The organism is Allostigmatella hybrida, from assembly GCF_020103775.1.
Lineage (GTDB): Bacteria > Myxococcota > Myxococcia > Myxococcales > Myxococcaceae > Hyalangium > Hyalangium aurantiaca.
This window is the reverse complement of record NZ_JAHXBH010000032.1, coordinates 1-87,488: the sequence shown is the minus strand read 5'-3', so window position 1 is coordinate 87,488 and position 87,488 is coordinate 1. Positions and strand designations below refer to the sequence as shown.

Below are 87,488 nucleotides of genomic sequence, written 5' to 3'. Positions count from 1 at the left end.
CGGCTGGTGGCCCACATCCGCGAGCGCTGGCCCACCACCCGGCTGGTGCTGCGCGCCGACTCGGGCTTCGCGCGAGATGACCTCATGACCTGGTGCGAGGAGAACGGCGTCGACTACGTCTTCGGCCTGGCCCGAAACAAGCGGCTGGAGGGGATGATTGCGGCGGACCTGGAGCTGGTGCGAGAGGTGTCGCGCGAGGAGCGAGAGGGAGCGCCGACGCGCGCCTACCGCGAGCTGCGCTACCAGACACGCGACTCGTGGACGCGGGAGCGGCGCGTGGTGGCCAAGGCCGAGTGGCTGGGCGACAAGCACAACCCGCGCTTCGTGGTGACGTCCTTTTGCGAGGAGCAGCACTTGGCGCGGGCGCTCTACGAGGAGCTCTACTGCGCCCGAGGCGACATGGAGAACCGCATCAAGGAGCAGCAGCTGGGCCTCTTCGCCGACCGGACGAGTGCCCACACGATGCGGGCCAACCAGCTGCGCCTGTGGTTTGCCTCCGTGGCCTACGTGCTGCTCAACCTGCTGCGCCACTTCGGCCTGAAGGGCACCGAGCTTGAGCGCGCGCAGGTGGGCACCCTTCGGCTCAAGCTGCTGAAGGTGGCCGCCCTCGTGCGCGTCAGCGTCCGCCGCGTCGTCCTCTCGCTAAGCGCCGCAGCCCCGGTGAAAGACCTCTTCGCTCGCATCGCGGAACAGCTGCGCACCGTCCCCGCCCCTTCCTGACGCCCGCTGCTCTTTGACAACCTCACGCGGGCCCCGACTCCGGCGGGAGAGGGCCGCGCTTTGCCTGTTGCAGAAACCAGAACCGCCGCGAGGCAAAGCCCGAGGTCACCAGCAGGCTCCGCTGCGACACCAGCCCTATCTCCGTGCCCGCTGTGACCGATCCGGGCTAGCTACCGGTAGGACGAGGCTCGCTTGAGTGCCTGGAAGGCCTTTGAACCGGACATGCGGCCCGAGGCGGAGCCCAGTGTTTCAATGGCTTCTCATCTGGAAACACCTCGGAGTGACCACAACTCCTCTGAGAGGTCGGCGTCAGTGGTTGTTTTCTATTGAGAATGCTCTACTGTTGGCAAGTCGGCATAGGGCCAACTGTATGCGAACACCGCGCTTTGAAGATCGTGAACTGGGCTTGCCCCGATTGGGTGGGGCAGGCTCAAACAATGGCCTGGAGTCAGCATCAAGTTTGGAAGCGTCGACAGACGGGCGCTTCAGTAGGGGGCATGCCCATCACGATCAGGAACAACGCGCCTTGCTGGCGACGGCTTGCGATTTTGGTGGTGACGTTCTCTATGAGTTGCGTCACCACTGCCAGTGCTTGTATGGACAGTGAGACATGCTGAATCGAGGCCCATCCAGGCAACCCCGCCGCGTGCGGCCTCACCGCAGCCGAAGCCGCTGGTATCTTGGGTACAGCCGCTGCGGCAGGTGCCGCCACGACGGCTGTCATTTCCGAAACGGACATGGGCGATGAGAAAGGAATGGGACGATTCCCACAATGCTCATCTGCCTGAGTGGAAACGGCGATGCATTCGGAATTACGGGGACTGTAAAGAGGGGCGTTTCATGGGCCCCTGCTACGACTGCTTGCGCCGCTGCGAAGGCCAGTATGACTGGCCCCTTGACATGTGCCGTCCGAAAAAGTGAAGGCACTGATCAATGGATGCTGCCCAGCCCGATTGGGGACCCTTTCGAGCACTTGCACGCCGGACCCTGCGCGACAACGCTCCCCTCGTGCTCACGGACGACGTACGCGCTTTGCTCCTTCGCACTGCACGGGAGGTTGCCATCCCCGATGCCGAAGCCGCTTTGAGGACCGAAGCTGGAGCGCTGGCGCTGATAGGTGAGGCGGAGCGCCGAATCGCGGACGGTTCCAACAGGCTGACAGACGCGCTCCATCGAATGTGGCGCCTCCAAACATCTGGGGAGTTCGATGGCGCGCGCCAGGAAATGCGTGACGTGCTGGCTGTCGAAGTGGTGCCTTACTACCGAGTGCTTGCCCAAGAGCAGCTCGATGACATGGCGGACGAGCCGTGACGCCCGATGAAAGTGCATCGCCTCCAAGGGAATCATCCGCATTCCGTGCCATTCATGGGCTCCCGCCCCCTTAAAATAGACCTCTCAGATTCGCGTGACTCCAGCATCGACTTGCAGTTTGACCCGCTGGTGTACCCATCCTTCAATCACTGCCAAGTTGGACGTTACGGGTACTTTTTCTTGCTGTTGAGCTCCTAACAAAAGTCAGGTTTGAAAGGGAGGGTAGCCGGAGAACCGGGCCATGAGCATCTGGGGTCCATGGCTCGCGACCTCGTACCGGACGCGCTATGGGAGCGGATCGCTCCGCTGCTTCCGGTTCCCAAGAAGAAGAAGAAGCCCGGCCGCCCCCGTGCCGAGGACCGAGCTGCTTTGGAGGCCATCATCTTCGTGCTCAGGACCGGCATCCCCTGGGAGATGCTGCCGACCAAGCAGTTCGGCCTGTCGGGGATGACGGCTTGGCGACGCCTGGAGCAATGGACGCGCGCCGGGGTGTTCAAGCAACTGCAGCGCGTGCTGCTCAACGAGCTGGGAGAGCAGGGCCAGGTGGACTTCAGTCGCACCTCGATAGACTCCTCGAGTGTCCGAGCTTCAAAAGGGGGGCCCTCACGGGCAAGAACCCGACGGACCGAGCGAAGGCGGGTAGCAAGCATCATCTTCTCGTCGACAGAAAGGGCCTGCCCCTGGCTGAGAGCCTGACTGGAGCCAACGTCCACGACACCCACGAGCTGTTCCCCCTGTTGGATGCGGTGCCCGAGGTGAAGCAGCCCCACGGTCGCCCCCGGCATCGGCCCGGCAAGCTGCATGCGGACAAGGCGTACTCTTCGCGCAAGAACCGCCGGGGCCTGCGCCGTCGCGGCATCACTGCCCGCATCGCACGGCCCGGCATCGAGTCGAAGCAGCGGCTGGGGCGCCACCGCTGGGTGGTGGAGCGCACCAACGCGTGGCTCAACCAGCTGCGGCGCCTGCGCGTGCGGGATGAACGCCGGGACGATGTCCACTTCGCCCTCCTCGTGCTCGGCTGCTGCCTGATACTCTTCCGGGGCCTTCAAACCTGACTTTTGTTAGGAGCTCTTAGGGTGTTCGTACTCGCCATTGCTCGTCCATTCCATTTTCGGTTCTCCTTCGAGTCGCTGAGTCTCTTGATTCAGGCGGCGTCTCGCGTCCGGCGGAGCAGCCGCTGAACGTACTCCCAGGCGAACTCGATCTCCCGGATCCGCTGTTCGGACAGCGCGTGCAGCAGCGGGTTGAGTTCCGACACCGTGTCGGGGCGGCATTCCTTCAACTGCGCTTCGTAAGCGGCGCGGGCCTGTTCCAAGGTGACGGGCCCATGGACGCCCAGGATCCTCCAAAACACCTGAGCCTGAGAGATCTGAAGCTCCGTGGGACGATCCTCGGGCAGCGGACGTCTCCCTTCAGGACGGGCTTCGGCGGGCAGCGGCGGCGCGATGCGCCCCGGGCGTTCCGTCCGTACCGGCGTGGAGAACGTGTTCGCCGCCCCGCCCACCAAGGACTGCACCCTCAGCACATAGGGCCCGGCGCGCAGCTCGTCATCCGCGGTCATCATCGTGGGGCGGACCACGAGCTCGCCATTGAGGAACGTTCCGTTCGTTGAGCCCGCATCCGAGACGATGGCTCCGCCCTCGACGGCGATCAGGCGGCAGTGGACGCCCGAGACGGTCTCGTCCCGGAGCAAGAGGGCACACTTCGGCGAGCGGCCGACCAGGATCTCCCGGCTGGCCAGCGTGCCCTTCATCGTGAGCCGCGTTTGGCCATTCACCACCGAAATGTTGAACACGTGCGCTCCAGGCTCTCCTGCTCGGGGAAGCAGGCAGTTTTCATCCCCTGAGGGCTGTCAAAGCATGGGGCGTGCCGCTCCCTTCAGAGTGGGGGAGATGCAGTGATTTCAACGAGTTGGAGGCTCTTTCGCTGGGGGCGAGGACAGCTGCTCCCCTTGCCTGTCAAGATTGACAGCAAAGTTGATGGGCAGCGTCTCCCACGAGGGCTTCCATGACGAGCGGCGATGACCCGAAGGTGAAGCAGCCCACGCCGCTGGAGGAGCCGCAAGCGGCAGCCGCTCCAGGCCCGTCGCTTGATCGGACGGCGTTCATTCCCATTCCCACCACGCTTCAGGCTCCTTCAGAGAAGGAGTCCCCATTCCAGAGCGCCGTTCTGACGCGCCGGGAGCGGGTTGCCCGTGGGGCTGTGACGCCCGCGCCGCTCTCACGTGCGCCCTACCGCGAGCCCAAGGCCCTGCGTGTTCAGCGCGAGGGGGTGCCGGATTTGATCATCCCCCTCTACCCGGATCGCTCCTACGTGTTCGGGCGGGCCCCGGAGTCCACGGTGGTATTTGCCCATGACGCTGTTTCGCGCCAGCACGGCCGCCTGGCCTTTCGGGAGGATCACCGGTGGGTGTACCGGGATCTCAACTCGCGAAACCAGAGCTTCCTGGGCGAGGCGGAAGTTCCCTTTCCGGGAGACGAGCGCGAGTTCTTCCAATTGATGAGCGCCTCGCAGGACTGGGTCGTCGAGGCGGGCAACGTCATCTTGCTGGGCAACGGGCGCAGCCGGATTCTGCTGCTGGCCGAGGTGCCAGAGGGGCTGATCGCGGGGCCGCGTCCTGGGCAGGAGGGGTCCGCGGCGGCAGCGCGGCTGGAGCGCTCGATCAACATCTGCACGCGGCACCTGCTCCCGGTGTTCATCCTCGGCAAGTCCGGTACGGGGAAGACGTTCATCGCACGGGAGATTCACAGCCGGAGCCGGCTGGATGGGAACTTCGTCAACCTCAACTGCGGCCGGCTCCCCCAGGACGCCAGCATGTTGCACAGCGAGCTGCTCGGGCACGTGAAGGGGGCGTTCACGGGGGCCGCGTTCGCGCGGGTGGGCAAGTTCTATGTGGCCAATGGGGGGACGCTCTTCCTGGACGAGGTGGAGTTTCTTCCGCCCGCGGCCCAGGACTTCCTGATCGACGTGCTGGAAGGCTCGGGGAGCTTGGCCCCGCTGGGCGCGGTACCTGACTCGCGGGAGCCGCCGCCGCGCTTCCGGCTCATCTCCGCCTCGAAAACTCCTCTGCAGCAGACAGGGCTGCGGCCGGACCTGGCTCAACGCTTGGCGGCCGGGGATGTGATTGTTCTGCCGACCTTGGAGGAGCGGCGGGACGACATCCCGAACCTCGTGGAGGACTTCCTCCACCGTCTGAAGACAGAGCAGCAGTACGACGCCAGGTTCACCAGCGACACCATCGCCTACCTGCAACAGGTCGATTGGCCAGGGCAGATCCGCGAGCTGGAAGCCACCGTGAAGGCCGTGGTGGCCCGCGAAGTGGCGGCGCGTTCCATTGATGGCATGGGTGCCTCGCGGCTGGTGATCACCCTGGAGGCGGTGAAGGCCTACCTGCTTCAGCGCAGAATTGGCTTTGGCGCCTCGGCCGCAGCTCCTCCGCTGGCATCCGGGATGCCAGCGGCTTCAGGACCCGAGGTGCCCGCGCCACCGGTGCGCAAGCGGCCCGGCGATCTGACGGAAGCGGACATCCGGTCCATGCTGGAGAAGCATCAAGGCAACAAGACGCGGGCCGCCCAGGAGTTGGGGATCGCGCTCAACACCCTCAAGGACCGGATGAAGAAGCTCGGGCTCTCGTGATGGGAGCTGAGACGCAGCCCTCAGGCATCCAGTGACTGAAGGAGGAGCGAGAGTTCGTCCCGGCTGGCGCCCTTGGGCAGGTAATAGTGGGGGCCGGAGAGCAGCGCGCTGCCCACGTCCTGGGCCGCCGCGGAGGTCAGGAAGACGATGCGGGGGGAGGCATTCCGGGGCAGCCGCTCGACGACCTCCAGGCCGCTCATTCCCGGCATGTTCAGGTCCAGCAGCATGACGCCGCACCGTTCCCGGGTGAGCGAGGCCAGGGCCTCGTGCCCATCGGCCGCCTCAATGGTTTCGTAGCCGAGCTCTTCGAGGCAGACCCTCAGGAACTCCCTCCAGTCCGCGTCGTCGTCCACGACCAAGACCTTGCGTGCATCGTCCGCCATCGGTCGACTCAAAGAACCTCCCCTCGATGAGAAATGAACCCGGTGCCGTCCCTCCGTCATTCGGCTCATTAGAATGGGGTGTGCTGGTCCGGAGAGCAGGCTTCCGGGAACCGGGCGCTCTGCGCTGGCTGTTAAGCAGCCAGGCAGAGAGGCGGACGGCGAGGCGCTAGCCCGCGAGCAACTCCTCGCGGGCTGCCACCTCGGCGGGGACGAGGGCGGGGCTGCTGGGGACAGCCGCCGCAGCCAGCCGGGTGCCCGGAAGCACGCGGAGCCGTGTCCCGCGCCACTGGACCGTCCGGCTGAACAGGCCATTGCACCACGCCACGAAGAGCAGCGCGTCCTTGAGGAAGACGACCGGCAGCGCGCCCCAGGAGACCGGGTCCGGGCGCAGGAGGCGGAACACCGCCACATCCAGCAGGGCCTTCAGGCATGCCACCGCTCCGGCCATGGCAAGGGCCTCAGGGGAGGGGGCGAGCAGGGCGGCGAGCAGGGCCAGGGGGGCCGGGTTGAGCAGGCCCTGGGCCAGGTACATGGGCGTGGACACGGACATGTGGTGGATGACGCTCCAGCGCAGGTACCGCTTGAAGAAGTCTCCCACGCGCTTGCGCAGCGAGACATTGAAGACCGGCGTCCGGGCGACCACCACGCGTTTGCCCAGCTTGCGGGTGATCCAGAGGCCGATGACGAAGTCCTCCGCGAGCACGTCCTTGACGGAGAAGAAGCCTCCCAGCGCCTCCACGTCTTCCCGCCGCAAGGCCATGGACTTGCCCACCACGATGTCCTTTCCCGCCAGGTGCTTGGCGGTAATCACCCCGGCCGCCGCGCTGGAGGCCAGGTGCAGGTTGTCCATCAACGAGCCCACGGTCCGCTCACCGACGCCCGCGATGGGGTGCGTGACGCAGCCGGTGTCCGGGTCCTCGAACCCGTCCGCGATCTCCTGCAGGTAGCCCGGGGACACGCGCACGTTCGAGTCGCTGATCACCCAGAGGTCATACCGGGCCTCTGCGGAGAGCGTGATGAGCTGGTTCACCTTGGGGTTGAGGCCGGGCTCGCCTTCCTGGATCGCCAGCTTCATCACGTGAGGCCAGCGGGCGACGGCCGCCCGGGCCAGCGCATAGGCGGGGTCCGTCCGGTCCTTCACCCCGAGGATGACCTCGTACCGGGGGTAGTCCAGCGTGGCGAACTGCTCCAGGTTGGCCTCCAGGTCATCGTCCACGCCGCACAGCGGCTTGAGGATGGAGATGCCCGGGGAGGCGGTGGCCGCGCGGGGCAGGGCCTGGTGGGAGCGGGGCCGGTGGCGCAGGACGAAGAGGAACTGCACGGCCAAGGCGAGCAGTCCCAGGGCGGCGGCGGAGAACAGCAGCAGGGAGGCAACGGGCATGCGTGGTTTCCGGAGCGGCACGCGGTCATCGCGCGACCTGCCCCGAACGCTAGAAGAGCCCGGCGACAGCCCCGCGACTTGCTCGCGGCGGCTGCGGAAAAACGGGGTGACGGCGGTGTGTCATACCGCCGCCGCCGCTACTCCACGGTCAGGTTCCGGCTCAGCGGGTGGCGGATGTCCTTGCCACGCACCATGTAGACGACCATCTCCGCCACGTTCAGCGCGTGGTCGCCGATGCGCTCCAGGTGCTTGGCGATGAACATCAGCGCCGTGGCCCGCCGGATGTTCCTGGAGTCCTCCATCATGTAGGCGAGCAGCTCGTTGAAGATCTTCAGGAAGAGGGCATCCAGCAGGTCATCGCCCCGCAGCACTTCCTCCGCCTTGGCCACGTCGTTGGAGACGAAGGCATCCAGCGCCTTCTTCACCTGCTGCTGGGCGAGCTCCGCCAGCTTCGGCGTGTCCACGTAGGGCGCCAGGGGCGGCACCTGGTTCAGGTCATTGGCCCGCTCGGCGATGTTCACCGCCAGGTCCCCGATGCGCTCCAGGTCGGTGACGATCTTCAGGGCCGTGGTGATGAGCCGCAGATCGCTCGCCGCGGGCTGGCGCAGGGCCAGGATGCGGCGGCAGAGATCGTCGATCTCCACCTCCAGGCGGTTCACGTCCTTGTCGGACTGGATGACCTTCTCGGCCAGCACGGAATCCCGCTCGGTGAGGGCCCTCACGCTGCCCGCGATGAGCGCCTCGACCTTGGCCCCCATGGCCAGCAGCCGCTCGCGCAAATCCCGCAGGTCCTGCTCAAACGCTTTGTCGGTATGGGTCGCCGGCATTCGTGTTCCTCGTTCCTACCCGAACTTCCCGGTGACGTAGTCCTCGGTGCGCTTCTCACGCGGGTTCGTGAAAATCTGCTCCGTCGGGCCGCATTCCACCAATTCACCCATGTAGAAGAAAGCGGTCCGGTCGCTGACCCGGGCCGCCTGCTGCATGTTGTGGGTGACGATGGCGATGGTGTACGTGGCCTTCAGGACGTAGATGAGCTCTTCGATCTTCGCGGTGGCGATGGGGTCCAGGGCGCTGGCCGGCTCGTCCATGAGGAGCACCTCGGGCTCCACCGCCAGGGCGCGCGCGATGCACAGGCGCTGCTGCTGGCCGCCCGACAACCCCAGGGCGCTGTCCTCGAGCCGGTCCTTCACCTCGTCCCAGAGCGCCGCGCTCCGGAGGGATTTCTCCACTCGCGTGGCCAGATCCGCCTTGTTCTTCAGCCCGCCCACCCGCAGGCCGTAGGCCACGTTCTCGAAGATGGACTTGGGGAAGGGGTTCGACTTCTGGAACACCATGCCCACGCGGCGGCGCAGGTCCACCACGTCCACGTTCCGGTCGTGGATGCTCGTGCCATCCAGCAGGATGGTGCCGGTGTGGTGCGTGTGGGGGATGAGATCATTCATCCGGTTGAGCGAGCGCAGGAAGGTGGACTTGCCACACCCCGAGGGGCCAATCATCGCCGTCACCTGGTGCTCGGGGATGGTGAGGCTCACCTCGCGGATGGCCACCTTGGAGCCATAGCGGAGGGTCAGGGCCCGCGCCTCCATCTTGATGCGCGGGCTGTTCGGCTGGAAGGTCATGAACGGCGTCTCAGTGGGCGTTTGCGGCGCGCCGGCGGGTCCGGGTCCGGATGACGACCGCGACGAGGTTGAGGGCAAAGGTGAGCATCAGCAGCACCAGCACCGTGGCGTAGAGCAGCGGGCGGGTGGCCTCGATGTCGGGGGACTGCGTGGCGAGCACGTACGTGTGGTAGCCCAGGTGCATGAACTGGGAGTTCAGCGACGTGGGCAGATCCGGCAGGAAGTAGGCCGCGCCCGTGAAGAGGATGGGGGCCACCTCGCCGGCGCCGCGGGACACCGCCAGCACCGCCCCCGTCAGGATGCCCGGCAACGCGCCCGGCAGCACCACCCGGAGGAGCGTCTGCGACTGGGTGGCGCCCAGGGCGAGGCTCGCGGTGCGGTGGTCCAGGGGCACCGCGCGCAGGGCCTCCTCCGTGGAGACGATGACCACGGGCAGGGTCAGCACCGCCAGGGTGAGCGAGGCCCAGAGGATGCTCGGCTGGGCCCAGTGCATGGTCTGGTAGCCCAGCGCGCGGTCCATGCCGCCGCCGATGAAGTGGATGAAGAAGCCCAGGCCGAACAGGCCGAAGACGATGGAGGGCACCCCCGCCAGGTTGACGATCGCCACCCGCACCCAGCGCGCCAGCCGCGAGTCCGGTGAGGCGTACTCGTGCAGGTAGACCGCGGTGAGCACGCCCACGGGCATCACCGCCAGGGTCATCAGCAGGGTCAGCGCCGCCGTGCCGTAGAGGGCCGGGAAGATGCCCCCGCGCATCATGCCGTCGGAGGGAGGTTGGGAGAGGAACTCCCAGGTGACGTGGCCCGCGCCCCCGCGGAGGACATCCAGGAGGATGAGGGCGAGCATGGCCACGATGAGCAGCGCGGCCAGGCCCGTGAGGGAGGTGAGGGCGGCCCCCACCGTGCGGCGAGTGGCGTGCTTCACGAGGCGCCCCCGGTGAGCCGCTTGAGGACGCGCTTCGTCCAGGCGGAGGCCACCATGTTCAGGATGAAGGTGAAGACGAACAGCTCCACGCCGATGAAGAACAGCAGCGAGTAGTGGGGGCTGCCGACCACCACCTCGCCCATCTCCGCCGCGATGGTCGCCGACAGCGAGCGGACCGAGTCTCCCAGGTTCGCCGAGACGATGGCCGCGTTGCCCGAGGCCATCAGGATGATCATCGTCTCGCCGATGGCGCGGCCGAAGCCCAGCACGCACGCGGCGAGGATGCCGGGGGCCGCGGCGGGCAGCACCACCTTCCAGGCGGTCTCCCAGGGGGTGGCGCCCAGGGCCAGGGAGGCCTCCCGGTAGCTGCGGGGCACCGCCGTGAGCGCATCCTCGGCCACGGTGAAGATGACGGGCACGATGGCCAGCGCCAGCCCCAGGCCCGCCACCACCGCGTTGAGCCGGTAGGTGAAGCCGAAGGTGTCCTGGAGGAAGGTGGCCAGCACCATCAGCGCGAAGAAGCCGAGCACCACCGAGGGGATGCCCGCCAGCAGCTCGATGATGGGCTTGAGGAACTCCCGCAGCCTGCGGGGGGCGAACTCCGCGGCGAACAGCGCGCCGGCCACGCCCAGCGGCACCGCCACCAGCATGGAGACGAGCGTCGTCTTCAGCGTGCCGATGAAGAGCGGAATCATGCTCACCTTCGGCACCGAGGACACCGGCTGCCAGGTGAAGGTCGCGGGCCTCCCTGCACGGGCCACCTGGGGCAGGAACATCTTGGCGGGGCTCGCCTCCTGCTGGGCGTGGGCGTCCGTGAAGAGCGCCAGCGCCTCCTTCGCGACGAAGACGATGATCAACACCAGCGCGGCGATGCCGGTGAAAGCCATGAGGGTGATGAAGCCCGCGATGGCTTTTTCCCGGAGTTGCCGCCGCCGGGCCGTCGGCGACAACTGCGGGACCACGACGGTTTCCGCGAGACTCTGCTGCATGAGGGCCTCTCTATCCATCTGTGCCGGAGCCTCGCGTGACAATCGTGTGACGGTGCCTACTTCACCGGGAAGTAGCCGACTTTGTTGACGATCTGCTGGCCCTCGGGGGACAGGGCGAAGTCGATGAAGGACTTCACTTCACCGGTAGGCTTGGTGCGCAGGTAGAAGTACAGGTCGCGCGAGAGCGGGTACTTGCCGCTCTTGATGTTCTCGGCGGAGGGGGCGATCTCCTCGGTGCCCACCTTGACCTTCAGCTCCTTGATGCCCTTGGCGTAGGCCGCGCCGCCGTAGCCGATGCCGTTCTTCTCCTTGGTGATGGCGTTGACCACCGCGGCGGTGCCGGGCAGCGTCTGCGCCTCGGCGGCGTAGTCCTCGCCGTTGAGCAGGTTGTCCTTCACGAACACGTACGTGCCGGAGGAGTTCTCGCGCGAGTAGAGGACGATGGGGGCATTGGCGCCGCCCACGTCTTTCCAGTTGGTGATGTCGCCCAGGTAGATGCCCTTGAGCTGCTCGACCGTCAGGGCATTCAGCGGGTTCTTCTCGTGCACGTAGAAGGTGACGCCGTCCTTGGCGACGGAGATCTGCTCGGCGGGGGCCTTGGCCTGGGCCCGCACCTTCTCGTTCTCCGCGTCCTTGATGGGGCGGCTGGACATGGCGATGTCCGTGGTGCCGTTGATGAGGGCCGCCAGGCCCGTGCCCGAGCCTCCGCCGGTGACCTGGATCTTGGTGGCGGCGTTCTTCTTCATGAACTCCTCGGCCCAGCGCTGGCCCAGGATGACCATGGTGTCCGAGCCCTTGACGGAGAGGGTGCCTGCCTGGGCCGCGGCGGGAAGAACGAACGGGAGGAGGACGAGCAGCGACGCGAGGAACTTCTTCATGGGGAGAGGCGCTCCTGGTGGGGCTTGTGCAGTGGCGAGGGCGGCTTATGGGAGCCCTGTGGCCGTTTCACGACGTGAAGGTGACAAATGGGTGACGGCTCAGGCGAGCTGGGGGTCCACGATGCGGTAGCCGACCCCCCGGACGGTCTCCAGGTACGGGCGCGCCGGGCCGAGCTTGTCGCGCAGCCGCATCACGTGGGTGTCGATGGTGCGCGTCTCGAGGCTGCTGGACAGGCCCCAGACCTCCTCCAAGAGCTGCTCACGGGTCTGCACGCGGCCCAGCCGCGTCATCATGTACTCCAGGAGCCGGAACTCGAGCGCCGTGAGGAGCACCTCCTTGCCCTCCACGTAGAAGCGGTGGGTGCCCACATCGAGCTTGAGCGGCCCCAGCGCGAGGGGGGCCGTGCCTTCCTTGGCGGGCAGGGCCCGGCGCAGGACGGCCTTGATGCGCAAGACCAGCTCCCGGACGCTGAAGGGCTTGGTGACGTAGTCATCCGCCCCCACCTCGAAGCCGCGCACCCGGTCGGCCTCCTCGCCCTTGGCGGTGAGCATGACGATGAGCACGTCGCGGGTGAGCACGTTCGTGCGCAGCTGCCGGCACACCTCCGTGCCGGAGATGTCGGGCAGCATCAGGTCCAGCAGGACGAGCTGGGGGGGCTGTTCGCTGGCGGCGGCCAGGGCGGCCTCGCCCGTGCCCGCGACGCGGGTGGAAAATCCGGCTGCCTGGAGATTGAAGTCGATGAGCTCGGCGAGATCTCGCTCGTCATCGACGATGAGGACGTGGGACATGGCACCGCGCAATCTCCACGTCCCCGCGGGTGCTTGCGTGACTCACTGGAAACAAGTGCGTGACGAACGGCGTCCCGTTCCGTCAGCCGTCGAGATCTGTCGTGCCAGTGGACAAGGAGGCCTCCTCCGCCGCCTCGATGTCCTGCACGGGGGGCAGCTCCACGGAGTCCAGCGCCTCCATGCGGAGCACGGCGGCCTCCGTCTCGTCCTGGCGGGGCACGGGCGGCTCTGTCTCCAGGTCCCCCGTGGGGGGCACGCCCGGAGGCGGGGGGCGCCGGGGCGGAGCCCCCGGGGGCGGCCTCAGCACGGGCCCCGGGGGCGGCAGGCCCGAGTGGCGGCGCGCCGCCTCGAGTAGGGAGTGGTGGTGGCGGTAGCGCGCCTCTACCAGCTTGTGGATGAGGATGGGGCCGCCGGGAACCCGGCGCGCGGTGAGCGCCTGGGTGGCCTTGCGGACGGGGTAGCGCACCCGGCGGATCTGCACGCGCCAGCCCTTGGGCGTGTAGGTGAAGATGCCGTAGGCGGGCCGCAGGTCGCCATCCCGGGGAATGCCCGCGCTGGCCACGTCCGCGATGAGCATCCGGCCCACCCGGCGGCGGTAGGGGAAGTGCAGGTGGCCAAAGGCGCACGCCGCCGCGTCCAGGTGCATGAAGAAGCGGCGGATGGAGATTTCATCGAGGGTCGGGTCCAGCGACTCCTCGAGGTTCTTCGGGTTCGCGTGGCAGACGAAGAGGTCCTGCCCCTTGCGCGGCGTGTAGCGCATGGAGAAGGGCAGGGCGCCCAGCGTCTTGAGGTGGGCCTCGCCCAGCTGGTCCCGCGTCCAGCGCAGCAGCTCGGTCTTCCAGTGGTCGCGCTCGCGGTAGGCGCCGCCCAGGTAGTTGCCCGCGAGGTAGCAGTCCGTGTTGCCCATCAGCACGGAGTCACAGCGGTCCAGCAGTAGCTCCACCGTCTCGCGCGGGTGGGCCCCGCGCAGCGCGAGGTCTCCCGCGGCCACGATGTAGTCGGGCGCCATCCGCTCGATGTCCTCGAGGACAGCCTCGCAGGCAGGGAGATTGCCGTGAATGTCCGCGAGGATCGCGACCCGCATGGTTACCCCATCCTACCCAGATGTGGCCTCCGAGGGGGTGGCTGGAAGAAAAATTACGAAAACACTGCCGACATTAGGGCGGCTTTCCACCTTCACCTCGCCGTCCATGGCGCCCAGGAGGTGCTTGACGATGGACAGGCCCAGGCCCGTGCCGCCCATGTCCCGGCTGCGACCTTTGTCCACCCGGTAAAAGCGCTCGAAGATGCGTGACAGGTGCTTGGGTTCGATGCCCACCCCCGTGTCCTTCACGCGGACGACGCAGCGCCCGTTCTCCTGGCCTCCCGACACGTCCACCCGCCCGCCCGCCGGGGTGTACTTGACGGCGTTGTCGAGCAGGTTGAGGAGCACCTGCTCGATGGCCCGCTCGTCCGCGCGGGCCTTCAGGTCCGGGGACAGGTGCAGCTCCAGGTGGATGTTCTTGCCCTCGGCCTTGGGTTTGACCGTCTCCGCGGCGCGGGAGGCGGCGATGGCGAGGGACACGTCAGCGAACTTGAGCTTCATCTCGCGCGACTCGAGCCGGGACAGCTCCAGCAGGTCCTCGACGAGCTCGGAGAGGCGCTCGGACTGGCGGTGGATGATTTCCACCATCTTGGGGGCCACGGCGGGGTCCTGCAGGGCCCCGGTCTGAAGCGTCTCCGCGTAGCCCCGGATGGCGGTGATGGGGGTGCGCAGCTCGTGGGAGACGTTGGCCACGAAGTCCTTGCGGACATTCTCCAGCCGGCGCAGCTCGGTGACGTCGTTGAAGACGGCGGCGCTGCCGGGCAAGTCCCGGCCCAGGGGCGTCACCCGGATGGCGAGCGTGAGGGGAAAGAGCCCCTCCAGCGTCAGCTCCAGGCGGGACGAGGCGCCCTCCCGGCAAGCCCGGGCCACGGCGTCATTGAGGGCCTCGTCGCGGATGAGGGCCAGGGGGCGCTGGCCCACGATGGGCCCGTTGCCCGGCTGGAGCATCTCCCGCAGGGCGTCGTTGTGCCGGATGACGGTGCCCTCGGCATCGGTGATCCAGATGCCTTCGATCATGCCATCCAGCACGGCGGTGAGGGTGCGCGTCTCCTGGGTCCGCTGGACGTTCTGGGTGGTGAGCCGGGAGTGGAGCGAGTCGATCGCGCCCTCCAGGCTGGCCATCTCGTCCAGCCGCTCCGGGTCCGGCGGGGGGCGGTGGGGGCTTCCCTCGGCGCGCTCCAGCGTCTTGCTCGCGAGGGCCTGGAGCTGCCGCTGGACCTGGTCCCGGTTGGCCACATGGGCCGCGATGGACCCGGCCAGGGTGACGAGGGCCGCGCCCACGGCGGTGCCAGGCTGGCCCAGGACCACGAGCAGCAGCATGACCACGGCCGCGGGCAACAGGAGGGAGAGGAGCACGGCGCGCAGGGTCATGGCGGGCTCCTCAAGGAGGGTTGAGCTTGTAGCCCACGCCCCGGACCGTCTCGATGATGTCGCCCGCGGGGCCCAGCTTCTCGCGCAGGCGCTTGATGTGCGTGTCCACGGTGCGGGTGTGAATCTCCGCCTGGATGCCCCAGACGTCCGAGAGGAGGATCTCGCGCGTCTGCACCCGGCCGCCGCGCTCCAGCAGGGTGTGCAGCAGGCGGAACTCCAGGGCGGTGAGGACCACTTCCTCGCCCTGGACGCGCACCTGGTGCCGCGAGGTGTCCAGCTGGATGTCCCCCGCGGTGAGCTGGGTGGCGGGCCCCTCCTCCGTGTCCGCCCGGCGCAGCACCGCCTTGACCCGGAGCATCAGCTCCCGGACGGAGAAGGGCTTCACCACATAGTCGTCCGCCCCCATCTCCAGCCCCTGGATGCGGTCGGCCTCCTGCCCTTTCGCGCTGACGATGACCACGGGGACGGCCCGCAGCCCGGGGTCGTTCTTCAGCATCCGGAGCACCTCGTGGCCCGAGATGTCCGGGAGCATCAGGTCCAGGAGCACGAGGTCCGGCAGCCGGGCGCGGCTCTTGGCGAGCCCCCCGGCGCCGGTGTTCGCCGTCTCCGGGTCGAAGCCCGCGGCCCGGAGGTTGTATTCGATGAGTCCGGCGAGGTCCTGCTCGTCTTCGATGATCAGGATTCGCGCCATGGTGTTCTCCGCATCCTGGAAAAAGGAGGGGGCCGGGGCCCCTGGCGCGGGAGCACTAGCAGATCCAATTGTGACAGCGATGTGAAAGCCGCTGCGGCTCCAAGCTTCGGGGGAAACCCTTGGGGAGGCCTGGCGTGCCGGGGGCGGGGAGGGCTGCCAGGGGCCTGCCTGCCCGAAGGGGACTCCACTTGGGCAGGATCCCCCTCGCACGAGAGGCGGGCCTGGCCGTTATAGAGGAGGGAATGACAACGACGGCGCGTTGACTTTTGGGAGACCCCCCTCTATGTTGCGCGCCCTTTTGCCTGGAAGCCTTGTAGATGGTCGTAAAGATTGAACAAATTCTAGAGACGGGGCTGAAGCTGGACGAGCCCATCGGTCTCCAGCTCCTTCAAGAGGCATTGGGCGAGGCCGGTCAGAACACCGGCTTCCGGGCAGCCCAGCCTTCGACGCTGCATGCTTCCCTCCGGAAGGTGAGCGGAGGGGTGCTGTTGCAGGCGAACTTCACCGTCCACCTGGCGGCGCCGTGCAAGCGGTGCCTGACGGACGTGGCGCTGGACGTGCCGGTGTCCTTCACCCTCAACCTGGTTCCCGAGTCCCTCGCCAAGGGTGAGGGGATCGGCAAGGGCGACACCGAGGACGACCGTGGCCAGGGTGAGCGTGCCGGGACCTTCGATTTGGAGGACACGGACCAGGAACTGTTCAACGGCAAGACGATCGATCTGGATCCGATCGTCCGGGAGCAGGTATTGCTCGCCCTGCCGATGAGTGCGGTCTGCCGTGAAGACTGCAAGGGGCTCTGTGCGCAGTGTGGCCAGAACCTCAACGAGAAGCCGTGCGGCTGCCAGCCAAAGGTTGTAGACCCCCGGCTAGCGCCGTTGATGAATATCAAGCTGAACTGACGGCTCCTATGTCCCTCGCACCCCGCGAGGGTGGACGGAGCCGATGATGACGAGGTGAGTCGTGGGAGTTCCCAAGAAGCGGACGTCGAAGATGCGCCGGGACCGCCGCCGCGCGGCCAACAGCAACCTGCGGACGGCTGTGCAGGTCATCAAGTGCTCCAAGTGCAAGGAGCCTGTGTTGCCCCACCGCGCCTGTGCCGCGTGCGGCAACTACGGCGACCGCGAGGTCATCGCCACGCAGTAGCCGTCGGCCTCCTGCCGGTCATCGTCGGCCTCTGTTTCGGATGAGCCCAGGGCCCATCCGCAGCGGAGGCCGTGTGTCCTCTGTCAGGGCCGAAGACGTCTTCCAGGGGCTCCGGCGAGGAGTCCATGGGAGACGTGTGCCGTGAAGGGGGCAGGGCGGGCCTGACGCAATGCATCGGCGGAATGCGCGCCTGGATGCTTTCCCGGCAGACGAGGAAAAAGGGCGACAGGAAACAAGATTTCCGATTAGACACTGCCTGCGGTGCGTTGGGGTCCGACGACACTTTGGGAGTCTCCCGTGGCGCTCGCGCAGATCATTGGAACCGGTTCATACGCTCCGACCCAGGTCATCACCAATCAGGAGCTAGAGAAGACTGTCGACACCTCTGATGCCTGGATTGTGGAACGCACAGGCATCAAGCAACGGCGGAGGGCTGCGCCGGGGGAGGCGACCAGCGACATGGCGCTTGCCGCCGCGCGTCAAGCCCTGGCCATGGCGGGGACCCGCCCGGAGGAGATCGACCTCATCGTCGTGGGCACCGTGACCGCGGACATGCCCATGCCCTCCTGTGCCGCGCTGGTGCAGGCGAAGCTGGGGGCCGTCAACGCCTTCGCCTTCGATGTGGGCGCGGCCTGTGCCGGGGCGCTCTATGCCATGTCCGTGGCGGAGCAGTTCCTGCGCACCGGAAAGGTCCGCCGGGCGTTGGTCATTGGCGCCGACCTCTTCACCCGCATCCTGAACTGGGAGGACCGCAACACCTGCATCCTGTTCGGGGATGGGGCGGGCGCGATGGTGCTGGCCCCGGCGGAGGAGGAGGGGCGCGGCATCCTGTCCACCCACCTGAAGACGGACGGCACGCTGTCGGAGATCCTCGCCATCCCCGGCGGCGGCTCGCGGGAGCCGATGACGGAGGAGGGCGTCCGCGCCCACCGGCAGACGGTGACCATGAACGGGCGCGAGGTCTTCAAGTGCGCGGTGCGCACGCTGACGGAGGTGACCCTGGAGGGCCTGCGCGCCAACGGGCTCGTGCCCTCGCAGGTGGACCACGTCATCGCCCACCAGGCCAACATCCGCATCCTCGAGGCGGTGATGCACCGGTTGGAGATCCCGCTGGAGAAATGCTGGCTCAACCTCGACAAATACGGCAACACGTCGGCGGCCTCGGTCCCGCTGGCGCTGGACGAGGCCCACCGGGCCGGCCGCTTCAAGCGGGGTGACGTCATCGCCATGATGGCCATCGGGGCCGGGATGACGTGGGGTTGCTCGGTGGTGCGCTGGTAACACGGAGGGAGTAGCCACACATGTCGAAGGTCGCGTTCGTCTTCCCCGGGCAAGGCAGTCAGAAGGTCGGCATGGGGAAGGACCTTTACGAGAAGTTCCCCGAGGCCCGGGCCGTCTTCGAGGCGGTGGATGAGGTCTTGGGTGACAAGCTCTCGGCCCGCTGCTTCCAGGGGCCCGATGCCGAGCTGAAGCTCACGGCCAACACCCAGCCGGCCATCCTCACGGTGTCCCTGGCGGTGCACGCGGTGTTCGCCCAGCGCGGGCCCACCCCGGCCTTCGTCGCCGGGCACTCGCTGGGCGAGTACTCCGCGCTGGTGGCCGCGGGGGCCCTGACGCTGGGGGATGCGGCGCGCTCGGTGCGCGCGCGCGGAACCTTCATGCAGGAGTCCGTCCCGGTGGGGACGGGGGCCATGGCGGCGGTGCTCGGCCTGGAGCCGGACAAGGTGAAGGCCGTCTGTGACGCGGTCGCCGAGGGCGAGGTGCTGTCCCCGGCCAACTACAACTCCCCGGAGCAGACGGTCATCGCCGGCCATGCCGCCGCGGTGGCGCGCGCCGAGGCGAAGCTCAAGGAGGCGGGCGCCAAGCGCGTGCTGCCCCTGCCGGTCTCCGCCCCCTTCCACTGCGCGCTGATGGACCCGGTGAAGCCGCTCCTCGCGGAGGTGCTGGGCCAGGTGAAGGTGTCCGCGCCCCGGATTCCCGTGGTGACCAACGTGGAGGCCCGGCCCAACAGCGATGCCTCCCGCGTGGTTCCGCTCCTGCTGGAGCAGGTGAGTGCCCCGGTGCGCTGGATCGAATGCGTCGAGGCGCTGCACGCCCAGGGCGTCACGCGCGTGGTGGAGTTGGGGCCGGGCAAGGTGCTCGCCGGGCTCGTCAAGCGCATCAACAAGGACATCGAGACGTTCAACATCGAGGATTCCGCGAGCTTGGAGAAGACGCTCGCGGCGCTGGGGGCCGCATGAGCGGGTTCAAGGACAAGGTGGTGCTGGTTACCGGGGGTTCACGGGGCATTGGCCGGGCGTGCGCGGTGGCGTTCGCCCAGGCGGGTGCCGCCACGGTCGTCATCAACTACGCGGGCAACGAGGCCGCCGCTCAGGAGACGCTGGGGCTCATCCAGGCCGCGGGCGCCAAGGGCGAGGCCCTGAAGTTCGACGTGGCGGACACCGCCGCGTGCTCCAGCGCCGTGGAGGGCATCCTCAAGGCGCACGGCCGGCTGGACGTGCTCGTCAACAACGCCGGCGTGGCGGTGGATGGCCTCGTCATGCGCGTGAAGGACGAGGACTGGGACAAGCAGCTGGACACCAACCTGAAGGGGGCGTTTGCCCTCATCCGCGCCGTCAGCCGCCCGATGATGAAGCAGCGGGGCGGGGCCATCGTCAACCTCACCTCCATCGTGGGCGAGTCGGGCAATGGCGGGCAGGCGGCCTACGCGGCCTCCAAGGCGGGCCTCATCGGCCTGACGAAGTCCATCGCCAAGGAGCTGGCCAGCCGGAACATCCGGGTGAACGCCGTGTCCCCGGGCTTCATCGGCACGGACATGACGGCCTCCCTGCCCGAGGAGACGCGCAAGCGGATGGTGGACGCCATTCCCCTGGCCCGGCTGGGGGGCGCCGAAGAGGTGGCCCAATCCGTGCTTTTCCTGGCCAGTGACGCCGCGTCCTACATTACCGGAGAAGTTCTGAAGGTAAATGGCGGCATGTACATGTAGCCCAAGGTTGGATTGCAGGCGGGCGTGGGATATACCGCGCCCGCTTCTGACCGCGCCCTGGGAAGTACGCTGGGCCCCCACACGGTTCCCTGGAGGATTTTGAACGTATGTCGACCTCAGCCATCGAAACCAAGATCAAGTCCATCATCGCCGACCAGCTCGGGGTGGGAGAGGATGAGATCAAGCCGGAGTCCCAGTTCATTGAGGATCTGGGTGCTGACAGCCTCGACATCGTGGAGCTCGTGATGGCGATGGAAGAGGAGTTCGAGGTCGAGATTCCCGACGAGGAGGCCGAGAACATCAAGACTGTCGGCGACGCCATCAACTACATCAATACCCACAAGAAGTAAGGAAGCCAGGCGCGGCCGGTGGGTGGAGCGCTGATTCCAGCGTTCCATGGCCGCGCCCCTGTTGGAGAGGAACGTGTCAAACCGTCGAGTCGTCGTCACCGGGACTGGGTTGATCACCGCCCTGGGTACTGGCACCGAGAAAAACTGGCAGGCGCTACTCGCCGGCAAGTCGGGAATTGCTCCGATCACACGCTTCGATACCGCGAAGCTCGACACCCGTTTCGCGGGTGAGGTGAAGGACTTCCAGGTCGAGGAGTTCATCGACCGGCGCGAGTCGCGCCGCATGGACCTGTTCGCTCAGTACGCCCTGGCCGCCGCGGATCTGGCGGTGCGTGAGAGCGGGCTGCCCGTCGGGGCGGACAAGCCGAACGGCTACGAGCCGGAGCGCGTGGGCGTCATCGTGGGCTCCGGCATCGGAGGCATTTCCTCTCTGGAGGAGCAGCACAAGAAGGGGCTGGAGAAGGGCTTCGACCGCCTGTCTCCCTTCTTCATCATCCAGATGATCATCAACATGGCGCCGGGCCTCATCTCCATCCGGTACGGTGCCAAGGGACCCAACTGGTCCCCCGTGTCGGCCTGCGCCACCAGCGCCCACGCCATCGGTGAGGCGTGGAAGTCCATCCGGCTCAACGAGTGTGACGCGGTCATCGCGGGCGGCGCCGAAGCCTCCATCACCCCGCTGGGTATGGGTGGGTTCTCGGTGATGAAGGCGCTGTCGTCGCGCAACGGCGACCCCGCCGCCGCCAGCCGGCCGTTCGACAAGGAGCGCGACGGCTTCGTCATGGGCGAGGGGGCCGGCATCATCGTCCTGGAGGAGCTGGAGCACGCGAAGAAGCGTGGCGCCACCATCCTGGCGGAGCTGGTGGGCTACGGGGCCAACTCCGATGCCCACCATGTGACGGCACCGGCTCCCGAGGGCGAGGGGGCGGCCCGCTGCATCCGCCTGGCCCTGGCGTCCGCAGGCATGCGGCCCGAGGACGTCGGCTACATCAACGCGCACGGCACCTCCACGCCTTTCAACGACGCGAACGAGACGAAGGCCATCAAGACGGTCTTCGGCGACCACGCCCGCAAGGTGGCGGTCTCCTCGACCAAGTCGATGACGGGCCACATGCTGGGGGCGGCCGGCGGCGCGGAGGCGGTCATCAGCGTCCTGGCGCTCACGCGCGGGGTGCTGCCGCCCACCATCAACCTCACCACGCCCGACCCGGACTGCGATCTGGACTACGTCCCGAACCAGCCGCGGGAAGTGCGCGTGGATGCCGCCATGAGTAACTCGTTCGGCTTCGGTGGCACCAACGTGGTGCTGCTGTTCCGCCGCTTCAAGTAGGCCCTCCGCTGACCCCTCCCGGAGCGCGGGAGGGGCACGGAATGCCCAGCAGGAGGTGCTCGCGTGAAGATCATCCTCGCGTCGGATCATGCGGGTTTCGAGTTGCGCCAGGAGCTCGTCACGGTGCTCCGGGAGCGGGGCACGGCCTTCGAGGATGCGGGCCCTGCCACCCGTGAGTCCGTGGACTACCCGGACTTCGCGGCGAAGGTCGCCCGGGCCGTGGCGGCTGGAGAGTACGCGCTCGGGGTGCTCGTGTGCGGCACCGGCATTGGCATGAGCATCATGGCCAACAAGCAGCGGGGCGTGCGCGCGGCGCTGTGCACCACCGAGTTCGAGGCCCGCATGGCCCGCGCCCACAACGACGCCAACGTGCTCTGCCTGGGGCAGCGCGTGGTAGGCGCAGGGGTGGCCCGGACCATTCTCGAGGCCTTCCTGGCCACGCCCTTCGAGGGCGGCCGGCACGAGAAGCGCGTGCAGAAGATCCGCGAGGCGGATGCGGAGCGCTGACGCTCGCTTGGAGGACAAAGTAGGTTTCTGCCCCCCGCCGTCTCGCCGTGCTTGTTCCGGCGGGCCTGGGCGTTCCAGTCTTGAGGTGAAAGGCTCCGCGTGAGCCTTCGCCGCACCGTCTACTCCCGAGGGAACCATGGAAAATACCCGCACGCTGGCTGAGGTCGATCCGGAGATCGCTCAAGTCCTTCGCCAGGAGACGCAGCGCCAGGAGGAGGGCATCGAGCTCATCGCCTCGGAGAACTTCGTCAGCCCCGCGGTGCTGGAGGCCCAGGGCTCCACGCTGACGAACAAGTACGCCGAGGGCTACCCGGGCAAGCGCTACTACGGGGGCTGCGAGGTGGTGGACGTGGCGGAAACGCTGGCCATCCAGCGCGCCAAGGAGCTGTTCGGCGCCGAGGCCGTCAACGTCCAGGCCCACTCCGGCAGCCAGGCCAACATGGCCGCCTACATGGCCCTGATGAAGCCGGGCGACACCCTGCTGTCCCTGGACCTGAACTCCGGCGGCCACCTCACCCACGGCGCGGCCTTCAACTTCTCCGGCAAGCTCTACAAAGTCGTCCACTACGGGCTCACCCGGGACACGGAGACCATCGACTTCGCCCAGGTGGCCAGCCTCGCCCAGGAGCACAAGCCCAAGGTGATTGTCGTGGGCGCGAGCGCCTACCCGCGGACGATCGACTTCTCCAAGTTCCGGGAGATCGCCGACCGCGTGGGCGCGGCGATGATGGTGGACATGGCGCACATCGCGGGCCTGGTGGCCGCGGGCATCCACCCCTCGCCGGTGCCCCTGGCGGAGTTCGTCACCACCACCACGCACAAGACGCTGCGCGGGCCCCGCGGGGGCATGGTGATGAGCCGCGAGCAGTTCGCCAAGGCCGTCAACAGCCAGATCTTCCCCGGCATCCAGGGCGGTCCGCTCATGCACGTCATCGCCGCCAAGGCGGTGGCGTTCAAGGAAGCCCTCTCCCCGGAGTTCAAGGTCTACCAGCGGCAGATCGTCTCCAACGCCCAGGCGCTGGCCGAGGCGCTCCAGCGCGCGGGGCTGCGCCTGTGCTCCGGCGGGACGGACAACCACCTGATGCTCGTGGACCTGCGCTCCAAGAAAATCACCGGCAAGGACGCCGAGGCGGTGATGGGCAAGGCGGGCTTCACGGTGAACAAGAACATGATTCCGTTCGATCCCGAGAAGCCGGTGACGACCTCGGGCATCCGGGTGGGCACGCCCGCCGTCACCACCCGCGGGATGAAGGAAAAAGAGATGGCCCTCATCGGCCAGCTCATGGGCGAGGCGCTGGACCATGCCTCGGACGAGGCCCGGCTTTCCCGCATCCACGGCCAGGTAAAAGAGCTGACGAAGTCCTTTCCGCTCTATGCCTCGCGCTTGAGGTAACCTCTCCTTCGTGCGTTGCCCCTTCTGCCAGGACGCCGAGAACAAGGTCATCGACTCGCGCGAGTCGCACGAGGGGACCGTCATCCGCCGGCGCCGCGAGTGCTTGCAGTGCAAGCGGCGCTTCACCACCTATGAGCGGGTCGAGGAGCTCTACCCGCTCATCGTGAAGAAGGACGGCCGCCGGGAGGCCTTCGACCGGGAAAAGATCCTCTCCGGCCTGAAGAAGGCCTGCGAGAAGCGGCCCGTCTCCGCCGACCAGATCGAGGAGACGGTGGGCGCCATCGAGCGGCTCCTCCAGGGCATGGGCGAGAAGGAAGTGCCCTCGCGCGTCATCGGCGAAGAGGTGATGCGGCGGCTGCAGGCGCTGGATGTCGTGGCCTACGTGCGCTTCGCCTCGGTGTACCGGAGCTTCCGGGACGTCGATGAGTTCATGAAGGAGCTCAAGGAGCTCGCCGATCAGTCGAAGGCCGCCAGCCCCAAGCCCGGGGAGGAGGGGCCGTCATCATGAGGTTGCTGACGCGGGCGCAGCTCAAGGCGGCAGGCACGCCGCGCGCCAAGCGGGCAGCGGATTTCGACCGTGCGGTGGCCGAGTTCTTCATGCGCATCGCGCTGGAGGAGGCCGCCAAGGGGCTGGGACGCACCAGCCCCAACCCCGCCGTGGGCGCGGTGCTCGTCAAAGGCGGCCGCATCATCGCGCGCGGCTACCACAAGAAGGCCGGCACGGCGCACGCCGAGGTGGTGGCCCTGGAGGCCGCAGGGCCCCGGGCCCGGGGCGCGGACCTCTACACGACGCTCGAGCCGTGTGACCACTACGGGCGCACGGGGCCGTGCAGCCAGGCCATCATCGACGCCGGGGTGCGCCGGGTCATCTGCGGCTCCTCGGACCCCAACCCCAAGGTGAACGGCAAGGGCGTGGCCCGGCTGAAGCGGGCGGGCGTCGAGGTGCTCACCCACGTCCTCCAGCAGGAGGCCGACCAGCTCAACCTGCCCTTCTTCAAGGTCATCCGGACGGGGCTGCCCTACGTCACCCTCAAGGCGGCGGTGACGCTGGATGGCAAGCTGGCCACGGCCACCGGGGACTCGCGCTGGGTGACGGGCGAGGCGGCCCGGCACTGGGTGCACCAGCTGCGCGACCGGGTGGACGTCATCCTGGTGGGGGCCAACACCGTGCGGCGGGACAATCCGCAGCTCACCACGCGGCTTCCCGGCGGAGGGGGCAAGGATCCGGTGCGCGTGGTGGTGGACTCGCACCTGCGCCTGAAGTCCACGCACACCGTCTTCACCCAGCGCTCCCCGGCCCGGGTGATTGTCGCCACGCTGGAGGAGCCCCAGGGCGCCAAGGCCCGCCGCTTCGCCCGGCTGGGTGTGGAAGTGTGGCAGATGCCCGCCCGGCAGGGGCAGGTGGCCCTGAAGGCCCTGCTGGGGCGGGTGGCCCAGGAAGGCCTCAACCACGTGATGGTGGAGGGCGGCGCGGAGATCTACGGCTCGTTCCTGCGGGAGAAGCTCGCGGACTCGCTGGCGCTCTTCCTCGCGCCCAAGCTGATTGGCAGCCAGGGGCTCTCCTGGTCGGGGGACCTGGGCGTCAAGCTCATGGCCAATGCTTTTTCCCTGAAGAACCTCACCTTCCAGCAGCTGGGCGAGGACCTGCTCCTCCAGGCACGGCTGTGAAGAATCCGTTATAAGCCCCGCCGATGTTCACCGGCCTCATTCAGGATGTGGGTGTCGTCGAGCGGGTCGTCCCCGGCGGCATGACGGATGTGTGGATCCGCACCTCGCTCGGCGCGGGCACCTTCGACTTGGGCGAGTCCATCGCCGTGGACGGCGCCTGCCTCACGGTGGTGGAGCGCGGCGGGGAGACGTTCAAGGTCCAGGCGGCCCCCGAGACGCTGCGCCGGACCACCGCCGGCGCGCTGCGCCCCGGCGCCCGGGTGAACCTGGAGCGGGCGATGGCGCTGGGGGACCGGCTGGGCGGGCACCTCGTCGCGGGCCACGTGGACGCGGTGAGCGAGGTGCTGGAGACGCGGGCCGAGGGGGGCTCGTGGGTGATGGCCTTCCGCCTGCCGCCCGAGCTCGCCCCGTACTTCATCGACAAGGGCTCGGTGGCGGTGGATGGCATCAGCCTCACCGTCAACGCGGTGCTCACCGACCGGTTCACCGTGCAGCTCATCCCGGAGACGCAGGAGCGCACCACGCTGCGCGCCAAGGCGGCGGGCGCCCGGGTGAACCTGGAAGCGGACATGATTGGCAAGTACGTGGCGCGGCTGTTCTCGCTGCGCCAGGGCCCGGTGAGCGGGCTGACCGAGGAGGCCCTCAGGGCGGCCGGCTTCGGGGTGAAAGGCTAGAGGGACGGCAGCATGGGGCGCGGGACGCAGGGACACGACGTCATCGAGCTGGTGGAGCGGGCGCTCGCGGAGATCCGCAAGGGCCGCATGGTCATCCTCACGGATGACGAGGATCGCGAGAACGAGGGCGACCTCGTCATGGCCGCCGAGAAGGTGACGCCCGAGGCCATCAACTTCATGGCCCTGCATGGGCGCGGGCTCATCTGCCTGTCGCTCAACGAGGAGCGCATCCGCCGGCTGAACCTGCCGCTGATGGTGCAGGACAACAACTCCCCGTTCCAGACGGCCTTCACCGTCTCCATCGAGGCGGCCCGGGGCGTGACGACCGGCATCTCCGCGGCGGACCGGGCCCGCACCATCCTGGCCGCGGTGGCCCCCAACGCCAAGCCGGGCGACCTGGTCCGGCCCGGCCACATCTTCCCCCTGCGCGCCCGGGAGGGCGGGGTGCTGGTGCGCACCGGGCAGACCGAGGGCAGCGTGGACCTGGCGCGCATGGCGGGGCTGTCCCCCTCCGGCGTCATCTGCGAAATCATGAACCCGGACGGCACCATGGCCCGCAGGCCGGACCTGGTGAAGTTCGCCCGGAAGCACAAGATGGTGCTGCTCTCGGTGGCGGACATCATCCGCTACCGGCTGGAGCGCGAGCGGCTCATCAAGCGCATCAGCTCGGCCACCTTCGAGCGCCGGGGGGCGGGCACCTTCCAGGCCTACTCCTACGGCAGCGAGGTGGACGCCGCCGTCCACGTGGCCCTGGTGAAGGGGGACGTGCGCGGCAAGGACGCGGTGCTCACCCGCGTGCACCGGGGCTGCCTGGTGGGCGACCAGCTGGGCAGCACCCAGTGTGACTGCGGCAGCCAGCTCGACCAGGCCTTCCAGCGCATCCAGGAGGCGGGCAAGGGGGTCATCATCTACCTCCAGAAGGACATCCCGGCGAAGGTCCGGCTTCAGTGCACCCACATCCCCAACGAGGAGGCCGTCCAGGGCAAGCCGGACCAGACGCGCCTCCGGGAGTTCGGGGTGGGGGCGCAGATTCTCAAGGACCTGGGGCTGTCCCGGCTGAAGCTCTTGACCAACAATCCCAAGAAGATCGTGGGTCTGGAGAGCTACTCGCTGGAGGTGGTGGAGCAGGTTCCCCTGACGGACGGGGAGGCTTCCCGCCGGATGGCGGCGCGCACCCCCCGGCGCCGGCGTGACAAGTCGTGAAGACGCGGAGCGGGCCCCTGGTGTAGGAAGCGCACATGCCTCGTTACATCGAAGGTGATTTCCTGCCACCCAAGGGGCGCTTTGCCATTTGTGTGGCCCGCTTCAACGCGTTCATCACCGAGGAGCTCGTCAAGGGCGCCGTGGACTCGCTCGTCCGCCACGGGGTGGCGGACGCGGACATCGACGTCTACCGCTGCCCGGGCACCTATGAGCTGCCGGGGCTGACGCGCCGGGTGGCCGAGTCCCAGGGCTACGTGGGCGTCATTACCCTGGGCGCCGTCATCCGGGGCGGCACGCCCCACTTCGACTACGTGGCGGGGGAGTGCTCCAAGGGCATTGGCTCGGTGGCCTTCAGCGCCGCCGCCCAGGCCAAGCCCGTCTCCGTCACCTTCGGCGTGCTCACGTGCGATACGGTGGAGCAGGCCATCGACCGGGCGGGCGTGAAGGCGGGCAACAAGGGCGCCGACGCGGCCATGGCGTGCCTGGAGATGGTGAACCTCTACGCGAAGATGGCGGAAGGGAAGCGGGGCTAACCGATGGGTGCTCGCAGAACGGGGCGTGAGCGGGCGCTCCAGGCGCTCTACCAGTTGGAGATGACGCCGGGCACCTCCGTGTTCGAGGCGCTCTCGTCCGCGTGGTCGGCCTCCGCCGAGGAGGGCAAGCCCGACCCCGAGGCCGTGCGCTTCGCCCAGGAGCTCGTCGACGGTGTGCAGAAGCACCGGGACGAGGTGGATCAGCTCATCGAGAAGCACAGCCACAACTGGCGGCTCGACCGCATGTCGCGGATCGACCGCAACGTGCTGCGCCTGGGCGTCTTCGAGCTGAAGTACCGCCCGGACATCCCCAAGAAGGTCTCCATCAACGAGGCGGTGGAGCTGGGCAAGAACTTCGGCACCGAGGAGTCCAGCGCCTTCGTCAACGGCCTGCTCGACCGCGTGGCCGTGGCCCTTGGAAAGCCGTGAGCGTCTCCGCCCATGACATTGGCCTCGACGGCCTGGATTCACTGGCCGGGGTGGATGCCCTGTGCCTCTTCGTGGCCGAGGATGACCGGCCGCTGAGCGGCACCGCGGGCTACGTGGACTGGCGCCTGTGCGGGGCCCTGTCGCGGGTGCTCCAGCGGGGCTTCTTCCAGGGGGCCAAGGCCGACTGGCTGCTCTTGCCCTCGGATGGGCGGATGCCGTTTCCCCGCATCTTCGCGGTGGGGCTCGGCCGGCGGAAGACCCTGGATGCCGGTTCCCTGGCGGATGCCCTGGCCGATGCCGCGCGGGTGCTGACCAAGGCCAAGGTGGAGTCGGTGGCCCTGGAGATTCCGGGCGGGGACCGGGTGGACGAGGCCGCCCAGGCCGCCGCCCTCCGGGAGCACTTCCTGCCGGGCTTCAAGGGGAAGAACGTTGCGGTCCTGGCGGACAAGGCGCTGGCGAAGCTGGTGGCCACCCCCCGCAAATCCTGAAGGATCCGCCGTCTGAGGGCTCACCGGCCCGCCGTGCTTCTGCTAGCATTGCCCGGAGCGAGGCGCGCGCTATGGGATTCAAGGTCCTGATCGTTGAGGATTCCAAGTCATCGCGCGAGTTCATCGCGTCGGCCGTGGAGTCCATTTCCGGCGTGGAAGCCATCACCACCGCCAGCGGCTTCGAGGCGCTCCGGCTGCTGCCGCGCCACCGCTTCGATCTCATCATCACCGACATCAACATGCCCGACATCAACGGGCTGGAGCTGATCCACTTCGTCAAGAAGTCTCCCGTGCACTGCGAGACGCCCCTGTTCATCATCACCACCGAGGGGCGGGAGCAGGACCGGGAGCGGGGCATGAAGCTCGGGGCGGTGGAGTACCTGGTGAAGCCCTTCCAGCCGGCCAGCCTGGAGCGGCTCCTGCGGCAGTACCTGAAGCTGGCATGAGCCAGGAATCGCCGCCGCCGTGAATCCGGGAGGCAAAGCGCTGGCGGAGTTCGTCGCCGAGGCGACGGAGATCCTCGACACGCTGGGCAAGGACTTGCTCACGCTGGATGAGCAGCGTGGCCAGGAGCCGGACCCCGAGCTCATCAACGGCATCTTCCGCGCGGCGCACTCGCTCAAGGGGCTCGCCGGCCTGTTCAGCCAGGACCGCATCGCCCGGCTGGCGCACGGCACGGAGGACCTGCTGGACCGGCTGCGCCTGGGCAAGATGGCCCTGGACGGCATCATCCTGGATGCGCTGATCGAATCGCTGGACGTCTTCCACGCCCTGCTCACGGAGGTCTCCCGGGGCGACATCTCCCCCGCGCTGGCGGCCCGCTCGGAGGCGCTCGCCGAGCGGTTCACCCGGCTGGGCACCCCGGCGGCGGCGGGCGAGGGCGACCCGCTCGACTGGCTGGAGCTGGATCCGCAGATCCGCGCGGTCTTCACGGAGTACGAGGAGCACCGCCTCCGGGAGAACGTCCGGCGAGGCGTTACCCTGTGGCGGGTGCGGGCGGACTTCGACCTGTCCGACTTCGACAAGGGGCTGTCCGAGCTCAACCAGCGCCTCAAGCCCAAGGGGGAAATCATCAGCACGCTGCCCTCCGCGCAGCCCAGCAGCGCGAGCGGCATCGCGTTCGATCTCATCTTCGGCGCCAAGGTGCCGGAGGCGGAGCTGGCCTCGGCCCTGGAGGGCACCCCCGCGCAGCTCTTCCGGCTCACGGTGCACGCGCCTGCTGCCGCCGCGCCGCCCCTGGCGGTGGTGCCCGCCCCGCCTGCTCCCGCTGGGCCCCCCTCCACCTCCTCGTCGCGCCGCCCGAGCTCCCGGAAGGGCCAGCCCCCCCCGGTGGGCGGGACGCCCGTGCCCGCCGTGCCGGTGTCGCCCGTGCCGGTGCGCTCCGCGGCGACTGGGAACGAGGCCCCCTCCCAGGCGCCCCGCATGGACGCGGACATGTCCTTGCGCTCGCTCACGCAGACGGTGCGGGTGGACATCCGCCGGTTGGATGGGCTGATGAACACGGTGGGCGAGCTGCTGCTCATCAAGGCCAACCTGCAGCGCATCGCGGAAGGGGCCCGGCAGGACGGCGCCCACACGCCCTCCAAGGTGTGGGGCCAGGAGCTGGCGCGGGAGGCGCGGCAGCTCGAGCGCAAGCTGGACTCGCTCCAGAACGGGCTGCTCGAGGCGCGCATGGTGCCCGTGGGCCAGGTGTTCGACAAGCTGGCGCGCCTGGTCCGGCGCATCGCCCGCGAGGCGGGCAAGGAGCTGGACTTCGTCAGCAGCGGCGGCGAGGTGGAGCTCGACAAGCTCATCGTCGAGGAGCTGAGCGACCCGCTGATGCACATCATCCACAACGCCATCGACCATGGCGTGGAGAAGCCCGAGTCGCGGGTGGCCGCGGGCAAGCCCCGGCGGGCCTCGGTGTCCCTGCGGGCCGAGCAGAAGGGCAACCACGTCATCATCCAGGTGAGCGACGATGGGGCCGGCATCGACGAGTACCGCGTGCGCGAGGTGGCCCTGCAGCGGGGCCTCATCACCGATGCGCAGGCCGCGGAGATGAGCCGGCGCGAGATGCTCAACCTCATCTTCCTGCCGGGTTTCTCCACCGCCCGGAGCGTCTCCGAGCTGTCCGGCCGGGGCGTGGGGCTGGACGTGGTGAAGAACAACCTGGGCAACCTCTCGGGTCTCATCGACGTGTGGAGCGAGCGGGGCCGGGGCTCGGCCTTCCAGCTCACGCTGCCCTTGACGCTCGCCATCATCCGGGCGCTGGTGGTGGGGGTGAGCGGCCGCACCTACGCGGTACCCATCAACAGCGTGCTGGAGATCCTCTCCGTCCAGCCCCAGGACATCCGGACGGTGGAGCGCCGGGAGGTGCTGGACTTGCGCGGGCAGACGCTGCCCTTCGTCCGGCTGGCACGGATGTTCTCCCTGCCCGAGCGCCCCGTGAGCCGGCACTTCGTGGTGGTGGTGGGGCTGGCGCAGCAGCGGCTGGGCATCGCCGTGGACGAGCTGTCCGGCCAGCAGGACATCGTCACCAAGCCCCTGGGCGGGCGGCTCCAGTCCATCCGGGGCATCTCCGGGGCCACGGACCTGGGCAACCGCCGGACGGTCCTGGTGCTGGATGTGGCGGCCCTCCTGGAGGAGGGAATGAACCCGGAGCGACGCTGGGCGTGACGCGGGGGGCGCCAGGGCTGCTATTCTCCGGGGCCGCGTGTCTCGCTTCTCCGAACTGCTCGATGAGTTCTTCTACCGCCCGGACGAGGACGTCGGAGGCTTGCTGGAGTTCGCCGCTGGCAGCGACGAGGCTCCGGCGCCCCTGCCCGAGGAAGTCCCCGAGGAGTACCTCGCCTTCCTCCTGGAGGGCGAGTGCTACGCCGTGCCCATCCGCTCCGTGCAGGAGATTGGCAAGGTGCCGCCCTTGACGGAGATTCCCCGGGCCGAGCCCTCCTTGCTGGGGGTGATGAACCTGCGCGGGGACGTCATCCCCGTGTATGACATCAAGCTTCGGTTGAAGTTGACGGACAAGCCTCCGAAAGTGGCGGGTCCGGACGCAGCGCCGCCCCCCCGCGCGGCGCGCATCGTGGTCGCCCGGACCGAGGAGGGCCCCGCGGGGATATGGGTGGATTCCGTGAGGGACGTGGTGCGCTTGAAACCTTCCATGCTGGAGCCCCCCCTGCCGGGCAAGGGCAACGAGCGCGACTGCGTGGTGGGCATCGGGCGGCGCAACTCCCAGCTCTTCATCCTCCTGGATGTCCAGCAGGCCCTCGCATGAGGGAGCCCGTGAACCTGTCCGTCCGGCGGATGCCGGAGGGCGCCCCCGGCCGCGACCCCCTCGTGCAGCTCTGCGCCTTCCGGGTGGGCAACGAGGAGTACGCCATCGACATCATGCGGGTGGAGGAGATTCTCCCACCTCAGCGGGTGCTCTCCGTGCCGCACGCGCCCGCGTTCGTGGAGGGCATGTTGCACGTGCGCGGCGTGTTGTTGCCGGTGGTGGACCTGCGGCAGCGGCTGGGCCTGCCGGCGGCGGCGGCGTCCGAGCGGACGCGGCTGCTGGTCTGCCTGCTGGGAAAGCGGCGGCTGGCGTTGAGGGTGGATCGCGTGACGGAGGTGATGCGGGTGCGCCGCAGTGACATCAAACCCGCGCCCGCGCTGCTCTCGCCGGGCCGGGCGCCCTTCGTGGTGGGCGTGTGCGGTCCTCCGGAGCGCGCCCGGTTGCTCCTGGACATCAAGGCGCTGTTGCGCTGGGAGGCCGGGCGCGAGGCCCCAAGGCCCGGGGGGAGCGCGTGACCGACCCCCGCTCGCTCCAGGAAGAGGAAGCGCGCTACCAGGCGGTGCTGGCGTTGAATCCCCTGAGCAAGGGGTCTCTCGATGCGCTCATCACCCACCTGCATGACGAGAGCTGGCGCGTGCGCCGCGCCGCCGCGGAAGGGCTCCGGCGGCTGCCGGGGCCCAGCGAGGCCGCCACGCGGCTGGTGTCCGTGCTGGGCGAGCGGGGCGAGACGGGCGCGCGCAACGCCGCGGCCGAGGCGCTGGTGGGGCTGGGCGATGCCTCGGTGGCGCCGTTGATCCAGCTGCTGTCCCACCCGGATCCGGACCAGCGCAAGTTCGCCGCGGACATCCTCGGCCAGCTCGGGCGCCGCGGCGCCGAGGGCGCGCTGATGGGCGTGCTGGCGGACCCGGACCTCAACGTCCGTGTCTCCGCGGTGGAAGCGCTGGGCCAGGTGGGCTCCGAGCTCGGGGCCCGGGCCGTGGAGCAGCTGCTCAAGGAGCCCTCGTCCCTGCTGCGGCTGGCCGCGCTGGAGGCGCTCGCCCAGCTTCAATGGCCCCCCCCGCTGCCGGTGGTGGTGCCCATGCTCGTGGAGCCGCAGCTGCGGCGCAGCGCCTACCGGGTGCTGGGGCTCATCCCCCAGATGGCCGCCACGGAGCTCATCATCCGGGGCCTGAGCCACGAGTCCCGCGCAACGCGGGAGGCCGCCCTGGCGGCGCTCGGCACCCAGGTGGGGGTGGTGGATGCCACCCTGCGCGCGGAGATCGACATCGAGGTGCGCACCGCGCTCAAGCGGATTCCGGACGCCGTGGCGTTCGTGGCCAAGGCCTTCGAGGCCGAGGAGGTGTCCTTGCGCGCCGGGGCGCTGGTGGCCGCGGGGGCCCTGCGGGAGGCCTCGCTGGCGGTCCAGGCCGCCGAGGCGGCGCGGGAGGACCGGCTGCTGCGCGAGGTGATTCGCACCCTGTCCCGGCTGGGCTCCGAGGCGGGGCGGGAGCTGCTCGGGCGCATGGCGGAGCTGTCCCTGCCGGCGCGGGCCGCGGCGGCCCAGGCCCTGCTGGAGCTGGCGGACCCCTCGTACGTGCCGGCGCTGAGCGCGCTCCTGGAGTGGGCCGAGGATGACCTGCGCGCGGTGGCGGTGAAGGCGCTGGGCCGCACCCAGTCCCAGGACGCGGTGCGGCCGCTGGTCATGCTGCTGGATGAGCCCGCGCTGGCGGGCGCGGCGGTGCGGGCGCTGGGGGTGCTCTCCGGCGGCTGCCGCGAGGCCGTCCTCCGGGGCCTGGAAGAGGCGATGAGCCAGAAGCCCTCCCCGGCGGCGGTGGCGGCCTTCGCCCACGCGGGTGGGGTGGCCGCGCTGCCCACGCTGCGGCGGCTGGCGCGCGACGCGGATCCGCTCCTGCGCGCCGCGGCCCTGGATGCCGCGGTGGACGTGGACCCGTCCGTGGGGCTGGAGCTGGCGCGGGGCGCGCTGGTGGACGAGTCCTCCCGGGTGCGGGCCGCCGGGGCGCGGGCGGTGGGCCGGGTGGGGGACAAGCTTGCGAGCGCGTTGCTCAAGCGGGCGCTCCAGGACGAGGATATTGCTGTACAGCTCGCCGCCGTGGAGGCGCTGGGCGAATGTGGCACCACCGAACGGGTGCCCGATTTGGAGGTGTTGGTGCGCCACCCGGATGGGGCGCTGGCAGGGCGGGCTGTGCGGGCGCTGGCGCGCATCAGCATTGTCCGGCCGGATGTCCTTCGAGAGGCCGCGCACCACGCCGACGCGGAGGTGGTGAAGGCGGCGCTCCAGGCGGGAGCTGTGTCCGCCGAAGGGGTGGCGCTGGCCATCGAGCTGCTGGGCCACTCCGGGTGGGACGTGCGGGCCGCGGCGGCGCGGGTGCTGGGCGATTCGGGAGGCCGGGAGTGCCTCAACGCGGTGCAGACCGCGCTCGAAGCCGAGCAGGACACGCTGGCACGGCGGGCGCTGTCGGACGCGGTGGACCGGCTTTCACGGCGCTGAGGGGACGGGGGCTCGGGTGGCACCACACTTCAAGGACGAGGACCGGCCTGAAATGACCGCGGAAGAATTCCGGTTGCTTCGCGACCACGTGTACTCGCACTGCGGCATTCTCGTGCGTGACGACATGAAGTTCGTCATGGAGCGGCGCCTGTGGCCACGGCTGGAGGCGCTGGGGATGTCCGACTTCTCCGCCTACCACCGCTACCTGCGCTACGACGCGCAGCGCCGCGCGGAGCTGGAGGCGGCCGTCGAGGCGCTCACCACGCACGAGACGTATTTCTTCCGGGAGATGGCCCAGCTCAACGCCTTCTCCGAGGAGCTGTTGCCGCTGCTCCAGCAGCGCAATGCCGCCCTGCGGCGCCTGCGCATCTGGTCGGCGGGATGCTCCACCGGCGAGGAGGCCTACACCATCGCGATGCTCCTCCGGGACAGCCGCCGCTTCGAGGGCTGGGACGTGGAGGTGTACGGCACGGACATCTCCCGCCGCGTGCTCACCACGGCGCGGCGCGCCGAGTACGGCCCCTCCTCGCTGCGAACGACGCCGCCGGAGATGGTGCCGCGCTTCTTCGTGCCGCTGGCGGGCAACAAGGTCCGGGTGCGCGACGAGGTGCGCTCCTGGGTCTCCTTCGGCCACCTGAACCTGCTGGACGAGGAGTCCTACCAGCTGGTGCCGCGGATGGACGTCATCTTCTGCCGCAACGTGATGATCTACTTCGACCTGCCCGCGCGCCGGCGCCTGCTGCGCATCTTCAACGAGCGGCTCGTGCCCGGGGGCTACCTGATGCTGGGCCACTCGGAGAACCTGCTCAACCTGGGCGCCGACTTCGAGCTGGTGCACCTGAGCGGGGACCTGGCGTACCGCAGGCCCATGCTGCCGCCGAAGGGGAGCGGATGACCGCGCGCGCGCCCATCCGGGTGCTCGTCATCGACGACTCGGCCCACAACCGGCGCACGCTGACCCAGCTGCTGGGCTCCGCGCGGGATGTGGAGGTCGTGGGTGAGGCGGAGCACGGCGAGGAGGGGCTCCGCAAGGTCCTGGAGCTGCACCCGGACGTGGTGACGGTGGACCTGGAGATGCCCCGGCTGGGGGGCTACACCTTCCTGCGGCTGCTGCGCGGCACGGCGCCCACGCCGGTCATCGTCATCTCCAGCTACAGCCACCAGACGGACGTGTTCAAGGCGCTGGAGCTGGGCGCCTTCGACTTCATCGCCAAGCCGCAGAAGGCCACCCCCGAGGCGCTCGAGAGCCTTCGCGTGGAGCTGCTGGAGAAGGTCCGGGCCTCGCGGCTCGCCCTGTCGCGCGGCTCCCGGCGCGAGGCGCTCCAGCGGGCCCTGGGCACCCACGAGCAGCCGCCCTTCGTCGTGGCGGTGGCGGCCTCCACCGGAGGGCCTCCCGCGGTGCAGCGCTTGCTGGAGGCGCTCGCGGTGGAGCCCACGCCGTGCGTGCTCGTCTGCCAGCACATGCCCGCCCAGTTCACCCGGGCGTTCGCCGAGCGGCTGGATCGCATCGGGCCCTTCAACGTCACCGAGGCGTGCGAGGGGGACCGGCTGTTGCCCGGCCATGTCTACATCGCCCCGGGCGGCCGGCACATGGTTCTGGAGGAGCGCTCGGGGCGGCTGGAGCTGAGCGTGCCGCAGCAGGTTCCCGGAGACCGGTATGCGCCCTCGGCGGACCGGCTCTTCGCGAGCATCGCCCGGCATCTGGGTGACAAGGCGCTGGTGGTGGTGCTGACGGGCATGGGCTCGGACGGCGCGGAAGGGGCGAAGCAGATCCACCAGGCCGGGGGCGAGGTCTGGGCGGAGTCCGAGGAGACGGCGGTGGTCTTCGGCATGCCCCAGGAGGTCATCGCCACCGGCGTGGTGCGGCGGGTGCTGCCGCTGGGCAAGATTGGCCCGGCGCTGGTGGTGCGCGCCCGGCGCCGCCGTTCGTCGCAGGAGTGAACGGCTGACTTCCCCGGGAAGCGTGGTGGTATTCTGCCGGCCATGACGGAGATCAAGGCGCTGGTGATCGACGATTCCCAGGCGATGCGGCGCAGCCTGATGCACGCGCTGCAGCGGCTGGGAGGCGTCGTCTGCACCGAGGCCGAGGATGGGGCCGACGGGCTCAAGAAGTTCACCCAGGGCGAGTTCGACCTGGTGCTCACCGACATCAACATGCCCCTGATGGACGGGCTCAAGCTCATCAGCCACATCCGCCAGACGGCGGAGAACCGGACGGTGCCCATCGTGGTCATCACCACGGAGTCGGCGGCGGCGGACCGGGACCGGGCCATGGCGTTGGGGGCGAGCGCGTACCTCGTCAAGCCCGTGCAGTCGAAGGTGGTGCTGGACACGGTGAAAGAGCTGCTCAACCTGCACTGACCGGGACGCTGGTGACTTCGTCCGACGATTTTCAGGAAGGCCCCATCTCCGTGCTGCCGCCCGCGCGGCCCACCGTGGCCATGCTCAAGGTGGACGCGCTGGAGAAGACCTATGGGGACGTGAAGGCTGTCCAGGGGCTGAACTTCCGGGTGGCGCCGGGCGAGGTGCTGGGGCTGGTGGGCCCCAACGGCGCGGGCAAGACGTCCACGCTGCGCTGCCTCGCGGGCATCCTCCCGGTCTCCTCTGGCCGCGTGGTGGTGGCGGGGCATGACATGGCGCAGTCGCCGGTGGAGGCCAAGCGGACCCTGGCCTTCCTGCCGGACGAGCCGCGCCTCTTCGAGTACCTCACCGTGTGGGAACACCTGAACTTCGTGGCGCGCCTGTACGGGGTGGAGGACTGGGAGCCCGCGGCGCAGGCGCTGCTGAAGGAGATGGAGCTGGAGGGCAAGGAGCGGGCGCTGCCCGGCGAGCTGTCCCGGGGCATGAAGCAGAAGCTGTCCATCGCGTGCGGCTTTCTCCACAAGCCCCGGCTCATCCTGCTGGACGAGCCGCTCACGGGGTTGGATCCGCTCGGCATCCGGCGCATGAAGATCTCCCTGCGCGAGCGGGCGGAGCGGGGGGCGGCGCTGGTGCTCTCCTCGCACCTGCTGCCGCTGGTGGAGGAGCTGTGCCACCGCATTCTCGTCATCGCGGGGGGCCGGGCCGTGGCGCTGGGGAGCCTGGCGGAGATCCGCACGCAGCTCACGGGCCTGGAGGGCGGCAGCGCCTCGCTGGAAGAGCTCTTCATCCGCATCACGAGCGCGTCCAAGCCGTGAGCTTCCCGCGCGCGGTGGCTTTTCTGTGGTGGGCGTCCCTGTGGAACCGGGTGCGCAAGCAGGTGGAGCGCCTGCGCCGGCCGAAGTACCTGCTCGGCCTGCTGGTGGGAGGCGTCTACCTGTACTCCTTCTTCCTGCGGCGGTTGAGCCTCGGGGCGCGCTCGGAGGCGCTCACGCCGGAAGCCCATTCGCTGGCGGAGCTGTCGCTGGCGGGAATGATGATGGTGACGTTGGTCTCCGCCTGGGCCCTGGGACAGGACCGGCCCGCGGTCTCCTTCACCGAGACGGAGATTCAGCAGCTCTTCCCGGCCCCCGTCAGCCGGCGGGCGCTGGTGCGCTACAAGCTGGCGCGCGGGGTGGTCGGGGCGGGCATGGCGGCCTTCTTCTCCACGCTCTTCATGGGCCGCCTGGTGACCCAGCACCCGGTGCTGTTCTTTCTCGGGGCGCTGGTCACCTTCGTGACGGTCAACCTCCACGTGGTGGCCGTCTCCTTCCTCCGGACACGGCTGGCGCGGTGGGGCTGGCGGGGGACGGCGCTCCGGTGGACGGTCCTGTTGGGGCTGCTGGCGGCCGTGGGGGGCTCGGTGTACGCGGCCTTCCAGGCCCACCCGTTCCCCGAGAACGTCCTCCGCGAGAAGCAGGTGTGGGGGGGGCTCTCCACGCTGATCGAAGGCTCGGCGCTCCAGGTGGCGCTCTGGCCGGGCCGGGTGCTGGTGGCGCTGCCCATGGCCGCGAGCCTCCGGGACTTTCTCTACACGCTGCCCATGGCGCTGGGGCTGCTCGGGGTGCACTACCTCTGTGTCCTGGCGCTCATCGTTCCCTTTGAAGAGGTGGTGGTCACCCGCACGGAGGAAATGGCGCTGCGCAGGGGCCAGCGGCTGGCCCGGGTGGGGCACATCGTCCTGCGCGCGCCCTTCTTCCGCCTCCGGCCCGTGGGGCGCCCGGAGGTGGCGCTCCTGTGGAAGAACCTCCTCGCGGCGCGGCGGACGGGTGGCATCGACGTCCTCTTCTTCCTGGCGCTGCTGAGCCTGGCCGTCCCCGTGGGCGTGGCCCTCTTCCTGCCCCACGCGCTCCCGGGAGTCCGCCAGACCCTGGCCAGCATCTACCTGGCGGTCGCGGCGCTGCTCACGTTCGTCGGCCCGGGTTCTTTCCGCTCGGACCTCCGCATGGACCTGCCGAAGCTGGATCTGCTCCGGGCCATGCCTTTGACGGGAACGCAGGTGGTGGCGGCGGAGCTGCTCGCGCCGGGCCTGTTGCTGGCAGTCCTTCAGGTGGGGCTGCTGTCGCTTGCCCTGCTCATGGTGGGGGAGATGCCCGGTCGTTGGAGCTTCGAGCTTTGGGTGGCCGCGGGGCTGGGGTTGATGCCGGTGCTGCCCGCGCTGAGCCTGGGCGGGCTGCTCGTCCAGAACGCGGCGGTGGTGCTCTTTCCCGCGTGGTTGCCCCCGGAGGGAGAGCGGGCGCGGGGGGGCATCGAGGCCCTCGGGCAGCGCCTGCTGATGCTGGCGGGCTCGTTGGTGGTGATCCTCGGCGGGCTGCTGCCCGCCGCGGTGGCCGCGGCCCTGGTGGGCTTCACGCTGGAGGTGTGGCTGGGCGTGTGGGCGCTGCCGGTGGCGGGGCTCACGGCGGCCACGGGCCTGGGCCTGGAAATCGTGTTGGGGATTGTCGCCCTGGGGCGGGCCTTCGACCGGATGGACGTGTCCAGTGAGGGACCCGGCGCGCCGTGAACCGTGGGTCCGTGCCGACCAGGGGACAACACATCTTCTCCACACTATTTCCGGCGGAACGATGTATCTGTCGGCCGGCATGACGCCCGCCGGGGCAGATGGTTAAAATGAGCGATATGTCGAGCAGCCAAGCACGCGCTGAGGTGTGGGCCCGTCTCTCCCAATCTTGGGATCTCATCGTGGTGGGAGGGGGCATCACCGGCGCGGGCATCCTCCGGGAAGCGACCCGCGCGGGGCTCAAGGCGCTGCTGATCGAACAGAAGGACATCGCTTGGGGAACCTCCAGCCGCTCCTCCAAGCTGGTGCACGGCGGGCTGCGCTACCTGGCCCAGGGGCACGTGCTGCTGACCTACCACGCCGTGCGCGAGCGCGAGCGGCTCATCCGGGAAGGGCCCGGCCTCGTCGACCGGCTGGACTTCATGCTGGCGAGCTACACGGGCGACCGGCCCAGCATCTGGATCTTCGGCGTGGGCCTGCTGGCGTACGACTTGTTGGCGGGCTGCTGGGACCACGAGTACCACGGGGCGAAGGCGTTCGGAGAGCAGGTGCCGCAGCTGGACCGGCACGGGCTGGCCGGCGGGTTCCGCTACCACGACGCGCAGACGGATGACTCGCGGCTGGTGCTCCGGGTCATGCGCGAGGCGGTGGACGCAGGCGGCACGGTGCTCACCTACGCGCCGGCCACCGAGCTGATCCTGGAGGGCGGGCAGGCGGTGGGCGTGCGGGTGAAGGACATGGCCGGCAGCGGCCAGGTGGCCGAGTGCCGCGCGCGCGCCGTCATCAACGCGACGGGCGTCTGGGCGGACCGGCTCCGCCAGCAGGTGAAGGCGCCCCCGCGGATGCGGCCCCTGCGCGGCAGCCACCTCATCTTCTCCGCGGAGCGGCTGCCGGTGAAGGAGGCCTTCACGCTCCAGCACCCCATCGATCACCGGGTGATGTTCGTCTTCCCGTGGGAGGAGATGACCGTGGTGGGCACCACGGATCTCGATCATGACCTGCCGCTGGACGAGGAGCCGTCCATCTCCGCCCAGGAGGTGGCCTACCTGATGGCGGCCGTGGAGGCGCGCTTCCCCACGATGCGCATCACGCTGGAGGACATCATCTCCAGCTACAGCGGCGTGCGGCCCGTGGTGAACTCGGGCAAGGCGGACCCCTCCAAGGAGACGCGGGACCATGTCGTGTGGTCGGAGGACGGCCTCATCACCGTGACGGGCGGAAAGCTCACGACGTTCCGGCTCATTGCCCGGGATGCGCTCAAGGTGGCCGGCCAGCGCCTGCCGGGCTTCAAGATGCCCAAGCAGAACCTGCCCCTGCTGAACCGGATGGAGACCACGGGCGACGGGTGGGGCAGCCTGCCGGAAGGGGAGCGCCGCCGGCTCGCGGGCAAGTACGGCGCGGACGCGCTCAAGCTGATCCAGGCCGCGCAGCCGGGCGAGCTGGAGCGCATCCCCGGCTGCAACGTGCTGTGGGCCGAGCTGCGGTGGGCGGCCCGGTCCGAGTGGGTCGTGCACCTGGACGACCTGCTGCTGCGGCGCGTGCGCCTGGGGCTGCTGGTGCCCGCGGGAGCCCAGGCGTTCCTGCCCCGCATTCGCGCCATCTGCCAGGCGGAGCTGGGCTGGGACGACGCGCGGTGGCAGCGGGAGGAGGGCGAGTACCTCGAGCGGTGGCGCAAGCACTACAGCGTCCCGGAGGCCTCCCTCATCCCGGACTGGCGCGTCATGCTCGCCCAGTCCCAGGCGATCTGGCGGCCCCGGGCCCCGGAGCTCGCCGCGGGTGCCGTCAGCACCGCCAGTTCCGCTCCGGCGCCCGCCCACGCGAGGGACTGAGGCCTCCGCCCCCAAAAGTGCAACCGGGCGGGGGCTACCACCCGGCCTGGCGGGCTTCCCGTGATATTTGTGTGTCTTTCCCGGGTGATGGGCCTGTTGCTTGGCGCGCGGGCCTCTCATAAGAGTCGCAACGACCATATGGCGATGAACGAGCGTTACGAGCCGCAGTCGATCGAAGGTAAGTGGCAGACCCGTTGGGAAGAGGCGGGCGTGTTCCGGGCCGGCACGCGGCCGGGCGCCCCCAAGAAGTACATCCTCGAGATGCTTCCGTACCCCAGCGGCAAGATGCACATGGGGCATGTGCGCAACTACCTCATCGGGGACGTGTACGCGCGCTACTTCCGGATGAAGGGCTACGACGTGCTCCACCCCATGGGGTGGGATGCCTTCGGTCTGCCGGCGGAGAACGCGGCCATCAAGGACGGCGTGCACCCGGCGGTGCGCACCCAGGAGAACATCACCTCCTTCAAGGAGGAGATCCGCTCGCTGGGCTACTGCTACGACTGGGCGCGCGAGGTGAACACCAGCAAGCCCGAGTACTACCGCTGGAACCAGTGGTTCTTCATCCAGATGCTGGAGCGGGGGCTGGTCTACCGGCGCTTCAGCAAGGTGAATTGGTGCACCGGCTGCCACACCGTCATCGCCAACGAGCAGGTGAAGGACGGCACGTGCGAGCGCTGCGACTCGCCGGTGGTGGACAAGGAGATGCCCGAGTGGGCGTTCCGCATCACCCAGTATTCGCAGGCGCTCCTGGACGGCCTGGACACGCTGAAGGAGTGGCCCGAGCGCGTCACCAGCATGCAGCGCAACTGGATCGGCCGCTCGGAGGGTGCCGAGGCCGACTTCGCGGTGCAGGGCAGCAGCGAGAAGATCCGCGTCTTCACCACCCGCATCGACACCGTGTTCGGCTGCACCTACGTGGTGCTGGCGCCGGACCACAAGCTGGTGGCGAAGGTGACCACGCCGGAGCAGCAGGCAACGGTGAGCGCCTTCGTGGCGAAGATGGCCGCGGCCAGCAAGACGGACCGGCTGGCCGAGGGCGCCGAGAAGGAGGGCGTCTTCACCGGCGCCTATGCCGTCAACCCGTTCACGGGCCAGCCGGTGCCCATCTGGATCGCCAACTTCGTGCTGTCGGACTACGGCACGGGCGCGGTGATGAGCGTGCCGGCCCACGACGAGCGCGACTTCGCCTTCGCGCGCAAGTACAGCCTGCCCGTGAAGCCGGTGGTGCAGCCGGCGAGCGGCGAGAAGCTGCCGGCCGGGGACGCGCTGGAGGCCGCCTACACCGAGGACGGCGTGCTGTCGGACTCCGGGGAGTTCTCGGGTGTGGCCTCGGCGGATGCCCGGCGCCGCCTGTCCGCGAAGCTGGAGGCCGAGGGCCGCGGCAAGGCGACGGTGACGTACCGCCAGAAGGACTGGGGCTTCAGCCGCCAGCGCTACTGGGGCACGCCCATCCCCATCGTCTACTGCGAGAAGTGTGACACCGAGCGCCGCGGCATCCCCGTGCCGGTGGACCAGCTGCCGGTGCGCCTGCCGGAGATCGACACCCAGGCGGTGCTCACGGGCAAGGGCGAGCCCCCGCTGGCGAAGGTGGCCTCGTGGGTGAACACCACGTGCCCGAAGTGCAGCGGCCCGGCGCGCCGGGAGACGGAGACGATGGACACCTTCGTCGACTCCTGCTGGTACTTCGCGCGCTACCTGTCGCCCCAGTTCGCGGAGGCCCCGTTCGACGCGGCGGAGGCCAAGCGCTGGCTGCCGGTGGACGTGTACGTGGGCGGCCCCGAGCACGCGGTGATGCACCTGCTGTACTTCCGGTTCTGGACGCGGGTGATGAAGGAGCTGGGGCTGTCCCCGGTGGACGAGCCCGTCACGCGGCTGGTGACCCAGGGCATCGTCAACGGCTCGGATGGGCGGAAGATGTCCAAGCGCTGGGGCAACGTGGTGGCCCCCGCCTCCATCGTGAAGAAGTACGGCGCGGACACGGCGCGGGCCTACGTGATGTTCGCGGGCCCTCCCGAGCGCGACTTCGACTGGTCGGATGCCCAGGTGGAAGGCTCCTTCCGCTTCCTGAAGCGGGTGTGGACGCTGGCCGCCTCACACGAGGCCGTGGCGGGCACGGTCCACACGGGCCCCTTCGAGGGCAAGGCGCTGGAGATCCGCCGCGCGGCGCACAAGTGCCTGAAGCGGGTGGGGGAGGCCATCGAGCGCCTGTCCTTCAACACCGCCATCGCGGGCATCATGGAGTACCTCAACGCGCTCCAGGCCCTGGGAACGGCCGAGACGGCCGCCGAGAAGGCCGCCATGGCCGAGGCGATGCGGGTGCTGGCCGTGGTGCTCACGCCCTTCACCCCGCACATCGCCGACGAGGTGGCCGAGGCCTACGGCGCCAAGGCGTTCACCGTGCAGGAGGCGTGGCCCGACTTCGATCCGGCGCTGGTGGTGGATGATGAAATCCCCTACGCGGTGCAGGTCAACGGCAAGCTGCGCGCGGAGATCAAGGTCCCGGTGGACGCGGCCGAGGCGGACGTGCGGGCGATGGCGGAGGCCGACGAGCGGGTGAAGGCGGCCATGGCGGGCAAGACGCTGCGCAAGTTCGTCTTCGTCCCGAAGCGGCTGGTGAACTTCGTCGTCGGCTGAGCGGAGCGCCCGAGTGCCCACCGAGGTCCTCGTCATGTGCACGGGGTGCGGGCAACCCCAGGAGGCCGGGGACGGCCGCTGCGTGGCATGCGGGGCGGCGCTGCCCGAGGCGCCGCGTCCCGCGAACCCGGCCTCGGAGGAGCCTTTCTTCCTGCTGGAGCTGGGCGGCCGCGTGGTGGCCGGGGGCGGGCGGCGGTTGACGTACCGGGCGGATGCCACCGTGACGCCCACCGTCGTCGAGCTGGGCCGCCTGCGGGCGGTGCGGTTCGGCCGCCGCTTCTTCCTGGAGCCGCTGGCCATCGTGCCGCTGGTGCTCGTGCTGACGCTCCTGGAGCCCTCCGTGCGGCCCGTCACCACGGCGCTGTCGGCGCTCGGGCTGCTCATGGCCCTGCTGTGGCGCCAGTCCTTCGTGGTGCTGGAGTTCCTCGACGGGAAGCAGGTGCGCTGGACCTTGGGCACCGCGCTCATCGGCTCGGCGCGGGCCCGCCGCATCGACGAGGCGTGTGCCGCGGCCCTCCGGGGGCTGGTGGCCCGTGGGGTGGCCGCCGAGGACCGGCGGGGAGGGCTCTGGCGCCGCGCTTGACCGGGGATCTCAGCCCGCTACTGTGGCCTTCATGGCTCGGGTTCGCGTGGTGGCGTGGGGTCTGCTGGTGACAGGGCTGGGGTGTGGCTACCGCTTCGTGCCCCGGGACTCGACGCTGCCGCAGGGGCTGCGCTCCGTCTGCGCCCCCGTGTTCCACAACCAGACGCCCGAGCCTGGCCTGGAGACGCTCTTCACCGAGTCCTTCCGCCAGGAACTGGTGCGCGCGGGGACGCTGGGCGCGACGGGCGCCTGTGGCGGGACGGTCGAAGGGACCGTGACGGGCATGAGCAGCGCCCCGACCATCGTGACCGAGCCCACGGTGGAGAACGGGGTGACGCGGCCCGCGCAGCTCGCCAGCTACCGCGCCTATGCGGAGGTGCGCCTGCGGCTCATGAAGGACGGGCAGCCCATCGCGGAAACGGCCGTAGCCGGGACAGAGGACTATCTGCCCGGCAGCGGGGATGTGCTGGAAGCGGAAGCCAACCGGTTGGCCGCGCTCCGCCGTCTCTCGGAGACGTTGATGCGGGAGGGCTATCAGCGGTTGGCGCAGAACTGGTAGCGCCCGGCGAAGCGGGCGCTGGGGCCTGGCCGGGAACTACTGGGCCTTGGCGGCCGACTTCGCGGCGGCCTTGGCGAGGCGCGAGATGCGGCGGGAGGCGGTGCGCGGGTGCAGGACGCCCTTGGAGGCGGCCTTGGCCAGCGTGCGGGTCGCTTCCTTCACGGCGTCCGCGCTCTTCGCGCCGTCCTTGGACGTGAGGTTCTCACGAGCCTTCTTCACGGCGTTCTTCACCGTGGTGCGCACGGCGGTGTTACGGGCGCGGCGCTTCTGGGTCTGACGGTTGCGCTTCTCTGCGGACTTGGTATTCGCCAAAGGTCATCTCCAACGGGACGGCTGTGGACAAAGAGGGCCGTACCTACAGCGGCGCCCCGCGAGCGTCAAGGCGTGCGTGCTAGGCGGTGTATTCCCAGAGAAGGCCCGCCGGGTCCTGGAAGCGGACCCCTGGGGGGGAGCCCCCCTGAACGGCCCCCGGGTGAGAGGCCTCCAGCGTGGCCCGGAGCCGCTCCACCGACCGGGAGGACGGCGCCCCCAGGGTCAGCCCCGTGCCCGGGGCACCCCCGGCCCCTCCCGAGGTGAACACCAGCAGCAGGGCCCCATCGCTGTAGCGGGCCTCGCCGGAGGGGGCCGGCACCGCGTGCCAGCCGATCAGCGGCGCGACGGCGTCCCAGAACGCCCGTTGGGCGGCCAGGTCCTTCGCGGGGAAGCGCAGGGCCGTCAGGGGCGCGCGGGGCAGGGAAGCGGGCGGGGGGAGGGCCTTTTCCGCCGCCTTGGCGCCCTGCCAATGTCGCTCCATGTGCTCCAGGGTCGCACTCCCCAGGGGCACCCCCTCGGCCTGGAGGGCGGACTCGATGTGCTGGAAGCGGGTGGTGAAGCGGCGGATGGCCATGCGCAGCGCGTCCTCGGGGGGCGTGTGCAGGAACCGGCCGAGGTTGGCCAGGGAGAAGAGGACATCGCCCAGCTCGTGCTCCAGCGCGTCCCGGTCCTTGGAGGCGATGGCCTCGTCCAGCTCGGCGAGCTCCTCGTCCAGCTTGGCGCGGACCCCGGCCACGTCCGGCCAGTCGAAGCCGATGCGGCTGGCCTTCTCGGTGAGCCGCTCGGCCCGCAGGAGGGCAGGGGCGGCCGTCGGCACGCCGTCGAGCACGGAGCCTACCCGGCCCGTCTTCCGCTTCTTCTCCTCGGCCTTGAGTTGCGCCCAGTTGAAGAGCACCTCGGTGGAGTTCTGCACCTGGCGATCGCCGAAGACGTGGGGGTGGCGGCTCTCGATCTTGTCGCTGATGGCGCGGCACACGTCCGCCATCGTGAACTCGTCCTTCTCGGCCGCCAGCTGCGCGTGGAAGACGATCTGGAAGAGCAGGTCGCCCAGCTCCTCGCACAGCGAGCGCCAGGGGCCGCCGTAGGCCACCCGGTCCATCTCGTCGAGGACTTCGAAGGTCTCCTCGGCGAGGTAGGGGCGCATCGAGCGCAGATCCTGCTCGCGGTCCCAGGGGCACCCCCCCTCCCCACGCAGGCGGCGCATGATCCCTACCAGCCGTTCCAGTTCTGTCCCGGTCGTACTCATGTGCGTGTCAACCTCTGGCTGCCCCATCTGGATCCCACCCCGCTGTCCCCAGGGACTCCTGCCCATCTGTAAAGGACTGTTTCCCCGGTAAGCGGGCAAGCGGGAGGGGGCTATTGCTTTCGTCGTGCCAGCCCCTCGCCTATCATCGACGGTCTGGATGCCTCACTCCTTTTGTTTGCGTTTGCTCCCGGTGATTCTCTCGCTGCTGGCGCTGCCTGCGCCGGCGGTTGCTCAGGGCATGGATGCGCCTTCGCTGATCCAGGAGGTGGATCCCTCGCCCGAGCCTCCCCCCGAGGAGGAGTCCGATGACTCCGTTTACGAGGATGAGGATCGCGCCCCGGCGCGCCGTCCCGGCCGGTCGAAGCGGCCCGTCGCGGAGGAGGAGGCGCTCCCGGAGGATCCCCCGGGGCGGGGGCCTACGCCGTCGATAGCCCCTCCCACGGGGGCCCCCACGGCACCGAAGCCCGCGGCGCCCAAGGCCGAGACGCCTGTCCGCACGCCGCCGCCCCCGCTGCTGGCGCCCCGCGTCTCGGATGCGGACCTGCTGGCCGTCTGGGAGCGGTGGGTCCAGGCGCGGGCGGCGAAGGACACGGCCGCCGCGGATCAGGCGCGGAAAGACCTGCTGAAGCTCCGGGACGAGGTGGCCGCCTCGGACTTCGACACCTTCAGCGCGAGCCTGCTGCGCGAGTCCCAGGCGCGGCTCCAGGCCAAGGACATGACGTCGGCGGTGCACCTCGCCGAGGACGCGGCGTCGCTGTCGCCCAACCTGCCCTATGCGCGCTTCGTGCTCGCGGATGCCTATGCGCGCAGGGAGCCGGGCTCCGTGGGCAAGTACCTGGGGGAGTTCCAGGCGGCCCTCGCCGCGGTGGTGAAGGATCCGCGCTACCTGCGGCCCGCGCTCGCGAACACGGTGGCCACGGCGCTGCTGGCGCTGCTGGCCACGGCGGTGGCGGTGGTGGGCGTGCTCTTCCTGCGGCGGATCCGCTACTTCCTGCACGACATCCACCACGTCTTCCCCCGGGGCGTGGGGCGCTGGCAGTCCATCATGGTGGTGGTGGCCATCCTGCTGATGCCCGTGCTGCTCCGGCTGGGCGTGGTGCCCGTGCTGGTGGTGCTCCTCGGCATGGTGGTGCTCTACCTGAGCGCCGCGGAGCGGACCGTGGCGGCTGTGCTGCTGGCGCTGGTGGGGCTCATCCCGCTGATCGCCGGACAGGTCGCCAAGGCCACCACCTTCGCGGGGACGGTGGCCGAGGACGTGTACCTGCTGGAGCGCGGCGGCTTCGCGGCGGATGACGCGGCGGCCCGGCTCCTGGTCCGCCAGGAGGCGAAGGAGTCCACGTTCGCGGAGCTGTTCGCCCTGGGGCGCTACGAGGCCCGCCGCGGACAGCTCGAGGAGGCCACCCAGCACTTCAAGGCGGCGGTGGCCTTGCGCCAGCGCCACGCGCTGCTGCTCACGAACTTTGGCAACGCACTGCTGGCCTCCGGCGACGTCGATGGCGCCACGCGCCTGTACCAGGAGGCGGCGCAGGCGGACACCTCGCTCGCGGCGGCGCCCTACAACCTGGCGCAGATCTACCGGCGCCGGGCCCGGGAACTGCCGGACGACAAGGTGGGCGCCGAGCTGCAGCGGGCCAGCGAGACCATGGCCGTGGCGCAGCGGCTGGATGCCTCGCTCGTGGGCCGGGACGTCCCCCCGGATGACCGGCTGCTGGCAAACCAGCTCCTGCTCTCGCCGGCGCTGCCCGTCGCGGACATGCTGGCCCTGGCGGACGGCTCGGATGCGGGCAAGCGCGTGCAGTCCCAGCTGGACCGCGTGCTGCTGGGCGCGTCGGGGCCGGTGGCGCGGTTCTACCCGCTGGTGCTGGCCGGCCTGTTGTTCCTCCTGGGCTCGGTGAGGGACCGGCTGCGCGCCTCCAAGGGCTGCGAGAAGTGCGGCCGCACGGTGTGCCGCCGGTGTGATCCGGATCTCGGCATGGGCAGCTTCCTGTGCAGCCAGTGCACGAACGTGTTCGCCCGCAAGGGCGTGGTGCCCGAGCCGATGCGGGCGCGCAAGCAGGCCGAGGTCCAGCGCCACCAGACGTGGCTGGGCCGCATCTCCCTGGCGCTCGGGGCGGTGGTGTCGGGCGCGGGCCACGTCTTCTCGGGGCTGCCGGTCCGGGGCGCGCTCTACTGCTTCCTGTTCTTGCTGGCGGTGACCGTGCTGCTGATGACCCAGGGGGTGCTGCGCGCGCCCTATGGCGAGGCACCGCACTACCTGAAGATGGCACCGGCCGTGTTGGTGCTCCTGCCCCTCTACCTCCTGTCGCTGCGTGGGCTGTTCAAGCGGCGCACGCAGTAAGCCTGGACGACACTCATGGCCCTTCAGGGAACGCTCAAGGACTTCGGCATCGCGGACATCCTCCAGCTCATCGGCCAGCAGCAGAAGACCGGCCAGCTGTACCTGGAGAGCAAGGAGCAGGAGGTCAACGTCTTCTTCAAGGACGGCAACATCGCCCGGGTCGAGAGCATCACCCGCAAGAAGAAGGACCTCATCGGCAACATGCTGGTGCGTGCGGAGATCATCACCGAGGCGCAGCTCGAGGAGTCGCTGGAGACGCAGCGCCGCACCCTCAAGCGCCTGGGCGACGTGCTCGTCTCCAGCGGCTTCATCACCGCCGACCGCTTCAAGAAGATGATGCAGTTGCAGGCCACCGAGACGCTCTACCGCCTGTTCAGCTGGGACGCGGGCACCTACGCCTTCAAGGCCGAGCCCGTCGAGTCCGACACGGAAGCCATCACGCCGCTGCGCGCCGAGTCGGTGCTGATGGAAGGCTTCCGGATGGTGGATGAGTGGCCCGTCATCCGGAAGAAGATCAACCGGCTGGACATGACGTTCGAGTGCCTCAAGCCCCTGCCTCCGCCCGTCAACACCGAGCCGGACTTCGATGCCGCGTTCGACGACGCGTTCGCGGAGAAGAAGAAGGACGAGAACAAGGGCGAGTTCAAGTCGGTGGGCGACTCGGAGCGGCGCGTCTACGAGGCCATCTCCCCCACGCGCGATGTGCGCAAGCTCATCGACGTGAGCTGCCTGGGCGAGTTCGAGACCTGCAAGGCGCTGCTCAACCTCATCAACCTGCAGTACGTGCGGCCCTATTACCCCGAAGGACAATCGCCTTCGGCGGGGGGCTCGGCGCTGTTGGCCAAGGCGGGCCAGAGCCTGGGGCGGGTGGGGGCCAGCATGGCCGCGCTGGGGGCCATCCTGTTCCTGGCCGTTCAGGTACTCGGGTTCCTGTCGCCGAAGGAAATGGCTGCCTCCTCGTTCGCCGACCCGGGGGCCCAGCGGTTCATCTCCCGCAACCAGCTCAAGCGGATTGAGGCGGCGGTGGAGGTCTTCCGCCTGGAAAAGGGAGAAGTACCGGAGCGTTTGGATGCGCTGGTGGAGGCGGGCTTGTTAAAACCAGAGGAACTTCGGTACCCGTGGCGCGAGCCCTATTATTACAGGCGCTTGGCGTCCCGGGAGTTTGTTCTGCTTCCGCCGTTGCAGTAGCCATTCGACGCCTGCCTCTTTGCCCGGCTGGGGGGGCAGCCTTACGTTGATTCCGGGACTTTGAAGCGAGGTACGAAACGCATTGAGAAATCCCTCCTCTATGGAATCTCCCGTCATCCGTCCTCCAACCTCCGCCAAGGTCGATGTCCGCGACAATGAAACCGCCCTGGCGCTCTGCGGCAACCAGAACGAAAACCTGAAGCTCATGGAGCGGCGGCTCGGTGTGCGCGTGGGCCAGCGCGGCACGGAGCTGCACCTGTCCGGCCCCGCGGATGCCGTCGCCTTCGCCGTGCGGCTGGTGGAGAACCTGGAGGAGATGATTCGCGCGGGCCGGCCCGTGTACCGGGAGGATGTGGAGCAGGGCATCAAGGTCCTGGGACGGGGCACGGAGTCCCTGCAGGACGTCATGCTGGGGCCGGTGCTCAAGAGCTCCGGCAACCGGCAGATCGCCCCCAAGAGCCTGGCGCAGAAGCGCTATGTGGAGAACATCCGCGCCCACGACATCGTCTTCGGCATCGGGCCCGCGGGCACGGGCAAGACGTACCTGGCCATGGCCATGGCGGTGGCCTTCCTGCAGGAGCGGAAGGTCAAGCGCATCATCCTGGCCCGGCCCGCGGTGGAGGCGGGCGAGAAGCTGGGCTTCCTGCCAGGCGACATCGCCGAGAAGGTGAACCCGTACCTGCGCCCTCTGTACGACGCCCTCAACGACATGATGGCGGGGGAGCGCGCGGCGCAGCTCGTGGAGCAAGGTGTCGTCGAGGTGGCCCCGCTGGCGTTCATGCGCGGCCGCACGCTCAACGACGCCTTCGTCATCCTGGACGAGGCGCAGAACACCACCGTCGAGCAGATGAAGATGTTCCTCACGCGCCTGGGCTACAACAGCAAGGCGGTGATTACCGGTGACGTGACGCAGGTGGACCTGCCGGTGGGGAGGATGTCGGGCCTCAACCATGCCCGCTCCATCCTCAAGAACATCGACGGCATCTGCTTCTCGGAGTTCACCGAGGTGGACGTGGTCCGCCACCCGCTGGTGCAGGAAGTCATCCGCGCCTACGACAAGGCCGAGGCCGCCAAGGCCGAAGCCGCCGCCCGGGAGCAGCAGGGGGCCCAGGAGGCGCAGGAGCCCGCGGTGTCCGAGACGCCGGAGGCCGAGGAGCCGCTCGCTACATGAGGTGAATCGCTGGCCAGCCGGCCAGGCAGTTCTGCGGGGCACCGGAGAATGTTCCGGTGCCCTGCGTCCTTGATGTAGCCGCCCAGGCTTTCGTAGGGTGAGGAATCGCATGGCCGAACCGGAACCTACGCCCGTTGGGCCCAGCCCCTTGGACGCGCTGACGCGCCGCCTCAAGCTCAGTGGAGAGGTGTGGGGCAAGCGCGTGACGCACGTGCTGCTGCTGCTCATTGTCTCCGTGGCCGCGGGCTTCGTCATTTCCCCTGGGCTCTACAGCCAGCAGATCCCTGCCCTGGCCGAGGAGCACCTGGGCAAGCCCTTCCGGGCCAACTCGCCCGCGGGCTTCAAGGCCGCGCGGGATTACGAGATCAGCCACGTGGCCATGACGGAGCAGCGGCGCCAGGAAGCGCGCGGCGCCGTGCGGCCAGTGTACGACTTGAACCCCGGGGTGGGCTCCGAGGTCCGCAACGCCGTGAAGGGCGCCTTCGCGGACATGCGGGCCCGCCTGGCCGCCAAGGCCGCCGAGGAGAGCGCTCAGGAGGGCGAGGATGCGGAGGTCCGCCGGGAGCCGGTGAAGCCCAACCGCAAGGCCCCGGCGCTGCCGCCCCAGGAGGCCGAGCGCCAGCGCAAGGAGCGCGAGGCGCTGCAAGCGGACTTCCAGGAGTTGCTGTTCGGCCAGCGCGACGCCTCCATGGAGGTGGAGGATTTCCAGGCGCTGGTCACCAACGGCTTCGCGGAAGAGGCCGAGCTGGCCACGCTGGCCTTGCTGGAGCGGGCCTATGGCTCGGAGCGCGGCCCCCTGTTCATCGGGGGCTCCCGCGAGGAGCTGTCACGCGAGGGGGCCCTGGGCATCACCGTCCGGGATGTACGCCACGCGGGGGAGCAGAGCTTGCCGGGCACCGCGCCGGGCGTGCTGGACGTGCGCGAGACGCACGCGGAGCTGGACCGGTTCGCGTCCATTCCGGGCAACCTGCTGCCGGATGCGCCCGTGGCCCAGCGGCGGGCGGTGCTGCGGCTGGCCAAGCGGCTGGTGCGGCCCAACCTCACCATCAACATCGCGGAGACGAACGCGCGGCGCCTGAAGGCCTCGGATGCGGTGAAGGACGCCGTCATCTCCATGAAGAAGGGCCAGCGCGTCATCGGGGACGGGGAGCTCGTCAACGAGACGCACCTGGTCATCCTCAAGGGCATGCGGGCGCAGACGGACCGGTTGGATCTGCTGCAATTGCAGATCGGCGGCACGGGGCTGGTGGCGCTGCTCATCGCCGCCTCGTTCGTGTTCTGCCGGACGGCGTTCCGGCGGTTCCGGCCCACGCGCAAGGACGGCATGCTGCTGGGCCTGCTGCTGGTGGGAATCCTCGGGCTGCTCCAGCTCTGGGTGTCCATCGCGGACGCCATCCAGGACCGGTACACGGCGCTGCCCATCGAGGCGCTCTACTACGCCTTCCCCATGGCGGCCGGCGCCATGCTGGTGCGCTTCCTGCTCTCCGAGGAGCTGTCGCTCTTCTTCGCGCTGGTGCTCGCGTGCCTGGCGGGCGTGATGCTGGGCAACTCCCTGTCCTTTGGCATCTACACGCTGGTGGGCTCGCTGGTGGCGGCGGACCGCATCCCCCGGGCGCGCGACCGCGTGGGCATCTTCAAGGCGGGCTTCGTCACCGGGCTCGTGAGCCTGGTGGCCGTGCTGTGCCTCTTCCTGGTGGAGGGCAAGGGGCTCACCCCGGAGACGGTGCTCTCCGCGCTGTTCGCGGCGCTGGGCACCGCCCTGGCCGTGCCGGTGATGGTGATGGCGCTCACGCCGCTGCTGGAGGCCCTCTTCGGCTATGCCTCGGACATCAAGCTGCTGGAGCTGGCGAACCTGAACCACCCGGCGCTCAAGGAGCTGATCGTCCAGGCCCCGGGCACCTACCACCACTCCATCATCATCGGCTCGCTGGTGGAGAACGCGGCCGAGGCCATTGGCGCGAACCCCCTGCTGGCCCGCTCGTGCGCCTACTACCACGACATTGGAAAGGGCCGGAACCCGCTCTTCTTCGGGGAGAACCAGAAGGGGGAGAACCGGCACGACGCGCTGGCCCCCGCCATGAGCGCCGTCATCATCAAGCGGCACGTAACGGAGGGGCTGGAGATGGCGCGCCAGTACCGGCTGCCCAAGCTGGTGGCGGACGCCATCCCCCAGCACCACGGCACCCGGCTGGTCGGCTACTTCTTCCACAAGGCCATGAAGGAGCAGGAGGGCAAGGAGAACGCCCCTCCGCTCGACGAGAGCATCTTCCGCTACCCAGGCCCCAAGCCTCAGTTCCGCGAGGCGGCGCTGGTGATGATCGCCGATGCGGTGGAGGCCTCCACCCGCGCCATGCCCGAGCCCACGAAGGCGAAGCTGCACGCGCAGGTGCAGAAGATGATCAACATCATCTTCTCCGAGGGGCAGCTCGACGAGTGCGATTTGACGCTCAAGGACCTGAATCTGATCTCGGATTCCTTCCTGCACACGCTGGAAGGCATCTACCATGCGCGTCCGGAGTACCCGGCCGGAGCGATGGGTGGAGGGCCGAAGACTACACCGTTGATGGTGGCCTCCCCCCCGAAGCCGGAAGCCAAGAGCGATGGCAAGGCGCGCAGCGCCTGAGCCGTCCGCCCCAAGGAAACCCATCGTGAGACTGCGCAAGGGCAAGCTCATTCCCCGCAAGGACGGCAAGCGCATCGAGGAGTTCGTCGGTGCGGCCACCACGGGCACGTCCGCCGCCTCCGTGGCGCGCATGCTGGCGCCGCCGGGCTGGTCCGAGCCCGCGCAGAAGCCCGAGTTCGACGAGGTGGTGCTCGTGCAGCTCGGCGAGCTGACCCTCGTCATCGACGGCAAGCGCGAGCGCATTGGCCCCGGCGAGGTGGGGCTCGTGCCGCGCGGCCAGCGCGTCATCTACCGCAATGACGGGAAGGGGGCCTGCGACTACTGGTCCATCTGCGCCCCGGCGTTCCGGCCCGAACTGGCCCACATCGAGGTGCCGGTGGCCCCGCCCCCGCCGGACAACCACGTCACGGTGCAGGTGGCCCACTCGCAGGGCGAGGGCCATGCCCGCACGCTCGCGACGCTGGGGCGCACCTTCCTGGACCGGCTGGAGCTGAGCGGGTGCGAGCTGTCGCTCTCCCTGGTGGGGGACCGGGCCATCCGCCGGCTCAACCGCACCTGGCGCAAGAAGGACAAGGCCACGGACGTGCTGAGCTTCCCGGCCGGGGAGTTGCCCAAGGGCACCCCGGGGCCCCGGCAGCTCGGGGACGTGGTCATCTCCATTGATACCGCCAAGCGCCAGGCCAAGGAGTACGGCCGGACGCTGGAGTCCGAGATGGCCCGCTACCTGGCGCACGGCCTGCTGCACCTGCTCGGGCACGACCACGAGCGCACCTACGACGCCCGGAAGATGGCGACCCTGGAGGAGAAGCTGCTCGGGGAGCGGGGCATGGTGTCCGACGCCGTCCGCGCCGACCGGGTGCGCCGGCTCGTCTGAGGGGTGGACGAAGCTCGCGGTTGTTCCGTCCGGGGGCCATGATAGGTAGGCACCTCCCGCGTGTTGGACGGAACATGCCTCGCCTTGTGCCCCTGCTCATCTGCCTGCTCGGCTTGTTGCTGTTCCCGGCCCCGGCCTCTGCCGCCGCGCGTCCCCCCTGGGGAACGGGCGAGAGCCGGGGCGAGGACCTGGTCATCTCCCTGGTGACCTTCAGCCCCGGCGACGACGTGGCCTCCTGGTGGGGCCATGGCTCGCTGGTGGTGGAGGACACGCGGCTGGGCCGCCAGCGCCTCTACAACTACGGCATGTTCTCGTTCGACAGCACCATGCTGGGCCGCTACGCCATGGGGCGGCTGGAGTTCTGGGTGGACGAGGCGAGCGTGGCCGGTACGTACCGCCACTACGAGGCGCTCAACCGCGATGTCCGCGTCCAGATCCTCAACCTGACGCCGGAGCAGCGGCTGCTCATCGCCCGCCTGCTCGCGGACAACGTGCTGCCCGAGAACCGCGAGTACCTGTACCACCACTACGACGACAACTGCGTCACGCGGCTGCGCGACATGATCGACCGGGCCATCGGTGGCCAGCTCCGGCAGGCCGACCAGGCCCCGGCGCGGATGACGCTGCGCGAGCACACGCGCCGGTACACCGCGGTGAGCCCGCTCATGAGCGTGCTGCTCGACTTCCTGATGAACGACGAGATCGACCGGCCCATCACCCGCTGGCAAGAGGCCTTCCTGCCGGACGAGCTGGAGCGGCAGGTGGCCGCGCTGCAGGTGCAGCGCCCGGAGGGGCAGCCGGTGCCGCTGGAGGAGAAGCGGTGGATCTACTTCCAGTCGAACCGGCCCGCCGTCCCCGAGCAGCCGCCCCGCTATGGCCCGTGGATGCTGGGGATGGGGCTTGCCGTGGGCGCGAGCGCCGTGGGGCTGATGGCCTGGGCGCGCCGGGGAAGCCGCTGGCCGCGCGTCCTGCTCGGGCTGGAGCACGTGGTGCTGGGGCTGGTGTTTGGCCTGCCGGGCACGGCCCTGTTCGTCATGTGGCTGGTGACGAACCACACGGTGACGTACCGCAACGAGAACCTCTTTCTGGCCAACCCGCTGACGTTGCTGCTGGTGCCGCTGGGGCTCCCGCTCCTGTGGGGCTCCACGAAGGCCCCGGCGCGGCTGCGCGCGGTGTGGGGGGCGCTGGCGGCCCTGGGCGTGCTGGGGCTCGTGCTCAAGGTGCTGCCCCCGTTCAACCAGGACAACTGGCGGCTCATCGCGCTGCTCTTGCCCATCTCGGTGGGCTTCGCGGGCGCGTTCTTCCTGGAGCGGGCGTGGGCCCGTGCGAAGCCCGGGCCGCCGGGTGAACAGTCCCTTCCGTCTTCCCCGAAGACCCCCTAGCGCGCGGGCCGCGCGCTGACGAGGATTGAGCCATGGCGAACGACACGATGGAGAAGATCAACGGCTTGCGAGAGCGCCTGCTGGCGCTCCGGGGGCATCTTTGACCTCGACCGCAAGAGGTCCCGCATCTCGCTGATCGACCGTGACTCCACGCTCCCCAACTTCTGGGACGACAACACCAAGGCACAGGGCCTGCTGAAGGAGAAGTCCACGCTGGAGGCCAGCGTGGGCGCCTTCGACAAGGTGCTGCGGGGGCTGGACGACGCGCAGACCCTGATGGAGCTGGCCAAGGAGGCCAACGACGAGGCCAGCGCCCAGGAGGCGGAGGGCTCGCTGCCCACGCTGGAGGCGGAGATCGCCAAGCTGGAGCTGGCGCGGATGCTCTCGGGCGAGAACGACCGCAGCAACTGCTTCATGGACATCAACGCGGGGGCGGGCGGCACGGACAGCATGGACTGGGCCGCCATGCTGATGCGCATGTACACGCGCTTCTGCGAGGAGCGGGGCTGGGAAGTCGAGATCAGCGACATGGTCGCGGGCGAAGAGGCGGGCTTCAAGAACGTCTCGCTGCACATCCGGGGCGAGTACGCCTACGGCTACCTCAAGGCCGAGGTGGGGGTGCACCGGCTGGTGCGCATCAGCCCCTTCGACGCGAACGCGCGGCGGCAGACGGCCTTCGCCTCGGTGGACGTCTACCCCGAGGTGGATGACTCCATCCGCATCGACATTCCGGAGAAGGACTACGAGCTGAAGTTCATCCGGGGCGGCGGCGCGGGCGGCCAGAAGGTGAACAAGACGTCGTCCACGGCGCAGCTGCGCCACCTGCCCACCAACATCCTCATCACCTGCCAGACGGAGCGCTCGCAGTCGGCCAACAAGGACATGGCCTTCAAGATCTTGCGCGCGCGCCTCTACGAGCTGGAGCTGAAGAAGCGCGAGGCCGAGCGCGACGCGGCCGAGGCGCAGAAGAAGGACATCAGCTTCGGCAGCCAGATTCGCAGCTACGTGCTGGCCCCGTACCGGATGGTGAAGGACCTGCGCACCGGGGTGGAGACGGGCAACGTGGACGCGGTGCTGGACGGGGACCTGGAGCAGTTCGTCACCGCCCAGCTCCTGGGGGTGAAGAACCCCAACCGCGGCGCCTCGCCCGATTAACCGGAAAAAATCCGGGAACCTCCGCGCGGCCCCGGTGTCCAAAGGGCAGGAGGGCAGGGTGTCCGGGGCCTTGAGAGGGCCCCGGGTACGCCTGCGCACCAGGCCGCGGGAGGTCTCGGGTGTTCTGGAGCGGAGTGCTCGACATCGGACGGGAGCCAACAGACGCCGCCGGGGTCCCGGGGGAGGCGGAGCGGGCGCTGCTGGCACGGTTGCGCCAGGGCGAGCCCGAGGCCTTCGAGGCGCTCGTCCGCGAGCACCAGGACCGGGTGTACGACTTCTGCGTGCGGATGCTGGGAGACCGGGAGGAGGCGCAGGACCTGGTCCAGGACATCTTCGTCAGCGTCCACCAGAACCTCCGCAAGTTCCGCGAGGACGCGAAGCTCTCCACGTGGCTGCTGCGCATCAGCAAGAACCAGTGCCTCAACCGGCTGAAGTACCTCAAGCGCCGGGGGCAGGGGCGCACGGACGAGTATGTGGACGTAGGTGAAAAGGTGCTCTCCGGGGCGCTGGAGGCCCCGCCCCTGCCGGATGCCATGCTCGACGCGGCGCGGGAGCGGGCCCGGGTGCAGCGGGCCATCTCGCAGCTCGAGCCGGACGCGCGGATGCTGGTGGCGCTCCGGGACATCGAGGGGCTGAGCTACGAGGAGATTGTCGACATCACGGAGCTGCCCGAGGGCACGGTGAAGAGCCGGCTGCACCGGGCACGGGAGAAGTTGGCGGACATCCTGGGACGGCTTGAGGAATGAGTACGAATCAGCACAGACTGACGGGCGTGGAACCGCGACTGAGCCACCGCGACGCGAAGGCCCTCTTCTTCGCGCTCGCCGATGAGGAGCTGCCCCCGCCGCAGGCGCAGGCGGTGCGCAGCCACCTGGACGGGTGCGACGAGTGCCGGGCGGGCTGGGTCCGCTACGAGCAGACGGTCCAGCGGGTGCGCGGGGTGGACCGGGAGAAGGCCCCCGCGGCGCTGGCCTCCATGGTGCTGACGCGGGTGAAGCGCGAGCGCAGGTTCGGCCTGCGCAAGCTGCACCTGGCCCACGTGTATTACCGCTTCCCCGTGGAGGTGCTCATCCCCGTGCTGCTGGCGGCGGCGGTGGCGGCCTTCCTGGTGATGTCCGCCGCGTAATCTCTCCGGGGCAAGCCGGGGGCCGTCATGTTGCGTTGCGTCCGAGGGGCGCCTTGGCTACGGTGCCGCGCCCTGCGGAAGGCGTGCCATGGCTGACTCTGAGAACAAGACCGACACGGCGGGTGAGGCGGACCTCGGGTCCAAGGAACAGGAGATTTACCAGCAGCGCCTGGACAAGGCGGGCAAGTGGCGCGAGGCGGGCTTCAACCCGTACGGCAACGGCTACCGTGCCGAGCACCTGGCCGCCGACATCCACGCGAAGCACGGCCAGCAGTCCCCGGAGGAACTGGAGAAGGACGCGCCCACCTACACGGTGGCGGGCCGCCTCGTGGCCATGCGCACCTTCGGCAAGGCGGCCTTCATCAAGCTGAGGGACAGGTCGGGCGAAATCCAGGTCCACATGAAGAAGGACGCGCTGGGGGACTCGTACGAGGCCTTCAAGCTGTGTGACGTGGGCGACTTCCTGGGGGCCACCGGGCCGGTGTTCCGCACGAAGACGGGCGAGCTGTCGCTGTCGGCCACGAAGTTCACCCCGCTCACCAAGTCCCTGCGCCCCCTGCCGGAGAAGTGGCACGGGCTGACGGACGTGGAGATCCGCTACCGCCAGCGCTACCTGGACCTCGTCTCCAATCCTGAGGTGAAGCAGACCTTCCTCAAGCGCAACAAGCTGGTGCGCTTCATCCGCGAGTTCCTGGACACCCGGGACTTCATCGAGGTGGAGACCCCGATGATGCACCCGCTGGTGTCCGGCGCGGCGGCGCGGCCCTTCAAGACGCACCACAATGCGCTCGATATCGAGCTGTACATGCGCATCGCCCCCGAGCTGTACCTCAAGCGGCTGGTGGTGGGCGGCATCGAGCGCGTCTACGAAATCAACCGCAACTTCCGCAACGAGGGCATCAGCACCCGGCACAACCCGGAGTTCACGATGCTGGAGTTCTATCAGGCGTACGCCACGTACGAGGACCTGATGGACCTCACCGAGCAGATGATCTCCGGGGCGGCGCAGGCCGTCACGGGCTCCACGAAGGTGCCCTACCAGGGGCACGAGCTGGACTTCGGCAAGGGCTGGAAGCGCATTCCCATGACCGAGGCCATCCGCGAGCAGGTGGGCGGGGCGCTGTCCGACAAGGACATGGCGGATCCGGACAAGCTGCGGCACGAGCTGCTCAAGACGAGCCGTGGCGAGGCCGAGCGCCGCGCCATCGAGACGATGAACCACGGGGAGCTGGTGGGGGCGCTGTTCGAGGCCCACGTGGAGCAGAAGCTCGTTCACCCCACGTTCATCACCCACTTCCCCACCTCGGTGAGCCCGCTGGCCCGCCGCAACGACCAGAACCCGGAAATCACCGACCGGTTCGAGCTGTTCGTCGCCGGCCGGGAGATCGCCAACGCCTTCTCCGAGCTGAATGATCCGCTGGACCAGAAGGGCCGCTTCCTGGGCCAGCTCGAGGCGAAGCAGCGGGGCCAGCAGGAGACGATGGACTACGACGAGGACTACATCCGGGCGCTCGAGCACGGCATGCCGCCCACCGCGGGCGAGGGCATCGGGATTGATCGGCTCACCATGCTGTTCACCGACGCGCCGTCGATCCGCGACGTCATCCTCTTTCCGCTCCTGAAGCCTCAGTCCAGGTAATCAAGGGTTCTCGTGCAAAGCGCCGAACGGCAGACCGTCTATCGCTGGGGTTTCGTCTGGGGAGGCGCGCTCGTCGCCTTCGTGGGGGCGGTGCTGCTCGCGGTGGCGGTGTCCCGCTCCGACGCGTGGGCGGAGGTCTCCAGCTTCCTGGGGCTGTCCCTCATCGGCTGGGGCAGCCTGCTTCAGGGCCTCAACGCCGCCTCGCTCTTCGCGGCCCAGTCCGCGCTGAAGGAGGCGCTGCCGCCGCCCGGGGGAACGCAGTTCCTGGTGGCGGGCATGCTGGCCTGGCTGGGCGGGTGGGGGCTGCTGGCGGCGGGCATTCGCCGGGCCCCTGCCGCGGTGGAGGGGCCGAGCGCCGCGGCCGGGGCGGCGCTGTACCCGAGGCTCGCGAACTACCGGGACTTCTACTGGAGCACGCTGGGGGCCTACGGCGGCGGCGTGCTGCTGGCCGAGCTGGTGCTCATCCTGCTCCAGACGTGGTTGTCCAGTGGCGGGCAGCTCGCGGAGGCGGGCGCGGACGCGGCCGGGGGCTCGGGCTTCCAGCTCGCGCCGCCCTGGGCCTTCGCCATTGCGCTGCTGGTGGCCAGTGGGGTGGCCTTCCTGTCGGGCGCCATCGGCTCGGCGCGGGCGCGCCGGTTGTCGCTGCCCGAGGCCACCATTGGCGTCTTCTACCTGGGCCTGCCCGTCCCCATCCTCCTGACGCTGATGGAGCGGGTGCCCGCGCTGCAGCTCTCCCTGGGCTACCGGCTGCGCGAGGTGACGTACGTGGCGGGCCTCATCGGCCGGCCGGAGCTGAGCTACTGGCTCGTCTTCGTGCTGCTGGTGCTGATGCTGGTGCTGGGCATCAACTCGGGCTTCATCGCCGCGGGCAGCGGCCGGGTGGACCTGCGGCTGGGCTTCGAGCTGTTCGTGGCGCGGCGCCACGTGGCGGTGTTCCGGCCCTCGCTGCTGCTGGGCACGCTGGCGGTGCTGATGTTCGGCATCATCCCCCCGCTGCTCATCTACGGCATTGTCCGGGCGGTGGAGGCGGCGGTGGAGCGCACGCGCATCCGCGCCCTGGGGCTGGCGGACCCGCTCGAGGCGGCCTCGGCGCTCAACCGGCTGAAGCTGCGCGAGCAGTCGCCCACCATGATGATGACGGCCCTGTCCGTGGGCGGCGTCGGCGTGGGGGTGATGGCGCTCATCATCGTCCTGTCGGTGATGAGCGGCTTCGAGCTGGACCTTCAGAAGAAGATCCTCGGCACCCACTCGCACGCGGTGGTGTCCAAGTACGCGGGCGACCTGCCCGAGTACCCGAAGCTGATGGAGCAGGTGGCCAAGGTGCCGGGGGTGCTCGGCCAGTCCCCCTTCATCACCAACCAGGTGATGATCGTCTCCGATGGCAACGTGGATGGCGTGGTCATCAAGGGCATCGACCCGGCCACGGTCGGGTCGGTGACGGACCTGCCGCAGTACATGCAGGCGGGCGGCTCGCTGGAGAACCTGACCTCGCCCGAGAAGATCCTCCCCCGGCGGATGCAGGGTGGGGCGGACGCGCCCGTGCTGGATGACCGGCCCGCGGGCGGCGCTGCTGGGACCGAGGAAGAAGAGGAAGACCCCATCATCGGCAAGCGGAGCAAGCCCGCGCAGGAGGCGGTGCTGCCGGGCATCATCCTGGGCCGGGAGCTGGCCGCCTCGCTGCGGGCCGTGGTGGGCGACCGGGTGAACATCGTCTCGCCGCTGGGCACGGAGCTGGGGCCGACGGGGCCCGTGCCGAAGAACCGGGTCTTCCGCGTGGCGGGCATCTTCTACTCGGGCATGTACGAGTATGACGCCAAGTTCGTCTACATCCTCCTGGAGGAGGCCCAGCGGTTCTTCGAGGTGAAGGGCGCCAACGGCATCGACCTCAAGGTGGCGGACATCGACAACGCGCGGCGCATCGCCGCCGACGTGGTCCGCAAGCTCGGGGGCTACCCGTACCGGGCGCGCGACTGGAGCGAGACGAACCGCAACCTCTTCTCCGCGCTGCGCCTGGAGAAGCTGGTGATGGGCATCATCCTGTCCATCATCATCATCGTGGCCGCGGGCCTCATCGTCGCCACCGTCATCATGCTGGTGCTGGAGAAGCGCAAGGAGATCTCCGTCCTCAAGGCGCTGGGCGTCTCGGATGGCGGCATCGTGAAGATCTTCCTCTCGGAGGGCCTGCAGATCGGCGTGGCCGGGGGGCTCCTGGGGCTCCTGTCCGGGCTGGCCTGGTGCTTCTTCATCGAGAAGGTCGGCATCAAGCTGGACCCGGAGGTCTATTACATCCCCGCACTGCCGGTGCGCATCGAGCCGGTGCAGACCCTCCTGTCCGTGGTCATCGCGGTCCTGGTCACGTATCTGGCGTCCATCTATCCCGCGCTCAAGGCGAGCAGCGTGGAGCCGGTGGAAGGCCTGAAGGGGGAATAGGCGATGTCATTCCTCTCCATCCGCAACGTCTTCAAGAGCTACTTCCTGCACGGCAAGCGCATCGACGTGCTGCGCGACGTGTCCCTGGACATCGGCAAGGGCGAGCTGGTGAGCCTGGTGGGGCCCTCGGGCGCCGGCAAGAGCACCTTCCTGCACGTGCTGGGCACGCTGGATGCCCCGGCGGCCGGCGAGGTGCTCTTCGAGGGGCAGTCCGTCTTCGCGATGAACGACGCGCGCATCGCCGACTTCCGCAACCGCACCATCGGCTTCGTCTTCCAGAGCCACTACCTGCTGCCGGAGTTCTCCGCGCTGGAGAACGTGGCCATGCCCGCCCTCATCCAGCGCCGGGACCGAGGCCAGACATACGCGGAAGCCCGGAAGCTGCTGGAACGGGTGGGGCTGGGCAGCCGGGTGGACCACCGCCCCGGGGAGTTGTCGGGCGGGGAGGCGCAGCGGGTGGCCCTGGCGCGCGCCCTGGTGCTCCAGCCTGCCATCTTGCTCGCCGACGAGCCGACCGGGAACCTGGACCCGGCCACCGGCGAGGGCATCCACCAGCTCCTCCGGGATGTGAACCGGGATTTGGGCATCACCGCCGTGGTGGTGACCCACAATGAGGCCCTGGCCCGCTCGATGCCCCGGCGCTTGCGCCTTGCAGGCGGCCAGGTGACAGACGCGTGAGGAGGGGGCCGCGCTTTTGGATTGAGGGACGGCGAACCTATCCCGTAGATTGCCCCGCCCCTTACAGGCCGACTGCTTCCTTGAGGTTTCCCGTTCTGTCGCTCAAGCCTTTCCTGACGCTGCTCGCGGTGACCCTGTGGGCGCTCGTTCCTTGCCGTGCCCTGGCGCAGGCCGAGGTGGGCGCGCCGCAGGAGCCCCCTGCCACCGCGTCCCCCGCCGCTCCCCCCGCCGACGCCCCCGTGGATGCGGTGGACGAGGATCAAGGCGAGCGCGTCGTCGAGTTGCGCGTCGAGGGCAACCGCCGCGTGGAGACCGAGGCCATCCGCCGCGCGCTCCGCACGAAGCAGGGGTCCGCGTTCGATCCGGCCCGCACGTCCGAGGATCTCCGGGCGGTCTGGGCCCTGGGCTACTTCACGGATGTTCAGCTGCTGGTGCAGCGGCTGCCGAGCGGCATCGCCTACGTCGTCCGCGTGGCCGAGCGCCCCACGGTGCGCAACGTGAAGGTGGTGGGCAATGACGAGCTGAGCGCCGACGACCTCAAGGAACAGATCGACGTCAAGGCGGGCACCATCCTGGACGTGGACACCGTCCGCTCCTCGCAGAAGAAGATCCAGGAGAAGTACGTCGAGAAGGGCTACTTCCTGGTGGAGGTGAAGCACCGCATCGAGCCGGTGGAGGGTGGCGCGAGCGTCGACGTGGTGCTGGTGGTGGAGGAGAACGCGAAGGTGATGGTGAAGGAGATCTCCTTCATCGGCGCCCAGAAGATCGGTCCGGACGAGCTCAAGGCGGTGATGGTGACCCGCGAGGGCGGCTACTTCTCGTTCCTGACGGGGGAGGGCACCTACCGCGAGGAGGCGTTCCAGCGCGACCTGGCCGTCATCCAGGCCACCTATTACGACCGGGGCTACATCAACGTCCGGATCGACAAGCCCACCACGGCGCTGTCGGCGGACAAGCGCTCCATCTTCATCAACATCCGGGTGGTGGAGGGCGAGGCCTACGACATTGGCCAGATCGACTTCGGGGGCGACCTCATCGTGCCCAAGGAGCGGCTGGCGAAGTTGATGACCTCCACGAAGGGCGAGCGTTTCAACCGCTCCAAGCTGTCGCAGGACATCCAGGCCATCACGGACGTCTACTACGACCAGGGCTACGCCTACGCGAACATCAACCCCGTCACCTCGGTGAACGCCGAGGAGAAGACGGTGGACCTGACCTTCGACGTGCAGAAGGGGCCGCAGGTCACCATCGAGCGCATCGACATCGTGGGCAACACGAAGACCCGCGACAAGGTCATCCGCCGCGAGCTGCGCGTGTACGAGGGCGAGCTGTACAACGGCACGGGCGTGCGCCGCAGCCGCGAGCGCGCCACGGCCCTGGGCTTCTTCGAGACGGTGGACATCACCCAGAAGCCCGGCAGCGCCGATGACCGGATCGTCCTCCAGGTGGAGGTGAAGGAGAAGGCCACGGGCACCTTCCAGGTGGGCCTGGGCTTCTCCAACGTGGAGAATTTCATCTTCACGGCCCAGGTGTCCCAGAACAACTTCCTGGGGTGGGGGCAGACGGTGTCCGCCTCGGCGCAGATCTCCGGCCTGCGCTCGCTCATCCAGCTGTCGTTCTATGATCCGTACTTCCTGGACACCCAGTACCTGCTGTCTGCGGACTTCTTCCGGGTGGACGCGGACTATGACGGGTTCATCCGGCGCTCCACGGGCGGCAGCGTCTCGCTGGGCTACCAGTTCGTCGACGATCTGCTGGGCACCGTGGGCTACACGCGCGAGTACGTGGACGTGGAGGCCGGGCAGAGCCTGGGCGCGGTGCTCCTGGCCAACCAGTTCCTGAGCGGCGTCACCAGCGCCGCGCGCCTGTCGCTGTCGTTCGACCGGCGCGACAACCGCCTCTTCCCGTCCCGGGGCTTCATCCACTACGGCTCGGTGGAGTTCGCGCCGAAGCTGTTGGGCGGCACGTTCCTCTTCACGCGCTACTCGGCCTACTCGCGCCTGTACTTCCCGCTGCCGCTGGGCTTCGTCTTCAAGACGAACGCCACGGTGGGCTACATCCAGCAGCTGGACTCGAACAGCCCACTGCCCATCTCCGAGCTCTACTACCTGGGCGGCATCAACACGATCCGCGGCTACTACCTGCGCAGCATCAGTCCCACCTTGCTGGTGCCGCGCTCGGACTCGCCCGATGCCACCGTGGTGGAGTTCCGCTCGGGCGGCAACAAGCAGCTCATCTTCAACCTGGAGCTGGAGTTCCCCATCTTCGAGAAGGCGGGCATCCGGGGCGTGCTCTTCTATGACGCGGGCAACGCCTACTCGGCCAACGAGCGGCTGTTCCAGGACCTGCAGAACGACCTGCCGCTCGGCCTCTTCCACTCCGCGGGCTTCGGGTTCCGCTGGTTCTCGCCCATTGGCCCCCTGCGCTTCGAGTGGGGCATCCCGCTGACCCGGCGTCCGGAAGATGAGCCCCTCCTGTTCGAGTTCACCATCGGCAACTTCTTCTAATTTCTGATAAGCCGTCCGTCCGGCGCACCGGGAGTGTCCGCCCGGGTTGAAGAACCGCCCCGCGCGGACGTCGGAGCCAGCATCATCCCTGTTGAGTCTCGAGGAGCCGTTGAACATGTCGCTTCGAAGCATCCTGGCTGCCACCGCCGCCGCCCTGTCGCTTGCCCTGCCGCTTGCCGCCTCCGCCCAGAACCTGAAGATGGGCTACGTGGACTACCAGCGTGTTCTGCTGGAGGTGCAGGACGGGAAGGACGCCAAGAACCGTCTCCAGAAGACCCTCGACGATCGCCAGAAGGAGATCGACCAGGAGCAGACGAAGCTGCGCAACGCCAAGGAGCTGCTGGACAAGCAGGCCAGCGCCATGAGCGAGGAGACGCGCATCCAGCAGGCCACGGACCTCCAGAAGCGCATCATGGAGCTGGCCCAGAAGTGGGACCGGTACCGCGCCGAGGCCGCCAACGAGGAGCGCCAGCTGATGGCGCCCATCATCGACCGCATCGACGGCGTCATCGCGAAGATCGCCGAGCGTGACGGCCTCGCGTTCGTGTTCGAGCGGCGGGACTCGGGCCTGGTCTACGGACAGACCCAGTACGATCTCTCCAATGAGGTCATCCGCTCGTACAACGCCCTGCCGAAGCTGCAGGCGCCGAAGCCGGCCGCCTCGAAGGCGCCCGCGGCGCCGGTGGCCAAGGACGCTCCGAAGAAGTAACGCGCACGCCCGTGAGCCACACCTCCACACCCCGCCGGCTCGGCGAGCTTGCCACCCACGTGGGCGGTGAGCTGCTCGGGGATGCCGGCCTGCTGATCCACGGCCTCAACGGGCTCGCCGAGGCGGGCCCGGGGGACGTGTCCTTCTATGGCAACACCCGGTACCGCCGGCAATTCGAGGCGACCCGGGCCTCGGCCGTGCTGGTCGGCCGGGACGCGCCCGCGCGCGAGGGCCTGGCCCTCATCCGCGTGAGCAACCCCCACCTGGCCTTCGCCCGGCTGCTGACGCTCTTCGATGTGCGCGAGCGCCCCGCGGCGGGCATCCGGCCCGGTGCGCACGTGCACCCCGAGGCGCGCGTGCACCCCGAGGCCGTGGTGATGGCCGGGGCCTCCGTGGAGAAGGGCGCCTCGGTGGGGGCCCGCACCGTGCTCTACCCGGGCGCCTACGTGGGCGAGGCGGCGAGCCTCGGCGAGGACTGCACCGTCTACCCCAACGTCACCGTGCGCGAGCGGTGCGTGGTCGGCTCGCGCGTCATCCTCCACGCCTCCTGCGTGGTGGGCGCCGACGGCTTTGGCTTCGCCTTCGACGCCGAGGGCGAGAACGGGCCGCAGCACTTCAAGATCCCCCAGACCGGCATCGTCCGCATCGAGGACGACGTGGAGGTGGGGGCCTGCACGTGCATCGACAGGGCCACCATCGGCGAGACCGTGGTGGGCCGGGGCACGAAGCTCGACAACCTGGTGCAACTGGCGCACAACGTGAAGATCGGTCCGCTGACGCTCATCTGCGCGCAGGCGGGCGTCTCGGGCTCCGCCGAGGTGGGCACCGGCGTGGTGCTGGCGGGGCAGGTGGGCGTGGTGGGCCACATCCGGGTGGGAGACCTGGCCAAGGTCGGGGCCCAGTCCGGCGTGGCGCAGGATGTCGAGGATGGCCAGATCGTCTCGGGAAGCCCTGCCGTCCCCCATCGCGAGTGGCTGCGGGCCTCGGCGGCGGTGGGCCAGCTCGGGGACCTGCTCAAGGAAGTACGAGCCCTGCGGCGCAGGGTGGAACTGCTCGAGAAGGAGAAGGGCGGATGATGGACATTGGCGAGATTCAGCGGCTGCTGCCCCATCGCTACCCGTTCCTGCTGGTGGACCGGGTGGTGGAGTTCGTCGAGGGCCAGAAGCTCACGGCTTACAAGAACGTCACCATCAATGAGCCCTTCTTCAACGGCCATTTCCCGGGTCACCCGGTGATGCCGGGGGTGCTCATCCTGGAGGCGCTGGCGCAGGCGACGGCCATCCTGGCCTACAAGAGCGAGAGCATGAACCCGGAGAACAAGGTTGCCTACCTCATGGGGGTGGACAACGCGAAGTTCCGCAAGCCGGTGGTTCCCGGGGACCGGTTGGAGTTGGGCATCGAGGTGCTGCGCCACAAGGGGTCCGTCTGGAAGACGAAGGGGACGGCCTCGGTGGACGGCGTGAAGGTCGCGGAAGGCGAGTTCCTGGCCACGGTGGTGGACAAGGACTCGAGGACCGCCGCGGAGCCGGCGACCTAGCTGGCGGGATGGAAGAGGAGAGACGGCATGGCTCAGGTTCACCCCACGGCGGTGGTCCACCCGGATGCGCAGCTCCACGAGACGGTGGAGATTGGCGCGTTCTCGGTCATTGGACCCAAGGTGAAAATTGGTCCGGAGACGCGCGTGGGCCCTCACGCCGTCATCGAGGGGCGCACGACGCTGGGAGCCCGTAACCGGGTGTTCCAGTTCGCCGCCCTGGGCGCGGCCCCGCAGGACCTGAAGTACGGGGGCGAGGACACCGAGCTCGTCCTGGGCGACGAGAACCAGATCCGCGAGTTCACCACGATGCACATCGGCACGGCTGGAGGAGGGGGCGCCACGCGCATCGGCAACCGCAACCTCTTCATGGGCAGCAGCCACGTGGCGCACGATTGCGTGGTGGGCAACGGCTGCATCCTGGGCCAGGGCTCCGCGATCGCCGGGCACGTGCATGTGGAGGACCACGTCATCTTCTCGGGGCTGACGGCGGTGCACCAGTTCACGCGCGTGGGCAAGCATGCCTTCGTGGCGGGCGGCTCCATGGTGGTGATGGACGTGCCCCCGTACTGCGTGGCCCAGGGCGACCGCGCGGAGCTGGCCGGGCTGAACACCGTGGGCCTGGAGCGGCATGGCTTCACCTCCGAGCAGATTGGCCGCGTGAAGGAGGCCTACAAGGTCGTCTTCCGCTCCAAGCTCGGCGTGGCCGAGGCCCTGGAGCGGCTCCAGACGGAGCTGGGCGGCCACCCCGAGGTGGACCACCTCATTCAGTTCATCCGCCAGAGCAAGCGCGGGCTGACGCGCTAGTCCGCTGTGGCGGAGCCCCGGACCGTGGAGCGCATCGGCCTCATCGCGGGCAACGGCCAGTTGCCCTTCCTGTTCGCCCGGGAGGCGCGTGCCCGGGGCATGGAAGTCGTCGCCGTGGCCCACCGCGGCGAGACGGATCCATCCCTGGAGGCGGAAGTCGCCTCCTTCACCTGGGTGCGGCTCGGCCAGGTGGGCCGCATTGTCCGCACCTTCCAGAAGGCCTCGGTGTCCCGGGCCGCCATGGCCGGGGGCATTGGCCGCGTACGGGCGCTCACCGAGGCCCGGCCGGACCTGGGCGCGGTCCGCATCCTCTCGCGGCTGCGCAGCCTCCGGGACGATGCGCTGCTGCGCGCGGTGGCGGAACACTTCGAGGCGAGCGGCGTCACCATCGTGGCCCCCACCGACTACCTCGCCCAGGTGATGTGCCCGCCGGGCCACCTCGCGGGCCCCCGGCTGCACCCCGCCCAGGAGAAGGATGTGGCGCTGGGGGTGGAGGTGGCCTCCCTGCTGGGGAAGGCGGATGTGGGACAGACGGTGGTGGTCCGGGGGGGGAACGTCCTGGCGTTGGAGGCCGTCGAGGGGACGGACGAGGCCATCCGCCGGGGTGGGAAGCTGGGGGGCAAGGGAGCGGTGGTCGTCAAACGCTGCAAGCCCGGGCAGGATCTGCGGTTCGATCTGCCGGCGGCGGGCCCGCGCACGCTGGAGGTCATGGCGGAGGTCGGGGCCACGGTGCTGGCGCTGGAGGCGGGGAAGACCGTGCTCCTGGAGACCCCGGCCCTGTTCTCCCGGGCCGAGGCGGAAGGCATCACGGTGGTGGGCATTCCCTGAGGGGTGTTCTCCAGCGGGCGGAAGGGGGCCCTCGAAGGGCCCATGGGCTGAATCGGCGCGCCGTCCTACCGTTCTGTTCCGGGAATTTCCTCTTCGGGAGCCTTTGTTGCCAGCCACCGGCATGCTGGGGTCGCCTCTCTCCATGACTGTTCGTCTCCTCATGCTCTGCCTGGGGCTGGCCTCGCTGCCTGCGTCCGCGGGAGAGGCCATCCAGGTCTCCCTCGAGGGCCGGGCGCTGCTGGGGCAGGGCACCCTCGCGCTGAAGGTCCACATCCTGGAGCCCATCGCCGGGTTCGACGTGAACCTGAAGCGCTCTGATGGCAAGACGGTGTCGGTGTCCGGCGGCGGCAAGCCCGGCACGGTCCGCGCCGTGCCCCTGGAGCAGCCCGAGGGCCGGTTTCACTACGAGGGCACGCTGACGCTGCGCTTCGCGGACGGCTCCGAGCCCGGGACGATGCCGCTGTCGTTCGACGCGGAGCTGCTGGGGCCGCCGAAGCTGAGCGTGTCGAAGGAGGACCTGGACCTGACCGCGCGCCAGCTGCGCTTCACGCTGTCCCGGCCCGCGGGCCGCGCCAAGCTGACGGTGCTGATGGACTCCGGGAAGAAGGCGTTCGACGGCGAGGTGCCCTTCCAGGGCGAGGCGGCGGGGACGCCGCTGACCGTCACCTGGCCCCCGGCGGAAGGCCGGGTGCTGCGCATCTCGCTCCAGGCGTATGACACCTCGGACTTCTTCGCGAGCGTGGACCTCTTCCCCTGGCAGGTGGACATTCCGCACGAGGAGGTGAACTTCGCCTCGGGCAGCGCGGACATTGCTGCGGGGGAGCGGGGCAAGCTGGACCAGAGCCACGCCCGGATCGCCGAGGCCGTGTCCCGCTACGGGCGCTTCGCCTCGCTGCGCCTGTATGTGCTGGGGCACACCGACACGGTGGGGGCCACGGCGGCCAACCGCGAGCTGTCCCTGCAGCGGGCCCGGAGCATCGCCGCGTACTTCCACAAGCGCGGGCTGCGCGTGCCCCTCTTCTACGAAGGCTTTGGCGAGCAGGCCCCGGCCGTGCGCACCCCTGACGAGACGGCCGAGGTGGGCAACCGCCGCGCCGAGTACATCCTCGCGGTGGACGAGCCGGTGTTGACCCAATCCCCTTTCCCGCCGCAGTGGCGGAAGCTGTGAAGTTTCCCTGGAGGAACCGACGGATGAACCGCCTTGCTCTTGCCGCCGCGCTTGGACTCACCGCCGTGGGCTGTTCGCACACCCAGACGGCCGCCCAGCACCTCCAGGCCGAAGAGAACGGCAAGTGCCTGCTGGTCCAGACGCTGCTGCGCGAGCCGGTTCCCTCCCGGTACGTCGAGGAGCTGACCGTCGAGGGGCGCGAGGCGTCCGTGCCGGTGATGGTCTTCGTGCGCAAGCCGGACGAGGGCATGCTGGAGCGCTTCTTCGCCGGAGACACCCCGGCGTGCAGCAGCCTGTCGTTCCGGGTGGTGCGGCAGTTCGCCCAGCGCGGGCTGGTGCTCTACCTGCAGGAGACGCCGGACGGCTACACGTATGACGCCCGCCGGGCGGGCCCCGAGGAGCTGTCCATGGAGGGCGCGCCCCAGGGCATCGTCCGGCGTGTCTCCTCCGGGGGCTGGGTGGCCGCGACCGACTGAGGTGCTTCAGCGCCCGAGCAGATCCTTGGCGCCATCGGCCATGAACTGCACGGCGATGGCCGCGAGGATGAGCCCCATCACGCGCTCCAGGATGGCGACGCCGGACTGCCGCAGCGCGCGCTGGACGAAGTGCGAGGCGCGCAGGATGAAGTAGCTGGCCACGAAGGTCAGCACGATGGCCGCGAGCACGGGCACGGACATGAGCAGCGTGTCCCCCTTGGCCATGAGCACCATGGCGGAGGCGATGGCGCCCGGGCCCGCGAGCAGGGGCATGGCCAGCGGCACGAGCGCGACGTCCTCCTTGGTGGCGCCCTCCTGTTCCTCGGTGCGGCTGGTGCGCGTCTCGGTGGGGCGGGCCCGGAGCATGTCCAGCGCGGTGATGAGCAGGAGGATGCCGCCGGCGATCCGGAAGGCCGCCAGGGACACGCCGAACACCTGGAAGATGACGCCGCCGAACATGGCGAAGAAGAGCAGCAGCCCGCAGGCCACCAGACAGGCGCGCAGGGCGGTGCGGCGCATCTTCTCGGCGGAGTCTCCCGCGGTGATGGCCAGGAAGATGGGCACCACGCCGATGGGGTCCACCACGAAGAAGACCGCGGAGAGCGAGACCAGGAAGTGGGTCAGGTACTCGGCCATGACCCTTACACCCCCAGGCGCAGCCGCCAGACCATGGTGAGGGCCTCGAGGAAGATTTTCCGGCTCATCTTCGAGTGCCCCACGCGCCGGTCCTCGAAGATGATGGGCACTTCCTTCACGGTGAAGCCCTTCTTGAGGGTGCGGTAGGTGAGTTCGATCTGGAAGGCGTAGCCGGTGCTCTGCACCTGGCCGAGCTCGAGGCCCTCCAGCACCCGGCGGTGGAAGCACTTGAAGCCGCCCGTCAAATCCTGGATGCCCACCCCGAGGATGGAGCGCGCGTAGAGCGAGCCGCCGCGGCTGATGAGCTGCCGGCCGACGCCCCAGTTCACCGTGCCCCCGCCCGTCACGTAGCGCGAGCCCAGCACCAGGTCCGCGCCCGCTTCGGCCGCGTCCAGCAGCGTGGGCAGGTGCCGCGGATCATGGCTGAAGTCCGCGTCCATCTCGATGATGTAGGGGTAGCCCGCGTCGAGCGCCCAGCGGAAGGCGGCAAGGTACGCGCGGCCCAGCCCTTCCTTCTTCGCCCGGTGGAGCACGCGGATGCGGGGCTCCTGGGCCGCCAGCCTGTCGGCGATCTGCCCCGTCCCATCCGGCGAGTTGTCATCGACGATGAGGATGTCCACCCGCGGCTCGGTGAGGAGCACCGCCCGGGTGATGGGCTCGATGTTCTCCGCCTCGTTATAGGTGGGGATGCAGACCAGCGCTCGGTTCATGGCGCGGCGGACATAGCAGAGCCGGCGTCCCCCTCACCCTCAAACTTTGGCCGCGGGGGGCAGCAGCTCCAGCACCGCCTCCGCCGCGCGCACCGCGGCGCCCGGCCCGCCCAGCCGGCCGCGCACCTCCTCCAGCCCCTGAATCATCTCTTCCCGGGGTGCGCCTGGCACCCACACCCGGCGGACCTCGGCGGCGATGCGCTCGGGCTTCATGTCGCCCTGGAGCAGCTCGGGCACGAGCCGGCGGCCCGCCAGCAGGTTCACCAGGGCCACGTGGGCCACCTTCAGCATCATCCGGCCCACCCAGTAGGTGATGAGCGACACGCGGTAGACGACCACCAGCGGGCGTTGCATCAACCCGGCCTCCAGCACCGCCGTGCCGGAGGCGACGATGGCCGCGTCGCTGGCCCCCACCACCTCGGGGGCGCGGCCCTCCACGAGGGTGGGGGACAGGCCACTGCCCTCGAAGCGCGAGGTGATTTCCTCACGGGGGATGGTGGGCGCCACCGGGACGACGATCTGCAGGCCCGGACGCTCGTGGGCGAGCTGCTGGGCGGCGCTCACCATGTCGGGCAGCAACCGGCGCACCTCGCTCATCCGGCTGCCGGGGAGCAGGGCGAGCGTGGGGGCCTCGGGGCGCAGGCCCAGGCGCTGGCGGAACGTGGAGGGGCTCTCGGGGGCGGGCACCTGCTCCACGACGGGGCTGCCCACGTAGCGGGCATTCACCCCGGACTCCCGGTAGAACTCCTCCTCGAAGGGGAGGATGCAGAGCATCCGGTCCACGAGCTTGCGGATGGTCTTCACCCGCCCCCGGCGCCAGGCCCAGATCATCGGGGAGATGTAGTAGGCCACGGGGATGCCCAGGGCCTTGAGCTTGGCGGCCAGGCGCAGGTTGAAGTCGGGGATGTCCACCAGGATGGCGCAGGCGGGGCGGCGCGCCGCGGCGGCCTCGGCCAGCCCCTTGAGGATCTGAAGGATGCGGGGAATCTTGGGCAGCACCTCGGTGATGCCCATGACGGACACCTCCTGGGCGCTATAGAGGAGTTCCACGCCGTGAGAGGCCAGGCGCGCGCCTCCCATGCCGAAAAACCGGAGATCGGGGCGGCGGGCCTGGAGGGCGGCGACGAGCTCGGCGGCGTGGGCATCGCCGGAGGCCTCGCCCGTCACGACGAGAATCTGGGGGGCGGTCATCGGCAACGGCTTATCGTAACTGAAGCGCGCCGGGGAAATGTGTGTAGACTCCGGACCGCCTTTGAAGACGCTCCTGCTGGCCGAGAGCCACCCTCCTACGCTCGAGCACCTCACCGGACTGCTCTCCCAAGCTGGGTACACCGTGCGGGCGGTGTCCGACCCGGCCTCGGCCATGGAGCATTTCGCGGCGGGCAATCCGGACGTCGTGGTGCTGGCGGTGGACCTGCCTCGCCTGGAAGGAGGGCATGTAGGCCAGCTCATCCGTGCCCACCGCCAGGGCAGCCGGGTCCCCCTGGCCATCATCGACAAGGGGCACCTGGGCAAGGCGCGCGGCCTGGCGGCGGTGGCGGACGTCAAGGTGGACGCCTACATCCCGGATCCGCTCAAGCCCGGGGAGCTGGCGCCCCGGCTGGACGCCCTGGTGAGCGCGGCGAAGGCCGTGGTGCCCACCACGGGCCTCGAGATGATGTTCTCCCGCGCGGCGGTGGTGGCGGGGGACCTCAAGGGCTACCCCTTGCCCGCGCTGCTGCACGTGCTCTTCCGGCAGCGCCGGGATGGGATGCTGGTGGTGGCCAGCCGGGAGCTCTCCCGGCGGGTGTTCTTCGCCCGGGGCGGGGCGGTGAACTTCGACTCCACTTCCTCCCAGGACGGGCTGCCCGCCTTCCTGCTGGAGCGCAAGCTCATCACCCCGGCCCAGGCGGAGCCCCTCGTCCAGGCGCTGGGCTCGGGGCTGCGGATTGGCGCGGCCCTGGCGGACGCGGGCGTGGAGGCGGCGGGCGAGGAGCTGCTGCAAATCCTCCGGGACTACACCCGGGACCGGGTGGCGCAGGTGGTGGGAATGCGCGAGGGGCGCTTCGCCTTCTACGCGGGAGACGAATTCCAGCGGGAGGTGGCCACGGTGGAGATTCCTGCCCTGGCGCCCGCGCTGGAAGGGGCCCGGAGGGCGTTTCCGCTCAAGGTGGTGGCCGCGCCCCTGCGCAAGCACCTGGGCGAGTACCCCGCGCGCTCGCCGGATTTCAGCAAGGACCTGCCGGTGCTGGGGCTGGACACGGAAGACCTGAAGATCGCCATGCAGATCAACGGCCGGCTGCTGTTGAGGGACTTGCTGGCCTACGGGCGAGGGGACCTGCGCAGCGGGTACTCGCTGGTGTGGTACCTCCAGCTCACCGGGGCGTTGACGTTCTCGCCCACCCCCGTGGTGGTGGAGGGCGAGGCGCTCTCGGCGTTCCCCGAGGTGCTCGCCAAGCGCAAGCGCAAGCCGCTCCCGGCGGAGACGGCGGCGGCGCTGCGCGAGGGCGCGCTGAAGATCATCACCAGCAGTTACTTCCGGAGCCTGGGGCTGGACATCGCCGCGGACGGCGAGGGGGTGGAGCGCGCCTACAACGAGACGGCGATGAAGTTCCACCCGGACGCCTACGCGGAGTTCGATCTCTCGGACCTGGAGGACGTGCTCGACTCGGTGCAGGAGCGGTTGTCGGCCTCCTACCGGGTGCTCTCGGTGGAGGAGAAGCGCAAGGCGTACCTCCAGTACCTGCTGCCGAGGCTGAACGCGGGGCGCGTGAGCACCATTCACGTGGAGGCGGAGATCCTCATCCGCCGGGGGGCCATGGCCCTCAAGCGCAAGGACTACCGCACGGCGCTGCAAGTGTTCGAGGAGGCGGTGGACCTCAACCCGCGCGAGCCCGAGTACCACTGCTACCTGGCGTGGGCCACGTACCTGGCCACCACGGGGCCGCTGAAGGAGCGGGCCAAGGCGGCGCAGAAGGTGCTCAAGCGGGCGTTCTCCCTGGAGCCCCAGCTGGAACGGGCGCACATCATCTCGGCCATCATCGACAATGATCTGGAAGACGACTCGGCGGCGCGCAAGCGGCTGTTGAGGGTGCTGGAGCTCAACCCGCAGTCGCAGCTGGCCAAGGCCGCGCTGCGCAAGGTGGGCCGCTGATGCGCACGGGCACCGCGCTGCTTCGCCTGCTCCACTACGGTCGGCCCCACGTGGGCGTGCTCGGGGCGGCCCTGGCCTGCATGGTGCTGCTGGGGCTGGGGACGGGGGCCTACGCGTTCCTGATGGGGCCCGCGCTGGGGTTCCTGCTCTCGGGCGGGACGGAGGGGTTCTCCGGGCCGCATGCCATTCCCTGGCTCTCGACGCTGCCCCGGGAGGCGGCGCTCTGGGGCTTCCCCGTGCTGGTCATCGCCGTGGGGGTGTTCAAAGGGGTGGGCTACCTGGGGCAGTTCTTCTTCATGGGCCTGTTCGCCCAGCGGGTGGTGAGGGACTTGCGGCGCGAGCTGTTCCTGCGCCTCACGGCCCTGTCGCCCTCCCAGCTCTCGCGCGAGCGGACGGGAGACCTGCTCAGCCGCTTCTCCGCGGACATGACCGCGGTGGAGTGGGCGGCGATGTACACGGTGGGCTCCTACCTGCGCGACTCGCTCCAGGTCATCGTGCTCGCGGGCGTGGCGTTGTCGATGAGCCCCGTGCTGGGCGGGCTGATGCTGGCCGTCATCCCCCTGGCGGTGCTGCCGGCCTCGCGGCTCACGAAGAAGGCGCTCCGGGGCACGCGGGAGGGCCAGGCCCAGCTGGGGCACCTCGCGGGCCAGCTCCACGAGGGGCTCGGGGGGCTGCGGACCATCCAGGCCTTCAACGGCCAGGCGGCGGAGCTGGAGCGGTTCTCGGCCCACACCAAGGCCCACGAGGAGGCGGTGGTGAGTGCGGCCTGGGCGCGGGGCGGGGTGCCGGGCCTGATGGAGGTGCTGGCAGCGGCAGCGCTCGCGGGGGCGCTGGCCTACACGGCGGCGACGCGGGCCATGGAGCCCGAGGCGCTCCTGTCGCTGCTCACGGCGGTCATCCTGGTGTACCAGCCGGTGAAGGACCTGGGCCGGGTGACGCAGTTCGCGATGCAGGCGGGGGCGGCCGGTGAGCGGCTCTTCGCACTGCTGGACCTGCGCCACCCCGTGGAGGACGCGCCCGATGCCGTGGCGGCGCCCCCGCTGACCCGGTCCTTGCGGTTCGAGGACATCCACTTCTCTTATGGTGCGCGCCGCGCGTTGGACGGGCTGACGCTGGAGCTGCCGGTAGGCAAGGTGACGGCGCTCGTGGGGCCGAGTGGGGGCGGCAAGAGCACGGTGGCGGCGCTGCTCCTGCGCTTCGAGCGGCCGCAGTCGGGCCGCCTGCTGCTGGACGGGGTGGATGCGGACCGGTACCTGGCCTCCACGGTGCGCGCGCAGTTCGCGCTGGTGACGCAGGAGCCGCTGCTCTTCTCGGGGAGCGTGCTGGACAACCTGCGCTTTGCCCGGCCGGAGGCGACGCTCGAAGAAGTCGAAGCCGCGGCGCGGGTGGCCCACGCGGACGGCTTCATCCGGGCGCTGCCCGAGGGCTACCACACCCGCATCGGCGAGCGCGGGGTGACGCTGAGCGGGGGCCAGCGGCAGCGGCTGTGCATTGCCCGGGCGGTGCTGTCGCGGGCCCCGGTGCTGGTGCTGGACGAGGCCACGAGCAGCCTGGATCCGGAGAGTGAGCGCGAGGTGCAGTCCGCGCTGGCGGCGGTGCTGCCCGGAAGGACGGCGCTCGTGATTGCCCACCGGCTCTCGACGGTGACGGGTGCGGACCTCACCCACGTGGTGGAGGCGGGGCGCGTCGTCGAGAGCGGGCACCACCTGGACCTGCTGCGCGCGGGGGGGCGGTACGCGGCGCTGTGGAACCTTCAAACGGTAGGCTCGGAGCGGGGAGCGGCATGAAGCTGGGGGTTGTGGCGGGAAAGCTCCTGCGGGCGCTCGTGGGGTTGGTGTTGCTGGGGGTGGGCTACGTCGGTTTCTTCACCTTCGCGGCCCTCTTCGTGGACTACCCGGTGGTGCCCACCCACACGGGAATCCCGGCGTGGCCGCGCGGCGCCTTCCACGTTCACACCGAGCGCTCGGATGGCCGGGGCACCGAGAAGGACGTCGCGGCCGCAGCGAAGGCGGCGGGCCTCCAGTTCGTGGTGATGACGGACCACAACGACTTCACCCTGCGCGAGCCCGCCTTCGTGGAGGGGGTGCTGCTGGTGCCGGGCGTGGAGATCTCCACGCGGTACGGGCACCTCGTGGCCATGGGCCTGCGGGTGCCGTTGGACGGGGAGCGCGCGAAGCAGGAGGGCGTGAGGGCGGTGGAGATCGCCGGCGGCTTCAGCGTGCTCGCGCACCCGGTGCAGCAGAAAAACCCCTGGAGAGACCCCGAGAGCGCCCTGCAGGCTCAGGGCTTCGAGCTGTACTCTGCGGATACCTTCTTCCGGGACGCGGTCCGCCATCCGTTCTCCCGGCTGCTGCCGGCCGTGGGCGCGTACCTCATCAATCCCGTGCACGGGGTGATGACGCTCGTGATGCCCCAGCCCGAGGTCTCCGAGAAGCTGCTGGAGCTCTCCCACGACCGCCCGAAGCGGATCCTCTGCTCCCACGACGCGCACGGGCAGCCGCGCTACGAGGACGTCTTCCAGTCCCTGGCCATGTACCTGCCGCCCGCCGCACTGTCCGAGCCCCTGTCCAGGGACCCCAATGCCGCGGCCGCGCAGGTGGTCCAGGGGCTGGCGAGCACCCAGGCGATCTGCGCCTTCCGGGCGCTGGGCGAGCCCATGGGGTTCGCGATTGAGGGCCCGGTGACGGCGCGGCGCGAGGCCCACGTGGGCGATGTGCTCCGGGTCCGGCTGCCGCCGCATGCACAGGGCACCGTCCGGGTGGAGGCACGCGGGGCGGGCCGGGTGCTGCAGGACGGCACGTCGGTGGAGCTGACCTCGGAGGGCGTCCTCCAGATTGAGGCCTGGGTGCTGGCACCGGGACGGTTCTTCGGCTCGGAGTGGAAGCCGTGGATTGTGCCGGGGCTGGTGCGCGTGCTGCCACGGGACGCGGGCATCTGATAGAGGACGGGGCGCCGTCCATGCGCCTCCTGTACATCCTCGCCAGCTACGCGCTCTTCGCGCTCCTGTTCCCGGTGCTCTCGGTGTACCGGAAGACGCGCCATGGGCTGGGGCAGCGGCTGGGGTTCTACGCGCCGGGCGTGCTGCCGAAGGGCCCCGGGCCCATGCTCTGGCTCCATGGGGCGAGCGCGGGAGACCTGCTGGCGCTCTCGCCGATGTTCGGGCCGCTAAGGGAGCGTTTTCCGGGCTGCCGGATCCTGCTCTCCACGACGACGAACACGGGCTTCCTGATGGCGAGGGACCGGCTGGCGAAGCAGATCGACGGGGTGGTGTACGCCCCTTACGACTTGTGGGGCGCCACGCGCCGGGCGGTGAAGGCCATCCAGCCGGACCTGCTGGTGCTGGAGTACACGGAGATCTGGCCCAACCTCATCCGTGCGGCGAAGCGCCAGGGCGTGGGCATCGCGCTGACCAACGGGCGCTTCTCGCCGAAGAACCTGGGCAAGTACCGGTGGCTCTTCGCGCTGATCGGCAATCCGCTCCGGGACATGGACCTGTTCCTGATGCGTCAGGAAGAAGAGGCCGGAAGGGCCCGGCACCTGGGAGCGCCCGAGGCGCGCGTCTGGGTCACGGGAAACACGAAGTTCGACGCCCTGACGGCGGCCCCGGCCCCAGAGGACGAGGCGCTGCGGCGGGCGCTGGGGCTGCCCGAGGGTGGCCAGGTGCTGATGGCGGGAAGCACCCACGAGGGCGAAGAGGCCCCGCTCCTGTCCGTGTACCGCCGCCTGCTCCCGGCGCATCCCGGGATCCGGCTGGTGATTGCGCCCAGGTACATCGACCGGGCCGAGCGCATCCTGGGGCTGGCCCGGGAAGCGGGGCTGACGGCAGGGCTGAGATCGAAGGGCAATCCCGAAGGCGGGCAGGTGGTGGTGCTCGACACGATGGGGGAGCTGGGGCGGGCGTACCGGCTGGCCACCCTGGTGTTTGTCGGGGGCTCGTTCACGAAGCGGGGCGGACAGAACATCCTGGAGCCTGCGGGGCAGGGCAAGCCGGTGCTCTACGGGCCGCACATGGACAACTTCCGGGACAGCGTGCAGGTGCTGGAGGGGCACGGAGGCCTCCAAGTCCAGGATGCGGAGGACCTCTACCGCCGGGTGTCGGAGCTGCTGTCCCGGCCGGAAGCCCTCCATGCGCTCGGGGCACAAGCGCGGCAGACGGTGAGCCAGATTTCCGGGGCGAGCCGGCGAAACGTGGAGCACATGGGAGCGCTCCTGGCCCAGGCGTCCTCCCCTCCCATGGAAAAGCAGGAGTAAGGCATGTCCCTGGTGATTCATCCCCACTTCCACCGGAGGTACACGGGCATCTCGCGCCACGTGGAGACCGTGGTGCGGGAGCTGGCGCGAGGCACGGAGACCCGCACCATCGGGCCACACCTGGAGCCCACCTTGCCGCGAATCCGCTGGGGTGAGCTCTGGAGCCGGCTGCGGCGGGAGCCCCTGGTGTGGCATGCCCACCGGAACAACGAGCTGGTGGTGGGGCTGCTGCTGCGGCTGCTGGGCAGAAAGGTGAAGCTGGTCGTCACCCGGCACGCATCGCAGAAGGCGAGCGCCTACACCCGCTGGCTGGCACGGAACGCGGATGCGGTGGTGGCGCTCACAAGCGAAGGGGTGGAGGCCATCGCCCTGCCCGCGACGATCGTCCACCACGGGATCGACCTGGGCCGCTTCCGTCCGCCAGAGAATCGAGACGAGGCCTGGCGCAAGCTGGGCGTGGGCGGACGCTACGGAGTGGGGGTGGTGGGGCGAATCCGGCAGCCGAAAGGCCAGGGAGACTTCGTCGAGGCCATCCGGCCCCTGCTGCCCGCCCATCCGGAATGGACGGCGGCCCTGGTGGGACTGGCCAAGGGGAAGGACGCGCAGTGGATTGCCTCGCTGTGCGAGGGACTGGGAAACCGGCTGGTGATGCCAGGGGAGCAGCAGGTGGTGTCTCCCTGGTACCAGGGCCTGAGCATCCTGGTGCACCCCTCGTACACGGAAGGCTATTCGATGGTGCACATCGAGGCGATGGCCTCGGGGTGTTGCGTGGTGTCGAGCCGGCTGAAGTACCTGGACACGCTCATCGAGCACGGCCGGACGGGCTTCTTCTTCGAGCCGGGAGACGTGAAGGGGATGCGGGAGCTGCTGGACATGTTGATGCGCGAGCCCCAGCGGGCGCAGGCGGTGGGACGGAACGCGGCCGAGCACGCGCAGGGCAAGTGCGGCGTCGAGCACGAGGCCCAGGCGCTCCAGAACCTCTACGACTCGCTGCTGGCGGGCTGAGGGCGGCCGGTGAGAATCCTCCACCTGCTGGCAAGCCCGTTCTGGAGTGGCCCCGCGGAGAACGTGGCCCTGCTGGCCCTGGCGCAACGGGAGGCCGGGCACGAAGTGACGGTGGCGGTGGACCGTAAGCGCACGCAGGTGGGGGCGGAGGAGCCCGCAGTGCCGAGGTTCGAGGCCCTGGGACTGCTGGACGCGGGAGGCCTGGAGCTGTCCGTGAAGTCCTCGCCCTGGAGGTTCTGGAAGGACTCGCGGATGCTGCGCGCCCGTGCCCTGGACGTGGTGCACACGCACTTCACGCACGATCACCTCCTGGCGCGCTGGTCCAAGCCCAAGGGGGCGGTGCTCGTCCGCTCGGTGCATGCCCCGAGGTCGATCCGGTCCTCCCTGCCGAAGGCGGACGCCTACACGGTGCCCGCCTCGTCGGAGGTGCCCCGGCTCAAGGGCCACACGGTGCGGGTCCTGCCCCCCTTGGTGGACCCGTTGTTCCGGCCTGCGGAAGACCGGAAGCGCTGGCGCGAGGACCTGGCGGTGGAAGGCGCACCGCTGGTGGGAATGGTCTCGACGTTCCAGCCCTCAAGGCGGCACGAGCTCGGGGTGGAAGCCTTTGCACGGCTGCTGCGGCAGCAACCGGAAGCCCGGCTGGTGCTGGTGGGAGACGGCCAGTTGGAGGCGCCCATCCGCCAGAAGGTGGCCGGGCTGGGGATTCAGGAGCGGGTCCACTTCGCTGGGTACCAGCAGGGCCCCTCCTTCGTGAAATGGCTCCAGGCGCTCGACGAGGTGTGGATCCTGGGCCTGGGCAATGACTGGAGCGGCCGGGCCGCGGCCCAGGCCCGGGCGTGTGGGGTCCGGGTGGTGGCAGTGGAAGAGGGCGCCTTGCCCTCGCTGGCGGATGTGCGGGTTGCCCAGCTCACGCCCGAGGCGGTGGTGGAGGCCTCCCTGTCGGGACACAAGGCGCTCGTGGCCCATCCGTCCAACCAGCGGATCGCGCAGGACGTCCTGGCGCTCTACGAGCGGCTCCGGGGGGCCCGGTGAGCACGGAAGGGCCCACGGCGATTGAGCGGCTCTTCTATCCGCCGCACCCCGAGCCCTGGAGCCGGCGGGCCCTGCTGGCGCCCGTGACGGCGCTGGCCTGGGGCTACGGGCTGGGCGTCCGGGTGCGGAAGTCGCTCTACGACCACCAGCTCTGGAAGGGCGAGCGCATCGAGGGGCTCCGGGTCCTGTCCGTGGGGAACGTGAACGTGGGAGGAACAGGCAAGACGCCTGCGGTCCTCCACCTCTCGGAGACCCTGGTGAAGGCGGGCCGGAAGGTCGGCATTCTCACGCGGGGCTATGGCCGCGTGTCGAAGGAGCCCCTGAGCTTCACGGGCGCGGAGCCGCTGCCCTCGGTCGAGGAAGCCGGCGACGAGCCCCTCCTGCTGGCCCGCCGGTGCCCAGAGGTCCGGGTGCTGGTCGGAGCGGACCGCCGGACGCTGGCGCGCCGGGCGCGGGACGAGTTCGGCCTGGAGGTGGTGCTCCTGGACGATGGCTTCCAGCACCGGCAACTGGCGAGGGACGAGGACGTGGTGGTGGTGGACGAAGCCGTGGGTTTCGGCAACGGGCGCCTGCTGCCCCGGGGACCCCTCCGGGAGCCCCTCTCCGCGCTGAAACGCGCCACCCTCATCTGGGTCCGGGCCGCGTCAGGGCCCACCGCGAACCTTCCCCCGCTGCCAGAGCGGCGGGTGAGAACGCGCTACCACCCCTCGGCCTGGGTCGACCCCCAGGGACACGTGCACCCGCCGGAAGCCCTGCGGGGGGTGCCGGTCCTGGCGCTGGCGGGACTGGCCCGCCCAGGAAGCTTCCTGCGGACGCTGAACCAACTGGAAACCGAGGTCCGGGACACCGCCCTCTTTCCAGACCATCACCGGTTCACGGACGGGGAGCTCCAGGACACCGAAGCGAGGGCCCGCCGTCAGGGGCTCCGGCTGGTCACGACCGAAAAGGACGCCGTGCGCCTGCCGCGAGACTTCCCGGCCTGGCAGGTCCGCCTCGGGGTGGAGGTGCTGGAAGGGGAGTCCTTGCTCCGGGAGGCCTTGGGGCTGAGGTGAGAGGCCCTTCGACTTGAGGGGAGCCAGGGGCTGTGGGACAAGGCGCTCCCCATGGCCACAGGTTCGACCCCGCGCGCACTGTCCTCGCTGCTCCAGCTCCCCCAGAGCTTCGGGCGCAAACGGGTGCTGCTGGTCGGGGATCTCGTCGCGGACCGCTACATCTATGGACAGACGGACCGGGTGAGCCGGGAGGCGCCGGTGCTGATCGTCCGACACGAGTCCACGGAGGTGAAACTCGGGGGAGGGGCGAACGTCGCCGCGAACGTCCGGGCGCTGTCGGGCCAGGTGACGGCGGTGGGGGCGCTGGGGGTGGACGAGATGGGGCGGGCGCTGCGGCGGCTGTTCAGCGCGGCGGGGATCCGGGTGAGCGCGGCGGGGGCGCGGGGCATCCAGACGGAGACCAAGACGCGCATCCTGGCAGGAGGCATGAGCACGACGCGCCAGCAGATGCTGCGGGTGGACCGGGGCCAGCGAGGCCCGCTGCCGCCGAGGCTGCGCAAGACGCTGGCGCGGCTCGTGGAGAAGGCGGCCCAGGACGCGGATGCGGTGGTGGTGTCGGACTACGGGGCGGGGGTGGTGGGAGAAGAGGTGCGAGAGGTGCTGAAGCGGCTGGCAGGGGACGGGATGCCGGTGTGCGTGGACAGCCGCTACACGCTGGCGGCCTTCACGGGCGTCACGGTCTGCAAGCCGAACGAGCCCGAGCTGGAGGTGTTCACGGGCAGGCCGCTGCGGACGGAGTCGGACCTGAGGGAAGCGGGGCAGGCGGCGCTCAAGCGGCTGGGGTGCAAGGCGCTGCTGGTGACGCGGGGGCGGCACGGGATGGCGCTCTTCGACGAGACCGGAGGGGTGGACCTGATTCCGGTGCACGGGGCGAAGGAGGCGGTGGACGTCACGGGGGCCGGAGACACGGTGATTGCGACCTTCTCGCTGGCGGTGGCGGCGGGGGCGAGCTTTGGCGAGGCGGCAAGGCTGGCCAACGTGGCGGGCTCGCTGGTGGTGCAGAAGCAGGGCACGGCAACGGTGTCCCGGGACGAGCTGCTCGGGGAACTGCGAGGCGTGAAATGAGCACGCTGGAGAAGCTCCAGACCCTGGCCCAGGTGGCGGAGGAGCGGGAGCGGTGGCGGGCGGAGGGCAAGACGGTGGCCCTGGCCAACGGCATCTTCGATCTCCTGCACGTGGGGCACGTGCGGTACCTGCAAGGGGCGCGGGAGCTGGCGGATGTGCTGGTGGTGGCGGTGAACTCGGATGCCTCCACGCGGGCCTATAAAGGACCCGGGCGGCCCTACATCCCGGAGGCCGAGCGGGCGGAGCTGGTGGCGGCGCTGGACTGCACCACCCGGGTGCTCCTCTTCGACGAGCCGAACGTGAGGCCCATCATCCGGGCGTTGAAGCCGGACGTGCACGTGAAGGGCACGGACTACACGCCGGACACCATCCCCGAGGCGGACGAAGTGCGGGCCTACGGGGGCCGCACCGCGGTCGCGGGAGACCCGAAGAACCACAGCACGACGGAGATTGCCCGGCGCACGGGCCGGGAGGGCGGCAAGGGCTAAGCAGTCCGCTCCAGGAGCCCCACGGAGAAGGAGCGGGCCTCCTCGAAGACGCGAGCCTCGAGGCCTGCGCTCGAATGGATCTCCGAGGTGAGGTCCACCATCCGGTGCGGAGGGGCGGGATGGCCCCAGCGCTCCATGTCCATGCGGAGGAAGAGCCCCAAGGTGGGCGCCCCCACGGCCACGGAGAGGTGCATCGGCCCGGTGTTGTTGGTCACGGTGAGCCCCGCGGCCCGCATGAGGGCGGCCAACTCATCCAGGTTCGTGGCGGGGGCCACCCAGGCGCCGGGAGCCCCCTTCGCCACGGTCTGGGCGAGGGCCTCCTCTCCAGGACCCCAGGCAATGATGGGCTGGCGGCCGGTGGCGAGCAGGGCCCGGGCCGCGGCGGCGAAGGCCTCGGGAGGGATGCGGCGCTCCCCCAGACGTCCCCCGGGATTCACCATGGCACACAGGCTGGGGAGCCCCTGAAGGTAGGTGCGGAAGCCCTCGCCGACGTTCGGCTCCCGGAAGGACAGGCCATCCATGATGCGGCCCCCGGTCAACGGGGTGAGCAGGTGCGCGCGCTGAGCGGCCTCCCGCCGGGTCCCGGCCCGGGCAGGGACAGAAAGCGAGTGAAGCAGGGACACAGGCCAGACCTGGGGGCCGATGACCACGGCCCGGGGGCCGGCGAGCCGGGAGACGATGGCCGACGTGACGGACGGGGCCTCCCAGTTGGCGCAGTCCACCACCACGTCATAGCGCTCGCGGCGCAGGGCCTGAATGCCAGGGGCGAGGGCCCCGAGCCAAAGCCGCCGGCGGTCAAACGAGATGAGGGCATCAAGAGAAGGATGCCCCGCGAGCGCCCGGGCGACCTTGGCATGCACGAGGACATGGACCAGGGGAGGGGAGCCACCGGTCAGCTCCTTCAAGGTGCGCAGCAAGGGGGTGGTGAGCAGGGCTTCCCCGACCCGGTTGTCGGGACGCACGAGGAGGATCTTCCGGGGGGGAGGGAGCGGGGCTCCAGGGGGGCGTCGGCGGCCGGGGCGCCACAAGAGGGCGGAGGCCACGAAGGTCAGCGCGAGTTTCGCCCACAACTCAAGCCGCTTGTACCAGGGCATGGGGGGGCGGACCTTACCAGAGCGGAAGCGAGGAGGCAGCTTGACCTGATGGCCAAAAGCCCCTAGCAACCTTCTCAATGCTCAAGAGCATGACCGGGTTTGGAGCGGGACGCGCACGGGTAGGGGACGAAGAAGTCTCCGTGGAGGTTCGTTCGCTCAACCACAAGTTTTGCGAAGTGAAGGCCCGGCTGCCCAGGGATCTGTCGGCGCTCGAGGCGGGCGTGGTGAAGCAGGTCAAGGACCGGCTGGCCCGAGGCTCGGTGGAAGTGCAGGTGAAGCGGCAGGTGGTCACCGCCTCGGGCACGGTGCCAATAGTGGATGTGGCGCTGGCGCGGGAGTACGCGCGCGCCTTCCGCGAGCTGGCCTCGGCGTTGGGCTCTCCCACGGAAGTGTCCTGGACCCAGGTCTCCACCCAGCCGGGCGTGATTCGGCTGGAGGAGAAGGGGATGGACGTGGAGTCCGCCAGCAAGGCGGTCCTCACGGCCCTGGAGCAGGCCCTCGGGGCGCTGGAGCAGATGCGCCAGGTGGAAGGGGAGGCCATCCGGGCCGACCTGGATGCCCGGCTGAAGCTCATCGAGGGATGGAGCCGCGAGGTGGCGGCCCTGGCGCCCCGGGCGGTGGAAGACTACCGGCAGCGCTTGACCGAGCGGGTGGCGGAGCTGGCCCGGGGCATCGCGGTAGAGCCGCAACGGTTGGCCCAGGAAGTGGCCATGTTCGCGGAGCGGACGGACATCGCGGAGGAAGTCACGCGCCTGGCCAGCCACCTGGAGCAATTCCGGGCCCTGATGGCGAGCAATGAGCCTGCGGGCCGCCGCATGGACTTCCTCGTCCAGGAGATGCACCGCGAGGTGAACACGACGGGCTCCAAGAGCCAGCACGCGGAGATCTCCACGCGCGTGGTGTCGATGAAAGCTGAAGTCGAACGCATCCGTGAACAGGTGCAGAACGTCGAATGAACGAGCCCACGTCACTTCACCCAGGGTTGTTGCTGGTTCTCTCCGCGCCCTCGGGAGCGGGAAAGACCACGTTGTCGCACCGGCTGCTCAAGGAAGTGCCGAACACCATCTTCTCGGCGAGCTACACCACGCGCAGGCCGCGGGGCAAAGAGCAGGACGGAGTCGACTACCACTTCGTGGATGTCGCCACGTTCCAGGAGAAGATCGAGCGCAGCGAGTTCGTCGAGTGGGCCGAAGTGCACGGCCACTTCTATGGAAGTCCGCAGTCCGTGGTGGAGGAGGCCAGGGCCCGCAAGGGCGTCGCCATCTTCGACATCGACGTTCAGGGCGGGCAGGCAATCAAGCGCAAGCACCCCGACGCGGTCTTGATCTTCGTGCTGCCGCCCTCGATGGAAGAGCTGGAGCGGCGCCTGCGGGACCGGAAGACGGACTCCGACGAGACGATCCGCCGCCGCATGCTGGCCGCCCGCTCGGAGATCGAGCGAGGGACTGCCTCGTACGACTACATCGTGCTCAACGATGACTTCGAGCGGGCCTTCCAGGAACTGCGCTCGGTGGTGGTGGCGGAGCGCTGCAGACGGGGGCGGGTAGAGCTCTCGATGTTGAAGCTGGAAAAAGCACCTGCGGCGGACACGGGGCGCTGACGAAGAAATAAGGCGCGGGGGCCCTGGGGTTTCTCCCAATGACGGGGCGCCGGGCGGCAGAGAACGGAAGAGTTCTTGCGTCGCTCAGGGAGTTGGTGGATAAGCCGCCCCACGTCGCGCCCGGCAGGAATGTTGGGTGGTTGACAAGCGCCTGGCTGACATCTAGAAGGCGCGTCCCCGGCGGTTGAGGGGTGTGGAGCACGGCGGGCGGTGGTGGGTTGGAAGGGCGATCCTGTCTTCAATGGAAGCAGGGCCAGTGAGCGGTAGAAGGAATGAAGGGCTCTCGCAGGTGGTTGACACGAGAGGCGGCGAAGAGGTAGAAGCCGCGCCCCCTGGAACGAATCGGACCGAAGGCAGCACGGCGGGCCGAGGAGCAAGCAGGGGACTGACAGCGAAAATAAGTTGGCCGGTGAGTTGACGGGGCGGCAGGAAACGAAGTAGAAGGCGCGCCCCGCCGGACGAAAGAAGCGAAGCGGAAGAAGCGCTGAGCGGAAGTCGGACGGAAGA

At 69.4% G+C, this 87,488-nt stretch carries 83 protein-coding genes; 65 read left to right on the top strand and 18 right to left on the bottom strand.

Features of this window, described 5'->3' with window-relative positions:
• From KY661_RS32050 to KY661_RS32040, 3 genes are all read left to right on the top strand, one after another.
• Window positions 1-720, top strand: a 720-nt coding sequence (locus tag KY661_RS32050; RefSeq protein ID WP_225413819.1) for an IS1380 family transposase, incomplete at its 5' end; no start/stop codon positions are given.
• 933 nt (window positions 721-1,653) lie between these two features.
• Window positions 1,654-2,031 (top strand): DUSAM domain-containing protein, encoded by a 378-nt coding sequence (locus KY661_RS32045; RefSeq protein ID WP_225413818.1) that lies wholly within the window; start codon window positions 1,654-1,656, stop codon window positions 2,029-2,031.
• 258 nt (window positions 2,032-2,289) lie between these two features.
• Window positions 2,290-3,086, top strand: a protein-coding gene (locus KY661_RS32040) for an IS5 family transposase (RefSeq protein WP_225413817.1) whose coding sequence is annotated in 2 segments (ribosomal slippage) — window positions 2,290-2,620 and window positions 2,620-3,086 — 798 coding nt in all. Because the reading frame shifts where the segments join, the coding sequence is not laid out codon by codon here.
• Window positions 3,087-3,175: 89 nt separating this feature from the next.
• Here the strand turns inward: KY661_RS32040 and KY661_RS32035 are convergent.
• Window positions 3,176-3,826, bottom strand: a complete 651-nt coding sequence (locus KY661_RS32035) for an FHA domain-containing protein (RefSeq protein ID WP_225413816.1) — start codon at window positions 3,824-3,826, stop codon at window positions 3,176-3,178.
• A gap of 212 nt (window positions 3,827-4,038) precedes the next feature.
• On the opposite strand from KY661_RS32035, the gene KY661_RS32030 reads away from it, so the two are divergent.
• The gene (locus tag KY661_RS32030) at window positions 4,039-5,667 is read left to right on the top strand and encodes a sigma-54-dependent Fis family transcriptional regulator (protein WP_225413815.1); all 1,629 of its coding nucleotides are present in this window, start codon (window positions 4,039-4,041) and stop codon (window positions 5,665-5,667) included.
• Window positions 5,668-5,687: 20 nt separating this feature from the next.
• Here KY661_RS32030 and KY661_RS32025 read toward each other — a convergent pair whose 3' ends face one another.
• The 11 genes from KY661_RS32025 to KY661_RS31975 form a co-directional block, all read right to left on the bottom strand.
• Complete coding sequence (locus KY661_RS32025) at window positions 5,688-6,050, bottom strand: response regulator (protein ID WP_225413814.1); 363 nt, start codon at window positions 6,048-6,050, stop codon at window positions 5,688-5,690.
• A 166-nt stretch (window positions 6,051-6,216) separates the two neighbouring features.
• Entirely contained in the window at window positions 6,217-7,431 is a 1,215-nt protein-coding gene (locus tag KY661_RS32020) for a ceramide glucosyltransferase (protein WP_225413813.1), read from the bottom strand.
• Window positions 7,432-7,568: 137 nt separating this feature from the next.
• Window positions 7,569-8,258: a phosphate signaling complex protein PhoU gene (phoU, locus tag KY661_RS32015; protein ID WP_225413812.1), complete on the bottom strand. Its 690-nt coding sequence runs from the start codon at window positions 8,256-8,258 to the stop codon at window positions 7,569-7,571.
• Between the two features lie 15 nt (window positions 8,259-8,273).
• Window positions 8,274-9,017, bottom strand: a complete 744-nt coding sequence (pstB, locus tag KY661_RS32010) for a phosphate ABC transporter ATP-binding protein PstB (RefSeq protein ID WP_225413821.1) — start codon at window positions 9,015-9,017, stop codon at window positions 8,274-8,276.
• A gap of 43 nt (window positions 9,018-9,060) precedes the next feature.
• Window positions 9,061-9,972, bottom strand: coding sequence for a phosphate ABC transporter permease PstA (pstA, locus tag KY661_RS32005; protein WP_225413811.1), 912 nt, complete (start codon window positions 9,970-9,972; stop codon window positions 9,061-9,063).
• Window positions 9,969-10,979, bottom strand: a complete 1,011-nt coding sequence (pstC, locus tag KY661_RS32000) for a phosphate ABC transporter permease subunit PstC (RefSeq protein ID WP_083423562.1) — start codon at window positions 10,977-10,979, stop codon at window positions 9,969-9,971. Before pstC ends, pstA begins: the two co-directional genes overlap by 4 nt.
• 38 nt (window positions 10,980-11,017) lie before the next feature.
• Window positions 11,018-11,839 (bottom strand): phosphate ABC transporter substrate-binding protein, encoded by an 822-nt coding sequence (locus tag KY661_RS31995; RefSeq protein WP_225413810.1) that lies wholly within the window; start codon window positions 11,837-11,839, stop codon window positions 11,018-11,020.
• Between the two features lie 99 nt (window positions 11,840-11,938).
• On the bottom strand, window positions 11,939-12,628 hold the full coding sequence (locus tag KY661_RS31990; RefSeq protein WP_225413809.1) for a response regulator: 690 nt from the start codon (window positions 12,626-12,628) through the stop codon (window positions 11,939-11,941).
• 82 nt (window positions 12,629-12,710) lie between these two features.
• Complete coding sequence (locus KY661_RS31985) at window positions 12,711-13,712, bottom strand: metallophosphoesterase family protein (RefSeq protein ID WP_075011170.1); 1,002 nt, start codon at window positions 13,710-13,712, stop codon at window positions 12,711-12,713.
• A 12-nt stretch (window positions 13,713-13,724) separates the two neighbouring features.
• A complete protein-coding gene (locus KY661_RS31980; protein WP_225413808.1) occupies window positions 13,725-15,083 on the bottom strand; it encodes a sensor histidine kinase in 1,359 nt (452 codons plus the stop codon).
• Window positions 15,084-15,093: 10 nt separating this feature from the next.
• A complete protein-coding gene (locus KY661_RS31975; protein ID WP_075011172.1) occupies window positions 15,094-15,774 on the bottom strand; it encodes a response regulator in 681 nt (226 codons plus the stop codon).
• A gap of 317 nt (window positions 15,775-16,091) precedes the next feature.
• Here KY661_RS31975 and KY661_RS31970 point away from each other — a divergent pair, with 317 nt between their 5' ends.
• The 30 genes from KY661_RS31970 to lptE all read left to right on the top strand — a co-directional run bounded on the left by KY661_RS31970 (window position 16,092) and on the right by lptE (window position 44,724).
• Window positions 16,092-16,673 (top strand): YceD family protein, encoded by a 582-nt coding sequence (locus tag KY661_RS31970; protein WP_225413807.1) that lies wholly within the window; start codon window positions 16,092-16,094, stop codon window positions 16,671-16,673.
• Between the two features lie 61 nt (window positions 16,674-16,734).
• Window positions 16,735-16,917 carry a 50S ribosomal protein L32 gene (gene rpmF / locus KY661_RS31965; RefSeq protein ID WP_075011174.1) on the top strand — a complete coding sequence of 61 codons (183 nt, stop codon included), beginning with the start codon at window positions 16,735-16,737 and terminating at the stop codon, window positions 16,915-16,917.
• Between the two features lie 261 nt (window positions 16,918-17,178).
• Complete coding sequence (locus tag KY661_RS31960; protein ID WP_317987317.1) at window positions 17,179-18,198, top strand: beta-ketoacyl-ACP synthase III; 1,020 nt, start codon at window positions 17,179-17,181, stop codon at window positions 18,196-18,198.
• A gap of 20 nt (window positions 18,199-18,218) precedes the next feature.
• Complete coding sequence (fabD, locus tag KY661_RS31955) at window positions 18,219-19,157, top strand: ACP S-malonyltransferase (protein ID WP_075011176.1); 939 nt, start codon at window positions 18,219-18,221, stop codon at window positions 19,155-19,157.
• Window positions 19,154-19,903, top strand: coding sequence for a 3-oxoacyl-[acyl-carrier-protein] reductase (gene fabG, locus KY661_RS31950; protein WP_075011177.1), 750 nt, complete (start codon window positions 19,154-19,156; stop codon window positions 19,901-19,903). The genes fabD and fabG overlap by 4 nt, the downstream gene beginning before the upstream one ends.
• Before the next feature lie 107 nt (window positions 19,904-20,010).
• Window positions 20,011-20,253, top strand: coding sequence for an acyl carrier protein (acpP, locus tag KY661_RS31945; protein ID WP_075011178.1), 243 nt, complete (start codon window positions 20,011-20,013; stop codon window positions 20,251-20,253).
• A gap of 73 nt (window positions 20,254-20,326) precedes the next feature.
• Window positions 20,327-21,583, top strand: a complete 1,257-nt coding sequence (fabF, locus tag KY661_RS31940) for a beta-ketoacyl-ACP synthase II (protein ID WP_225413805.1) — start codon at window positions 20,327-20,329, stop codon at window positions 21,581-21,583.
• Between the two features lie 63 nt (window positions 21,584-21,646).
• Window positions 21,647-22,090 carry a ribose 5-phosphate isomerase B gene (rpiB, locus tag KY661_RS31935; RefSeq protein WP_075011180.1) on the top strand — a complete coding sequence of 148 codons (444 nt, stop codon included), beginning with the start codon at window positions 21,647-21,649 and terminating at the stop codon, window positions 22,088-22,090.
• A gap of 136 nt (window positions 22,091-22,226) precedes the next feature.
• Window positions 22,227-23,483, top strand: coding sequence for a serine hydroxymethyltransferase (locus KY661_RS31930; RefSeq protein WP_225413804.1), 1,257 nt, complete (start codon window positions 22,227-22,229; stop codon window positions 23,481-23,483).
• A 10-nt stretch (window positions 23,484-23,493) separates the two neighbouring features.
• A complete protein-coding gene (nrdR, locus tag KY661_RS31925) occupies window positions 23,494-23,991 on the top strand; it encodes a transcriptional regulator NrdR (RefSeq protein ID WP_225413803.1) in 498 nt (165 codons plus the stop codon).
• Window positions 23,988-25,151, top strand: coding sequence for a bifunctional diaminohydroxyphosphoribosylaminopyrimidine deaminase/5-amino-6-(5-phosphoribosylamino)uracil reductase RibD (gene ribD / locus KY661_RS31920; RefSeq protein WP_225413802.1), 1,164 nt, complete (start codon window positions 23,988-23,990; stop codon window positions 25,149-25,151). The genes nrdR and ribD overlap by 4 nt, the downstream gene beginning before the upstream one ends.
• 23 nt (window positions 25,152-25,174) lie before the next feature.
• Complete coding sequence (locus KY661_RS31915; protein ID WP_225413801.1) at window positions 25,175-25,825, top strand: riboflavin synthase; 651 nt, start codon at window positions 25,175-25,177, stop codon at window positions 25,823-25,825.
• Window positions 25,826-25,837: 12 nt separating this feature from the next.
• Entirely contained in the window at window positions 25,838-27,028 is a 1,191-nt protein-coding gene (gene ribB / locus KY661_RS31910) for a 3,4-dihydroxy-2-butanone-4-phosphate synthase (RefSeq protein WP_225413800.1), read from the top strand.
• A gap of 35 nt (window positions 27,029-27,063) precedes the next feature.
• On the top strand, window positions 27,064-27,561 hold the full coding sequence (gene ribH / locus KY661_RS31905) for a 6,7-dimethyl-8-ribityllumazine synthase (RefSeq protein ID WP_225413799.1): 498 nt from the start codon (window positions 27,064-27,066) through the stop codon (window positions 27,559-27,561).
• A gap of 3 nt (window positions 27,562-27,564) precedes the next feature.
• On the top strand, window positions 27,565-27,990 hold the full coding sequence (nusB, locus tag KY661_RS31900) for a transcription antitermination factor NusB (protein ID WP_225413798.1): 426 nt from the start codon (window positions 27,565-27,567) through the stop codon (window positions 27,988-27,990).
• The gene (locus KY661_RS31895; RefSeq protein ID WP_225413797.1) at window positions 27,987-28,478 is read left to right on the top strand and encodes a M17 family peptidase N-terminal domain-containing protein; all 492 of its coding nucleotides are present in this window, start codon (window positions 27,987-27,989) and stop codon (window positions 28,476-28,478) included. Before nusB ends, KY661_RS31895 begins: the two co-directional genes overlap by 4 nt.
• Window positions 28,479-28,549: 71 nt before the next feature.
• Entirely contained in the window at window positions 28,550-28,924 is a 375-nt protein-coding gene (locus KY661_RS31890) for a response regulator (protein ID WP_075011189.1), read from the top strand.
• A 19-nt stretch (window positions 28,925-28,943) separates the two neighbouring features.
• Window positions 28,944-31,133, top strand: a complete 2,190-nt coding sequence (locus KY661_RS31885; RefSeq protein ID WP_225413796.1) for a chemotaxis protein CheA — start codon at window positions 28,944-28,946, stop codon at window positions 31,131-31,133.
• Between the two features lie 37 nt (window positions 31,134-31,170).
• Complete coding sequence (locus KY661_RS31880) at window positions 31,171-31,731, top strand: chemotaxis protein CheW (protein WP_075011191.1); 561 nt, start codon at window positions 31,171-31,173, stop codon at window positions 31,729-31,731.
• An 8-nt stretch (window positions 31,732-31,739) separates the two neighbouring features.
• Window positions 31,740-32,246: a chemotaxis protein CheW gene (locus KY661_RS31875; RefSeq protein ID WP_225413795.1), complete on the top strand. Its 507-nt coding sequence runs from the start codon at window positions 31,740-31,742 to the stop codon at window positions 32,244-32,246.
• Window positions 32,243-34,219, top strand: coding sequence for a HEAT repeat domain-containing protein (locus tag KY661_RS31870; protein ID WP_225413794.1), 1,977 nt, complete (start codon window positions 32,243-32,245; stop codon window positions 34,217-34,219). The genes KY661_RS31875 and KY661_RS31870 overlap by 4 nt, the downstream gene beginning before the upstream one ends.
• A gap of 52 nt (window positions 34,220-34,271) precedes the next feature.
• Window positions 34,272-35,114 (top strand): CheR family methyltransferase, encoded by an 843-nt coding sequence (locus KY661_RS31865; RefSeq protein WP_225413793.1) that lies wholly within the window; start codon window positions 34,272-34,274, stop codon window positions 35,112-35,114.
• Window positions 35,111-36,160: a chemotaxis-specific protein-glutamate methyltransferase CheB gene (cheB, locus tag KY661_RS31860; protein ID WP_075011195.1), complete on the top strand. Its 1,050-nt coding sequence runs from the start codon at window positions 35,111-35,113 to the stop codon at window positions 36,158-36,160. Before KY661_RS31865 ends, cheB begins: the two co-directional genes overlap by 4 nt.
• A gap of 42 nt (window positions 36,161-36,202) precedes the next feature.
• Window positions 36,203-36,580: a response regulator gene (locus tag KY661_RS31855; RefSeq protein WP_075011196.1), complete on the top strand. Its 378-nt coding sequence runs from the start codon at window positions 36,203-36,205 to the stop codon at window positions 36,578-36,580.
• An 80-nt stretch (window positions 36,581-36,660) separates the two neighbouring features.
• Window positions 36,661-37,395: an ABC transporter ATP-binding protein gene (locus KY661_RS31850; protein WP_177241575.1), complete on the top strand. Its 735-nt coding sequence runs from the start codon at window positions 36,661-36,663 to the stop codon at window positions 37,393-37,395.
• Window positions 37,392-39,119 (top strand): putative ABC exporter domain-containing protein, encoded by a 1,728-nt coding sequence (locus tag KY661_RS31845; RefSeq protein ID WP_225413792.1) that lies wholly within the window; start codon window positions 37,392-37,394, stop codon window positions 39,117-39,119. Before KY661_RS31850 ends, KY661_RS31845 begins: the two co-directional genes overlap by 4 nt.
• A gap of 107 nt (window positions 39,120-39,226) precedes the next feature.
• Window positions 39,227-40,945, top strand: a complete 1,719-nt coding sequence (locus KY661_RS31840; RefSeq protein WP_225413791.1) for a glycerol-3-phosphate dehydrogenase/oxidase — start codon at window positions 39,227-39,229, stop codon at window positions 40,943-40,945.
• 138 nt (window positions 40,946-41,083) lie between these two features.
• Window positions 41,084-43,582 carry a leucine--tRNA ligase gene (leuS, locus tag KY661_RS31835; protein ID WP_225413790.1) on the top strand — a complete coding sequence of 833 codons (2,499 nt, stop codon included), beginning with the start codon at window positions 41,084-41,086 and terminating at the stop codon, window positions 43,580-43,582.
• A gap of 13 nt (window positions 43,583-43,595) precedes the next feature.
• Window positions 43,596-44,165: a hypothetical protein gene (locus tag KY661_RS31830; protein WP_225413789.1), complete on the top strand. Its 570-nt coding sequence runs from the start codon at window positions 43,596-43,598 to the stop codon at window positions 44,163-44,165.
• A 31-nt stretch (window positions 44,166-44,196) separates the two neighbouring features.
• On the top strand, window positions 44,197-44,724 hold the full coding sequence (lptE, locus tag KY661_RS31825; RefSeq protein WP_225413788.1) for an LPS assembly lipoprotein LptE: 528 nt from the start codon (window positions 44,197-44,199) through the stop codon (window positions 44,722-44,724).
• 36 nt (window positions 44,725-44,760) lie between these two features.
• Here lptE and rpsT read toward each other — a convergent pair whose 3' ends face one another.
• Window positions 44,761-45,036, bottom strand: a complete 276-nt coding sequence (rpsT, locus tag KY661_RS31820) for a 30S ribosomal protein S20 (protein WP_225413787.1) — start codon at window positions 45,034-45,036, stop codon at window positions 44,761-44,763.
• A gap of 79 nt (window positions 45,037-45,115) precedes the next feature.
• Complete coding sequence (mazG, locus tag KY661_RS31815; protein ID WP_225413786.1) at window positions 45,116-46,282, bottom strand: nucleoside triphosphate pyrophosphohydrolase; 1,167 nt, start codon at window positions 46,280-46,282, stop codon at window positions 45,116-45,118.
• A 190-nt stretch (window positions 46,283-46,472) separates the two neighbouring features.
• On the opposite strand from mazG, the gene KY661_RS31810 reads away from it, so the two are divergent.
• From KY661_RS31810 to KY661_RS31715, 20 genes are all read left to right on the top strand, one after another.
• Window positions 46,473-48,620, top strand: coding sequence for a tetratricopeptide repeat protein (locus KY661_RS31810; RefSeq protein ID WP_225413820.1), 2,148 nt, complete (start codon window positions 46,473-46,475; stop codon window positions 48,618-48,620).
• A gap of 15 nt (window positions 48,621-48,635) precedes the next feature.
• On the top strand, window positions 48,636-49,808 hold the full coding sequence (locus KY661_RS31805) for a DUF4388 domain-containing protein (protein WP_075011206.1): 1,173 nt from the start codon (window positions 48,636-48,638) through the stop codon (window positions 49,806-49,808).
• 82 nt (window positions 49,809-49,890) lie between these two features.
• Complete coding sequence (locus KY661_RS31800; RefSeq protein ID WP_225413785.1) at window positions 49,891-50,979, top strand: PhoH family protein; 1,089 nt, start codon at window positions 49,891-49,893, stop codon at window positions 50,977-50,979.
• Between the two features lie 109 nt (window positions 50,980-51,088).
• Complete coding sequence (locus tag KY661_RS31795) at window positions 51,089-53,602, top strand: HD family phosphohydrolase (protein WP_225413784.1); 2,514 nt, start codon at window positions 51,089-51,091, stop codon at window positions 53,600-53,602.
• The gene (ybeY, locus tag KY661_RS31790; RefSeq protein ID WP_225413783.1) at window positions 53,580-54,476 is read left to right on the top strand and encodes an rRNA maturation RNase YbeY; all 897 of its coding nucleotides are present in this window, start codon (window positions 53,580-53,582) and stop codon (window positions 54,474-54,476) included. The genes KY661_RS31795 and ybeY overlap by 23 nt, the downstream gene beginning before the upstream one ends.
• A 74-nt stretch (window positions 54,477-54,550) precedes the next feature.
• Window positions 54,551-55,858: an Lnb N-terminal periplasmic domain-containing protein gene (locus KY661_RS31785; protein ID WP_225413782.1), complete on the top strand. Its 1,308-nt coding sequence runs from the start codon at window positions 54,551-54,553 to the stop codon at window positions 55,856-55,858.
• A 32-nt stretch (window positions 55,859-55,890) separates the two neighbouring features.
• Window positions 55,891-57,013, top strand: a protein-coding gene (gene prfB, locus KY661_RS31780) for a peptide chain release factor 2 (protein ID WP_225413781.1) whose coding sequence is annotated in 2 segments (ribosomal slippage) — window positions 55,891-55,959 and window positions 55,961-57,013 — 1,122 coding nt in all. Because the reading frame shifts where the segments join, the coding sequence is not laid out codon by codon here.
• Between the two features lie 119 nt (window positions 57,014-57,132).
• On the top strand, window positions 57,133-57,759 hold the full coding sequence (locus tag KY661_RS31775) for an RNA polymerase sigma factor (RefSeq protein ID WP_225413780.1): 627 nt from the start codon (window positions 57,133-57,135) through the stop codon (window positions 57,757-57,759).
• Window positions 57,756-58,139: an anti-sigma factor family protein gene (locus tag KY661_RS31770; RefSeq protein ID WP_225413779.1), complete on the top strand. Its 384-nt coding sequence runs from the start codon at window positions 57,756-57,758 to the stop codon at window positions 58,137-58,139. Before KY661_RS31775 ends, KY661_RS31770 begins: the two co-directional genes overlap by 4 nt.
• A gap of 88 nt (window positions 58,140-58,227) precedes the next feature.
• A complete protein-coding gene (lysS, locus tag KY661_RS31765; RefSeq protein WP_225413778.1) occupies window positions 58,228-59,778 on the top strand; it encodes a lysine--tRNA ligase in 1,551 nt (516 codons plus the stop codon).
• Window positions 59,779-59,790: 12 nt separating this feature from the next.
• On the top strand, window positions 59,791-62,208 hold the full coding sequence (locus tag KY661_RS31760; protein WP_225413777.1) for an FtsX-like permease family protein: 2,418 nt from the start codon (window positions 59,791-59,793) through the stop codon (window positions 62,206-62,208).
• Window positions 62,209-62,211: 3 nt separating this feature from the next.
• On the top strand, window positions 62,212-62,886 hold the full coding sequence (locus KY661_RS31755; RefSeq protein ID WP_075011214.1) for an ABC transporter ATP-binding protein: 675 nt from the start codon (window positions 62,212-62,214) through the stop codon (window positions 62,884-62,886).
• Window positions 62,883-65,393 carry an outer membrane protein assembly factor BamA gene (gene bamA, locus KY661_RS31750; protein ID WP_225413776.1) on the top strand — a complete coding sequence of 837 codons (2,511 nt, stop codon included), beginning with the start codon at window positions 62,883-62,885 and terminating at the stop codon, window positions 65,391-65,393. Before KY661_RS31755 ends, bamA begins: the two co-directional genes overlap by 4 nt.
• 115 nt (window positions 65,394-65,508) lie before the next feature.
• Window positions 65,509-66,102, top strand: coding sequence for an OmpH family outer membrane protein (locus tag KY661_RS31745; RefSeq protein ID WP_075011236.1), 594 nt, complete (start codon window positions 65,509-65,511; stop codon window positions 66,100-66,102).
• A gap of 11 nt (window positions 66,103-66,113) precedes the next feature.
• A complete protein-coding gene (gene lpxD / locus KY661_RS31740) occupies window positions 66,114-67,178 on the top strand; it encodes a UDP-3-O-(3-hydroxymyristoyl)glucosamine N-acyltransferase (protein ID WP_075011216.1) in 1,065 nt (354 codons plus the stop codon).
• Window positions 67,178-67,639 (top strand): 3-hydroxyacyl-ACP dehydratase FabZ, encoded by a 462-nt coding sequence (gene fabZ, locus KY661_RS31735; RefSeq protein ID WP_075011237.1) that lies wholly within the window; start codon window positions 67,178-67,180, stop codon window positions 67,637-67,639. Before lpxD ends, fabZ begins: the two co-directional genes overlap by 1 nt.
• 27 nt (window positions 67,640-67,666) lie before the next feature.
• The gene (gene lpxA, locus KY661_RS31730) at window positions 67,667-68,443 is read left to right on the top strand and encodes an acyl-ACP--UDP-N-acetylglucosamine O-acyltransferase (protein WP_225413775.1); all 777 of its coding nucleotides are present in this window, start codon (window positions 67,667-67,669) and stop codon (window positions 68,441-68,443) included.
• A gap of 24 nt (window positions 68,444-68,467) precedes the next feature.
• Complete coding sequence (locus KY661_RS31725) at window positions 68,468-69,271, top strand: LpxI family protein (RefSeq protein WP_225413774.1); 804 nt, start codon at window positions 68,468-68,470, stop codon at window positions 69,269-69,271.
• Between the two features lie 142 nt (window positions 69,272-69,413).
• Window positions 69,414-70,439: an OmpA family protein gene (locus tag KY661_RS31720; RefSeq protein WP_225413773.1), complete on the top strand. Its 1,026-nt coding sequence runs from the start codon at window positions 69,414-69,416 to the stop codon at window positions 70,437-70,439.
• A 23-nt stretch (window positions 70,440-70,462) separates the two neighbouring features.
• A complete protein-coding gene (locus KY661_RS31715) occupies window positions 70,463-70,915 on the top strand; it encodes a hypothetical protein (RefSeq protein ID WP_225413772.1) in 453 nt (150 codons plus the stop codon).
• A 6-nt stretch (window positions 70,916-70,921) separates the two neighbouring features.
• Here KY661_RS31715 and KY661_RS31710 read toward each other — a convergent pair whose 3' ends face one another.
• Genes KY661_RS31710 through lpxB form a run of 3 tightly spaced genes read right to left on the bottom strand, consistent with a single transcriptional unit; the run spans window position 70,922 to window position 73,452 of the window.
• On the bottom strand, window positions 70,922-71,551 hold the full coding sequence (locus tag KY661_RS31710) for a MarC family protein (protein ID WP_225413771.1): 630 nt from the start codon (window positions 71,549-71,551) through the stop codon (window positions 70,922-70,924).
• Between the two features lie 5 nt (window positions 71,552-71,556).
• Window positions 71,557-72,261 (bottom strand): polyprenol monophosphomannose synthase, encoded by a 705-nt coding sequence (locus KY661_RS31705; protein ID WP_075011220.1) that lies wholly within the window; start codon window positions 72,259-72,261, stop codon window positions 71,557-71,559.
• Between the two features lie 39 nt (window positions 72,262-72,300).
• Window positions 72,301-73,452: a lipid-A-disaccharide synthase gene (gene lpxB / locus KY661_RS31700; RefSeq protein ID WP_225413770.1), complete on the bottom strand. Its 1,152-nt coding sequence runs from the start codon at window positions 73,450-73,452 to the stop codon at window positions 72,301-72,303.
• Window positions 73,453-73,513: 61 nt separating this feature from the next.
• Between lpxB and KY661_RS31695 the strand changes: the two genes are divergently transcribed.
• From KY661_RS31695 to KY661_RS31655, 9 genes are read left to right on the top strand one after another with little or no spacing between them, the layout of a single operon-like run.
• On the top strand, window positions 73,514-75,394 hold the full coding sequence (locus KY661_RS31695) for a DUF4388 domain-containing protein (RefSeq protein WP_225413769.1): 1,881 nt from the start codon (window positions 73,514-73,516) through the stop codon (window positions 75,392-75,394).
• The gene (locus KY661_RS31690) at window positions 75,394-77,181 is read left to right on the top strand and encodes an ABC transporter ATP-binding protein (protein ID WP_225413768.1); all 1,788 of its coding nucleotides are present in this window, start codon (window positions 75,394-75,396) and stop codon (window positions 77,179-77,181) included. Before KY661_RS31695 ends, KY661_RS31690 begins: the two co-directional genes overlap by 1 nt.
• On the top strand, window positions 77,178-78,332 hold the full coding sequence (locus tag KY661_RS31685; protein ID WP_225413767.1) for a PHP domain-containing protein: 1,155 nt from the start codon (window positions 77,178-77,180) through the stop codon (window positions 78,330-78,332). The genes KY661_RS31690 and KY661_RS31685 overlap by 4 nt, the downstream gene beginning before the upstream one ends.
• 20 nt (window positions 78,333-78,352) lie before the next feature.
• Window positions 78,353-79,645 (top strand): 3-deoxy-D-manno-octulosonic acid transferase, encoded by a 1,293-nt coding sequence (locus tag KY661_RS31680; protein WP_225413766.1) that lies wholly within the window; start codon window positions 78,353-78,355, stop codon window positions 79,643-79,645.
• A gap of 3 nt (window positions 79,646-79,648) precedes the next feature.
• On the top strand, window positions 79,649-80,650 hold the full coding sequence (locus tag KY661_RS31675; RefSeq protein WP_225413765.1) for a glycosyltransferase family 4 protein: 1,002 nt from the start codon (window positions 79,649-79,651) through the stop codon (window positions 80,648-80,650).
• A gap of 9 nt (window positions 80,651-80,659) precedes the next feature.
• Window positions 80,660-81,682: a glycosyltransferase gene (locus KY661_RS31670; protein WP_225413764.1), complete on the top strand. Its 1,023-nt coding sequence runs from the start codon at window positions 80,660-80,662 to the stop codon at window positions 81,680-81,682.
• Complete coding sequence (gene lpxK, locus KY661_RS31665) at window positions 81,679-82,734, top strand: tetraacyldisaccharide 4'-kinase (RefSeq protein WP_225413763.1); 1,056 nt, start codon at window positions 81,679-81,681, stop codon at window positions 82,732-82,734. The genes KY661_RS31670 and lpxK overlap by 4 nt, the downstream gene beginning before the upstream one ends.
• 51 nt (window positions 82,735-82,785) lie before the next feature.
• Window positions 82,786-83,799 (top strand): bifunctional heptose 7-phosphate kinase/heptose 1-phosphate adenyltransferase, encoded by a 1,014-nt coding sequence (locus tag KY661_RS31660; RefSeq protein WP_225413762.1) that lies wholly within the window; start codon window positions 82,786-82,788, stop codon window positions 83,797-83,799.
• A complete protein-coding gene (locus tag KY661_RS31655; RefSeq protein ID WP_225413761.1) occupies window positions 83,796-84,287 on the top strand; it encodes an adenylyltransferase/cytidyltransferase family protein in 492 nt (163 codons plus the stop codon). Before KY661_RS31660 ends, KY661_RS31655 begins: the two co-directional genes overlap by 4 nt.
• On the opposite strand, the gene KY661_RS31650 is transcribed toward KY661_RS31655, so the two are convergent.
• Window positions 84,284-85,381: a glycosyltransferase family 9 protein gene (locus tag KY661_RS31650; protein ID WP_225413760.1), complete on the bottom strand. Its 1,098-nt coding sequence runs from the start codon at window positions 85,379-85,381 to the stop codon at window positions 84,284-84,286. The genes KY661_RS31655 and KY661_RS31650 overlap by 4 nt on opposite strands.
• Window positions 85,382-85,458: 77 nt before the next feature.
• Here KY661_RS31650 and KY661_RS31645 point away from each other — a divergent pair, with 77 nt between their 5' ends.
• Together KY661_RS31645 and gmk are read left to right on the top strand one after the other, a co-directional pair.
• Complete coding sequence (locus KY661_RS31645; protein WP_225413759.1) at window positions 85,459-86,337, top strand: YicC/YloC family endoribonuclease; 879 nt, start codon at window positions 85,459-85,461, stop codon at window positions 86,335-86,337.
• Window positions 86,334-86,981 (top strand): guanylate kinase, encoded by a 648-nt coding sequence (gene gmk / locus KY661_RS31640; protein WP_225413758.1) that lies wholly within the window; start codon window positions 86,334-86,336, stop codon window positions 86,979-86,981. Before KY661_RS31645 ends, gmk begins: the two co-directional genes overlap by 4 nt.
• Window positions 86,982-87,488 lie beyond the last annotated feature (507 nt).

Excerpts from the sequence above, each read along its gene's own strand:
- KY661_RS31770 (WP_225413779.1), top strand. The coding sequence starts at position 57,756 with ATGAGTACGAATCAGCACAGACTGACGGGCGTGGAACCGCGACTGAGC.
- KY661_RS31650 (WP_225413760.1), bottom strand. The coding sequence starts at position 85,381 with ATGCCCTGGTACAAGCGGCTTGAGTTGTGGGCGAAACTCGCGCTGACC.
- pstB (WP_225413821.1), bottom strand. The coding sequence starts at position 9,017 with ATGGAGGCGCGGGCCCTGACCCTCCGCTATGGCTCCAAGGTGGCCATC.
- KY661_RS31785 (WP_225413782.1), top strand. The coding sequence starts at position 54,551 with ATGCCTCGCCTTGTGCCCCTGCTCATCTGCCTGCTCGGCTTGTTGCTG.
- KY661_RS31795 (WP_225413784.1), top strand. The coding sequence starts at position 51,089 with ATGGCCGAACCGGAACCTACGCCCGTTGGGCCCAGCCCCTTGGACGCG.
- leuS (WP_225413790.1), top strand. The coding sequence starts at position 41,084 with ATGGCGATGAACGAGCGTTACGAGCCGCAGTCGATCGAAGGTAAGTGG.
- KY661_RS31890 (WP_075011189.1), top strand. The coding sequence starts at position 28,550 with ATGGGATTCAAGGTCCTGATCGTTGAGGATTCCAAGTCATCGCGCGAG.
- cheB (WP_075011195.1), top strand. The coding sequence starts at position 35,111 with ATGACCGCGCGCGCGCCCATCCGGGTGCTCGTCATCGACGACTCGGCC.
- lysS (WP_225413778.1), top strand. The coding sequence starts at position 58,228 with ATGGCTGACTCTGAGAACAAGACCGACACGGCGGGTGAGGCGGACCTC.
- ribD (WP_225413802.1), top strand. The coding sequence starts at position 23,988 with ATGAGGTTGCTGACGCGGGCGCAGCTCAAGGCGGCAGGCACGCCGCGC.
- KY661_RS31710 (WP_225413771.1), bottom strand. The coding sequence starts at position 71,551 with ATGGCCGAGTACCTGACCCACTTCCTGGTCTCGCTCTCCGCGGTCTTC.
- KY661_RS31980 (WP_225413808.1), bottom strand. The coding sequence starts at position 15,083 with ATGACCCTGCGCGCCGTGCTCCTCTCCCTCCTGTTGCCCGCGGCCGTG.
- KY661_RS32020 (WP_225413813.1), bottom strand. The coding sequence starts at position 7,431 with ATGCCCGTTGCCTCCCTGCTGCTGTTCTCCGCCGCCGCCCTGGGACTG.
- KY661_RS31850 (WP_177241575.1), top strand. The coding sequence starts at position 36,661 with ATGCTCAAGGTGGACGCGCTGGAGAAGACCTATGGGGACGTGAAGGCT.
- KY661_RS31680 (WP_225413766.1), top strand. The coding sequence starts at position 78,353 with ATGCGCCTCCTGTACATCCTCGCCAGCTACGCGCTCTTCGCGCTCCTG.
- KY661_RS31755 (WP_075011214.1), top strand. The coding sequence starts at position 62,212 with ATGTCATTCCTCTCCATCCGCAACGTCTTCAAGAGCTACTTCCTGCAC.
- mazG (WP_225413786.1), bottom strand. The coding sequence starts at position 46,282 with ATGAGTACGACCGGGACAGAACTGGAACGGCTGGTAGGGATCATGCGC.
- KY661_RS31655 (WP_225413761.1), top strand. The coding sequence starts at position 83,796 with ATGAGCACGCTGGAGAAGCTCCAGACCCTGGCCCAGGTGGCGGAGGAG.
- acpP (WP_075011178.1), top strand. The coding sequence starts at position 20,011 with ATGTCGACCTCAGCCATCGAAACCAAGATCAAGTCCATCATCGCCGAC.
- KY661_RS31705 (WP_075011220.1), bottom strand. The coding sequence starts at position 72,261 with ATGAACCGAGCGCTGGTCTGCATCCCCACCTATAACGAGGCGGAGAAC.
- KY661_RS31715 (WP_225413772.1), top strand. The coding sequence starts at position 70,463 with ATGAACCGCCTTGCTCTTGCCGCCGCGCTTGGACTCACCGCCGTGGGC.
- KY661_RS31930 (WP_225413804.1), top strand. The coding sequence starts at position 22,227 with ATGGAAAATACCCGCACGCTGGCTGAGGTCGATCCGGAGATCGCTCAA.
- KY661_RS31865 (WP_225413793.1), top strand. The coding sequence starts at position 34,272 with ATGACCGCGGAAGAATTCCGGTTGCTTCGCGACCACGTGTACTCGCAC.
- nusB (WP_225413798.1), top strand. The coding sequence starts at position 27,565 with ATGGGTGCTCGCAGAACGGGGCGTGAGCGGGCGCTCCAGGCGCTCTAC.
- KY661_RS31970 (WP_225413807.1), top strand. The coding sequence starts at position 16,092 with ATGGTCGTAAAGATTGAACAAATTCTAGAGACGGGGCTGAAGCTGGAC.
- pstC (WP_083423562.1), bottom strand. The coding sequence starts at position 10,979 with ATGGATAGAGAGGCCCTCATGCAGCAGAGTCTCGCGGAAACCGTCGTG.
- lptE (WP_225413788.1), top strand. The coding sequence starts at position 44,197 with ATGGCTCGGGTTCGCGTGGTGGCGTGGGGTCTGCTGGTGACAGGGCTG.
- fabZ (WP_075011237.1), top strand. The coding sequence starts at position 67,178 with ATGGACATTGGCGAGATTCAGCGGCTGCTGCCCCATCGCTACCCGTTC.
- lpxB (WP_225413770.1), bottom strand. The coding sequence starts at position 73,452 with ATGACCGCCCCCCAGATTCTCGTCGTGACGGGCGAGGCCTCCGGCGAT.
- KY661_RS31690 (WP_225413768.1), top strand. The coding sequence starts at position 75,394 with ATGCGCACGGGCACCGCGCTGCTTCGCCTGCTCCACTACGGTCGGCCC.
- KY661_RS31995 (WP_225413810.1), bottom strand. The coding sequence starts at position 11,839 with ATGAAGAAGTTCCTCGCGTCGCTGCTCGTCCTCCTCCCGTTCGTTCTT.
- ribH (WP_225413799.1), top strand. The coding sequence starts at position 27,064 with ATGCCTCGTTACATCGAAGGTGATTTCCTGCCACCCAAGGGGCGCTTT.
- KY661_RS31855 (WP_075011196.1), top strand. The coding sequence starts at position 36,203 with ATGACGGAGATCAAGGCGCTGGTGATCGACGATTCCCAGGCGATGCGG.
- KY661_RS32045 (WP_225413818.1), top strand. The coding sequence starts at position 1,654 with ATGGATGCTGCCCAGCCCGATTGGGGACCCTTTCGAGCACTTGCACGC.
- KY661_RS32030 (WP_225413815.1), top strand. The coding sequence starts at position 4,039 with ATGACGAGCGGCGATGACCCGAAGGTGAAGCAGCCCACGCCGCTGGAG.
- KY661_RS31990 (WP_225413809.1), bottom strand. The coding sequence starts at position 12,628 with ATGTCCCACGTCCTCATCGTCGATGACGAGCGAGATCTCGCCGAGCTC.
- gmk (WP_225413758.1), top strand. The coding sequence starts at position 86,334 with ATGAACGAGCCCACGTCACTTCACCCAGGGTTGTTGCTGGTTCTCTCC.
- KY661_RS31675 (WP_225413765.1), top strand. The coding sequence starts at position 79,649 with ATGTCCCTGGTGATTCATCCCCACTTCCACCGGAGGTACACGGGCATC.
- KY661_RS32025 (WP_225413814.1), bottom strand. The coding sequence starts at position 6,050 with ATGGCGGACGATGCACGCAAGGTCTTGGTCGTGGACGACGACGCGGAC.
- KY661_RS31915 (WP_225413801.1), top strand. The coding sequence starts at position 25,175 with ATGTTCACCGGCCTCATTCAGGATGTGGGTGTCGTCGAGCGGGTCGTC.
- KY661_RS31975 (WP_075011172.1), bottom strand. The coding sequence starts at position 15,774 with ATGGCGCGAATCCTGATCATCGAAGACGAGCAGGACCTCGCCGGACTC.
- KY661_RS31745 (WP_075011236.1), top strand. The coding sequence starts at position 65,509 with ATGTCGCTTCGAAGCATCCTGGCTGCCACCGCCGCCGCCCTGTCGCTT.
- fabG (WP_075011177.1), top strand. The coding sequence starts at position 19,154 with ATGAGCGGGTTCAAGGACAAGGTGGTGCTGGTTACCGGGGGTTCACGG.
- ribB (WP_225413800.1), top strand. The coding sequence starts at position 25,838 with ATGGGGCGCGGGACGCAGGGACACGACGTCATCGAGCTGGTGGAGCGG.
- KY661_RS31805 (WP_075011206.1), top strand. The coding sequence starts at position 48,636 with ATGGCCCTTCAGGGAACGCTCAAGGACTTCGGCATCGCGGACATCCTC.
- KY661_RS31645 (WP_225413759.1), top strand. The coding sequence starts at position 85,459 with ATGCTCAAGAGCATGACCGGGTTTGGAGCGGGACGCGCACGGGTAGGG.
- lpxA (WP_225413775.1), top strand. The coding sequence starts at position 67,667 with ATGGCTCAGGTTCACCCCACGGCGGTGGTCCACCCGGATGCGCAGCTC.
- KY661_RS31685 (WP_225413767.1), top strand. The coding sequence starts at position 77,178 with ATGAAGCTGGGGGTTGTGGCGGGAAAGCTCCTGCGGGCGCTCGTGGGG.
- KY661_RS31720 (WP_225413773.1), top strand. The coding sequence starts at position 69,414 with ATGACTGTTCGTCTCCTCATGCTCTGCCTGGGGCTGGCCTCGCTGCCT.
- fabD (WP_075011176.1), top strand. The coding sequence starts at position 18,219 with ATGTCGAAGGTCGCGTTCGTCTTCCCCGGGCAAGGCAGTCAGAAGGTC.
- KY661_RS31985 (WP_075011170.1), bottom strand. The coding sequence starts at position 13,712 with ATGCGGGTCGCGATCCTCGCGGACATTCACGGCAATCTCCCTGCCTGC.
- KY661_RS31660 (WP_225413762.1), top strand. The coding sequence starts at position 82,786 with ATGGCCACAGGTTCGACCCCGCGCGCACTGTCCTCGCTGCTCCAGCTC.
- KY661_RS31840 (WP_225413791.1), top strand. The coding sequence starts at position 39,227 with ATGAGCGATATGTCGAGCAGCCAAGCACGCGCTGAGGTGTGGGCCCGT.
- phoU (WP_225413812.1), bottom strand. The coding sequence starts at position 8,258 with ATGCCGGCGACCCATACCGACAAAGCGTTTGAGCAGGACCTGCGGGAT.
- ybeY (WP_225413783.1), top strand. The coding sequence starts at position 53,580 with ATGGCAAGGCGCGCAGCGCCTGAGCCGTCCGCCCCAAGGAAACCCATC.